Origin of the sequence: Thermopolyspora sp. NPDC052614, from assembly GCF_040678635.1 — a bacterium.
Lineage (GTDB): Bacteria > Actinomycetota > Actinomycetes > Streptosporangiales > Streptosporangiaceae > Thermopolyspora.
Map to the genome: position 1 here is coordinate 189880 of NZ_JBFATZ010000008.1, position 114747 is coordinate 304626.

Below are 114747 nucleotides of genomic sequence, written 5' to 3' on the forward strand. Positions count from 1 at the left end.
CGGTGATCAGCCCCCGGCGCAGCGCGCCCGCCTGCACGCGCCGGGCGAGACCGCCCGCCGGGTGACCGTCCTGCGGGTCGGCCAGCTCGACGCCCCACATCAGCCCGAGGCCGCGCACGTCGCGTACCCACGGGTTCGCCGCCAGTTCGGACAGGCGGCCGGCGATCTGCTCGCCGCGCTCGGCGACGTTACCGAGTACGCCGTCGCGCCGGACGATGCGGACGGCCTCGGCTCCGGCGGCGAAGGCGGTCTGGTTGCCGCGGAAGGTGCCGATGTGCGCGCCGGGTGCCCACACGTCGAGCCGCCGGTCGTACAAGATGATCGCGACGGGGAGCCCGAGGCCGCTGAGGGCCTTGGACATGACGATCACGTCGGGGCGGATGCCGTACCGCTCGAACGCGAGCCAGGTGCCGGTGCGCCCGCAGCCGGTCTGCACCTCGTCGACGATGAGGGGGATGTCGAGCGCGGCGGTGAGGTCGCGTACCCGCCGCACGAACTCGGGGCGGGCGGGGATCACGCCGCCTTCGCCCTGGACGAGCTCCATGATGACGGCGGCGGGAAGGGGGATGCCGCCGTGCGTGTCGCGCAGCGTCTCCTCCAGCAGGGTGACGCAGTTGACGGCGCAGCGGCCGGGGTCGAGGCCGAGGGGGCAGCGTGCGCAGTAGGAGTAGGGGAAGAAGTGGACGCCGGGGACGCGGTCGGCGATCGGTTGTTTCTGCGCGACGAGGCCGCTGAGCGACATGGCGAGGTGGCCGCTGCCGTGGTAGCCGCCGCCGAAGGCGATGACGTCCCGGCGGCCGGTGGCGGTCTTGCACAGTTTGACGGCGGCGTCTACCGCGTCGCCGCCCGCGGGGCCGCAGAAGTGGACGCGCATGTGGTCGCGCAGGTCCGCGGGGAGCATGGCGAGCTGGGCGTGGGTGAAGGCGTCCTTGGCGGGGGTGGGGAGGTCGAGGCCGTGGGCGAGGCGGCCGAGTTGCCGGGTGGCGGCGCGGACGAGTTCGGGGTGGTTGTGTCCGAGGGACAGGACTCCGGCGCCGGTGAGGAAGTCGATGAAGGTGTTGCCGTCGAGGTCGCGGACGAAGCTGCCGCGTCCCTCGGCGATGGCGACGGGGAGACGGCGTGGGTAGGTGCGGGCGTTCGATTCGCGTTCGTCCTGCCGGGCCAGCAGCTCGGCGGAGCGCGGCCCGGGCAGGTCGCCGGTGACGCGGGGGCGGGTCCAGGTGTCGGGAAGGGTGCTGCCGCCGATCCGGTTCATCGGGGCTCCTTTCCAGGCCTCCGGTGCGGCGGATCGTGGTCTCACGGGTGGAGGACGATCACGGCCGGAATCCTGTACGGCCAGAGAACCCGGTTCCTACCCTCGGATCGGCGGCCCGACAGGGGCACGAGGTCAATTGTGCCCCTGTCCTATTTCAGTCCATTTTGACCCTTTTGTTCTGGCAGTCTCAGGCGTAACGCGGGAAGGTCGCGTCAGGCCGTGGCGGGGGCGGCGTCCGCGGACAGGCCGGCCGCCTCGCGCAGGGTGTCGGCGAGGTCGGTCCGCTCCCAGGGCAGGTCCACGTCGGTACGCCCGAAGTGGCCGTAGGCGGAGGTCGGCGAGTAGATCGGCCGGTGCAGGTCGAGCCGCTGGCGAAACGCCGCCGGACGCAGGTCGAAGTGCTCGTTGACCAGCTTCTCGATGAGCTTGAGGCTCACCCGCTCGGTGCCGAACGTGTCGATCAGCAGGGAGACCGGGCGGGCCACCCCGATCGCGTACGCGACCTGCACCTCGCACCGCTTGGCGAGCCCGGCGGCCACCACGTTCTTGGCCACGTGCCGCACCGCGTACGCGGCCGAGCGGTCCACCTTGGACGGGTCCTTGCCGGAGAACGCGCCGCCGCCGTGCCGGGCGTACCCGCCGTACGTGTCCACGATGATCTTGCGGCCGGTGAGGCCGGCGTCGCCCACCGGGCCGCCGATCACGAACCGCCCGGTCGGGTTGACCAGCAGGTCCGCGTGCAGCGCCTCGGGGTCGTAGAAGCCGGACGGCAGGGACGCGGTGACCACGTGCTGCCACAGGTCCTCGCGGATCTGCTCGTTCGTCGCCTCCTCGGCGTGCTGCGTGGAGATCAGCACGCGCTCCACGGCCACCGGCGTGTTGTCCACGTACCGGATCGTCACCTGGGTCTTGCCGTCCGGACGCAGGTACGGCAGCGTGCCGTCCTTGCGTACCTCGGCGAGCCGCCGCGACAGCCGGTGCGCCAGCGCGATCGGCATCGGCATCAGCTCGGGCGTCTCGTCGGTGGCGTACCCGAACATCATGCCCTGGTCGCCCGCCCCGGCCTTGTCGAGCTCGTCCTCCGACAGCTTGCCGCGGTGCTCGTGCGCCTGGTCCACGCCCTGCGCGATGTCCGGCGACTGCTTGTCGAGGGCGACCAGCACCGCGCAGTGGTTGCCGTCGAAGCCGTACGCGCCGTTGTCGTAGCCGATGCGGTTCACCGTGTCGCGCACGATCTGTGAGTAGTCGAGGTGCACCGGCGTGGTGATCTCACCGGCCACCACCACCATGCCGGTCGTGATCAGCGTCTCGCACGCCACCCGGGACATCGGGTCGTTGGCGAGCGCGGCGTCCAGCACCGCGTCGGACACCGCGTCGGCGATCTTGTCCGGATGTCCCTCGGTGACCGACTCCGAGGTGAACAGGTAGTCCTGGGATTGCGGCAGCGACATCGGGGAGGCTCCTTGGAATTTAGATCGCTATCAGAGGTGTGCTCAGGGAGAGACTAGGGCCATGCCCCGCCGTACGGCATCGGGCCCTGGGACGATCAGCGTCGGACGGCCCGGCCCTCGCGGGGCGGAGGAAACACCTGGCCCGTCACCGGCGGGGACGCCAGGGCCACGGCCGGAGCGAGCTCTCCACCGACCGATATCCCCCGTTTCCGGTTGCGCCGACCGCGTCGTTACGGGCGGTTTATGCACCGGCCGGCGAACCAACGCCGGGACCAATCTTCGCATCCCCCTAATTATGGGGCCCGTTTCCCTTTCGGCTCTCGCCGCGAACCCGACGGGCGTGTCGCAGCGGCTGCCAATCCGGGACGCAGGGCCGCTCAGGTGACCGTATGGCGATCGACGGCGACGCGGCAGGCCAGGTGCAGGGCGAGGCGGTCGTCGGGGTTGGCCAGATCGACGGCGAGCAGTTCCTCGATGCGGTGCAGCCGGGCGGCGACCGTGTTGCGGTGTACGCCGAGGACGGCGGCGGTGTCGGCGGCCGACCCGCCGGAGTCCAGGTAGGCGGCGAGGGTGGCGAGCAGGTCGCCGGTCTGCGACTCCAGGGGTTCGAGCAGGCGGGTCGCGGCCGGGGCGAACGTCTCGCTGCTCGCCCAGGCGGTCAGCAACTGGGCGAGGCCGAGGCGGTCGATGTGCACCAGGCGGCCGGTCTGCGGGCGGCCCCTGGCGAGGCGGGAGGCATCCCACGCCTCGGCGAGGCTGCGGGTGAGGCCGGAGGCGTCGGGGTGGGCGCGGCCGACGCCGATCGCGCAGTCGAAGCGGCCCGCCAGGCGGCGGCGGACCTTGCGCAGGGCGGCGAGCAGGTCGCGCCCGGCGTCCTGGTCCGGCTCGGCGCGGCCGGTCGCCCAGCCGGACCAGCCGTCGCCGCGTTCCACGAGGGTGGCCTCGACGTTCTCGGCGGCGAGCGCCGCGGCGACCGCGTCGGTGTGCCGCAGCAGATCGACCTGGCCGAGGGCGGCGATGTGGAAGGCGACATGCCAGCCGTCGAGCCGCCAGCCGATCTCTGATGCGTCCCGCCGCGTGCCCTGACCGCGGCCGAGCCGTCCCTCCAGCAGGTCGCCGAAGAGGCTGGCGCGCAGCCGGGCGTCGCGTTCGAGCACGACCCGCCGGGTCGCCTGCCACCGCTGGACGGCGAGCGTCCCGGCCCGCAGCACGTCGGCGGCGGCCCGCGCCCACGGCTCCGGCGCCCGCCCGAGCGCGGCGGCGAGCCACAGGTCGACGGCCCCGCCCGTGGTGGCGGGGACCGGCACCGCCACCGTGGTCTCGCCGTCCGCGACGATCGTCTGCGCCACGGCCGCGTACGCGTCGAACCCGGGCGGCGGGCCGGGCGACTGCGTGATCGGCGTCCCGTCGGGCCCGAGGACCGCCACCGGCCGGTCGAGGATCCTCCCCAGCGTCCGGGCCACCTCCTGCGGGCTGAGCGGCGCGCCGGTGAGCGCCCGGTGCGCCCGGCGCAGCAGCTCGGCCGCGTGCACGGCGGGCGCGTGCAGGAACATCGTGGCCTCCCCCGCCCACCGCAGCGGGTCCGTGCCGATGCCGAGCACCGGCAGCCCCAGGTGCCGGGCGAGGCGGCGGCTGCCGTCGAGCAGGGGCTCCTCCTCCGGCCCCGGCAGCGGCACCGCGAGCGCCGCCGCCTCCTGGTCGCACAGCCGCCGGATCGTGGCGTCGAGCCGCCAGTTGCTCAGATATCCCTCCGGTACGGCCGCGCACAACGCGATCTCCCCCGCCCGGACGGGTCGCGTACCGGCCGGGTCGATCAGCGTGACGCCGGTGACGCGCCGGTCGAGGTCCTCCTCGCCGGTCATGCTCACGGCGGCGGCGAGCGGCGGATATCCCAGCAGTTCACGCAGGGTGAACCCGTCCTCACCGCGCATCGGCCCTCCGATCCCCGTGCCCCGCCGCGCGCCGGTCGGCGTCCGCGGCGCCGGCGGGCCGGTGTGGTCGCGGGCCGTCGTCCAGCGGGATCGGGTCGATGTCGAGCCCGAACGCGCGTGGCGCGACCGCGTGCATGGCCGCGGAGCGCCACCAGAACGGCGGGCCGGGCAGGTGCAGCGCGACGACGTCGAGCCCCCCGCGTACGGCGTCGCAGGCGACGGGAACGCCGGTGGCGCGATCGACGACGCACAGGATGTCGGGCGTGGAGGCGATCGGCCGGCCGTCCACGAGGGCGAGCAGGTATTCGTTCTCCATCTCCAGCCGCAGCAGCGTGCCTCCCTCATGGGCCCGGATGATCACCGACCCGCGCCCGAACCCGGCCGTGGCGCGATGCCGTACGACATCCAGGACCCGCCCCGCGACGAGCACGCGGGCGCCGAGGGCGGCGGCCATCGCGTGCGGGTCGGCGTCGCGGGTCCAGGCGGCGTGGCGGGCGCCGAGCCGCAGGGCGCGGCCGAGCGAGCCGGGAATGGTGAGCCGGTGCAGATCGGCCACCGGCAGCGGGCGCATCGCGAAGGCGGCCCACCCGCCGAACTCGCTGAGCGCCGACCGGATGATCCGCTCCCCCGCCGAGGACGGCATGCCGTCCAGGATGAGGATGCGCCCGCCGGCGTCGCCGATGGCGAGCGGGGTGACCGGTTCGCCGAGCGCGGCCACCGACATCTGGTCCAGGCGGGGCAGCGCCCGGCCCTGCAGGTCGGCGTCGATCACCGGGAGGCCGAGTTCGGCCGCGGCGACGAAGACGACGATGCCGTTGACCCCGCCGACCTCGATGGCGATCACTCCGACGGGGGCGACGCGGGTGCGTTCGAGGATCGCGGCCATCACCGGCGTCCACTCCCCGCCCGAGGGCAGCCGCTCGGTGAACACCGACACCGCGCCGACGAGCCCCACCGGCACCACGTGGCCGCCCTCGCCGACGTCGCCGATCTCCAGCAGCGGGATCCGTCCTCCGGCGAGGCTGCGGCGCAGCACGCGGGCGGCCAGGTCGGTCTGCCCGCCGCCGCCGGAGCCGAGCAGCGCCGTGCCCCGGGCCAGGTCGTCGACCTCGGCCGGACCGAGCTGAATCGCCACCCGCCCAGACTGGCACGAGCCATCCGATCGGTCGAAACCGGCCCGATCGGGACGGCAGGCCGCCGTTGACGGCCCTCGCCCTGGTGTACGCGCCCGGCGCTCGGCCTCAGCCGGGCACCAGGTCCTCGACCGGCCGGAAGTCCACGTCGAGCCCGAAGGCGCGCGGCCCGAACACCGCCAGCGCCTCGGGGGTGCGCATCAGGGCGGGCGTGCTGATGCCGATGACGACGGCCCGCTGGCCGTAGCGCAGCCCCTCGGTGGTGATCGGCTCGGCGGTGTCGGCGTCGAGGACGCAGATCAGGTCGGGGACGACGCAGCGGACCTCGCCGTCCACGCGCGCCACCAGGTGCTCGTTCTGGAAGGTGATCTCCAGCTTGCCCGCGCCCTCGAAGGCGACGAGCGTGGCGTGCCCGCGTGCGAAGCCCGCCTCGGTGCGGCGTTCGACGTCCACGACCTTGCCCCGGAACAGCACCCGGACCTTGTCGTACAGGGTGTCCGCCATGGTGGCGGCGAGCGCCGCGAGCGGATCTCGGTGCTCCTCCCGCGCCGTGCGCAGCGTCCGCCCGATGCGCAGGCCGAGCGTGAGCGTGTTGGGTACGGCGGTGCGTTTCACGTCGGCCCCGGTCATCGAATACTCGGCGATGTGCGCCACGCCGCCCATGCGGATGGTGACGCCCCTGGCCAGCCACTCCATCCGCCGGTTGTCGTCGCCGGTGTCGATGATGACGGTCTCGCCGTTCTCGCCGCCGATGGCGAGGGGCGAGCCGGGCACGCCGTACACCGAGAACGTCTCCATCTGCAGTTCGGGAAAGGCGCGGCCCATGCCGTCGGCGTCCACCACCGGCAGCCCGGTGCGGGCGGCGACGAGCAGCGGCATCATCGAGTTGATTCCGCCGCATTCGATCGGCATGGTGGCGTACGCGCGCCGTCCCAGATGGCGTTCGAGGGCGCGCAGCGCGGCCACGGCCTCGTCGCCGCGCGGGATCTTCTCCACCATGACGGTGGGCGCGCCCATCTGCGCGGTCGGAATGATCAGCGCGTCGTCGCCGAGTTCGGCCGGGTCGAGCACGGTGATCGTGCCGGAACTCTCGCGGAGGGCCTGGTCGACGAGGAGGCGGCCGATGTGCGGATCGCCGCCGCCTCCGGTGCCGAGCAGCGCGGCCCCGCGCGCGAGGTCGGCCAGGTCGTCGCGATTCAGCGTACGGCTCATAGTGTGCGCCTCATGGCCGGGCCTCCGCCGCGGCACGGCCGGAGTCGGGAGTCCGGCGGTGCGCACCGGCGGGGACGCGCACCGGGTCGTGGTCGTAGCCGAAGTAGCGGGGGCCGACGAGCTTCACGCCCTCCGGGCTGTGCCAGCGGGGGTCGCAGGGCGCGGCGATGACGCGGACGCGCTGGCCGTACCGGAGGGTCTCGGTGGTGACGGCGGTGCCGGTCTCGGCGTCGAGGACGCAGATCAGGTCGGGGACGGAGGCGACGACGACGCCCTCGCGGACGGCGACCAAGTGCTCGTTCTGGAACCGCAGCAGGAAGTCCTCCCCGGCATGGCCGCCGACGCCGGCGATGGCGGCCTCACCCCGGGCGAAGCCCCCCTCGGTACGGCGGGCCACATCGACGACCTTGCCCGCGAACAGCTCCACCCCGCCCAGCCGCCCGACGACGGTGGCCACCGGATCCCGGTGAGCGGCGCGAGCCTCCCGCACCAGGCGCCCGAGCTCGGCGCACAGGGACAGGGTGCCGGGCACGAGCGCCTCGCGCGCCTTCGGCCCGTCCATCGCGAACAGGCTGATCATGGCGGAGCAGCCCATGTCGATGGTGGCCGAGCGGGCGAGGCGTTCCGCCCAATGGTTGTCCACGGTGTCGAAGATGCCCTGGTTGCCCTTCTCATCGGCGATCGACATCGGCGTGGCGGTCAGGCCGTACAGGGTGGGAATGACCATCTGCAGCTCGGGGAAGGCCCGCCCCATCGCGTCCGCGTCGATCATCGGCAGCCCGAGCCGGGCGGCGGCGACCACGGGCACGAGCGCGTTGACGCCCCCGGCCTCCGCGCACACCAGATGCGTCGGCTTCCTGCCCAGGTACCGCGCGAGCGCGCGCACGGCGGTGGCCACCTGCTCGGCCGACGGCACCTTCTCCAGCATCACGGTCGGCGCGCCCATCATCGCCACCATGACGGTGACGGCGTCGTCGGGCACCTCCTCCAGCGGCACCAGCCGCGCCGGCCCGCCCGTACGCACGGCCGAGTGGGCGAGCAGCCGCCCGATGTGCGGGTCCCCGCCCCCGCCGGTGCCGAGGATGGCGGCCCCCACGGCGAGGTCGTCCAGGTCCGCCTCGGTGATGAGACGCTCAGCCACGACCGGCCTCCACCTGCAGATCACCGACCGCCTTGACCCGGATCCGGGTGGCGTTCCCCGGCAGGTACGCGAGCGGCACCTCGTCGACCTCCACCACCTGTACGGTGCCCGGCTTGGCCCCCGAGGCGATCGCCTTGTCCACCGCCTCCTGCTTGGCGTCGTCGAGCACGGCGCGGCGCCGCCCCGGCTCGACCGGAAAGATGCGGTCCACCTCGCCCCCGATCTGCGCGATCGCCGCCCCGATCGCGTTGGCGACGGCGAAGTGCTCGGGCCGGTGCACCGGGCCGGCGTCGCCGAACTCGTCCGGCAGCAGGATCGAGCCGCCGCCGACCGCGACCACCGGCAGCGGGTCGGGCGAGGTGCGCATGCGCTCGATGGCGTCGGCGATGTCGGCCGCGATGCGGCGCAGCGCCGCCTCGGCGAACTTCCCGTCCACCTGCCGCACCAGGCCGGGGTCGCCGATGCGGGCACGCCCGGCGGCCACGGCCACGTCGGTGGCGGTGATCGTGGAGCCGCCGAAGACCAGCGCCTCCTCGGCGAGGCGGTACCCCACCGAGTCGGGCCCGACCGTCACCGTGCCGCCGTCGTCGCGGACCCGGCTGCCGCCGCCGATGCCGAGGCTGAGCACGTCCGGCATGCGAAAATTGGTGCGAATCCCCGCGACGCTCACCTCGGTGGTGGCCTCCCGGGGGAAGCCGTTCTGCAGCACCCCGATGTCGCTGGTGGTGCCGCCCACGTCCACGACCGCGCAGGTGTCCACGCCGGACAGGAACGCCGCGCCGCGCATCGAGTTCGTCGGCCCGGAGGCGAACGTCGCCACCGGGTAGCGGCGGGCGAAGTCGACGTCCATCAGCGTGCCGTCGTTCTGGCTCAGGTAGAGGGGCGCGCGGATGCCCGCCCCCGCCAGCGCCCCGGCCAGGCCGTCCACGATGCTCCCGGCGAGCTCGCGCAGCGACGCGTTGATGATCGTGGCGTTCTCCCGCTCCAGCAGTCCCATGCGGCCGACCTCGGCCGACAGCGACACCGCGAGGCCGGGCAGCCGCGCGGTGAGGATCTCGGCCGCGCGCTGCTCGAACTCGGCGTTCACCGGCGAGAACACGCTGGAGATCGCGACGCTGCGGATGCTGTGCCGGTCCAGGTCCTCGGCGACCCGGTCGATCTCGTCCTCGCGCAGCTCGGAGATGTGCCGGCCGTCGAACTCGTGGCCGCCGTGGCACAGGTACGCCCGGCCCGCGATGGCGTCCACGAGCCGCTGCGGCCAGTCGACCATCGGCGGCAGCGACGCGGTGGACGGCAGGCCGAGGCGGACGGCGGCCGTCGGGGCGAGCCGGTCGGCCTCGACCAGGGCGTTGATGAAGTGCGTCGTGCCGATCATGACGGCGTTCACCGCGACCGGGTCGAAGGCGCGCCGGCGTTTCAGCTCGGCGAGGGCGGTGGTGATGCCGCTGGTCACGTCGCGGGTGGTCGCGGTCTTCACCGCGGCCAGGACGGTGGTGCCGTCCATGAGCACGGCGTCGGTGTTCGTGCCGCCGACGTCGATTCCGATCCGCATGAATCAGGTCCTTCGGGTTAACGGGGTCAGGCGCTGGAGCTGGGCGCGGAGGCGGTCTCGGCGGTCTCGGTGGGAGCGGCACCGTACCCGCGGATGAGGCCGAGCCTGCCCGCCACGGCGTACAGGACGAAACCGACGACCAGCGAGTTGATGCTGGGCAGCCCCCAGGTGACGAAATGCCCGACCAGGCTCGCGGCAAGCCAGATCACCAGCGTGGCCGGCACCCAGCGCGGCGCCTGCGCGGGCATGCCCCCGCCGGCCCGGCTGTCGTCGAGCTCGCGCCGCCACGTCCGCACCACGAAGTATTCGGCGATCATGATTCCGGCGATCGGCGGGAAGGTGACGCCGAGCAGGGTGAGGAAGTCGGTGAACCGGCTGAGGATGCCCGCCGCGGCGAGCACGCTGCCGACGACGCCGATGAGCAGGGTGACCATGGCCCGGTTGACGTGGCGGCCGAAGACGGTGCCGATGAAGTTCACCAGGCCGAGGCCGGAGGAGTACAGGTTCCAGTCGTTGATCTTCAGGGTGCCGACGATGATGACGAGCACGCCGACCCAGCCGACGGTCGAGGTGACGATGAGGATGATGTCGTCGGACCGGATCGCGTGCGCGAGCAGCACGCCGACCAGGCCGATCACGTACTCGCCGAGCGTAATGCCGAGCACCGTCTGCTTCACCACGTCGCCGACCGAGCGGTTGAACCGCGTCATGTCCGGCGTGATCACCGCGCCGACGATGAAGCCGCCCGCCACCAGCGTCGTACCCTGCAGCAGCGTCAGCGACGGCCCGGCCGGCGCGGCGGACGCGAGTTCGCCCAGCGAGTGCCGGGACAGCTCCGTCCCGACCGACCACGCCACCAGCACCACGAACGCCGGAACGGTCAGGTACGCGGTCCACGCCATCGAGTGGAAGCCCTTGACCACGATCGCGGTCACGGCGAGTCCGAACAGCAGCGCCCACAGCCACGCCGGCAGCGCCGGCATGAGCTGGTGCAACCCTTCGGCGGACACCGCCGACTGGATGCCGAACCAGCCGATCAGGCTGATCCCGATCGCCAGCCCGATCACCGCCGAACCGGCCTGGCCGAACCCGCACCAGCGGGCCAGCGTGGAGGTGGACAAACCCTCGCGCATGCCGATGATCCCCAGCGCGATCGCGACCAGTTCCAGGATGACCGCGCCGAGAGTGATCGCCCAGAAGGCGTTCCAGAAGGTCATGCCGAAGCCGAGGGTCGCGCCGAGCAGGAACTGGCTGAGCGCGGAGATCTGGCCGAACCGCTGGACGGCCACGGAGAACCAGGAGTAGCGGGCGGGGGCGGGGACGCGGGCTATGGCGTAGTCGTCGGTTCCGAGGGAAGAAGCCATGACTGCCTCCAAGGGGGGCAATGCCTGGTCGGCCAGGCACAGGAGCTACCGCCGAGACTAGGAACGGACGTCACTCCCCGTCACGATGCGACCTGCCCAATCAGCCGCCATCGGCTGTGCATGACGCACAGTCGGCTCATCGGCGGCGCGAGGCCCGCCGCGCACCCGCGGCCGCGCGCCGCAGCCGGGCGCGGGCCGCGTCGGCGGCGGGGGCCGGACGGCGCGGTGGTGCGATGTAGGCGGCATGCTGCCTGGCGCAGGCCGGCCCGGTCGGACACAATCGGCGTGGCCACCTGCCCGACGGCGGCTCCCGGACGGTGGGCCGACCGGTGGTGAGCCGCCTGACGCGGCGTGGCGGTCCTGCCCATACCAGGTCATCGTGCCGGGAGTTCGGTCCGGCCCTTGGCGAACGTGCCCGCGTACCCGGACGTGATGCCGAGCGCCATCATGTCGATGTCGTTCGACCCGACCAGCGCCGCCACCCGCTGGGGCTCCACCGGCACCTCCACCGGGCCTCGTGCGCCCTGCACGACCCGGGTGGCCCGCTTGGCGGTCGCCGCCCGTGCACGGCGGGCGGCGTCGACAACTCCGGCCCAGCCCGCCGGACGCTTGCGGCGGGTGCCGCGACGGCCGGGCCGGGCTCACGCGTCGGCCGGCGGAATGGGGAAGTTGGTGTTGAAGACCTGGTCGGGGTCGTACACGCGCTTGATCTCGCGGAGTCGCGTCAGGGTCGGCTCGGGGAAGGCGTCGGCGAGGCGTTCGGGGCGCGGGTCGGTCTCGAAGCTGAGGTAGAGGCCGTCGGCGTGGGGCTGGAGCCAGGCGTCCCAGGGCTGGTCGAGCCGGTCGCGGCCGAGCGCGCCGCTGAGGGCCACGACGGAGAAGTTCTGGTGGCGGTGAGCGTAGGCGGTCGCGGCGGGATCCACGTCGTTGACGGCGCCGCCGACGGCCCTGATCTGGGTGAAGTACGAGATGCGGTCGGTGACCAGTTTGGCGACGCCGCGGGAGACCTCCGGGGTGAGGTGCTCGAAGAGGGACGAGCGGCTGATCGGCGAGTGGCCGGAGGAGGTGAAGTGCGGCTCCGCCGGGCCGATGATCCCCGAGTACGGCGTGAGCACCGCCTGGTGGTCGAGGACCGGGGCGATGTCGGCCAGCCGTTGCAGCGCCTTCACTGCGGCGTCGGTGTCGTCGCTGCCGTACACGGTCATCAGTTGCGCGATCGTGGACGGCGCGGCGCGGCCGGTCGCGGCGAGGATGAGGAAGCTGGTCAGCTCGCGCGGCGAGGTCTCGACCACCTGCCCCCACTTCTCCAGCAGCCCGGCCGGGTCGCTCGCGTCCAGCACGAGGATCGAGTAGACGACGTTGCCGGAGTCACCGAGCTCGGTGGCCTGGAGCTCCAGTGAGGTGACCGCGCCCATGTTGGCCCCGGCGCCGCGTACGGCCCAGAACAGGTCGGGGTGGTTCTCCGCGTCGGCGCGGACGACGCGGCCGTCGGCGAGCACGACCTCGGCGGCGCGTACGTGGTCGAGGGTGAGCCCGTGCAGGCGGTTGAGGAAGCCGATGCCGCCCGCGGTGGCGAGGCCGCCGACGCCCACGCCGCCGTAGTCGCCGGAGCTGATCGCCCACTTGTACGGGTTGAGCGCCTCGGCGACCTGGCCCCAGCGGGCTCCCGCGCCGAGCCGTACCAGCCGGGAGGACTCGTCGAGGACCTCGATGGAGTTGAGCGCGCCGAGATCGACGACGATGCCGCCGTCATTGGTGGAGCGTCCGCTGAAGCCGTGGCCGCCGGACCTGATCGCCATCGGGACGTCCTGCCCGCGCGCGAATGTGATCGCCTCGGCGACCTCCTCGGCGCTGCGGGGGCGCAGGACCAGGCCGGGCCGTCCCGGGTGGACGTAGGTGGAGCGGACCGTGTCGTAGCCGCGGTCGCCCGGCTCGACGGCCCGTTCGGCGAGGCTCGGCGGCAGGTCGTCGTAGGCGATGCCCGGACGGCGGGCGGCGAGGGCGGCGCTGCCCCGGCGGCGCTCGGCGGGGGCGGTGCCGGAGGAGCGGCGCTCGGCGGCGACGAGCTCGCGGAGGGCGGGGGCGACCTCCTCGCCGAAGATCTCGATGGTCTGGGGGTCGTCGGTGGCGAGGATGAAGGTGCCGATGCCCTCCTCGAGGGCCAACGGAGCGAGCTCCTCGACCCACTGCTCGGGCGTACCCTGCAGGAAGCCCCGATTGGCCGAGGTGAACGCGCCGCCGATGTTGAGGATGCGGCGGATCTCGGCGGGGTCGCGTCCGGCCTCGATCGCGGCTGCGTCGATCCGGGCGTTGCCGTCGGTGAGGCCGTCGCGCTTGATGTAGGCGAGGGTGACCAGCCAGCCGTCGGCGACGCGTCCAACCAGCCGCTGCATGCGCGGCTTGAGCACGCCGAGCCAGATCGGGATGTCGTGGGCGGGGGCGGGTCCGCGCTTGGCGCCGACGACGCGGTGCACCTTGCCCTCGACCTTGAGCAGGGCGGGGTTGCCGGCGTCCCAGATGCCGCGGATGATCTCGATGCCCTCAGCGAGGGACTCGACGGACTCGCTGGGGCTCAGCCTGCGCCCGCCCATGGCGGCGACCGCGTCGACGAAGCCGCCCGCGCCCAGGCCCAGGGCGAGGCGGCCTTTGGAGAGCAGGTCCAGGCTGGCGGCGGCGCGCGCGAGCACGGCCGGAGGGCGCAGCGCGAGGTTGATCACGTTGCCGGAGAGCGTGATGCGCTCGGTGGAGGCGGCGACCCAGCTCAGCAGCGTCCAGGTGTCCAGAAAACCCGGCTGGTACGGATGATCCTGAAAAGTGGCCAGGTCCAGCCCCGACGCCTCGGTGAGCCGCGCAAGCTCCACGGGACGCTGAGGGTCCTCGTTGGCGGGAGTGATGAAGGTCCCAAAGGTCAGTTGATGACCATAGTCGGCCATGACGACTCCATCTCTGATCAGATCGTTGTTGAACTAAACCATAGTCCATACAACCTATATTCCCACACAACGATCTGCCACACAGATGGATATGCTAGGCTGAGTCCATGACCACCGAGACCCCTCCGACCTCACCGGACACCGAGACGACGGATCCCTTCGTCGGCGAGTTCGGCTGGGCGCTCACCGTCCTCCTCCGGGAGTGGACCGCCAGAATCGAGGCCGCCGTCGGCGACCTGCCCTACGGCCCCCGCGGCTACAGCGTGCTGTCGATGGTCGTCCACGAGGAGCCCCCCAACCAGGCCACCCTCGCCGCCCGCCTCGGCGTCGACCGCAGCGCCATCACCCACCTCATCGACGAATACGTCGCAACCGGCCTGGTAGAACGCCACCAAGACCCCGCCGACCGCCGCATCCGCCGCATCGTGCCCACCGAGCGCGGCCGTACCGTCCTGGCCGCCCTCGACGCCCGCACCCGCACAGCCGAACAGGACCTCCTAAGCACCCTCCCCGAACCCGACCGCCACCACCTCCGCCACCTACTCACCCAACTCGCCAAGTCCCTCCCCCACGACCCCGACCGCTGCGGCACCGCCGCCCGCAGCCTCCAGTCGCCCCCAACCCTGCGATCAACTGGCGATCAGGTATCCGGGCGAATTTCAGGGCCTTAATCGCGGATTTCCCTCCAGAACAGGCGTAGAATTAGAAGCAATTCCTCGCCTGGTGGGGGTTGATCGAATGCTGGTGGGGTTCCGCGCCGCGAACGTCCTGTCGTTTCGGCGAGAGTTCGAGTTGTCACTCCTCGCACCACAGGGCGGAGACCAAGCCGCGAGAAACGTGGTCGGCCTGCGCGTGTCACCGGTGGCGGCGATCTTCGGGGCCAACGCCAGCGGAAAGACGAACGTGCTGGCCGCCATGCGCTGGATGCGCCATGCCGTGCTCGACTCGGTGGCCGACTGGGCGCGGGGCAAAGGGGTTCCGCGGCGACCGTTCGCCTTGGACCGCGAGGCCGCCGACGAGGCATCCCTCTTCGAAGTGGACGTCCTGATCGGCCGTGACAGACATGTCTACGGGTTCGAGGTGTCCGACGAGCGGGTGGAGACCGAATGGCTGCACGTCTATCCGCAGGGCAGCCGCCGCCGACAGGTCTGGTTCGAGCGGGACGCGGAACGCCCTGAGCGCGGCGAAGACGAATATCGCTTCCCGAGCGACCGATTGAAGGGCGCCAAGAAGCCGGTCATCGACTACACCAGGCCAAACGCACTGTTCCTCACCGCAGCAGGGTCGCTGCAGCTGAAACAGCTCCTGCCGCTACATGACTGGTTCAAGGACAATCTGTATCTGGTGGGCCCAGGCGACGATGCGTCCCTGCGCGACGCCACCACTCGACGCGAACTGCTGCGACCTGAGTTCCGGGAGCGTGTCGAAGGTCTGCTGACCGTCGCGGATCTGGGCGTCACCGGGGTCGAGGTTGAGGAGCGAGGCGACGAACCACCCGAAGTCTCCCTGATCCACCGCGGCAAGGACGGACCCGTGCCATTCGACATCGGTCACCAGGAGTCCTTCGGCACCCTCGCCTGGTTCGCGTTCCTCGGCCCTTTGCTCAAAGCCCTCGACGACGGCGCGGTGCTGCTGGTGGACGAGTTGGACTCCAGCCTGCACCCCATCTTGGTGGCCGAGGTAGTCCGACTCTTCGAGGACCCCGTCGCCAACCCACACGGAGCACAACTGGTGTTCACCGGGCACGACGTTACGCTGCTGAGCAAGGCCCACGTCGAACGACCGCTGGACCGCGACCAGGTGTGGCTCACCGAGAAACGCAAGACCGGGGAATCCGAGCTCTATCCGCTCACCGACGTGGGGGTACGCCCGGACGAAAGCCTTGCACGCGGCTATCTGCGCGGCAGATACGGCGGCGTGCCGCACATCGGGCTCGGCGGCATCGCGGTAGAGATAGAGAACCGAACCACGGACACGCGCCGGTGAGCCGGGTCAAGCGAAATGGTCCACCCACGGGCGGTGCCCGCCTGCCCCGCGCCGTGACCGAGTTACGCCCGTGCTGAACCGGGGCCGCACAGGCTCCCTCGTGTCGTGCCTCCACATTGACGAGACCACACCGCCGACGCCAGCCCAGCCCGCCCGCGATCACACGGCGCGACCGCTCGGCCCTCAGGAAACTTCCGGAGATCTCGCCTCACTGCCCGCTGTCGCGAAGAATTCTGTCGACCTCCTCCGTCAGTTCCTGCCTGCTGTAGAAGCGGTCCGGCAGCTCGTTCAGCCGCGCCATCGTCTCCGCGGGTATGTGAAGGTGCTCTGATGCGCAGGAGTACACCTCACGACGGGTCGCTTGGTCCCGGTCGCGGAAGACCTCGTCCAGGACCCGGCGCATCTCGTCCAGCACGCTCTGCTCGATCATGTTCATCCCTCCTTCCGCCCCCCTACCCACGGACCAGGCGAACGTACGGCTGAGCGTCAACGTCGTCGGGCCGCCTCGGCCTCACCCACGCGGCCGCCCTTCCTGGCGATCGTCACCTGCGGTTACGGCGATCATCAGCACAAGCGTTCGATGTGGTTGGTGACGCGGGCCGAGTCGGAACACTAGTGTGGTAGCCGTGGATGGGTGGAACGACAGGGAGCGCGCCGCCTTGGTGGCGCTGCTTCGCCGTACCACGACGGAGAAGGGCGAGCGCGATCTCGTCCAGCGGATTACCGAGGGTGCGTCGGCGACGGCCCTGCTCCATGAACGTCTGGCGCCCACCGACCTGTTCTCCGACCCGTTCGAGGAAGCGATAGACGAGGCGCGCAGGGAGATTGCCGCCTGGGAACGAGAGGGCTTTCAGGTGATCGCCTTAGGGGACGATCACTATCCCTATCGACTGCGAGATGTGTTCGATCGCCCTCCGCTGCTGTTCGCTCGCGGAGCGGTTCTGGCCGAGGATGATGGCGTCGCCGTCGTGGGTGCTCGATCGGTCTCCCCGGCGGGCCGAGCCATCGCCGAGGAATTGGCCACGCAGCTCGTCAGGCGTAACCTCGCCGTCGTCTCCGGCCTGGCCGCGGGCGTCGACACCGCGGCGCACCGGGCCGCGATTCGCGCGCACGGCCGTACCGTAGCGGTCATCGGCACTGGCATTCGCCGACATTTCCCACCGGAAAATCGTGATCTTCACCGAGAGATCGCCGAACACGGCGCCGTCTTCTCTCAGTTCTGGCCCGACAGAGCACCAGATAAGAGCACTTTTCCGCTACGCAATGGCACGATGTCGGGGTACAGCCTGGCGACGATCATCGTTGAGGCCGGCGAGCGAAGTGGCACCCGCGTTCAGGCCCGTAAGGCCGTGGAACACGGGAGGCCAGTGATCTTGATGCAGTCGGTGGTCGATGAAACTCAATGGGGACGGGTCGCCGCGGGTAAGCCCGATGTCCACGTGGCTCGCAGCGTTGATGAGGCCATGACCATCGTCGACGGTGTGCTGGGCCGCCCAAGGCAACTTGAAAGTTTGCTGTCGCGGCTAATCTGACGGGGTGGCCGAGACCTCACCCAGCCTGCGGGAGATGATTCGCGAGCGACTTTCATGCCGTCCGACGGTCTCACCGTCGCGTGAGTAGGTTGTAGCCCGCGTCATGTCTAGGCAAAGACGAGGTGAAGGCGCCTAGCCTGAGTCATCGCGACTTCAGGAGGTGCACGGCCGTGTACGACGAGGTCACCATCGGTGCCCGGCTCCGAATCCTGCGCCGTTGGCGACGGATGAGCCTTGAGCAATTGGCCGGGCTCGCAGGCCTCAGTCCCAGCTTTCTGTCGATGGCCGAGCGGGGCCAGCGTGCGCTTGATCGACGGTCGCACATCGCCGCTCTCGCCGCGGCGCTGAAGGTCTCCGAGACGGAGCTCGTTGGCGGGCCGCATCTGTCGGCCGATCCGGTGCAGTCGCAGCCGCATGCCAACATCACCGCGCTGCGTCTCGCTCTCACTTCGGCGGAGTTGGGCGAATCGGCGGTGGATCGCGCCCGGCCGGTCGCCGAACTCGCCGCTACCCTCGCCGGGCCGATCGAGCAGGCCTGGCGGCGCAATGACTACGTGACGGAGGGCCGGTTACTGCCCTCTGTGATGGACGAACTCCACTACCACGTGGCGAACCCCGCCGACGAGCACACCCACCGTCTGGCGCTCGAAACCCTCGTTGAGGCGGCGGTGCACGCTTCCGGCTTGGCCCGCAACCTCGGGTACCCCGATCTGGGGCACATCGCCTCCGCACTCGCCGTCGCTGCCGCCGCCCGTCTGGACGATCCGGTGGCCCGGGGGAAGGCCATGTTCGTTTTCGCCCGCTCCGACGGCAGCGATTGGGCGCGGGCCGCACAGCGGGCGGTAAGAGAAATCGAAAGACTTCAGCCTCACGTCCGTGACGACCGCCCTGAGAGCATCCACGTCCTTGGCATGTTGATGCTCAACGCCGCGATGGCCACAGCGGCCAGCCTGAAGGCCGACACCGCGCGGGGCTGGCTCAGTGAAGCCGCCGACCTGGCCCGCCGGGTCGATGACGACATCGACCGCAACTGGGAGAGTTTCAGCGCTACCAACGTTCGGATCTGGCGCGTGAAGATCGGCGTGGAACTGGGCGAATCCGGAAGACGAGTCAGAGAACTGGGGAGCGGCGTCGATCTCACGCGCCTGGCCACATACCCCGCGCGGAAGGCGAACTTCCTGACCGAGACCGGCCGCGGCCTTGCCCGTGAGAAGAGCACCCGCGAGGAAGCCGTACGGTGGCTGCTTCAAGCCGAGAAGGCCGGCCCGCAGCGGTTCCGGAACAACGCGCGAGTCCGTGAGACCCTCGCCGTCATGCTTGAACAGGCCAGAAGCAGTGCCGGTGGCCGAGAATTGCGCGGGCTCGCCGCGAGGGTAGGCGTTCCCCACTGACCTCTGCGGGCGCTGGTCTACCCTGGCATTCACACGCGTGAAGATTCACAGCAGCAGCGCCTACTACTTTCCGTGCCGTGACAGACACGCTACGGAACATGCACGCCTACCTTGAGCGATTGCGCCTGGAGATCCTCAAACGGGGCTGGGCCGCACGTCTCTGCGAGTCCGGCGTCGGCTTGACACTGCACGTTCGCAACCCCAACGAGTCGGCGCTCACGGAGACGATCGGTTGCGAGGACGGCCGCTTCCTCTGGTCATGGGGCCAGGCGATCGGGCTCGTGAGCGATGTGACCGGCGTCGCCGACCGCATCCTGCATGTCCTGCGCGATGTCTCCGAATAGAGACCCTTCTCACGGTTACCGTGTCACGGTTCACCCCACACTCCAGCAGAAGCGATCTTATGACCAGCGGAAACGATAAATCACTTGAAGAGACCCCGCCTCTGTCCGCTTCGGCGTACCAGGGGGAGGATGGACAGAGCCCTTCATGCCGCGGCGAGGGCGGCGTGAAGGGCACTCGGAGCACTCGGTGGCTCCTTCAGCGCGACCCGAAGTCCGTGGGCGAGGCGCGTCGCCTGGCCCGTCAGACCCTCATTTCGTGGGCCTTTCCCGCCCAGGTCATCGACGATGTGCTGGTGGTGATCAGTGAGTTGACCGCGAACGCGATCGTCCACGGCGGTGGCCGGGTCCTGGTCTCGCTGGATCTGCACCCCGGCGGCTCGCTGACCGGCACCGTCACCGACACCGGACTCGGGCGTCCCCGCGTCCGCGACGACCGGGACGGCCTTGCCGAGAACGGTCGGGGCCTCTTCCTGGTCGACCGGTTGGTGAGTTGCTGGGGCGTCACCCCCGCTCCCGAGGGTCCCGGCAAACTCGTCTGGTTCCATGTGCGTCTCCCGGCCGTCGCATCGCCCGCCGATGAAACTTTCACAAGCGGGACGGCGGCGGCCACGACCGCTAACAATGCGGATTTCTCCCGGTGAAGCGCCTTGCGTTCAACTGACACAAACGGACCGGGGAAACCGAGGATTACGGCCGTCGGTCCCCTGCCGTCGCGGACGGGCGCTTGACCGTACGGGATCCTCGGGCGGCGTGAGCCGAAGCCGCGCCGCCCGATCCCGCGCCGAGCGGAGCGACTACGCGGCGATGTGAACGCGGTCGCCGGCGCCCTCGGAGAGGAACGACGCCAGTGCCTGCCCCTGCTCGGTCACCTCCAGGCGTTCGGCCCGGGAGAAGTCGCGCAGCGGGGTGACGGTCCCGGTGTCGGCTTCGACGGTCCAGGTCGCGGAGACCCGCCCGTCGACCAGGACGACGCGGGCGCCGGCGACCGACAGGCCGCGTGGGCGTCGTCGATGATGCGGCTGCGGTCGTCGTAGCCGAGGACCGCGTTGTCGAACGCCGGAAGGAACCGCACCGGAGCGGGTGTGTCGGGGTCGGGGCGCGGCGCGTCGGGAAGGTCCAGCAGTTCCCGGCCGCGCTCGTCGCGGAAGGAGACCAGTTCCTCGCGTACGGCGTCCACGGCGGCCGGCAGTCCGGCGAGGCCGCACCAGGCGCGCAGGTCGGCCGAGGCGGCGGGGCCGTACGCGGCGAGATAGCGCCGTACCAGCGCCTGGCCGACGGGGTCGGAGGCGTCCGGGGGCAGCGGGGCGACCTCGCGGCCCAGCCATGAGGAGAACGTGGCGTAACGCGCTCCCCCTTTCGCCCGCCACAGGCCGCGCGGCGGCAACTGGGCCGCCGGGATGAGGCCGGGGATCAGCAGCTCCCCCAGCGCCCGGGGCCCCGGCTTCGGCCAGCGTTCGCCGAGCTCCCGCGCGAGCCCGATCGCTGTGCGGGGCTCGCCGTCGGCCATCACCGCCAGGCCCGCGGCCTGGAGTTCGTCGAGGTCGATGCCGTCGAGTTCGGCGCGGTAGACCCCGAGCACCCGCTGGCGCAGCATGAGGTCGTGCCGGGACCGCCAGGCCAGGGCGTCGTCGGCGGTGACGAGGTGGACGGTGCGGCGCATGAGATGGGTCCGCACCACGCTGCGCCGGGTGAGCAGGTCGGAGAGCACCGCCGGGTCGAAGGCGCGCAACCGCGACCACAGCCCGACGAACGGCTCCTGCGGCTCCTGCGCCTGCAGGCCGCACAGGTGCGCGACGGCGTCGAGGACCGGCAGGTCGGCGTGGTCGAGCAGCATCTGCCGGGCGAGCGTCGCGCGGTTGAGCGCCCGGGTTCCAAGGACCGTCTTCGGGTTGTGTCGCCGCGTCTTGATGGACATTCTGCCCCAACACCCTTCGATGGTCGTTTCCTGACGCGGGCAGCCACCAGGCCGGAGCACAGGTCAAGACCTTGGTCACGCGGAAGTCCACCGTGGTCCAGGCCTCCGGCGGCTGCTCGCCCTGGACTACGGTCGCACACAAAGCGGCCAGGAACTGTCCGCTTTTTACGGCACCATGGGAGTGTGCCGAACACTTCAGGGCGACTGCTGACGTTGCTGTCGCTGCTCCAGACGCGCCGGGACTGGCCGGGGGCGCTGCTGGCCGAGCGATTGAACGTCAGCCCGCGTACCGTGCGCCGGGACGTCGACCGCCTGCGTGAGCTCGGCTACCCCATCGCGGCCGCCAAGGGCCCCGACGGCGGATACCGGCTCGACGCGGGCGCGGACCTGCCGCCGTTGCTGTTCGACGACGAGCAGGCCGTCGCCCTGGCCATCGCGCTGCAGCTCGCCACCACCTCCGGGGTCGGCATCGAGGAGGCCGCGGCACGCGCGCTGAACACGGTCCGGCAGGTCATGCCCGCACGGCTGCGGCACCGGATCGACGCCCTCCGGGTCACCACCGTCGAGCGGCCCACGAATCGGTCGGAGCCGCAGGTCGGCAGCGACGTGCTCATGGCGCTCAGCACCGCCGTCCACCGCCGCGAGGTGCTGCGCTTCGACTACATCCACGTGTACGCGACACAGGACGACGAGATGGCGCCGCCGCGCCGGGCCGAGCCCCACCACCTGGTCACCTGGAACGGGCGCTGGTACCTCGTCGCCTGGGACCTCGACCGTGAGGACTGGCGCACCTTCCGCGCCGACCGCATCACCCCGCGCGTCCCCACCGGGCCTCGGTTCACCCCGCGTGAGCTGCCCGGCGGTGACGTGGCCGCCTTCGTGGCCGCCAGGTTCTGGGACTCCAGCTTGTACGACTGGCCCTGCCGGGGCGAGGTCATCCTCGACCTGCCCGCGTCCGCCGTGTCCCCGTACTTCCGCGACGCGGTCGTCGAGGAACTCGGCCCGGACCGCTGCCGGCTGCTCCTGGGCTCGTGGTCATGGGTGGGCCTCGCCGCCACCATCGGCAGGTTCGACGCCGACATCGAGGTCGTCCGGCCGCCCGAGCTCAAGGACGCCTTCGCGCACCTGGCCCGCCGCTACGCCGCCGCGGCGACCGGCGCGTCCCGCGGAGCCGTCCACGATCCGCCGAATGGCTGAGCCACTGCCGTCTTCCGGTCGCCGGCGGGCGGCTCACCTCCGGCGCAGGTCGACGCCCCGCTCCTGAAGTCGTACGGCTCGCGCGACCAGTTCGGCCGGCTCGGCGTGAGGCCGATGCTGGACGGCTGCCGACCTCGGCGAGGAACTCCGCGCTGCCTCCGCTCAGCCGCACGGCGTGGACATGCGGTCAGAGGCCCGGCGCAGGACGCAGCACAGAACACCGCGCACCCCACGCGGGTCAGCCCCCGCTCCCGCCGCCGTGCGCCCCACAAACCGCGCCTTCGACCACGGCGTGTGCATTTCTCCATGGAACGAAACGCCCCTTCAGGACACCATGGCGCAGCGTGAGCGCCCCGCGCAGGGCCGCGCCGCACACCATCTGACGCCCGCGCCCCTGCGGCGACGCTCGCGACAAGGAGTACACCGCCATGACCCATGCACTGACATCGAGGATCCCGTTCGAGACGCTCGGCGACATCGAAGCCGCAGCCCTCGAGTCGTTAAGCCATGAGGTACGCGACTTCCTCGAAGGCGGCGCCGGGGACGAGTGGACGTTACACAGAAACCGGGAGGCGTTCGGCGAATGGGGATTCGCCCCGCGGATCATGCGAGGCCGCCACGAGCCCGACCTGCGAACCGTCTTCATGGGAGTCCCGCTGCGCACACCGATGCTGACCGCCCCGTTCGGCGTCGACCAGTTGTTCCACCCGCAGGGTCAGAAGGCGGTCGCCCGAGCCGCCGCCCGCGCCGGCATCTCGGGAATGGCCCCGGAGGCAGGCTCCCACTCCTTCGCCGACGTACGACGCGCGGCGCCTGACGGGATGGCCTTCGGGCAACTCCACCCGGTAGGCACCGAGGACTCTTTCGTACGCCGCCTGCGTCACCTGGAAGAGTGCGGCTTCCGCGCGCTCGTGGTCACCTGTGACACCCCGACGGCCGGATGGCGGGAACGCAACCGCCGCAACCACTACACCCCGCCGCATTCCGTCGCGGGCGGCAACTTCGCCGACGACGAAGGCAGCGGCGACGCCTTCGCCGACCTCTTCGGCGGATCCGGCCCGGCCTGGGACTGGGAGAAGCTGGGCCGACTCATGAAGGGTACGACCCTACCCTGGATGGCCAAGGGCATCACCACCGTCCACGACGCCAAGGCCGCGATCGACGCCGGAGCAAGCGCGATCGGCGTCTCCAACCACGGCGGACGCCAACTCGACCACCTCCCGGCCGCCCTGGACGTACTCCCCGAGATCGTCGGCGCGGTGGCCGGCCACGCCCAGATCGCCTTCGACAGCGGCATCCGCCGAGGCTCCGACATGGTCAAGGCCCTCGCCCTCGGCGCCGACGTCGTCCTGCTCGGCCGACTCGCCATCTACGGCCTCATCGTCGGCGGCGAGGCCGGAGTGACGCGGGTGCTCGACCTCCTGCGCGAGGAGGCGACGAACATCCTCACGCTGCTGGGCTGCGAAGGCGTCACCGACCTCGACCGACGGTTCCTGCGACGACTCTGAACAAAGCGTGCTGCTTCACCCGGTTCACCGATGTAGCGGCGTGCACTGCCATGACACGAGCACACGCCATTGGCGCAGGGTTTCGCCCTGTTCAAGGCTTGGGCACCGACGGCGTGGGCACTGCGGCCGATGAAGCGTACGATGCCGGGCTTCGCGCGCGAACCTCTACCCGAGGGGGAGTTTGTCCGCGACGCTGCGGCCCACAACTCCACGCCGTTCCGTCCCACGCCCCGTACGCCGGGGCTCACTTCACCGCGGCGTGAACCCTGTGGCGACGCCGTACGGCGAGCAGGCGGCGGGTCAGGTCGGCGACCATGCCGACAAAGGTGAGCGTCCACGCCGGCATCGCCACCCAGACCCACAGGCGGCCGATCTCCTCGACGATCGGCAGGTGAATGGCGCGGCCCAACTCCATGCTGGCCACGGCGTACATGCCGAGCGGGAAAATGACGCTCCACAACTGCGGCAGGTATTCCAGCCGCACGCGCTGCAACATGTGCCGCCATATCCCGAAAAGCACGAGCATCGGGATCAGCCAGGTTCCGAACGCCCACAGCACCACCGCGAGCCCGGCGATCAGCGGACGGGCGGCGGTGATCGCCGGCGCCTCCGGCATGCCGAGGATGCGGGCGGCGACGAGCACCGTGATCGCGGTGGCTCCCATGGTGACCCAGTACGGCGGGGTGAGGTCCTCCGGCCGTACCTCAAGCAGCAGCAGCCGGGTCAGCACGAGCGTGGCGACGATCAGATACAGCATCAGCCCGACCGACCACATCAGCACGGCCGCGAGCGCGGCGGGGCGGGCGTGCGCGGGGAACATGACCACGAGCGCGCTGATGATCACGCCGATGGACTGGGTGCCGACCACCCAGATGAACCAGGTGCCGTTCACCCCGGCGAGCACCGGACGCGGACGCGGCCCGAGGATCAGCCGCACCGGGATCCCGTAGCTCAACCCCATCCACACCAGGGCGGCGAGCACCCCCAGCCCGACGGTCACGCCCAAATGGCCGTCGGCGGCGAGCCGCGCGCCCAGCACCCCGCACGCGGCGACCACCGTGAAGAAGGCGTACGCCCGGTCGGCCGCCGACAAGTCCGCCAGCAGTTCGGCCCGGAAGACGACCACCCGCACGGTCAGCGCCACGAGCAGGACCGCGAAGCAGACCACGGCGATCGCCGCGAGCAGCCCGGACAGCGTCCCCAGCCCCACGTCGAGCAGCGCCGAGGAGACGATCCCGGTGGCCATCACCAGCGCGAAGTAGCCCGGGTACAGGTGGCGGGCCGGTCGCAGCGGCGGCCATACCGCGCGGGCCGGGGTGGTCGAACCCTGCACCATGCCTGTCCCCCCGGATCCTCTGTATTCGTGTGATGTCAGTCGCGTCACGTCATGCCCGTGGCACGGCACCGGGACGCGCCTCGCTGGACGGGGCCTCGGCGGGCGTTCGCGGGCCGCCACGATGTATGGCGTCGAGGGTGACAAACAGAGCGCGCCGCCGACACGGCCCATCGGACGCGGCTGACGTGACCTTGGACACTTGACGCCCCGACCGACGCCGGGATCAGGGCAGGGCGCCGGCCTCCGCCGCGTCGATGGCGGCGATCACCTCCTGCAGCGACATCGAGCCCGGGGCCCGGCGTTCGCGGGCGAAACGGTTGGCCAGGCGACGCAGCGCGTCGTTGGCGGGGGTGGGGACGCCGTGGAGGCGGCCGAGGAGGGCGATCTCGCCGTTGAGGTAGTCGGTCTCGATCGAGCCGCTGCGCCGGGTGAGGCTCTGCCAGGACGAGCTGCGGTTCGGGGGCGTGTCCGGAATGGGGGTGGCCACGACCTGATCGCCGCGCCGGGCGCGTTCCTCGTCCTGGGTGACGTACGCGATGCCCGCGGCGTCGAACGCCGCGTAGCCCTCGGCGCGCACCCGCGGGGCGATCGCCCGTCGGCCGGAGCGGTCGTCGCAGACCGCGTCGTAGGCGTTGAGCAGGTTGTTGAGGAGTTTGGCGTACTTCCAGCGCATCACCCTGTCCTCGGCGAACCCCAGCAGGTGGTTCTTGGACAGGTCCTCGGCGATGCGGCGGGCGGTGTCGTCGAGGCCGGAGGGGTAGCGGCCGACGTGCAGGATGCCGTTCAGCGGCGTGCCGTACGCGGCGACGACCCCCGGGTCGAGGTGCGCGGCGGGCAACCATACGCACATGCCGTACACGCGGGCGAAGAGGCGCAGTGCCAGGCGCTCGTTCTCCACCGCGTTCTGGGCGCAGACGAGGGGGAGCCGCTCGGCCGCCGTGCCGCCGCCGTCGACGGGCCGGTCGGCCCAGGCCTGCAGCGCCGGAAGGCTGTCCTGGGTCTTGACGCACAGGACGAGCACGTCGTCGGGGGTGAGGCGCAGTTCGTCGGGGGACTGCACGGCCGGGATCGGCAGGGTCGCGGAGCCCTGCGGGGCGACCAGGCGGAGGCCCTCGTCGCGAAGGGCGCGGTGGTGCGCTCCCCGGGCGACCAGGACCACGTCGTGGCCGCCCTCGAACAGCCGGCCGCCGATCGTGCCGCCGATGGCCCCCGCGCCGATGATGATGTAGCGCATGGGTCCGAGCATCCCATGAGTGTTCGCGCGGGTACGGCTCGGTCCGCCGGGTGGACGGTGGACGCCCCCACGCGGCGCCGCCGGGTCAGGTGACCTTGCTCGCCCGGGACGACCAGGTGTCACACGAGCCCGGTTTGCCGGATTTGTACCCTCGCTGCATCCAGCGGTATCGCGTCTTCTGCAGGCCGTGGGTACGGCTCCACTTCTTGGCGAGCGTGCCGGAGTACAGATACGCGAACTCGTCCGTGGGCGGCAGTCGCCGCCGCATCGCCCGCAGCGCCACACCGGACAGGCAGTCGGCCTGAAGCTCCAGCCGTCGGCTCACCAGGTATTCGGCCTTCTTGGTGGTGGCGGCGTTCAGCAACGCGGTCTGTTTGGCCAGGATCTTGGTCAGGTACTGCAGATGGTGACCGTATTCGTGGCCGGACACGTCGGCCGCCCACGCCTTCCACGGCCTGGAGGGGAACGAGGGATCATCGATGATGAAGTACGTCTCGATGGAATCGCAGTAGGTGCCGGCGGCTCCCTTTACCGGCATAAGTCCGCATACCGGGTGTTTCACGCGCTTTCGTACGTACTTGCGGTGTGGCGGCGTGAAGGGCAGGTCCACCTCGCGGAATTCCCGGGCCCAGATCTTGTCGAGACAGGACGCGACCTTGTCCAGGTAGCGCTTCTTCGAGGACCAGCGTCGCTCGTCCACCGCCGGCAACGCGCAGTTCGCCTTCGCCCGGGGGGCGGAGTAGATCATGCGCTTGACCTTCACCGCGCGCGCCGCATCGCGTTCGTCCGGCACTTCGGATTCCTCGGACTCCTCGGACTTTTCGCCGTTCGTCGCGCCCGGCCGCAGGATGTTCGGCGTCCAGTCCGGCATGTGCACGGGCGGCGGGATCGGTGGCGGAGGGTCGGGCGTACAGGCGACCAAGAATGCGCAGACGACCAGAGGCACGGCGAGGCGACGCATGGCCCGAGAGCATATGACCCATTGATCACGAAATATGGGTCAATTCCAGAACGCCCTGATTCACCCCGTAGCTACGGAGCGGAGGACCTCTATTCTCGGGACATACCCGACTAAATCAGGTTGTGCGGCACGTATCCGACGCAGGGCACCTTGTGCTCGTACTCGACCACGCGTACGTGGTGACCCCGGCGGCCGAAGGTGAACTCGTCGCCGTGCCGTACCCCGTGGAGGCGATACCGCCAGCCCAGCGCCGGATCGTAGTCCGGGGCGTGGTTGAGCTCGGCGGAGGCGTTCACCAACGCCTCCGCGTACGGCACCGCCTCCGCCGGAAGGTAGATCTCCGTGCCGCGTTTCGAGGCGAGGAAGTCCAGATCCTTGGAGTGGTCGAGGTGGGTGTGCGTCAGAAAGACCGTGTCCACCTCCCGCCCCTCGTACAGCCCCGCGTCGAGGCTGCACCGCAGCTCGGGCACGTGGAAGAGGGTCCTGTCGTTGGAGCGGGAGTATCCGATGAGGGTAAGCCCGCTGCCGGGCATCCGCCACGTCTTCCACTGGCGGAACGGATGCCCCCGCTCCAGCCGCTCGGGATGGTCGAGGTGGCCGTTTCGATCGGATCGGTCGGCTAGGTCGGCTTGATCGGTTCGGTCGGACCGCCGCTTCGGCGCCTGGCTCATCGGAGTAACCCTCACGAATGCTCGCCCTGGGCGCGTTCCGCCCGATGTTTCGCGCCGATGGTACGCCGATGCTATGCGGTCCCGACGGCGGCCTGAAAGCGCTTTTCCACGCGAGAAGGCCCCCTTCCATGGGTGGAAGAGGGCTGTGAACCGTGCCCGACGCCGTTGACGCGGCGAGGCCGGGCAAGCCGAGGCCGGCTCGGCGACGCGCCGGGCCGGCCTCGCTCGCGAATGTCCGCACCTGACCTCGACCGATGACGCGGGCGGCCGACGGTTCCCGATGTCGATCGGCGCCGCCGGCCGCCGCGGTCCTTCGGGTCAAGCGCCGGGACCGCTGTCGGCAGGCCTCGCGTCAGAACCCGAAACCGGAGCAGAAGCCATCGAATCCGATGAGTCCGAAGTCACCGAACCCGCCGAATCCGCCGAAGCCGCCGAACCCGCCGAACCCAAAGCCCCCGAGCCCGCAGGAGCCCGAGAACCCCCCGCAGCCGCCGAGGACCGACGTACCGCAGGTCCCGCTCGTGGTGGACGCCTGAGCCGGGGCCGCGAGCGCGGTACCCATCAGTGCGCCACCACTGGCGAGAGAGGCGGCGAGGATGATGCTAGCCAAGCGCGTGCGCTTCATTCGTCACTCCTTGTGATGTCGGTTGGAGCAATGTGGCTAATGTCCGCTATCGCGGCAGAAATGCCGATACGTACAGTTATTTAGCAAACACGTACCGTTATCGGAAAATAGGGACATTGCTCTTGTCCGGCCGTGGACATGCCCTGTGGAGCGCTCGACGCTCCGACCACCGCCGCCCCCGACTCCGGCCCCGCAACCGGACCGGACCGCCTCCCCGCACCGCCCGCCACCATGACCACCGGCCCGGCCACGCGATCCCACCGAGATCGCCGTCCGCCCGCCGACCATCACCGGCGATCGTTGTCCAAAGTCCACTGGACGCCCTCTGGACGCGAATCCCTTGGGGCCCGCCCACACCCGTGCGAGCGTCGTACGTGACCACCGCCGGCAGGTGCGTCGACTGGATGGGCCGCATCAGCGGCACCGAAGGCGGAAAGCGCGGAACCAACTGCGGCTGCCCCCGTCGACCACCCAGACCGCACCGCCCCCTTCGACCGACCGATGGGAGCGTTTACCTCCCCACTCCACGGCGCCCTGCCCTTCGGGAAGGACACCGGGTCAGCCCTGCGGCTGGGCCTCCCGTACCCGATCGCGCACCACCGCGACCCCCAGCCGGCGATCATGAAGAACACGCCCTTCACGATCGAAGAGCATCCACAGCCCGCTCACGAGAAGCCACCACAATCCGACCCCGGAGACGAACGCCAGGAGAGGAAACGCCACCCCCCGAAGCGCGGCCCAGCCCGCACCCAACCGCCCGCCCCCGGACCCGACGACGACGCGAATACCCAGCCCGCCCCCACAGGGCATGCTGCACCCAGAAATAAAGGAACACCCCGGCCAAAATGACCAGCTCCCCAGGCTTCACCGGGCTACGGATCACGTTCACCTCGGCCCGGTCAAGAAGCCCGGCCCCCATCCGGACCGTGAAGCTCGTATCGATCAGAGGCCAGGCCGCGCCCACGACAGCGCTGAAGACCACAACGATGATCAAATAATCGACCAGGCCCGCCACCGGCCTCCGCCACACCATCTCGGCCCCCGCACCGCCCGACTCCCGCGCGCCGACCGACCCCGTCGCCCGGGACGCGGCGAACACCAGCGCCGCCGCCACCAGGAGAACCAGTTGAGTGGTCCCCCAACCACCGGCCGCCGCCCTGAACCAGTCCGCACTGAACAGCGAAATCATCTCGCCGCAGCCGCTCCGACCGGCGTACAGCGAGGCGAGCGGTTCAATGACCGCGCTCAGCACAAGAAGCCCCGCCACCCGCCGCCCCGTCACCCCGGGATCCCTGCCTCCCAGACACGCCAGAAGGCCGAGCACGACCACGAGCGCCGGAACCGCCCATTCCCTCGTGATCCCCATGACCGCCGCAAGATCATGACGCAACGGGGCAAGCGGCGACAACGTCGTCCCGCCGCTGAACAGACACACCATCCCGTAGATGTCGTCCGACTCATGGGTCCGGGCGAACTTCTCACGCTCCAGCCCCTCCCACCACGACCCCAAGGTCGGAACCGCGGCAACGGCCGCAGCCGCCACCCACGCCGCCAGCACCGGCCACGACATCCGGGAAATCCGCCGCACGATGATCCCTTCCCTCAGCGGATCACCTTACGACGCCCGGCCCCCACCCCAACCCCGACGAACCCACCCCGCCCGCCATGTGAAGATCTCGATAACCGGGCCAACACAGGCCGCACCAGGCCTCGGCCCGCAAAGGCAGAACCATCGCAGGGAGAGTCAATGATCCGTCGTTGGAGTCCCGCCGACGTCCCCGCGCCGCTCGCGGCCTACAACCACCTCGCGGCCGTCCCAGCCGACCACGAACTGGTCGTCTTCGCCGGCCAGGTGGGCACACTCGCCGACGGCACCCTCGCCGGCCCCGACGCCGAGTCCCAGGCCAGGCAGTCCCTCGCCAACATCGAAGCCCTACTCGACTCACTCAACGCCGGACCGGCCAACCTGGTGAAACTGTTCACCCTGGTGGCGGGAGCCGAACACCTGCCCGGACTACGCGCCGCACTAGGTGACGTGCTCGCCAGATGGTTCCCCGACGGCGACGTCCCCCCGAACACCCTCGCCATCGTCGCCGGACTGGCGACCCCCGAGATCGTCGTCGAAATCGAGGCCACGGCAGCGGTCCCTACCCGGTGACTTCGCCCGCCGTACCCGCGAGGCTTCTCACGACGCCGCTCGAAAACCGACGACGCTCCAGACAGCAGCCGCACGCGCCCCCCGTCGTCTCACCAGGTGACCCACACCGCCGTCGCATCGTCATGCCGTTTCGCACCGCCGCGCGGCCCGTGCTCGGTCTCGGCCTCGCGCACCTGCTCAACCAGCCGTCCGGGGCCATCCTTCGCCGCCGTGGCGACGACTTCCTCCCAGGTGCGGCCGTACCACTCGACCAGCCGGGACACGCCGTCGGTGACCATCAGCACCCCGTCCACCGCCCCGGCCGGCACGGCACCGGTCAGTGCCTCACCCGCGGCCTCCGGGCAGGTGCTCGCCACCCAGAACCCGCCCACCCTGTTTCGCGACGACCGCACCAACTCCACGCTGTACGGCCTGCCGCCAGGCAGGCGATCGACGCGGTCATCGTGGACCACGGCCAACGTCCCATCCACGCCCCGCAAGACGACCGATGAGTCACACAGCACGAGATACTCCACCAGGCCCGCGCGCTCACGCAGCACGGCCACCGTAGACGACGGCGAGTCCGGGTTGCCCAGGTCACAGACATCGCCGTGGGCGGCCATCGTGCCACGAATCGCCGCAGCCAAGAGCGTCGGCAGGGACTCCTCGGCCCGGGTTACGAGCTGGCGGGCAAGCGCCGAACCGAGCTGCCCAACGAGCCAAGACACGTCGTGACGGCATCCGGAGTCAACATCGGCGCGGGCGGTCGCTCCATCGAGCACGACCACCCACGACGGCCCGGCGACAACGAAGTCCTCGTTACGTCCACCGGGCATCGGCTCGGTGCGGTAGGTGACGTTCATCGGTCGGCCACGCACCGTCGAGGTACGTTTGCGCTGTACACGGATCCCATCGCGGCGTCCCCCATCAGGCCCGGTACGGATGCCGACCCCGGCCCAGCCGAACCCCGTTCGGTGCAGGGGTGCCTGCACCCGACGGGCGTCTGTGACGAGCGTAGACGGCCCGGCACCCGGCGGACAGGGGGTCACGACGGATGCCGGGCCTGTTCGTGGCCGCCCGCCGTGGGGGTGGCGGGGCCACAGGATCGGGCACGACGGCCACGATTCACCCTGGGCTGCGTCCCGCGGCTCCGCAGAGCCGACCAGGGGTCCATGCCGCCGCGCCCGGCTTCACGGGCCGTCCGGCTCGCCGAACTGCTCGGCGAGCGCCTCGCCCGCCGTCTCCTGGTCGTCCTCGACGATGGGCGGGTCGTCATTCCGCAGCCGGTCGGGCGAGGCGATGTAGGCCATGTGCGAGAGGAACTCGGGTCCGCCGATCACAGCCCATCACGCTCCATCCGCAGCCGCGCGGCCCGGCGCACGAATCCCGCCATGCGCCTGAGGGCTTGCTCGTCGCGTGCCCTAATGGTCCACCCGGTCTCGGTGTGCTCGGCGGACACGCGGCCCTCGCTGTCCTGCTCGACCGGGCCGAAACCGGGCATCTCCTGGTCGCTCACGTCCACCCCTCGGCCAGGGCGAGGGACGTCTCGGCGGCCCTCATCTCCTCCTGCAGCCCTTCGACCGTGTGGGCGTCGACGACCAAGGGGTGCGGCACCGGCCACGCGGCGAACGCCCAGAAGGCACGCGACCAGGGACCGTACAGGACCGTCCAGGCGTGCTCCCGGTCGTTCAGCGCGTCCGCTTCGTCCCGTCGGTGCCGATCCCACAGGCGGCGGCGTACGGTCACGTGCGGCGTGCCGAGGCGATGCCGCCCGCCCGTCACCGCCGTCGAGGACGAACGCGAACGTCCGGGGACGGGCGAGGGTGATTCCGACCAGCACGGCGAGCATGACGGCGAGGCCGAGCACGTAGACGGCCAGGGCGGGATGCTCACCTGCGGCCTGAGCGAGGGAAGCAAACGTCGGGGAAGCCACACGGTGACCGTAAGGTGCACGCACAGTCACGACGGGTATCCTGTGCACCCCATCGCCGAGGGGTGCGGAGTGCACCCCTCGGCTACAGGGGCAGTCCGAGCCTCTCGGCGAACGCCCGTGCCCGCCGGTCGATCAGCGCGCCTCCCTGGTCGACGATCTCTGACACCATCTGGCGGCCCGTGGGGCTGTAGTGCACCGAGTCGTGAGAGATCGCGTACGCCTCTTCCAGCCAATGCAGGGAGGACGTGAAATCGCGCCGCTGATAATAGGCGCGGGCGATCTCGACCATCAGCCGCGCCCGCCGCTCCCTGCTCGGGATCGTGTCGGGGTTGATCCGCTCGGCACGCTCCATCGCCGTCGCCGACTTCGACAGGTCCGCCCCGATGGACACCGCGTGCAACTCGACGTTGGACGCGCCGAACATCGTCCACCGATGGTGGTAGCCGCGGGGAAGCCGCCGCGCCACCGCCTCACCCTCATCCCAGTACCGCCACGCATCTCCCTCCCGGCCGGCACGCGCCGCCGTCGTGGCCGCGTGAAGCTGGAGGGCGCCGTACATCGCGCGCAGTTCGTCGGTGCCGTCCTCAAGGTACGGCCGGAGCAGCTCGGCCGCGTCCTGGACGAGTGTGATCGCACCGTCCACGTCTCCGCCGGACCGCTGCACGATCGCCAGCGTCCACGCGCCCCCGGCGAGCGCGAGGGGATCGTCGGCCTCCTGCGCGGCCGCCATCGCGCGATCGGCCACAACCCAGAGGAACTCCGGCTCGCTCGCCCACACGATCACGTGCTGCACCAGGGCCCACAGGTCCGACAGCAGCGCGTTCGCCTCCCGCCGTTCCCGCCCCTCGGCGGTGCGCGCCGCCGCCCGGACGTCGGTGACGAGCGAGGGCAGGATGCGCCCCACGTCGGTGCGGTGCGTGGGCGAGGTGTGCCAGGTGTGCCACGCCTCGGCCGTCCGGGCGCGCAACATGTCGAGGTCGGCGGGCGAGTCCGGCACGGTGAGCAGGGGATCGCGTACGGCCTCGCGGATGGCCGGGACGGCCTCGTGCGGTATCCGCGCGAACGAGCTCACCGGGATGGACGCGCCACCGAGATCCATGTCGGTCCCGACGAGCACCGCCACATCCCCCACGGCGAGGACTTCGGCGAGTCTCACCAACATGGGCAGACGCGGGGGGAGGCGCCGGCCGCTCTCAATCCCCTTCAGCCACTCGGGGGAGCGCCCGACCAGTCCGGCGAGCACAGGGCGGCTCATGCCTTTGCGCTCTCGGATGATCTGAATGCGCCGCCCTGTCTTTTTGCCCTCAAGGTCGTCGAGCATGGACGTACTCTCGATTCAGTTCGGTCAGCACTGTCAGGCTACGCGCGCCCGCGTCGCCGCGACAGGGAACGCCTCGCCCCTGTGACCTCTCACGGCGGCGTGCCGGAGTGAGGGTGGCCATCGCAACCGAGACGACAAACGCGCCCTTTGATGTTCAAGAGACGCGCTGGTCAAGCATGGAGCCGCCTAAGGGAATCGAACCCTTGACCTACGCATTACGAGTGCGGAACCTGTCACTGACAGACGGTTACAGCAAACGCCAGATATTGACGTTTCGGCACGTCAAACGGCGTGATCCGTGATCTCGTAGTGGCAGTCGGAGACACTCGGAGACAGTCATTTACAGTCGCGTAGGTCCGGCAACGGTCCGGCACGGCCCTCCCAGCCGATGTCCGCCCGGCGCCCCTTCCGGAAAGCCCCGCCCGCCCCTAACCAGGACGGGCGAGGCACACCCGAACTTCGCCCGCTACGCCTCCGCCACGCGGCCCGGCTCCATGTAACTGCCGTCGAGATTCCGCCGAATCCCGTATCGAAGCGTCGCCTCCGACAGATCGTCAACACCGCAGGCCCGCGCGAACTCCACGACGTCGAAGTTCGGATCCTCGTAACCGAGGCCCTGCGCGGTCACCCACATCACGTTGACCTTGATCCTGGACGCCTCGGCAGGGGACAACACCTGCGATGACTTCTTCGTGTCGAACTCCCGCCGGTGTCCGGCACGGTCGAGACGGTAGGGAGCATCGCGCCAGTCATGGGCGCGGATCTCTGCCGCGTGTTCGCGGGCACGGCGACTAAGCGCCATTCGTCCCTCCTAATAGGACAGGGGCGGCCAGATCGACCCTCCGAACAGGTCACCGCCCGTAGCACCGACACTGTATGCCAAGACGTAGATGACCACCCCTCGAACGAGGCAAATCCACCGTGGGGCGGCGATCGACCGGGGGCCCAGCAGCGAATCACCGTGCCCGGCCGTACAGCAGGTCCCGCCACACCCGCTCCGCCTCGGCTACCGGCATCGGCGCCGTCTCCCTCACTGCGCCCCGCGCCCCGCGCGGCCACCGCCGCAGGAACGCCGTACCGCCCGCGAAACACAGCTCGTACACGACCCTGCTGCTGCTGCACGAGTCCGCGGTGCACGTCTGCGCCCGCACCCGGACCGTCGCAAACCGGCCCGCGGCGTACTCCGGCAGCCACTCCAGCCGGCGGTGGTCGGGCCGGGGCATGAGGGGATGGGGGCCGTGCGGCGCGGGCGGAACACCGCACCTCACCACACCTCCAGGCCCAGGTGCGGCACCGACAAGCAGAACCACGTCGTCTTACCCGGCCCGGACGCGCACCTGGTCACACCCCACCGGGTGCACAGCAGCCCCACCAGGAGCAGACCGCGCCCGCCCTCGGCGAGCTCGCCGAGTCGGCCAGCGTCACGCGGTGTCGGCCACCCGGGGCCAGCGTCCTCCACATCACCGACGAGCGTGCCCTCCCAGCGGTCCAGGGTGAGCGTGACCGTGATCGGGGCCGAACCGTACTGAACGGCGTTGGAGACGAGTTCGGACAAGGCGAGCGCCGCCGCCTCCTTCGCATGGGTTTCGACGCCCCACGCGTCCAGAACCGCGGCGGCGGCGCTGCGGCACCATGAGACATGCGACGGGTGGGCGGCGACGCTCAGCGTGACGCTCAGGCGCCTGCGGGAGGGTCACGGTGCGACGGTAGGGAGACGCACCGGCAGGTTTCGGTGTGACTCAGGCTATATAGCGGACCGTGGACTGTCATATGCCGGTCGGTGTACCGGACCCTGGCCTACTGGTGGGTGGGCCGTTCCGGTGTCGGGCACCGCCCGCGACGGTGCGAGCACCGAGCGCAGCGGGAGCCGCCGATGACCGCCACCTCGCATACACACATACACCCCATCGACCCGGAGTCAGACCGCCACGTGTACCAGCAGATCGCGCACCGTATCCGCGACCGCATCGACGCCGGCGACTGGCAACGCCGCCTTCCGAGCGTGACGCACTTGATGCAGGAGTACGGCGTCGCGAGGCAGACCATGCTCCGGGCACTCGGGCACCTCTCCGAGTTGGGCATCATCTACACGGTCAAGAACAGAGGCTCGTTCGTCCGCTCCAGCCAGGTCGCGGTCGTCGAGCTGGCGCCCGGCGCGCGTGCGATCGCCCGGCCGGCGTCCCAAGCCGAGCGCGCCGAACTCGACCTCACCGAGAACGGGTGGGTGGTCGTCGCCGAGCAGCCCGGCCGGAACGTCGAGGTCCACCCGGCCGACCGTGTCGAACTGCGAGCGCCGGAGTAGCTCGAAGACGCTGCGATGGCGACCCCTTTACCGGAGAATTGCCGCACGGCAGCCAGGAGAGGGAAGGAGCCCGTGAACCGGTCGTTGCGCGACTTCGAGTCATCGCTGACCCTGCTTCCCGCCGAGCAGGGCCGCCGCGTCCAAACGCTTCGCGAGCATGCCCTCACCCGCAGAGACTGCCCGCGCTGTACGCGGCTACAGGAGCTGGTGTGGCTGGTCTTCGACGCCGCATACGCCGGCGACCTGGACGCGGCAGAGAAGACGCTCACCGCGGCAGAGGCGATGGCCGCGGAAGGCGGCCACGACGACGTTTGCGTCGCGCCCCCTAGCGATCTCAGCGGCCGGGTAGCGGGATTCGACACCGGCGGCGCCCTGTTCGGCGCCTCCGACGCGGCGGACGACCGGCGCAGCGGCGGCCTGGGCTTCGTGACCAGCGACGGGCGGTGGGGATTCAAACGCTGGGTGAAGAGGTCGGCCACGCCACTGCTGGACCCCTCCGGGCCGTCCAGGGTGCTGGTCGGGGAACTGCGGGCGGTGTGGCTGATGTTGCAGGCGTTCGGCGAGGACGCCGAGCGGGCCACCCTCCTGCTGGACAGCACGGGGGCTATCGCCTATCTGCGTGCATGGCAGAGTGGAGACGTCTCCAGACTGCCGCCTGGGTATAGCCTGCGTCCCCGGATGAAGGCGGACGCTCCCACGCTGGTGATGCTGGCCCGGCGGGTGGCAGAGCTTCCCTCACTGCGGTTTGAGCATGTCAGGGGGCATCGCGGCCACCCGCTGAATGAGGCGGCCGACTCCCTTGCACGCATCGCCGCACGCAATCCGGAGGACAAGAGAGAGCGGGCAGAGCGGATCGTTGAGGCGTTCTTGAAGGTCTGGCATGGGAGTGGTGCGCGGGCCTGAGCCCGGCACCGGCGGCACCCGTAGCATCTCCGCGACCGCACCAGGGGGGAGCAGCATGGCCGAGTACGAACCGCCCGACGACCTGGTCGAGCTGCAGCGCAGGTTCTTCGAGCTCGACACGCTCTGCAGCGAGCTCGACGGCGACGAGCTGGCGGTGGCCCGTGCCGACCGGCTCAACGTCGTCATGCAGAAGCAGGCGCACCCGTGGTGGTCGAACGAACTCTTTACACGCCGTTACCCACCGGTGGCTCCAGGTTGGTACGGCCGTCCTCGGTGGAGCTCCACCACCTCGACGAGATCAGCCAGGTCCACATGCCGCGCGACCTCCGCGACGCTCCTGGCATAGGCGATGTGATAGCCGAGGTGCCGGACCCGCAGGTCAAAGGGAAAAAGTGTGGTGCAGGGTTGGCGGGAGGCCATCCCCGCCGGGCCTACTGACCGCGCATCCGGATCGCGGAGGTTCGTCCTCACCCGCCCATGCCCGTTCTCGCTTATCCGGTCGCGAGGGTCGGCGGCCTGGGCTACGCCCTACTACAACAAAAATAACAAAACCACTACAGGACCTCGCCGCGGCCCTGCTCGCGGGCGATCTCGGCCAGGGCGTCGAGGAGTTCCTCGGCGTCCGGCGGCGGGACAGTCGGTCCCAGTTCGTCGATGAGGGCCTCGAGGTCGTCCCCTTCGGGGACGCCGGGCTCGCCGCCGACCCAGCCGCCGAAGTGCCAGCGGTCAGGGTCGTCTCCCTCGGTGGGCTCGTAGACGGCACGGGCCAGCTCACCCGGCACGATCATGTACGCGCCGGGGTCGGGCGCGGCGGGGTCGGGGTGGGGGAAGGTCATGCCGTCGAGCGGGCCGCCGACGAGCTGCACGGTGCGGTCGGTCACGGGGCCCTCCTGGTGTCGGGTGTACTCACGGTGGTCCGGGCTGCTGACGTCCGCCCGTGGTCGGCCAGAGGGCATACGGCCTCGTCCGCGACCGCCGGGGTCGCCGTGAACGCGGACACGGGTCACGGCGGTCTCACTCGTAGTCGTCGGCGGAGGTGGCCCGTCCGGCGGCGTGGTCGCGCAGCATCCGCTCCATGAGCAGGGCGTCACGCGCGAGCATGGCGAGCGCGTCGGCCTCGGCCCGTAGATCCTCGGGCGTGGTGTCGGCCGAGAGGAACTCCTCGTACTCCTCTCCGATCGGGTAGTGGGGGAAGGCGGCCGCGTCTTCGTTGTGTCGCCCCAGCCGCATCCGCATGGTGTCGCGCTCGATGGAGGCGGCGACGGCCTGCGGCGCGTCGCGGATGGCGAGCGCGGTCTCCCATGGCCCAGGCCACTCGGCTATCTCCGCCTGGGAGCGCCACTCCTCGTCGAAGTGGGCGCGGGCGGGGGCGGAGAGTGCGGCGCGCAGCGGGGCGAACTCGGGGATGTCGGCGGCGTCGACCGGCCAGTGGTCGCGGTTGATGAACGGGTCGCCTGCGGCCTGCGCGGCGGCGAGGCGCGGGGCGGTCTCGGCCATCCATGCGGCGTACTCGGCGGCCTCATGGGTTGCACAGGGGCCGATGCGGCAGGCGGGGTCGGGGTCGCAGTTGCAGAAGGTCATGGTCACTCCTCGTGTCGGGATGTTCAGGGTAGGGCGGCCGGGATCGCGTTCTCTGCGAGTTCGACGGCGAGGATGAACACCTGGTCGCGTGGGGCGTCCGCGCCGAGCTGCTGCCGTGCGGCCAGGATCCAGCGGTCGAAGTCGCCGAGGCGGGCGAGCGCCGCGCGTGCGGCGGCGGCGCGCGGGTCGGGCTGGGGTGCCTCGTCGTCGCGGGGCGGCCGGGGGCGTGCGACGGCCGGTGGCGGGTTCTCGTCGTTGAGGTTTTCTGCCCCGGCGGCGGGGTTGGTGTCCTCGTCGGCGGGATCAGGGGCAGGGGCTTGGAGTGGGGCGAGCGAAGCGAGCGGGGCGCTCAGCCCGTCCGACGGGTCAGGGTCGTCGGGGTTTTGATCGGGATATGAATCATCGTCGTCTCGCGCGCCCGCGCGCGCGGACAGCAACCGTGAGCTACGGACCTCAGCTTTCTCCCATGGAAGGTCTGTTGTAGAGGGGAGGTGATCTAGGGAAGGTGGGTGGACATCCTGGGTGTCCGTAGAAAACGGCGACTCGTGTCCGTAGAAACGCGTTTCAGGTGACACCTGGGTGTCCGTAGAACCGTCGTCCCGCCCTTCGGTTCTACGGTCATCTGATGTCCGTAGAACGTCCCGCGGATCGCTGCCGCTTCTACGGTCATCGTCGGTGTCCGTAGAACTTCCCGCCTGCTCGCGGCTCGCGCGCTGCCGCCGCTTGGAGTCGGCCCGGTTCGCCTCGGCGATGTCCCCCACGATCTTCCGGTACTCGTCGGGGTTCGGCAGGTCGACGCATGCCGAGAGCTGCGGGCCAAGGATGAGCCGATAAGTGTCGGCCTGCTTCCGCCGCCGGTTGCCGCGCTTCACCAGCTCGACGAGGCCGACCTCGCGCATCCATGCGAGGTAGCGGCTGGCGGTGCGGTAGCTCACGTCGCAGTCGGCGGCGAGGCGCGCGGTTCCGCAGAAGATGCCGGTGCCGTCGGCGTTCGCGTAGGAGCCGAACGCCAGGCAGGCGAGTTTCCGCTCCTTCTCGATGCGTGCGCGCCGTACGAGTTCCATCCACGCGCCGAGTGAGATGCCTCCGTACTCGGCGTCCATCAGCGCCCCCGGTGCTCGACGGCGAGCGGGCGCGTAATTGGGCGTGCGTGGGCACGCGAAGGTATGGTGACCACTTGGGTCGCCTCCTGGTGATGTCAGGCGGTTGGCCAAGGGCCTGTCAGGTGTGTCCAGCACCCGGCGGGCCCGTTCTATGTTCAGGTGTTCGATCAGCACTCTAGCGGTGCGCAGCCACGATCGTACGCCCCGTGATCAGGCGTCACAGCAGGCCAGCCCGCGCCGCCCGCGCCGCGCCGGGCGAACACTCCTGGAGCACCAGCCCACCGCGTGACCAACCACCCGCCGCCAGGCGGCATCCAACGGGTCGCGACCCCGACACCAGGAGTGACCATGCGAATCCTCGCCGCCGTCCTGCTCGCCCTCACCACCGCATGCAGCACCAGCACCGCCGCGCCGAAGCCCGCCAACATCGACATCCACGGCACCATCACCGTCACCAAAGAAGGCGTCTTCCAAGGCTCAGAAGGCGAACCCTGCCACCCCGACAGCGGCTACAGCGACATCCGCCCCGGCACCCAGGTCGTGATCACCGACCCCACAGGCAAAACCATCGCCGTCGGCGCGCTCGGCAACGGGACCAACCGCACCCGGAGCACCTCATACCTCAGCGACTGCGAGTTCCCCTTCCGCGTCACCGCCCCCGCCGGGCAGCAGTTCTACGGCGTGGAGATCGGCCGCCGGGGCCGCCTGCAATACGCGGCGGATCGCCTCGGACAGCCCCTTGAGCTGACGTTGGGCGACTGACGCCGGCTAGCACGGGTCGGCCGCCCCGGGAAGTCGCCGGGCGCGAGCGGATCCGATCCCCCGCACGCGACTCCATCGGCACCCCTACGCCACAAGAAGTCACGATCCGTGACCCCTATCTTCATGGTCGTGACCGACACACCAGACACGACCACCCCCGACCCCGACCTCGCCCACCTCGCCGACCTCATCAGCATGATCCCCGGCCCCGACGACCCATACTTCTGGAAGAGCCTCCCGAGCGAGAGCCGGACCGACTACATCTTCCAGAAGCTCGTACCGCAGATGCAGCTCCTCCGTAAGCCCAACCCGGAGCCGGTCGAGATCGCGAGCCTTGCCAAGTACCTGATCTACTTCTTCGGCTCCACCACGGCCAAACTGCACGACCACATCGGCCGACAGACCGACATCGCCCCCTACGAGCTGACCGGCCGCCTCTGGGTCGAGGACCTGCACGCCACCTGCTGGCGGCTATACGTCCGCTACCACGCCCGCACGCGGACCGGCAGGTGGGAGCGCAAGTGGCCCGAGGACTTCCACGCCTGGTGGGCCGCGAGGCGAGAGAGCGAGCCCGCCGAGTGAAGGACCTGGCGTGGGACCACGGCCCGCACATCCGCATCCGCCAAGCCGCCCCGGCCGACGTGCCCGCCATCCGCGACCTCGCACCCCTGGCAGGCGAAGGCGTGGAACTGGAACCACCGCTCGCCGACGCGGTGACCGCCGGGTACGCCGGCGCCGCCCTCCAGACTGGAGTCCACGACGGCATCACGGCTCTGCACGACCGGCTCCTTGCCTCGCTGACCGGCCCCGAAGACGTGCTCCGCGCCTACCTGAACGTCGCCTTGGTGCTCGTGGCAGAGCATGACCGCGACGGCGTTGTGGGCACGCTGCTCGCGTACCCGCCGATCCGTGTCGTCGAGCAGTTCCGCGCCATCGCCTTGATTCAGGGCGCGTCTCCCCTGGTGGGCGTGACGGGTTTAGTGAAGATCAAGGCGGTGGTTGTCGCCGAGTCGGCCCGCGGCGGGCGAATCGGCCCCGAGTTCCTGAAGCGGTGCCGCCAGGTCTACTTCGGGTGCGGCTACCAGTTGCTGTATGGCCAGATCGAGCCTTCCAGGCAGGACCTTGAGGGCTTCTACCAGAAGCAGGGATTCGCCGTGCTGGGCGTGGGTGAATCGGTCCCCCTGTGGCCGATCTTTGGTTTCAATGCGCACCTGACGGCCGAAGAGGGACAGCGGCTGTTCGTGCGCGAGAAGATCGTTTAGTCCACGCGAAAGGCCCCCGCCGTGCGCGGGGGCCTTTCGTCGTCTCGCCGTCAGGACCGAGCAGGGACTGTGCCCATGCCCTTGCAGGGACGGCACTGCACCCACCGCTCGGTGACGACCGTGCTGCCGGACGGCGTCTTCGTCTCGACCTTCTCCAGCCAGCCGCCCTTGCCGCCGCAGTTGTCGCACTTCGTGGTGCCCTCGCCCTCCGCGCGCACGGCGGGGCGGTCGCTGGCGGCCTGGCTGGCAACGGCGGCGGCCTCGTCCGGCGTGAGGCCGGTCAAGGTCACCACGCTGCCGCGTGGCGTCGTGATGGCGGCGAAGTGGTCGCGGGTCACTGGTCACTCCTCGGACATGTCGGGGATCCGAGCGTGACACGGCCTACCCCTCGTCGGCCACGACTTGCCGATACTCCAGCTTGTACAGGTGCCCCGGTTTGATCATCACCGTGACCTCGGCCACCCGGCCGCCGTCGCTGTAGATGGTGCGGAACTGCCGGAGGACCGGGACCCCTTCGGGAATGTCGAGCAACTCGGCCTCTTCGGTCGTCGGCGGTCGTGTGGAGATTTCGTCCGTCCATTCCCGCTGCGGGTAGCCCAGCTCGGCGAGGACGGCCGGCGCACCACCCCGGATCTTCCCGCGTCCGGCGAGCGCGGTCCCGGCCGCCCAGCTCGCCGGGTAATAAGACCGGGACAACTCCACGGGCACATCGCCGCGCAGCATGAGGCGGCAGCGGCAAACGGCGTGACCCTCGCCGAGATCCCGCGCCACGTCGGCGGGCGGCTCGACTTCGGCGACGTCGAGAATCTTGTAGGTCACACCCCGCGACGCCGGCTCGAAATACGCGGCGGCGCGAACGGTGAACGGATGCCCCTCCCGGACGTAGACGCCGGCCCCGGTGCGGCTGGTCAGGAAACCCTCGCCCTTGAGGATGCGCACCGCGTTCTGCACGGTGGTGCCGACGACGTCGTACTTCTCGGCGAGTTGCGCAGTTGAGGGTAGTTGCTCCCCCGGCGCGAGCAATCCGGCCATGATCTGTGCGCGCAGGTCTGCGGCCACCTTGTGTGACGGGTGCCGGGTATCTGGTCTCACCGCGTCTCCCAACCCTTTTCTCCCGCTGTACCACCTGGCCGTGACGCGGGGTCTGCGCCGTGGGGAGCTGTGGGGCCTGGAGTGGGTCAACATCGAGCTGGACGTCAAGGCCGAGACCGGCTGGGTGGCCGTACGCGAGGAAGAGCACGAGGTAGGCCGGGACGCCGCCGAGCGCGCGAGCGTGAAGAGCGAGGCGGGGTGGCGGACGGTCCCGCTCGACCGCAGCAACGTGCTGCTGCTGGAGTTGTGGCGGCGGCGTCAGGGCGCGGAGCGCGAGCGGGCCGGGGACGCCTGGACGGAGTCCGGCCGGGTGTTCACCGCCGAGGACGGCGGGCCGATCAGGATCGACTTCATCGGCGACCACTTCGACGTGCTCGTGAAGCGGTACGGCCTGCCTCCGGTGCGGTTCCACGACCTTCGGCACTGCGCGGCGACGTATCTGCTCGCCGGGGGCGCGGATTTGAAGATGGTGGCCGAGACGCTCGGGCACTCGCAGTACTCGTTCACGGCCGACACCTACGCGAACGTGCTGCCCGACCTGGCGGTTACCGCTGCGGAGGCCGCGGTCGCGGTGATCCCGCGCAGGCGCTCCACCGGCGCGTAGGGCCGGATCCCTTGCGCGGCCGGGGTTTCGCGTGGGGTGTTTCCCCGGATGGTCCGGCATGAGATCCTCGCGGCGTGAAAAAGCCCCATTCCAAGATCGGAATGGGGCTCTGAGCTGGAGCCGCCTAAGGGAATCGAACCCTTGACCTACGCATTACGAGTGCGTCGCTCTGGCCGACTGAGCTAAGGCGGCGTGCCGTACGGCGTGAAAGAGTCTACAGGGTTGGAGGCGGTGTGCGCTCCTGGGTTACGGGTGGTGGCGGTGGCTAGTCGGTTTTGGGGCAGCGGGTGCCGTCGGCGGGTGGGGTTTGGGAGATGAGGTAGCGGTCGACGAGGCGGTCGACGCAGGTGGAGCCGGTGAGGTAGGCGGTGTGGCCGTCGCCGTCGTAGGTGATGAGGCGGGCGGGCTTGAGTTGGGTGGAGAGGGCCTCGGCCCACTCGTACGGCGTGGCAGGGTCGCGAAGTGTGCCGATGACCACGATGGGTGGGGCGCCCTCGGCGGTGAGGCGGCGGTTGGCGTCGGGGCTCTTGGCGGGCCAGAAGGCGCAGGGGAGGGAGCCCCACATGATGAAGGAGCCGAAGCGGGGGGCCTCGGCGGTGGCCTTGGTGGCGGCCTGCTCGAAGGCGTTCACGGTGGTGGGGTAGGTGCGGTCGACGCAGTTGATGGCCGTGTTGGCCTCGGTCTGGTTGGAGTAGGTGCCGTCGGGGCGGCGGCCGACGAGCAGGTCGGCGACGCGGATGAGGGTGGTGCCGTCGCCGCGGAAGGCGTCGGCGAGGGCCTGGCGGAGCACGGGCCAGGACTGGCGGTCGTAGAGCGGGGTGGCGACGCCGAGCAGGGCCCAGGCCTCGTCGACCTGGCGGCCGTCGCCGAGGGAGTTGCGCAGCGGGCGGGCGTCGATGCGGCTCATGAGGTCGCTGAACTCGCGGAGCGCGCCGTCGATGTCGCGGCTGTCGAAGGGGCAGGAGGCGTCCTGGAAGCAGTCCTCGAGGAAGGACTTGAGGGCGACCTCGAAGCCGCGTGCCTGGGCCTCGTTGCTGCGTACCGGGGACAGCGACGGATCGACGGCGCCGTCGAGGACGAGGGCGCGCACCTTGTCGGGGAACAGGTCGGCGTACATGGCGCCGAGGTGCGTGCCGTACGACTTGCCGAGGTAGGTGAGGCCCTTGTCGCCGAGGGCCTCGCGCAGTATGTCCATGTCGCGGGCGGCGTCGGCGGTGCCGACGTGCGGCAGGAGTTTCGCCGACCTCTCCTCGCAGCCTTCGGCGAAGGTGCGGGCGCCCTCTTCGAGCTCACGGACCTCGCCGGCGTCGTCGGGAGTGGCGTCGAGGCCGACGAAGGTGTCGAGTTGCGGGCCGGTCAGGCAGCGTACGGCGGACGACTGGCCGACGCCGCGCGGGTCGAAGCCGACGACGTCGAAGCGGGCCCGCACGTTCGCCGACAGGATCGCGTCGGCGGAGCGCGCGTAGTCGATGCCGGACGCTCCGGGGCCGCCGGGATTGACCAGGATTGAGCCGATGCGGTCGCCGGTGGCGGGCAACCGGATCACGCTGATCTTGATTTGCTCGCCGCCGGGTTTGTCATAGTCGAGCGGTACGGCGAGGCGGGCGCACTCGAAGCCCTGCCCGCACCCCGACCAGGACAGCTTCTGGTCGTAGTACTGTCGCAGGGACGTCGCCTCGACCGGGGACTCAGAGGGGGACCCGGAGGCGGGTCCAGAGGCGGCGGCCGACGGCGGCGTTGTGCCGCCCTGCGGGGCCGGAGGCTCGCCACCGGCGGTGGTGCATCCGGCGAGCAGGGCCGTCCCCGCCAGCAGGGCCGCGACGCGGCGCCTCACCTTCACGATTCGCCCGCCTCCTGGTAGGTCTCCTCGTACGCCTGCCGGGGGCCGCACACGCTCGCCCGGGAGCAGGAGCACCGCCGCCCGCCGTCGTTGAGCCGGACGACCACCGAGTCGGAGGGCACGTTGTGCCCCACCACTGTGCCGGGTCCCTCCGGCGTGTCCACCGACGACCCGACGCGCGGTGCCGACGCCCGGAACTCCTGGTAGAGCGGGTGCTCGTACTTCAGGCAGCACATCAGCCGCCCGCACGCGCCGGCGATGCGCAGCGGATTGACCGGAAGGTCCTGGTCCTTGGCCATCCGCACCGACACCGGCTCGAAGTCCTTAAGGAACGTGGCGCAGCACAGGTCGCGCCCGCAGGGGCCGATGCCGCCCTGGATGCGCGCCTCGTCGCGCGGGCCGATCTGCCGGAGTTCGACGCGGGCGCGCAGGTTGCGGGCGAGGTCGCGGACGAGGGCGCGGAAGTCGACCCGGTGCGGCGCGGAGAAGTAGACGGTGTAGATGTTGTCGGCGTCCAGATAGTCGATGCCGACGACCTTCATCGGCAGCGAGTGGCGCTTGATCAAGCGCTTGGACACGCTGCGCGCCTCGGCCCGTTTGCGGCGGTTGCTCTCGTCACGGGCCAGATGTTCCTCCTGGGCGATGCCTTCGCAGACGGGGAGCCCTTCGACGTCCTCGTTCACCCACTGCGGCGCCCACACGCACTCGGCCACCTCGGGGCCCGACCCGGTCGGCACCAGGACCTTGTCGCCCACCTTGGGGCTGTGTGGTCCTGGGTCCAGGTAATACAGCCGCCCATAACGGGTGAAACTCACCGCCATCATCATGCCCATGTAGCCGCGTTCCCCTCCCGCAAGGTACGGCCTGCCCCTGCATTCGCCACCTTACGCGCCGGGCAGGGCGCAGGGTCCGGCGCATCACAACCACGACGCCATCAGAGCCGGATAAAGACCGAAAACAACGACAAAATACTCCCCGTCGCTCGGGTACGGCGGGGAGTATCGGGGCGATCGGCGCACCAGGGCCGGGAACGGTACCAGGCCACCGCCGATCCGGGTTCGTCGCCGACGGCACGCAGGCTTCGGTACCGGCCCAAGTCCACCACACGCGACAAATCGGCCTGAATGTTCCAGAGACGCCGCCGCATGCCCGCCCGCGCGGCGGTCAGCGCAGGGCCAGCGTCATCGCCTCCACGGCGATCTGGGGGTTGACGTTCGCGGCGAGCCGTTCCCGGCAGAGCATGATCGCGTCCACCCGCCGCAGCGTGGCCTCCGGCGTCGAGGATCGGGCCAGGTCCTCCAGGTCGTCGCGCCGATCCTCGTTGGTCAGCTCGACCGGCGCCCGGAACTGCACGGCGAGCACGTCCCGGTAGAACGCCACCAGGTCGAGCAGCGCCGCGTCGAGCGTGTCCCGCTTGATCCTCGTGGCCCGCGACTTCTGCCGGTCCTCCAGCTCCTTCAGCGCCCCGGCCCCGCCGCGCACCAGCCCCCGGTTGAGCCCCTTGCCGGTGGAGCCCTCGCCGTACACCTTGCGCAGTTCGGCGGTCTCGACCTCGTTGAGCGCGGTGGTCGCGGCGGCGGCCTCCTCCTCGGCGGTCTTCACCAGGCGCTCGGCGGCGGCCACGCACTCGCCGACGCCGGTCAGCGTCCTGGGCAGGTCCAGTACGGCGGCACGCCGGCGCCGGGCCTCCTCATCGAGGGCGAGCCGGCGGGCCCGGCCGATGTGCCCCTGGGCGGCGCGGGCGGCGAACGCGGCCATCTCCGGGGCGACGCCGTCCCGGGCGACGAGCATGGCGGCGATCGCGTCGGCGGGCGGGGTGCGCAGCGTGACGACCCGGCACCGCGACCTGATGGTGATCACCATGTCGTCCGGGGAGGGGGCGCACAGCAGCCACACCGTCCGCGGCGGCGGCTCCTCGATCGCCTTGAGCAGGGCGTTGGCGGCGGCCTCGGTGGAGCGGTCGGCGTCCTCGAACAGCACCACGCGCCAGCGGCCGAGCGTCGGCGCGCCGGCCGCGCGCAGCACCAGCTCGCGGGTCTGCCGGACGCTGTACGACAGGCCCTCGGGGCGTACCACCTCCAGGTCGGGGTGGGAGCCGATCTCCACCTGGTGGCACAGGTCGCAGTGCCCGCACCCCTGCTCGGGGCAGAGCAGCGCGGCGGCGAGGGCGCGTGCGGCGTTCGACCGGCCCGAGCCGGGCGGCCCGGTGAAGAGCCAGGCGTGCGTCATCCCGGAGCCGGAGGCGGCCCGCCGCAGCACGTCGACGGCGTGATCCTGGCCCACCAGCGCGTCGAAGACGCTCATCGTGACGTCCTCCTCATCACCGTTGTGAGACTCCTGGGGGATCCGCGCCGGGCTCTCGCCGGGCCCACCGGTAACGAGGCTAGCGCCGGACGTCCGCCGGTCGGGTGCGCAGCGGGAGGGGCGAGACGGGTGTCACCCTGGTTCAGGGCAGGGGCGCGGGATTCTGTCCGGATATACCAGGATTTATCGGGCAATGACGCGAGCGCTGTGATCGCATCGCCTCGCCGGGGCCGTCTCTCCAGGCGCCGATACGCCGGTGTACGGCTCCGCCCCCGCGGCCGTTCACCAACGTCGGGCGCGCGCCCCTCGACCGGAACGGATACGTCGATCACGCGGAGCGCCAGGACGAGGGCCCGGCGCCGCTCTCGTCGCGGATCGCCGGCATCGTGCCCGTGACGTCCTCGGCGTCCTGCGGCACCGGGTCGGGCAGGATCTCCCGCACCCGATCCTGGATGCGGCGGGCCAGCTCCTCCTGCGACCGCGTCCCGTCGAGCACCAGATACCGATCCGGGTCGGCCGCGGCCAGCGCCCGGAACTCCCGCCGCACCCGCTCGTGAAACTCCAGTGGCTCGGCCTCGATTCGGTCCGCGGGCGAGGCGAACCGCGCCAGCCCCACCTGCGGCGGCACGTCGATCAGCACGGTCAGGTCGGGAACCAGCCCCCCGGTCGCCCACGCGTTGATCCTCGCCACGTCCTCCGGGTCGAGCGCACGCCCCGCCCCCTGGTACGCCAGCGAGGAGTCGACGTACCGATCGCACACCACCATCGCGCCCCGCCGCAGCGCCGGGCGGATCACCTTTTCCACGTGCTCGGCCCGGTCGGCCGCGTACAGCATCGTCTCGGCCCGCGCCGACAGCCCCTGGTGCGCCGAGTCGAGCAGGATCGCCCGCAGCCGCATGCCCACCTTGGTCGCCCCGGGCTCGCGCGTCTGCTCCACGTCGAAGCCCTGGTCCCGCAGCCAGATCGCGAGCATGCGCGACTGCGTGGTCTTGCCCGACCCCTCGCCGCCCTCGAACGCGATGAACAGCCCGCGCGGCTCCTCGGCGGCCGGTTCGTCCGGGACGTACCGTTCGCCCCGCAGCGCCGCCATGAGGTCGGCCCCGAGCGGGACATTCCCCCGGTCGTCCATCTGCCGCAGCGCGACCGTGCCGACGGCGACCGCGAGCAGCGCGCCGATCACCAGCACCAGGTTGGGGCCGCTGAAGGTGTACGAGACGTTCGGCACCACCTCGAAGACGTGCTCGCCGAACAGGCCGGCCACCACCGGCGCGACCGCGACCACCACCAGCAGCACGACCCGCGCCAGCGACTGCAGGAACGCGAACGTACGGCCCCGCAGCCCGTCCTCCACCTCCAGCCCGATCAGCGTGTAGCCGATGATCCAGGCGATGCCCGCGAACGCGCCCAGCGCCACCGTGAGCACCGCGACGACCACGAGGTTGTGGATGAGCGCGATCGCGACCAGCACCAGGCCCGCGCCCACGATCGACAGCCCGAACAGCCGCCGCCGCGACAACTCGCGCAGCAGTCGCAGCCCGAAGAACATACCGAGGGCCATGCCCACGAACACGGCGCCGAACACGGTCCCGTACCCCGCGTCGCCGCCGCCCAGAGCCAGCACGTAGATCTTGGCCACGCCGACCACCGCGCCACCGGCCGCGAACGCGCCCAGCATGCCGATCACCAGGCCGCGTACCAGCCGGTTCGCGCCGACGAACCGCCAGCCCTCGGCGATCTGCCGCAGCACCGACGGGGCGGAGATCGCCCGCTTCGGCACGCCCTTCAACGTGAAGATCAGAATGGCCGAGGCCCAGTACGCCAGCGCGTTGGCGTACAGCGCCAGGCTCGTCGGCTCGGCCGCCGACGACGGCACCGTACGGCCCAGCGTGTCGGCGATGACGGACACCACCGCGAACAGCGCCGCCGCGACCGGGGCCGTGCCGTACGTGACGAGGAGATTGAGCTGGTTCGCCTCCTCCAGTCGCTCCTTGGGCACCAGGTTGGGGACGGTCGCCTCCTTCGCCGGCACCCAGAACAGGTTCACGCACTCGACCAGGAGCGTGGCGATGAGAACCCACTGGTAGCTGCCGACGAGCGGAATCGACAACACCACGGCGAACCGGGCCACATCGGCGACGACCATCGTCAGCCGCCGGTCGAACCGGTCGGCGACCGCCCCGGCCAGCGGGCCGAGCACCACGGCCGGGAGCATCTTCGCCACGAACACGCCGCCGATGGCGAGGCTCTGCGCCTGATACCCCGAGCCCTGGGTGAGGTGGCTCGCCAGCGCGGTGAGCGCGATCAGGTTCAGCCAGTCGCCGAGGCTGCAGACCGCCATGGCCGTCCACAGCCTGCGGAAAGGCGCGATGGCGAGCACATGCGGCTGCTTACGCCGCGTGGCGGGCCGGCCAGGGATGGTCATGGGTATCAGGGTATCCAGGTGCTTGCGCCGGACGGGGAGACAGCGGACCGGCCGGGCACGCGCCCGCCTGGCCACTGACCGAGGGTATTACCTCGCCGCCCGTTCGCATGGCCCGCTATCACTACAAATTGCATCACGTTTGGGCGCATCCACGGCCACGGCGGAGGTTTCGCCCGCCGGACGCGACGGGCCCGCGACGGGCCCCCGACGAACCGGGCCGCCGCGCTACTTGGCGGCGGCCTTGGCGCGGGTGCGCTTGGGGGCCGGTCCCCGGGCGCGGCGCTCGGCGAGGAGCTCGGCCGCGCGCTGCACGGTGATGTCCTCGACGGTGTCGCCCTTGCGCAGCGACGCGTTGGTCTCGCCGTCGGTGACGTACGGCCCGAACCGTCCCTCTTTCACCACGATCGGCTTCTTGGAGTTCGGGTCCTCGCCCAGCTCCCGCAGCGGCGGAGCGGCGGCGGCCCGGCCCCTGCCCCGCTGCTTGGGCTGCGCGAACAGCTCCTTGGCCTGCTCGATCGTGATCGTGAACAGGTCCTCCTCGGACGCGAGCGACCGCGAGTCCGAGCCCTTCTTCACATACGGCCCGTACATGCCGTTCTGCGCCGTGACCTCCTCGCCGTCGAGCTCGCCGAGGACGCGGGGCAGCGACAGCAGCCGCAGCGCGTCGTCGAGCGTGACCGTCTCCAGCGACATCGACTTGAACAGCGACGAGGTGCGCGCCTTGGGCGCGGCGCCCTTCTTGGCCTTCTTCGCGCCGTTCGCCGCCTCCGGCTGCTCCTCCGGAATGATCTCGGTGACGTACGGCCCGAAACGCCCCGTCTTGGCCACGATGACGCGCCCGGTCTCGGGGTCCTTGCCGAGCTCGCGGTCCCCGCTGGGCTGGGCGAACAGCTCCTCGGCCCGCTCGGCGGTGAGCTCGTCGGGGGCGAGCGTCTCCGGCACGTTCACCCGCGCGCCGTTCCGGTCCAGGTACGGTCCGTAGCGGCCCACCCGGATCACGATGTCGGTGCCCTCGATCGGAAAGGAGCTGATCTCCTTGGCGTCGATGTCGCCGAGGTCGCTCACCATCTCCTTGAGGCCCTCGTCGCCGTCCGCGCCGTAGTAGAAGTGGCGCAGCCAGCGCACCCGCTCGGTCTCGCCGCGGGCGATCGCGTCGAGGCACTCCTCCATGTGCGCGGTGAACTCGTAGTCCACCAGGTTGCCGAAGTGCTGCTCCAGCAGGTTGACCACGGCGAACGCCAGGAACGACGGCACCAGCGCCGTGCCCTTCTTGAACACGTAGCCGCGGTCGAGGATCGTGCCGATGATCGACGCGTACGTCGACGGCCGCCCGATCTCCCGATCCTCCAGCTCCTTGACGAGCGAGGCCTCGGTGTAGCGGGCCGGCGGGCGGGTCGAGTGCCCCTCGGCGGTCAGCTCAAGCGCGGTGAGCGCGTCGCCCTCGGCGAGGTTCGGCAGCCGCTTCTCGGAGTCGTCCCGGTCGGTGGACGGGTCGTCGGCCCCCTCCACGTACGCCTTGAGGAACCCGTAGAAGGTGATCGTCCGCCCGGTCGCGCTGAACTCGACCGTCTCGCCGGCGCTCGAGGTGCCGCCGACCTTGACGCTCACCGACTCGCCGACCGCGTCCTTCATCTGGGAGGCGACCGTGCGCTGCCAGATCAGCTCGTAGAGGCGGAACTCGTCCCCGCGCAGCCCGGTCTCGCCGGGGGTGCGAAACTCCTCCCCGGACGGCCGGATCGCCTCGTGCGCCTCCTGGGCGTTCTTCACCTTGCTGGTGTAGACGCGAGGCTTGTCCGGGACATACGCCGCGCCGTACAGCTTGATCGCCTGGCTGCGGGCGGCGGCGACGGCGGTCTCCGACAGCGTGATGCTGTCGGTACGCATATAGGTGATGTAGCCGTTCTCATACAGCCGCTGCGCGACCTGCATCGTGTACTTCGCCGAGAAGCCCAGCTTGCGGCTGGCCTCCTGCTGCAGCGTCGTGGTCCGAAACGGCGCGTACGGCTTGCGCGTGTACGGCTTGCGCTCGACCGAGGTGACCGCGTATGAAACGTTTTCCAGCCGGGCGGCGAGCGCCCGCGCGGCCTCCTCGTCCAGGTGCAGCACCTCGACGTTCTTCAGCGCGCCGGTGGCGGCGAAGTCGCGGCCCTGCGCGACCCGCTTGCCGTCCACGCCGGTGAGCGTGGCCGGGAACGTCGGCGGGTTCTCATCCTTGCGCCCGGTATCGAAGATCGCCTGCAGATCCCAGTACTCGGCCGAGGTGAACGCCATTCGCTCGCGCTCGCGCTCCACCAGCAGGCGGGTGGCCACCGACTGCACGCGGCCCGCGGACAGCCGGGGCTTGACCTTCTTCCACAGCACCGGGCTGACCTCGTACCCGTACAGCCGGTCGAGGATGCGCCGGGTCTCCTGGGCGTCCACCAAGCGCAGGTTGAGGTCGCGCGGGTTGGCGACGGCGTCCCGGATCGCCTGCGGGGTGATCTCGTGGAACACCATGCGGTGCACCGGCACCTTGGGCTTGAGCACCTCGCGCAGATGCCAGGCGATCGCCTCGCCCTCGCGGTCCTCGTCGGTGGCGAGGTAGAGCTCGTCGGCGTCCTTGAGCAGTTGCCGGAGCTTGGCGACCTGGGACTTCTTGTCGGGGTTGACGATGTACAGCGGTTCGAAGTCGCGCTCGACGTTCACGCCCAGCCGGGCCCACGCCTCCTGCTTGTACTTTTCGGGGATGTCGTCGGCCTTCTCGGGCAGGTCGCGGATGTGACCGATGCTGGACTCCACGATGTAGCCGCGCCCGAGGTACCCGGCGATCGTCTTCGCCTTCGCGGGCGACTCGACGATCACCAGGCGGGTCCCGCCGGTCTTGCCGTCCTTGCCTGGCACGCTACTTCCTACCTCGCTGTTCACTGTCACTCCCGTCCGGCCCGCCCTGGACCGCCCGGGAACCCCTCACCGGGAACTCCCTCCCCCACGGGTTACCCGGTCCCCCCGCGGAAAACTCAGCTCCCATCGATATTCACGAGGGAGCAGAATAGAGCCCAGAGGGTTCCGAAGTCCCGCAGCACACCCCTGGGAGACTAATCGCTGTGCTCGAGTACTCCTACTTGGATCTGTACTTTTCGCGGGGCACCTCACGCGAGGAGGCCCGCCAGGTTCTGACCGAGCATGCGGAGTACGGCGACTGGGAGCTGGACCGACTACGGCTGTATCCCGACGGTAGAAGGCATGTCCGCCTCCGCCGCAAGATCATCCGAGCGACCCGCACCATGTGATCCGCCGCGCCCCCGCTCCCCGCGTCGAGCTGCCCCGTGACGTCCCAAACGCCCAATTATAGGCAACCGGCATACCTCCGTCGGCGAGCCGTGCGCCGACAGGGCTTTGCCCGTCCCGGGCCGCGCCCCCGGAACGGGCAAAGCGTCTATGGATTCCGGCCGCACCGTCGGGACGCGGCCGGAGGGTCATCGGTGCTCGGTTCGGCTACTTGCGGCCCGGGCGCAGACGACGGGTGAGGGCGAAGAGCGTGGCCGAGGCGGCGAACAGGGTGCCGAGGGCCAGCGCGAGGAGGGAGCCGGCGTTCATGCCGGTGACGCCGCCCGGCTGCTCGGCGCTCATGAGGCCGATGTTCCCGAGCGGGAGGGCGCCGGCGGCCGAGCCGACGGGCGTGCCGCCGACCAGGTCGGTGACCGGCTGCAGCGGCCCGGCCTGACCGGCCTCCGCCTTCGGCGCCACCGGCCTGGCGACCTCCTGGCCCTTGCCCCGAGCCCCCTTGCCGGCGCCGGCCTTCGAGCCGCCCTTGGGGGACTCGACGGCGGCCGGGGCGCCGGCGGACAGGAGCGCGCTCGCCGGGAGCCCCGAGACGGCGGGCAGGTTCGGCAGCTCGGCCAGCCCGCCGGGGATGCTCGGGAGCCGCCCGGGCTCCTGCGGCACGCCCCCGGCGACCGGCAGGACCTCACCGGCGAGCGGCGCCTTCGGCAGGCCCTGCGGGAGGGCGGCGGGCAGGCCCAGCGGGTTCGTGGCGTCGCTGACGGCGGGGACCACACCGGTCGGCAGCTTGGGACGGCCCGCGTCCACCGTGCGGGCGCTCGTCCCGCCCGCGGCGGGGACGACCGGAACCACCGACATCAGGCCGCCGCTCTGGTGCACCACGGACGCCTTCCAGTACCCGTGGCCGTGGGGCCCGCCGACCTTGGCGCTGCCCAGGCAGCCCGCGGCGGCGTCCCCGAGGACCGCGACGGCGTTGCCGCACACGTTCACCGGCGCGGTGATCGGCGCGACCACCTGGTTGCCGCCCAGGACCGAGGAGGCGCCCGAGGTCCGGTTGCCGCCGGCCCCGCGACCGGCGCCGCCCACGACCTTGGCCCCGCCCTTGCAGGCGGCCTCGGCCTGGCCCAGGACCGCGGCGGCGTTGCCGCACACGTTGATCGGCGCGGTGATCGGGGCGACCACCTGGTTACCGCCGAGCACGCTGCTGCGCCCGTCGGTACGGTTGCCGCCCGCACCCCGGCCGCCGCCACCGACGACGGCCGCGCCGCCCTTGCATCCGGCGAACGCCCTGCCGTCGATGGCCAGGGCGTTGCCGCACACGTTGATCGGCGCGGTGATCGGCGCGACCACCTGGTTGCCGCCGAGCACGCTGCTGCGCCCGCTGGTACGGTTGCCGCCCGCACCCCGGCCGCCGCCGCCGACGACGGCCGCGCCGCCCTTGCACGCCGCCGCGGCCGCGTCGCCCACGGCGTTGCCGCACAGGTTGATCGGCGCGGTGATCGGCAGGACCACCTGGTTGCCGGCGCCCGCGGCGAACCGCCCGTCGGTGTCGTTGCCGCCCGAGCCCAGCGGACGCCCGCCGTACCCGTGCCCGTGCCCGTGCTTGCCCTTGCCGTGCTTACCGTACTTGCCGGGCTTGCCGGGCTTCCCCTTGCCGTGCTCGTGGCCGTGCGGGTGCCCGTTCCCGGCCGCGGCCCCGCCGGTGCACCCGGAGAAGGCCTGGCCGAACGCCGCGACCGAGTTGCCGCACACGTTGATCGGCACCGTGATCGGCGCGACGACCTGGTTGCCGCCCAGGACCGAGGAGGTGCCCGAGGTCCGGTTGCCGCCGGCGCCCCGGCCGCCGCCGGTGACGGCCTTGGCGCCGCCCTTGCAGCCCGCGACGGCCTCGCCGAAGATCGCGACCGCGTTGCCACAGGCGTTGATCGGCGCGGTGATCGGCGCGACCACCTGGTTGCCGCCGAGCACGCTGCTGCGCCCGCTGGTACGGTTGCCGCCCGCGCCCGAGCCGCCGCGTCCGCCGCTGACGGCCTTCGCGCCGCCCTTGCAGTCCGCCTCCGACTCACCGAGCACCGCCACCGCGTTGCCGCAGGCGTTGATCGGCGCGGTGATCGGCGCGACGATCTGGTTGCCGCCGAGCACGCTGCTGCGCCCGCTGGTACGGTTGCCGCCCGCGCCCGAGCCGCCGCCACCGACGGCGACCGCCCCGCCCCGGGACTGCCCCTCGGCCTCGCCGGCGACCCCGACCGCGTTGCCGCTGATGTCGACGGGCAGGGTGATGGGCAGGTTGACCTGGTTGCCGCCGCCGATGGAGTGGTCACCGGAGGTGTCGGCCAGAGCCGCGCCGTTGCCGCCGAGGGCCATGACGCCGACGGCGAGCAGTGCGGCCGGCCTGGAGCCCTTCGCCCAGGTTCGCATAATGATGCTCCTTGGTACTTGTGGGGGATAACTGACGCCTCGCGACACACGACCGAGGCCAGGCGGAGGAAAACACCGCACAGCGGAGCCCCTGGACCGTCGCGAGAGTGAAACAGAGAACTGAGACGGATCACCCGCACGGAGCGACGCGTGAAGAGCCCGGTGGAAATCCCGGAAGAAGAGCGCGCTCCGCCGCCGGCCGTACCCGAGACGAGGGCAGGGCCGACACCGTGGCGGCGAGATCAGTCAGGGGAGAACGAGGGGTCGTCCGCCGCTGTACGGACGACAGGGGGAAGGTCCGCCGCCAGAGGGGCGGGAAGGACCATCAGGCGTGGATCATCAATGGATCGCACGACATCCCCGAAACCCGGCCCGAACGGACCGGAACCGCCGCCGGGCTGTGGCGCCAAACCGTTGGCGCCCGCCGTGTGCTCGGCGGTGGAAGGTGCGGGAAGAACGGGCGTGGACTGGCTGGTGAGCCCGTCCACGCCACGCCCGGCCATCGCCTCGGCATTGGCCGAGGAGACGACGGCCGAGGCGCCACCGGAGGCCACGCCCCCGACAGGGACGCCATCGGCCACGTCACGTCGCAGGGGCTGATCGTCCGCGACGCGGCGCTCACCACTCTGTGCCCGGGTCCCCGTCTGTGCCCGGGTCCCCGTCTGTGCCCGGGTCCCCGTCTGTGCCCGGCTCCCCGCGCGTTCCGCGACCCCACGGCCACCCGCTCGTGCGGAGCGGTAACCCGCCGTGGAACCCCCGGCCCGCACGTCGCCTTCGGCGCCCTCGGTGCTCGCGACGGTCGCGGCATCGTGGACGCCGACCGGCAGAACGGCCGCCGTGTAGTGCGCGGGAACGCGTGCCTGCGCGTCCGCGGGGGCGGCACCGGCCCATCCGAGGAGCACGCCCAGGACCCACCCGACGACGAGCAGCCCGCCGAGAACCAGCGGACGCCCGAGGCGGGAAGCAAGGCCGGACCGCACCATCCGCCCGCTCCCCGCCCCAAGCATCCCGTCACCGGGATCGACCGCGGGCACGCACATCACGCCGGGCGTCGAAACGCCCTGCTGCGATTGCGTGCGTGCCACGCGACCCTCCTTGAACACATGGGCACGCTCCGCTCACGCGGAGGCACCCTCCGTGATTCACCCCTACAACGGACAGTTACGTTAGCAGCACTCGCCGTGAAGGCAATGACTTTCCTGGAATCTCGTCAGCACAGGTCCAGGAAACGGTCAAGGACCCGTACCCCAAACGCGAGCGAATCGGTCGGAACCCTCTCGTCCACCCCATGGAACATCCCAGAGAAGTCCAGGTCCGCCGGCAGCCTCAACGGCGCGAACCCGAACCCGCGGATGCCGAGCCGGTTGAACGACTTCAGGTCGGTGCCCCCCGACAGCGTGTACGGCACCACCCGCGCCCCCGGGTCCTCGGCCAGCAGCGCCTCGGTCATGGCCCGCACCAGATCGCCCTCGAACGGCGTCTCCACCGCGATGTCGTGGTGCACGAACTCCCTGGTGACGTTAGGCCCGAGCAGCTCGTCGATGGTGGCGAAGAACTCCTCCTCGTACCCCGGCAGGAACCGCCCGTCCACGTGCGCCGTCGCGGTCTGCGGAATGACGTTCGCCTTGTACCCCGCCTCCAGCATCGTCGGGTTGGCCGTGTTGCGCAGCACCGCCCCCACCATGCGCGCCAGCGGCCCCAGCTTCGCCACCGTCGCCTCGGCGTCCTCGGCGGTCAACTCCACGCCGAACGCCTCCCGGAAGAACCCCTGCACCGTCGGCGTGATCCGAATCGGCCACTCGTACCGCCCGATCCGCGCGACCGCCTCGGCGACCTCCGTCACCGCGTTCTCCCCGTTGAGCATCGACCCGTGCCCGGCCCGCCCGCGCGCGGTCAGCCGCATCCACCCGATGCCCTTCTCGGCCGCCTCGACCAGGTACAGCCGCCGCGTCTCCGACAAGGTGACGCTGAACCCGCCCACCTCGCCGATCGCCTCGGTGCACCCCTCGAACACCTCCGGATGCTCGTCCACCAGCCACCGCGCGCCGTACGCTCCCCCGGCCTCCTCATCGGCCGTGAACGCCAGCACCACGTCCCGCGACGGCCGCCGCCCCTCACGCAGCCGCTGCCGCACCACCGCGAGAATCATGGCGTCCATATCCTTCATATCCACCGCGCCACGCCCCCAGACGCACCCGTCGGCGACCTCCCCGCTCAGCGGATGCCGCGTCCAGTCCCCCGCGTCGAACGGCACCACGTCCAGATGCCCGTGCAACAGCAGCGCGTCCCGCCCCGGATCGGTCCCCTCGACCCGCGCGATCACGCTCGCCCGCCGCGTATCGCTCTCCAGAATCCGCGGCTCCAGCCCCACCTCCGAGAGCTTCTCCGCCACGTACTCGGCGGCCTCCCGCTCCCCCGGCCCCGCGTTGTCCCCCGCGTTCGACGTGTCGATCCGAATCAGATCGCGGCACAGGCCGACGACCTCTTCCTCCATGTTCCCGACCGCGACCATGGTCTCCTCCACTGACGTACGGCTTGTGCGCTTCCATCCTGCCGTTTCCGCCCGCCCGCTCCCACCCTCACCCCGACCCCAACCCGCGATTACCGGTATGAAGCACAGCTCCAGAAGTGCTAGCCTGTAGCAGCCGACACGGAGAGACGTCCCCGTGTAAGGCACCACGTCCGGGTGGCGGAATAGGCAGACGCGCTAGCTTGAGGTGCTAGTGCCCTTTGCGGGGCATGGGGGTTCAAGTCCCCCCTCGGACACACACTTGGGTACATGATGGGCATCGCCTTGGCCTTCGCCAGCCGCTCGGCTGGGTCGTAGGTCAGGTGGGTGCCCATCTGCGTGTACAGATCATTCTTGTCGGCAGGGTCGGCCGCGTTCAGCACCTTGGGCATGTTCCCGAGCCGTTCGATTATCTCGTTGATCTGCCGACCGTCGTATACGATGCGCCGTTCGATGTCTCGCAGCCGGCCTTCGGCCTGCATCCGCCGCTTGCGGGTGCCGGTCATCCAGGCGGCGATCTCACCGGGATCGCCGCCGGCGTCGAGAGTGGCGTGGTAGGTCGACATCCGCCGGTCACAGTCCTCGATGGTGCGTCTGGCGGCCTCGATGGCGGTCAGGTCAGCCTGGCTGCGCTGAGCCTGTTCGAGGGCCTCCACGGTTTGCCGCAGGTTGCCTGGGGAGAAGATCCGGCAGATCCACGGACCGAGTTCGGCCAGATGTGGTCTTCGCGTACGTACACGGTGCGCGGGTGATCGATCTTGTTCGCCAGGGCGTACTGCACCGGGTACTTGCACCGATAGTGCGCCCGGTCGTTGTTCCAGGTCCCCTCCATCCGCCGGTCGCACACCCCGCAGTGCAGCAGGCCACGGAAGACGTAGGCGCGCCGGGTCGCGCGTGGTTTACGCTCACCGGCCGCCCTGCCCGGGGTGGACAGCGTTCGAAGGTTTCGACGTCGATCAGGGGCTGATGGACGACCTTCTCCGACCAGACCCACTTGTCGGTCTGGTTCCATCTCAATTTCGTCGTGTGGCCTAGGGTGACGTCGTTGACATCGAGCAGTTCTTCCTGCTTGTGCTGCCTGTTCCAGACCTGTCGGCCGTGTAGCGGGGGGCGAGCAGGATCGCCCGGACCGCCGACCCGGCCCACGCCACTCCGCTGCGATGCCGGTTTCGGGCCGCGTCATAGGCCGAAGGACAGGGGATGCCGTCCCGGGTCAGACCTTCGGCGATCAGTTGCAGGCCCTTGCCCCGCCTGTGCCCGTCGCCGCCAACGAATTCGTGAAAGATCCGCACGACGACCGGCGCGGTCACCGGATCTGGTTCCAGGCGGTGCAGTCGCTTGCCGTCGGCGGCCCGACGAATTTCAGGCGCGGGACACTAGATCGGTTTGGATGAGCCGATCGCCTTGATCATGGAGACTTTTTCATCCTGAGTAGCGGTCCTCCTCAATGGTCTGCAGGACGAAGACGGCCTGGACCAGCGCGGTGGCTCGGCGAGGGCAGCAGCGCAGCTTGACCAGCACCTTCCACGCCTTCAGGCCGCAGGTAGGGGCCGCGGCCAGATCGTGCGCCGCGCCGGGCAGCGCGGGCGAGACCTGCGGCAGCCGTCCGGCCGGGTCGGCCCGGACCTCGACGTTGACCCCGTGACGGTGATGTTTGCCTGAATAGCAGGGTCGCTCGTCGGCCAGGCGGTCGATGGGGATGAGCGTGCCGTCGGCGATCACATAAGGCAGGCGGGACGCTGTGGCATTCGCGGTCGTCAACTCGGCGGCTTCGTGGACGTAGCGCCAGGCGGGTGTGGTGCCGCCGTTGCGCAGGTGGGCCAAAACCGGCAGCGCCTGCCGGCCGGGGGTCAGACGGCGCCATCGGCTGCGGCGTTCGGCGCGGCGGGCGCGCAGCAGTTCGGCCAGGCGGGTCAGGGTGCGATTGGACAGGGGGATCGCGGCACGGCATGACAGCCACCAGGGCTCCTGGTTGAGGCGTTGATCTTGGTCGATTGCTGCCTTACCGGGAGCCTTCTGCCATCTCAACCCGACTCCTGCGCGCCCGCCCCGACCTGCGCGATCAAGTTGGAAAAGCCTCATGGATCGAGGCTCTGCACCCAAGCTGGACGGCACTCTCCAAAGAGTAGTTCCGAGCCATGGACAAATGCGGTTTGTGGCCGAATGGAGTTCGGTTGCGTTGATGGAGAAATGCCGTAGAGTCTTTGGTCGTCTGGCGGGGACGGGGCAGGGCCATCTTGGGCATGCCGCTCCTTTACAGTGGCAAATCCGGGCAATCTGCACAATAGCAATACGGCGTGATGTTGACGTATGCCGCCAGTCCGTCAAGTGAGTGAAATGCGCATGAAAAATCCTTCTATCCCGTCTCTGCAGTCCGCCTCGCCGGTCTCGCCGCGGGGGATGTATCTGCGCAACCTGTCGCTTAAGAACTTCCGCTCATGCACTGATACGACAGTGGAGTTCCAGCCAACACTCACTCTGCTCGTGGGTGAGAATAACGCCGGTAAGTCTAACATTATTGAAGGGCTAAGGCTCGCGACGACTCCGCTGAGCAGGCGTCGCTCCCGCTACTTCGAGAGGGAGGATGTTACTCGCGGGTGCATCGACGAGGGCATCGAGATCCGTACCACTTTTGACGAGCTGACACCGATCCAACGCGGCCAGTACATAACGGCGCTTGACGTTGAAGCGCAGTCGGCGCATTACATGGTCCGTTTTCTTCCAAATGAGACATCCGGCCGCCGTCCTCGGCCGACCTATTTCGCTGGCCCAGTTGGTGGGCCTGATGCTGAACCGTTGAAGCGCGAGCAGATCACCCACGTATACCTGGCTCCGCTCCGCGACGCCCAGCGTGAACTCGACTCGGCGGATGGCAACCGCCTCGCTGCGATCATCGAGTTCCTCACTGGAGAAGAGGATCGGAACCGCTTCGTCGAGGATGTAAACAAGAACTTCAAAGATCTCGGCGGACATGAGGTGCTTCAGAGCACAGGAACTGAGATCGGCAAGCACCTTGGAGAGATGACCCGGCCTGTACGTGCTCAGAATGTGGGCGTCAACTTCGAGGGTTACGAGCTACGCCAACTTGCCCGCAGCTTGCGGCTCAAAATGGCTGAGCAGGGCATCGAACTGGCTGACCTGGCCGAGTCCGGACTCGGATACGCCAACCTGCTCTTCATCGCAACGGTCATCCTGGAACTTCAGAACGCCAAGGATGCCGAACTAACCCTGTTCTTAGTCGAAGAGCCAGAAGCGCACCTCCATCCCCAGTTGCAGGCCGTGCTGCTCGACTACCTGCGTGAGCAGGCCGAACAGTCTGGCCGTGACGACAGCCAAGGGCCGGCTGGACGCATCCAGGTGATTGCCACAACCCACTCGCCCAACTTGGCGAGTGGCGTCGGCGTCGAGAACACAGTCGTCCTACGCACGAAAACATTGCAGGGGGAGAAGGCTAAGGCAGCGACCGAAAGGCCGATGCCTGTGCGTCGGTCGACCAAGGCCATTCCGGTCGCTCAACTTGGACTCGACGCGGACGAGCTACGCAAGATCAACCAGTACATCGATGCTACGCGGGCGGCGTTGCTATTCGCCCGGAGAGTGATCCTCGTTGAAGGGATCGGAGAGGCAATCCTCCTGCCTGTGCTGGCACGTCACTGCGTATTCGGTTCAAAGAGCCCTCGGGACCAGGAGCAGCATCGCAATCTTCGAGGTGTAACCATCATTGCGGTCGGCAGTGTTGACTTCTGGCCCTATATCAAGCTGCTCCTGGCCGAGGTGGACGGATGTCGCATCCTGGATCGGCTCGTCGTGATCACCGACGCTGATCCGTTGAGAAAGAAAAAGACGAGCGATGCCAACTCGCCCGACGATCCTCGAGAAGACGAGGCTGCGACGTACAACCGCAAGGAAGACCTGGAGGCGCGTGCGCTTACGCTTGGGGTGAGCGAGTACCTCCATATATATGAGGCCCCTCGGACACTGGAGGCCGACCTACTGGAACCGCTCGGGCCGAACGAACGGGTGCTGCGAGATGCGTATCTGCGGCAGCATAGCCGGTCGCAGCATCACTGGAACGAAATCATGGACAGCGAGGTACCCGCTGAGACGTTCTACCGCAAGCTGCGTGACAAATCGAAGTTCATTAAGAAAGGCGAGTTCGCTCATGATGTAGCGGCGGCCATTTCTCGGGGCGAGCCATTCGTATGCCCGTCATACCTGGCTAACGCGATCCGAGCAGCCCTAGAGCTCGACGAGATGGCGAGCAATGACCAGGGTTGAGTTGACTGATCCGCAGAATCTCCTGGTTAACGCTAATGGCAGCGTGTTCGTTGAGGCGTGCCCGGGGGCAGGTAAGACAAAGGCGCTCGTGGCGCGGTTCGTGCGGCGGATTGGCGAGGAGACCCGGAAGGGCATTGCCTTGATCTCCTTCGCCAACGCTGCCATCGACGAGGTTACTTCTCGATGCAGTGACCGTCCCGAGAGCCTGAATGCACCCCACTTCGTCGGCACGTTTGATGCATTCATCAAGAACGGGCCCGCTCTGTGCTGGCGAGCTGAGCAGCGACGCACTGACTTGATCAAGGGCGGGATCCTAAGCAGCTCGGCCTCTCGCGCGCTTGCCGCGCAGTGGCTGACCGACCCCAAGGACCGTGAACTGGTCGGCACCCTGCTCGCTCACCGATTCGCCGAGATCATTGTGGATGAGGCCCAGGACTGCGGTGCCGATGAGTTAGCCATCTTGGAGTTGCTTCGGGAGTCCGGTGTCGCCCTTGTCCTCGTCGCTGACCTTGATCAGTCGATCTACGAGTTCCGCCGATCGTTGCCTAATGATGTCCGGCGGTTCAGTGACACTCTGCCGCGAGGGCAACGTCTGGACGGAAACTTCCGCAGTTCACCGGCCATCTGTCGTATTACCGCCAGTGTCCGAGGACGGCAACAAGTTGATCGTGCTCTTGGCCCGTACGCCGGATCTGAGGTGCCCATCCATCTGGTGCCATACACGGACCTGGACAAGATACGTGACCAAGCCGTGAAGGTCGCAGAACGGTATGGGTTGGCGGTATCGGATATCACCTTCCTGGCCCATCGTGGGCGACATGCCCGCCAAGCTGCAGGTGCGAGTGCGAGCTTCCAGACCGAGGTCGGCGAGAATAAGGTGCTGCGTATCGCCGCGGCCGGTCGCGTGCTCGCAGATCCAACGGCCGATCCCCGTGCCAGACTCCGGGCTCGTAACGACCTGGAACAGATACTTCTTGCCCTCGTGGGTCACAAGGTCGACCTGCGGAGCTGCGATCGGGCCTGCGCGGAGTTAGGGATCACTCCAGCATGGCTGACCGAGACTGCGGTACGGATGGCGCTCGCCCTCAACACCGGCACGCCGAGCGCGGCTGTTTTCACAGCGCGCCTCCGTGCCTTTCTCAAGTCTCTCAAGTGGCCGAAAGAGATCACACCCGCACAGCTCAGGTCACCCACGAGCGTACAATGGCAGGAACTGCTTGCGGCGGGCAACGATTCCCTTTCGTGGTCTACCATCCACCAGGCAAAAGGACGGCAGTTTCCGGCGGTCGGCCTAGTAATCCCGAAATCGCTTCAGCGGGACGACGCAGACCTCACTGCTCTCGACTACTGGGAGCAGGGTGGTGACGCAGAGGCGAAACGAGTACTTTATGTGGGCGTTTCTCGGGCCGAGCAACTATTGATGCTCCTGGTACATAAAGATCACGTTGAGAAGGTCGCCAAAATTCTCGTGAGGGATGAGGTGCCGTATGAATAATTCTCGTGACTTCTTCAAGGTCGACCTGCCGGAAATTGATAAACAATCGGGCCACATGCTGACAGCGTGGCATCAAGGTGTATGTGCTGACATAACGAGGCGGCAACCCTGTGGTATCCGCCCAACCCATATGAGCGGATACCACACAGCAACTTGCGACCTGATGACCCGATCGCCACTATTACGCGCACGGTTCCCGCCTTGGCATGAGTCCTGACGTCCACGGCCTGGGACCGCCCAGGATCACGTCCCCAGGTGCCCGCCCCCGTGCTCCCCGTCGCCGAGCTGATGCGGAGCACGGGCAGGCAGGGGTGATATCCGGGTGCGGCCCTTCCGCCCCGGGCAGTCCCCAAACGCGTGGGCCATGTCGGCCAAGTGTCAACGGACACGCCGTTCTTTCCATGGCCGCTAGCAACCCCTTCCATACCTGTGCGTCCCCGCACCGCTCATACCAACGCTTTCGCTGCCCGGCCACGGCTTCAGCCTGACGGACTAGTCCCAGCGCCATCAGATCTCTGGTCGGCATGTAATAAACAGATGCTGCTACCCCGTTTACGGTGGCCAATTCGGTCAGGTTGACGCGGCCATCCTTGGCTAGGGCGAAGGCCGTCACAACCGCCAGCTTTGTCAACGGCCAAGTGCGCGTCGCCGCGTCAGCCGTGGGCGAGGTCGGCCTGCAGCGCTTGCGCCGCCGCGTGCAGCGTGGCGACCATGTCCGGCAGGCGTTGCCGGTCGTAGCGCGCGCTCGGCAGCGAGACGGACAGCCCGGCGAGCAGTTCGCCGCCGGTGTCGCGCACGGGCACGCCGAGCGCGACCAGGCCGCGCTCGGACCTTCCTTCGTTGAGGGCGAAGCCGTTCCTGCGAACGCGAGCGAGATCGGTGCGCAGCCGTCCGGGATCGGGTATGTCGGCGCGATTGTCGGCGTACCAGCCGGAGTCGAAGAAGCGCGCGAGCGCTTCCCGTTCCAGTCCTGCCAGATAGAGCATCCCTGTGGTCGTGCGATGTGCCGGGAAGACCATGCCCTCGCGGGAGGTGACCCGAAGCGACTGGCCGCATTCGACGGTGGCCAGGAAGCGGGTGGTCTGGCCGGTGCGGATCGAGATGCTCGAGGTCTCGTCGAGCTCGGCGACGACCCGGCTCAAGTGTGGCATGGCGGCCGCTCGAAGCCGCGCAGTGCTGGACTTGGAGTGCGCGGCCAGTTCCAGCACCGGGCCGGCGTGGTAGATGTGCTGGTCGTCCTGGGTGGCGAAGTCGCGGTACACCAGCATGGCCAGCAGGCGGTGCGCCGTCGACGGCGCCACCCTAAGGCGCTGCGCGGCCTGCGAGATCGTCAGGGAGCCCTCGAGCTGAAGCATGGTGGCGAGACGCAGCGCGTGGTCGACGGACGTGACGGAGTACCTCGGCGGGGTCTTCATGGCCAGTCCAAGAAACGTGATTCTGCAGAACAGAATCCGAGGCTACCGCGGTCACCACGGCATCATGCTGGCGAACATGAGCATCTCGGATTCCCCCAGCCGGCTGGAGGCCGTTTCGGCACCCCACCAGCCGGACGTGACACCCGCCCTTGATGATCTCTACCGCGGCTTCGAGCAGGAGCTGCTCATCCCGCTGTGGACCGAGATCGGCGACCTCATGCCGGTCCACCCCCGTTCGAAAGCCGTCCCGCACCTATGGAGCTGGGACAGATTGCTGCGGCTCGCCGAGCGGGCGGGTGAACTGGTGCCGGTCGGCCGTGGTGGTGAGCGTCGCGCGATCGCGCTGGCGAACCCGGGCCTCGGCGGTCGGCCGTACGCGACCCCGACGCTGTGGGCGGCGATCCAGTACCTCATGCCCGGGGAGGACGCGCCGGAACACCGCCACAGCCAGCACGCTTTCCGCTTCGTGATCGAGGGCGAGGGCGTGTGGACCGTCGTCGGCGGCGATCCGGTGCCGATGAACCGCGGTGACTTCCTGCCGCAGGCCGGCTGGAACTGGCACGCCCACCACAACGCGGCGTCCACGCCGATGGCCTGGCTCGACGGTCTCGACGTTCCGTTCCAGTACGTCGTCGACGCTCAGTTCTACGAGAACGGTCGTGACGTCATCAGCGACGCTGAACGGATCACGCCCGAGCGGTCGCGCTCGGAGTTGTTGTGGGGGCACCCGGGCCTTCGCCCGCTGTCGGTGGCGCCCGAGCCCGGCGGCTCGCCGCTGCTCAACTACAAGTGGGAGTTCACCAACCAGGCGCTCAAGGACCAGCTCACCCTGGAGAAGGGGGGTTTCGGCGGTACCGTCGAGCCTGGTCACGCCGCGATCCGGTACGTGAACCCCGCTACCGGAGGCGATGTGATGTCGACGATCCGTGCGGAGTTCCACCGGGTCGTCCGCGGCGCCGAGACGGCGCCCGTGCTCGAGACCGGCTCGTCCGTGTACGCCGTGTTCGATGGCTCCGGCACGGTCACCGTCGGCGACACCACGTGGTCGGTGACGCGGGGTGACCTGTTCGTCGTCCCGTCCTGGCAGGAGTTCTCGGTCAGGTCGGAGGCCGGCTCGACGGACTCCGACGAAGGCGCCCTCGACCTGTTCCGGTTCAGCGACTCACCCATCTTCGAAGCGCTCCACCTGAACCGTACGGAGATCGGCGGATGAAGCTCGCGACGATCCGCACGGCCGATGGCACCCGCGCCGTGAAGGTCGACGGGCACCGGCTCGTGGACCTCGGATACGACGACCTCGGCCGCTTCTTGAACAGGGACGACTGGGCCGCCGCCGCGGCGTCCGCGTCGGGTGCGACGTACCCTCTCGACGGTGCCCGGTTCGCTCCGGTTGTGCCGCAACCTTCGAAGGTGATCTGCGTCGGGCTGAACTACCGCAGCCACATCGAGGAGATGGGGCGCGACCTGCCGCGGTACCCGGTGCTGTTCGCGAAGTTCGCCGACACGCTGGCCGGCGCGGACGACCCCGTGGTGAAGCCGGCGCAGACCAATGAGATGGACTGGGAGTGCGAGCTCGCGGTCGTGATCGGCAAGCACGTGCGTCACGCGACCGGTGCCGAAGCCGAGGCGGCCATCGCCGGGTTCAGCGTGCTCAACGACTTCAGCATGCGCGACTACCAGTTCCGTACGCGTGAGTGGCTCCAGGGCAAGATGTGGGACTCGACGACACCGGTGGGCCCGTACGTCGTGACCCCCGACGAGTTGCCCGGCGGCGTGCGTCCGTCGCTCGACACTCGGTTGACGGTCGACGGGGTGGTGAAGCAGACCTCGAACACGAGCGACCTGCTCTTCGACCCGGTACACCTGGTGGAGTACATCTCCGCGATCGTGCGTCTCAACCCCGGCGACATCATCGCGACCGGCACCAACGGCGGCGTCGGCCACGCGCGCGATCAGCAGGAGTTCCTGTGGGGCGGTGAGACCGTCGTCACGACGATTCAAGGCATCGGAACGCTGACGACGCGCATCGTCAAGGACAGCGCCGAATGACTCGCACCTTCGGCGACGCCCGCCGCTGGATGCGGGCGGGCACCAGGGTCCTGCTGGACGCGGCGTCAACGCTCGATGAGGCCGCCCAGCGGCAGCCCTCGGGCCTCCCGGGATGGAACCGGAAGTCCCTGCTGGCGCACGTCGCGGCGAACGCCGATGCGCTGCGGAACCTGGTCCACTGGGCGGCGACCGGTGAGGAGACGCCGATGTACGCCTCGCCCGAGGCGCGAACCGCAGGCATCGAGTCCGGCAGCGGGCTCCCGGCGGCGGACCTGCTCGCGTGGCTGCGCTCGTCGGCGGAGAAGCTCGATGACGCCATGGCCTCGCTCACCGAGGAGCAATGGCAGACCAAGGTCGTCACCGCGCAGGGTCGCACCGTCCCCGCCACCGAGACGCCCTGGATGCGCGGCCGAGAGGTGTTCGTGCACACCGTCGACCTTGGCAACGGGGTCACTTTCGCGGACCTCCCGAGCGACTTCCTCGAGGCCCTCAAGATCGACATCATCGACAAGAGAGCCAGGTCCGGTGAGAACGTACCCGACGTACGCGGCGCCCTTCCCGACGTGACGGCCTACCTCGCGGGTCGCCCCCACGGCCGCGTGACCTTGGTCGGCGGCGCGCCTGCGCCAGAACTCGGCCCCTGGATCTGATAAGGAGAAACCCGCATGGCGAACCCGGACGTCATCATCGTCGGCGGTGGCATCGGCGGGCTCAGCGCCGCCTCCGCCCTTTCCCGTCACGGTCTGCACGTGCGCGTGCTCGAGGCCGCGCACGAGTTCGGCGAGGTCGGTGCCGGGATCCAGCTCGCCCCGAACTGCACGCGCATCCTCAGCGGCTACGGGCTGCTCGACGAGGCCAAGTCACTCGGTGTGCTGCCCGATGCGATGGTGATGCGCGACGCCGTCGACGGCACCGAGCTCACCCGCCTCGACCTACGCCACATGGAGCAGCGCTACGGCTCCCCGTACCTCGTCATCCACCGCAGCGACCTGCACGCCCTCTTCCTGCGCGACTGCCGGCACCACGGCGTCGACCTGGTCAACGACCAGCGCGTCACCGGCTACGAGCCTGGAACCGACGGGGCTACTGTCACGTTGGCCGATGGCCACACCGAGACCGCTCCACTCGTGATCGCCGCCGACGGTCTGCACTCCGTGGCCCGCAACACGTTCGTCGGCGACCAGCCGGTCAACTCCGCCTACGTCGCCTACCGCGGTACCGTCCCTTCGCAGGCGATCGGCGACCGGATGGTCGACCTGAGCGAGGTCGTCGTCCACGTCGGTCCGCGCTGCCACTTCGTGCACTACAGCCTGCGTGGCGGCGAACTGCTCAACCAGGTCGCGGTCTTCGAGTCCCCGAAGGCGCTGCGCGGCGAGGAGGACTGGGGCACGCCCGATGAGCTTGACCGGGCGTTCGACGGACTCGACCCGTTCATCACCGAAGGATTGCCGTACATGTGGCGCGACAAATGGTGGCGCATGTTCGACCGCGATCCGATCGACAACTGGGTTTATGGCCGAGTGGCGCTGCTCGGCGACGCCGCACACCCACCGCTGCAGTACCTTGCCCAAGGCGCGATCATGGCGATCGAGGACGGCTGGGCACTCGCTCAGCACATCCCCCACCACATCACCCGGACCGGCGGCCGTGTGAAAATCGACTGGGATCAGGTGCTCGAGGCGTACAACGCCGTACGGCCCGCCCACTGCCGCCGCGTCCTGTCCACATCCCGCGCGTGGGGCCGGCTCTGGCACCTCGACGGCGCCGAACGCGCTCAGCGCAATGTGCTGCTGCGGGCTCGCGACACCTACGACTACTCGTTCATCGACTGGCTGTACAGCACGACCGCGCTCACGCCGGACGACGAGCCGGAAATGTTCACGACGATCCCCTTGGCCTCAGCGGACACCGCGGTCTGAGACGGGCCTCGATCCCGGGCGCCGACGAAGATGGGCCTGCACCTCGTCTACGACCCCCTGGAGAGAATGGTCGCAGTTCAGGTCAGGCCCAGCATGTACCAGAGTGCGTGTCCGAGGGGGGACTCGAACCAAATAACTACGCCCGGATCGTTGCAACCGACCTGTTCCTAGCCTGCGGCTTTCACGGCGAATTTGAGCGAGCTTGATCGTTTACATGAGAAAAGCGCCTTTGAACTGGGATGATCGGACTTGTCTAAGGCCCCGTCCACCCCAGCCCAGAAGGCACTTTCCGCGTGAACTCTACCGCTTCCCATCGCAAGATCACCGCCTCCGCCGACGGACAAGGACTGGTCTCGCAGGCCGGCGGTCTGCTCCTGCTCAAGACCCTTCACGTCACCGGGCGCTGATGCTCAGAGCCGGCAACGCCGGATCCAACACCGCCGCCGATCACATCGCCGCCACCCGCCTGGCACTGGCCCAGCTCCCCGCCGGGCGGCGGCGCAACGTGCCGATCCGCACCGACTCGGGCGGCGGCACCCACGAGTTCCCGGCCTGGCTCACCCGCCCGGGCCGATGGCTGAAGTACTCGGTCGCCTTCACCATCACCGACGACATCCAGCAGGCGATCCCGGCGCTGCCGGCCGATGCCTGGACCGTGGCCTACGACGACCGGGGACAGGTACGGCCCGGCGCCCGGATCGCCGAACCGACCGGCATGCTCGACCTGTCGGCCTGGCCCAAGGGCATGCGCCTGATCGTCCGCAAAGAACGCCCCCACCCCGGCGCGCAGTTGCGCTTCACCGACATCGACGGGCACCGCTTCACCTGCTTTGCCACCGGCACCCGCACAGGCCGGCTCGCCGACCTGGAACTACGGCACCGCCGCCGGGCCCGCTGCGAGGACCGGATCCGCACCGCCAAGGACACCGGCCTGCGCAACCTGCCCCTGCACGGCTTCGCCGCCAACCGGATCTGGCTGGAAATCGTCGCCATGGCCTGCGAGCTACTGTCCTGGATGCAGATGCTCGCGCTGCACGGCACCGACGCCGCCCGCTACGAGCCCAAACGACTGCGGCTGCGCCTGTTCGCCGTGGCCGGACGACTGGTCCGCGGAGGCCGCCGGCTACGACTACGCCTGCCGATGCGATGGCCCTGGGCCACAGCGATCATCACCGGGCTCGCCCGTCTGCATGCACTGCCGGCACCGACCTGACCAGCACACACCCGCCCCAACGACACAGAAAGGAAACCACGGGCCCGTGGAACCCCGCCATCCCGGCGCGACAGCCGGGCCACCGAGCTGACCACAGCACGGAAATCAACCTTCAGCCGAACCCCTCAGCCGACCACACCGTTCGCGATGGCAGAGCCGGGGACGGCCGCAGGGATATGGGTCCTCCTACTGATATCAACCGTTGTCTATTCGCACGGTAAGCGGCATAGCCGCTGTGAGCGGCCGGATCAGGTCTGTCAACCGGTCGAGTTGGTCGCGCTGGCCGTGCAGGTCCAGTGCGCCCAGGCGGAGGACAAGGTGCCGCGCCCCCGCGGCGACGTAGCGGCGCAGGCCCGTGAGCACCTGCTCGGCGGCGCCGGTGACGACCGCCTGGATGCCCTCCAGTTCCGCCAGAGGCATGCCGTAGGTGGCTCGCGCGTACGCGTCCATGGTCGTACGGCCCGCGTCGGGCCCGTCGTCGATCCGCACGGACACGAACAGGGCCGGGGTGATCTCCTCCGCGGGCCGACCCGCCTCGGACCAGCTCGCGGGGATCGCCGTCCGCGCCCCACTGGGCGGTACCGGTCGGGAGCAGCACACCGATGTCCATGCCGACGATGCTCACGACCGAGCCGGGGCGGCGGCAATTCCTTGCAGGGAATGGCCGGGACGCCTTCGGCACCGCTAGAAGGGTGCCGTGGACTTCTCCCGCGCGCTCCGCGAACGCCGTACCCGCCGTCACCTCAGCCAGTTGGAGCTGGCACTGCGGGCGGGCACCACACAGCGGCACCTCAGCTTCATCGAATCCGGCAGGTCCGTGCCCGGCCGGAACATGGTCGTACGGCTCGCCGAGGGCCTCGAACTGCCGCTGCGCGAACGCAACGAGCTGCTTCTGGCCGCCGGGTACGCGCCCGCCTACCCGGAAAGCCCCCTCGACGGACCGGTGCTGGCCCCCGTGCGGACGGCCGTCGATCACATCCTGCGCGGGCACCTGCCGTACCCCGCGCTGGTCGTGGACCGCGACGGCGGCCTGATCGCCGCGAACGAGGCGTTCGGGCTGATCACCGAGGGCGCGGCCGCCGAGCTGGTCGGGCCGGGGAAGAACATGTACCGCCTCGCGCTGCACCCGGACGGCATCGCCCCGCGCATCGTGAACCTCGCCGAGTGGGCCCGGCACATCCTGATGCGACTCGACCACGTGCCGGAGCTGCGTGACGAGCTGGCGGGATACGTGCCCGCGCTGCATCCCTCCGCCGGGGAGCTCGGCTTCGCGGTGCCGCTCCACCTGCGCACCTCGCTCGGCGAGCTGCGGCTCATGACGACCGTGACGACCTTCGCCACCGCCGTCGACGTGACGCTCGCCGAGCTGAAACTGGAGGCGTTCCTGCCGGTGGACGAGGCGACGGCCGGGATCCTTGGGACATTCGCCGGCATGACGGCCCGTACGGGTGCCGGAACCGGGCCGGAGCCCGGCGCGACCGCCCGTACGGACACCGGGACACAGCCCCGGCCCGCCGCGACGCCGGGTCAGGCTCCCGGGAACATGTAGTCGGTCCTGATCCGGCCGTCGTCGTCGAGCACGAGGATCTCCAGGCCGCCGCCCGCGACCTCGCCGGTGTCGACGGACACCGTCTCCCAGCGGAACTTGACGACCTCATGCAGGCGTACGGCGTCGCCGCACGGCCGGAACGTGAACGGTCCCTTCTCCACGAAGCGCTCGTAGCTGCGCGTCACCCGGGTCTCGATGGCGTCGTACCCTTGGGCCTCCAGGGTCGTGTGGTCGAATCCGAGCCCCGCGGCGATCTCCCGGATCTCCACAGGCGGTTGGAGGATGTGGGTGCCGTCCTCGGCCCAGAGCCGCTCGATGGCCGCGCGGCGTGCGGTCGCGTCCGGCTCCGTCCACTGCGCGATGTACCGGTCGGCCAGTTCGCTCGGGTTGACGTCGATCACTGCATCTCCTTGCCGGAAGGGTCTTTCCGGCTTCAGATCCTGCGGGCCGCCGCAGGTCGTCACAATTCCCGGCACGGAATGACGTGCCCCGGCGGGTAGAGCCCCGAAACGGTCAGGGGTCGCGGCGGGAGATGGCGGCGGACGCCGCCGCCAGCGTGAGCGCGATGTATCCGAGTAGCACGAGCGCCGCTCCGGCGGGCGGCGGCCAGGCGTCCGGGATGCGGCCAGGCGCCCGGCATGCGGCCGGGCAGCAGGCTGGAGGTTATCGGCAGGGTCAGCGAGCCGATCCGCTCGTTCCACGGGGTCGGCAGCAGTGAGATGAGCGCGGGCACCACGAACAGCAGGGCGAAGATCGCGATGAACCCGCCGGCCGACGAGCGCAGCGCCGTTCCGACATCCAGCCCCACCAATCCCATCACCATGCGGCCAGCTCGGAGATCCACGCGTTGTCCGGCACGGGAGTGCGGGCGGCGTCGCGCCGACCTCCGCCGACGGCCATCCCGCCCCCGGTTCGGGACGCACCACGGCGCCGTGCGCGAGCAGCAACCGTTTCAGCTCGTCCCAACTCGGCGCCCGCGACCGGGCACAACTCGTCATCATCGCCTACGAGGCCGGCCTGGTCGAGGCGCGATCCCGCAGACAAGGCCGAAACCGCTCATGGGTCGTACGACAGGTGGCAGATCGATCCGTTGGCGTGGCCCGTGGCGACGCGCCCGCGCGGAGGGTCGACGGCCAGGCAGTCCACGGGCTGGTCGAGGACGGCGGTGGCGAGCGTCCGGCCGGTGGTCATGCTCCACACGTGCAGACCGCGGTCACCGCTGCCCGAGACGACCAGGTCGTCGCGGAACGGGCGGAGGGCCGACACGTCGCCGCTGTGCCCGGCGTACACGGTCGTGCAGACACCGCCCGCCTTGAGGTCCCATACCCGTGCGGTGCCGTCGTGCGAGCCGCTGAGCAGCGTGCCGGCGAGGCCGTGGGACAGGGCGTAGACGTCGCCGGTGTGGCCCTTGATGGAGAAGAACTGCTCCCGGTCCACGTCGAGGACCGCGATGTCGGGCGTACCGGTGGCGACGGCCACCCGAGGGCCGGCCAGGCTCACCATCTGCGCGGCGTTGACCGCGGGCAGCGTGCCGACCGCCTTGGGAGTCCATCGCCCGTCGCGCCGCGTCCAGACGACGACGCCGCCCCTGATGTCCGCCGCCACGATGCGCCCGTCGTCGAGCTGGGCGACGGCGCGTACCTCCGTGGCGTGGCCGCCGAGCGTCTCCAGGCCGAACCGCCCGTCGACGAGCAGCACCTTGCCGTTCTGGGTGGCCGCGGCCACCCGCCCGTCGGCGAGCGGGCACAGGTCCCAGACCTGACCGGCCGTGCTGGACACCGCCGCCAACTCCGTCCCCTCGCGCCACAGCCGAAGCGAGCCGTCCGCCGAACCCGACAGCAGCAAGCCTCCGCCGGTGAACCGCAGGGTGCTCACCGGGCCGTCGTGCCCGGCGCCGGTGGAGTCGTCGCGCCCGTCCAGGTCCCAGACGCGGAACGTGCGGTCGTTCGCGCCGGAGACCAGCAGCTTCTCCGACAGCGCGGACAGGCAGGTGATCTCACCGCCGTGTCCGCGGTAGGAGCTCCGCAGGCGCAGCCCCGAGTCCATGCTCCAGATCCGCCGGTTGGCGAACCCGACGAACAGGGCGTCCCCGGGGCCGGCCGCGATGGCCGTGGCCGGTCCGGTGTGGGCGTTCCTGCCGCTGCTGCCCTCGTTCCCGTGCAGGACGTCGGTGCCGCCGTCGGTACGGCTCGCCGCGAGCCGCCCGTCGGCCGTCGTCGCCAGGCCCGTGTAGGCGCAGCCGCAGTCGTGCAGCGTTCGGCTGGAGACCATGTCGACCGTACGCGTGATACGACCATCGTGCCCGCACGCCTCCAGCGAGCCGGGACCGAAGCACAGCCCGGTGACGGCCATGGAGTGCATTTGCAGTCCCGCGACGAACGCCGTGAACGTCGGCTCGATGATCAGCACTGCGCCCTGCCGGGTGCCGACCGCGATCCCGCCGTCCGCCCGCGCCGCGATGGCGTGCACGCTGTTCGGACCGCCCAGCGCCCAGTGGAGCTCTCCCAGCCGCATCGCGTTCATGAGGACGTGCGGGTCGACGGTCGCACCGGTCGGGCCGCCGGCCAGGGCCGGCACGGACAGGCTCCGCTCCTCGATCGAGCCGGGGTGCCAGCATCCGACCCGGCCGTCCACACCGCCCCAGACCACCCCATGCACGGGCGACCAGGCCACCGCGCAGACGGGGTATTTCGACACCCGCCGCGACTCCAGCAGCCGGCCCGTGGACGCCTGATAGACGCCGACGACGCCGTCGTTGAAACAGGCGGCGAACCGGTCGGCGTCGATTCCCGCCACACCGTACGCCGTGCCCGGCGTCTCGATCGTGCGCAGCAGGGCGGCCCCGGGCGTTCCCACCGCGGCCCGGATTCGAAGGACCGGCTCCGCACCGGCGTCCAGCACCTGTCCCGCCTGCTCGCCCAGCGCGGACATGCCCAGCTCGACGGCCTGGTTGTGCACCTGCTGGGCGAGGTAGGCGGGACGCCGCCCGGCGTCCCACCCGCGCAGCGCGTGGCGCTGCCGGTCGAGCACGCGGGCGAGGGCGGCCGTCGGACCGGCGGCGGGCCCGGCCAGCGCGGCCGCGCCGACGGTCTCGGCGACCACGGCGTCCACTCCGGCCGCCTTGATCCTGTCGCCGACCAGCGGCAGCTCGGTGGTGAGCCGGACCAGCAGGCGCCCGGCCTCGGAGGGCAACGCGGGGTGGATCGCAAGCAGGTGGTGGCAAGCGTGCTCAAGCCCGTACTCCGCGAGCGTCGGGGAGGTTTCTCCGGCCGCGGCCGCGCCCGCGCGCAGACCTGCTTCCAGGTGCCATTCGTCCGGGTCGAGGTAGCAGTCGGGCGCCTCTCGCCCGGTCAGTGAGTCGGTGAGGAAGTCGGCGAGGCTGCGGTGGTGCAGGTGATATCCGCCGTCGCGGTGTTGGATGAACTGTGCCATGTCCGCCACCGCCTCGCCCAGCCATCTGCTCGGGCCCGCGAACCCGGCCAGCCCTGCCAGTTCCTCCAGGCTTACCGGCCGACGCGCGACGGCCAGCGTGCCGAGAACCGGGGCGTACAGGCCGTTCCAGGCCGACACCATCGCCCCGCCGCCCAGCGGTACGGTCCGCGGCCGGACGAACTCTCGGACGCGGGACACCAAGAAGGTATAGAGAGGGCGCAGCCCGGAGGGCACGGCGCCCGGCTCGCACAACGCCCGCGCGGTCGCCAGGTCGTCCCGGCTCAGCGCGCCCTGGATTCCGGCGCTCAGCGCGGTGGCGTACTGCATGTTCCCAGCCGACGCGGCGGCGAAGTCGCGGACCAGATCAGACCGCTGCCTGCCGGTCACCCGGGACAGATCCTGCTCCTCCAGGGCGAGGCGGAGGTACGCGGCGACGTCACCGGTGGCTTCGGCGGCCGAGGTGTCCAGCGGCAGCTCGCGCAGCTGGCCGCGCTGACGCAGCCGGAGCGGGTCCAGGTAGGGGCCGTCCCGGGCGGACACCACGATGCGCAGCACCGACGGCAAGGGCGGGCACGCCGCCAGCCACTCCAGCACCCCTTCGGCCGGGCTCTCCTCCAGTGCGTCCACCACGAGCAGGACCCGGGCCTCCGGACGGACTGCGGCCAACGCCTCCAACGGGCCGAGCAACGCCAGGTGCTGGACATCACGCCAGTCCATGGCCCGCAGGTCGAGAACCACCCGCCCCGCCTCCACCCCCACGACCTCGCCGCTCACCTCGCCGAGAAGTTGCCTGACCTGCAACGCGGTGCGCCGGAAGGGGGAGGCGATGATCTGCTCAGCGCGGATCCCGACCACTTTGGCGGTGGGCTCGACGCGCTCGGCCGACTGCAGGACCCGCAGCGTCAGATCCTCCTTGAGGAACAGGCCGGGGTGCCGGGAGGCGAGCTGGTGACCGGCCGCCTCCAGCAGGGAGTGGGCATCGCCTGAGCGGTGCGGCCGGTAGCCGTCCTTGCGCAGGAAGTAGCGCAGCGAACCGTCGTGCCCGGCCGCCAGCCGGGCCAGCAGCACGGACTTGCCCGCGCCGGCCTCGCCGGTCACCAGGACGATCCTGCAGCCCTCATCGTCCAGCAGGCCCTGAATCCGGTCGGAGAGCCAGGCCCTGGGCACCGGGTGGGGCAGCGAAAGGATCTCGCCGACGATGTCGTCGTCGAACACGTCCAGGGCCGCCATCGCCGTACCGTCAGCCGATGCGGTCGACGTCGACGCCGGTGACGCTCGCCCCTTGCTCGACCTGTGTGGCGCTCTGCGAGACGTCCACGTCGGCGGTGCCGATGGTCGTGGCCTTCACTCCGGTGCCGGTGCCGCTCACCCGGCCGAGTTCCTGCCGGACCCTGATGGCGGTCCCCGTGGGTTCCCTCGCCTCGCCGGTGAAGGTGAGGCGGCAGCCGTACACCTGCTCCAGAAGGTCGCGCAGCCGCTCCAGACTCGCGAGGAACTCGGGGTCACGTGCCTCGATCCGCTGCGGCTCCCGGTCGTAGGCCAGCAGTACGCCGCGCAGATACGCAAGATCGGGCAGGTGCTCCTGGGTGACCGCGGCATCCGAAACGAGGTCCTGGGACCGGCCGCCCAGCGCGTCCGGCAACGCGACGGCCTCCTCGGCCTTGGCCGCCCTGCGCTCCGCCCAGGCGTCCAGCAGGGTGCCCAGCCTGTCGTACAGGAACGCGAATCCCTGGGTCAGCACGCTCGCCGCCAGCGTGGAGAGGGCAAGTGGATCGCTCATATCGCCTCCTGGGTCCGGTGTAACACCGCCTCCACGACCCGTCGACCCTGGGCTGCGATCATTAGGGATTTCCCTCGGGCCGATCGGAGGGCTCAGCCGCCGGCACCGGCAGCACCGTTGAACATCGGCGCCGCATGGTTGACAATGTTGTGCGGCAGCGCACCTGCCCGAGCCCGTACGGCTGCCCACGCCGGCGCGTACATCGAGGCCAAGAGTCGCCGACTCAGTGCACAGACGATTCGCCGTACGGCAGAGCCGGTGCCGTCTGACCGGCGGATGCGTGGGGTTCGCTGGGAGACGCGATGACCGAATCACGCTCTCGTAGGTCCGGCAAGGACCGCGCCCGCAAACGCGCCATCAGGGCGAAGGCGGCGGAGCATGACGTTCCCTACTCTGTCGCGGCGCGTTGGCTCGCAACTCCGGGGATCGAGCCGGGCTGCATCCCCGCGAGCCATGGGCGTACGGTGTATCCGCCGAGTTCCGACTCCCACCGCCGTTGGCTCATCGAATGCCGGGAACGCCGGTCGTTCAGTGAACGTGTCCGGGACGCCCGGCTCGCGGCGGACATTCCGACCGGGCGGGCACGGCACCTGGTGGACCGGTTCCCTCCGACACGGGGCGAGCCGGGCACTGGGGTCGGGCTCCTTTACCACGGTGCGGCACGGGCCGAGATGCTGGCGCTGCTGTACGCCGTGGTCGCCCATGAAAGCCCGGGAATCGTGCCGACCGTCGGCGATCTGGCCTGGATCGCCGAACTGGGCGAGGAGACCGCCGTCGACACCGCCTGCACCGAGATCGACCGCATGGTGCGCCTGCTCCTGGATGACGATCACGCAACCGTGATGGGTCGCATCGAGGACATGCTCTCCGCCGAGGAGAGGCACCACAACTGGCGCATTCATGGGGAGATCGTCCGACTGGCGGCCGCGTATGACACCGTGATCAGGCCCTACGGCCGGATGGGCAGTGAACCCGTGCGGGTGGGGTTGCCCCTGGACGGTGTGCGCCACATCCTCGACGCTCTACTAGTTATCGCGGACGACGGCCACGCCCCCGGGACCCGGGTGCGCATCATGCCGGCGCCGTACAACGGCTGGAACGGCACGATAGTCGGCATCGTCTGGGGGCCGACCGGCCCTCCGCTGCGGTACAACGTGCACCCTGACGCGGCATCCGAGCCGATCTTCGTTGCCCCCAGAGACCTGGTCGTGGTGTCCTCCACGGAGGTGGGTTTAGGTTGGCCACAGGTCTAGCTGGGGCAAGCGGTTGGAAAGCAGCTCGCAAGTGGTTGTTTTTACCTTTCCCGCTCATTTATCGGTGATCTTCCAGGAACCGGCCTTGTTCGGTCCCCGGTGAAATCACGGAGATCTGCCGCTGGCGGGGATCCATCGTGGGCGAGGTACGGACGGTACAGAGCATGACGGTACGAAGTCGGGCCGATCGCCCGGACGGCAACCCGCCGCGGCGGTGCGTCGCGTTCGCACCCGAGCTACCCGAAGCCGATCGGGCGATCATGAGTGATGAGGTGGAATCGCTGCATCCCGCCTCATCGCCGTCGCCTCACCGTCCCGCATGGGGCGGACGTACCGGCGCGGACGTGTGGATGAGCCTCATCGTGGCGACCGTCTGGGGATACCTGCCCGGGGTGATCGGCCCGCTGTGCGGGGCGGCGGCATCGCGCGCGACGGTCTGGCGCGGGCGGGCGCTGACCTCGATGGGGGTGCTGCTGCAGGCGGTGTTGATCGGCTGCTGGGTTCGGTACGGCTTCGCGGTCATGTTCCTTGCGGGGGCGGCCGTCCAGGCGGTGGCGTTCGTGACGTACCTCGGCCTGAGCGGGGAGTCCCGGGCGAGCGTGCTCGGGCGGCGTCATCACGGCCGCTACCTGCTGGCCGCCGACTTCGACCCGCCGTACCTCGCCCTGATGGAGCGGACGTGGGCCGCCGTCGCAGAGATCCTGGACTCGCGGGTGAACGAGGCGGGGCTCCTGGACGAGATCGCCAACCGGGTGACCCTGCCGCGCCAGGAATGGGAGATCGCCCAGGCGCTCGCCGAGATGACCCGCCTGTCCCGCGAGCAGCAGCGGGCCCGCGATGGGGCGACGCCCAGGATCGAGGCGGTGCTCGTCTCGCAGCGGGACGCCCTGCGGGTCGCCGCCGACTCCATCGCGGAGCGCGTGGCCGTGCTGGAGCACTACGCGCTGAGCACCATGGCCGCCGACGAGGCGTACCAGGAATGGCGGACCCTGCAGGACCTCGCCGACGACGCCGATGACTACCACGACCTGCTGGCCCGCACCGTACGCGACCGGCTCGCGGCCGACGAGGTCGGCGGCCTGACCGACCGGGCCGATCACGTCGAGCGGGCGCTGCGGGAAAGCGTGGCCGAGGCCCGTCACGCCGGGATGGTCCTGCTGCCCGCCGACGCGCGACCGGCGAACTGAAGGAGACATCGCACATGCCTTCGCTTTCGCCACGGGCTCGGAAGCTGGTCGGCCCGATTCCGCCCTGGGTCGGTGTGCTCGGCCTGGTCATGCTGGCCGCCCAGACGGTGACCGCCGTCACGCTCGTCACCGGCGGCACCGCCGAAGCCCCGCGGGTGTCGCCGACACCGCCCGCGTCCCACGAGCCGATCCGGACCGCGACACCCGAAGCCGCCCCCACCTTCACGCCGTCGCCCGAACCGACCCCGACCATCGAACCGACCCCTGTGCCGGATGCCGACCGCGCCGACCCCGACAAGGTGGTCAAGGTCCCGCGATTCCCCGGCACCGGATCCGGTGTGATCGGCCGCGTCATCGACAAAAGGTCCCGGCTCTCCTACGCCCAGCTGGGCAGGCCGTGGGGCCGGGCCAAGGGCCCCGGCGACGGACCGATCTACGACGGCATCTACAGCAGGCGCCAGACCTTCCGCACCGAGACGTACGGCGAGGGCAGCTCATGGTGGGCCGACGTCGACTCCCATCCGCTGCCGAAGGATCTGAGCGTGCCCAGCCCGGGTCCGGCGCTGTTCGACGCGGCCATGGCGATGCTGGACAACAGGCAGCTCCACAACTTTCCGTCCGGCACCACCGGCCGGGACATCGCCTCCCAGCCGCTGGCGCTCGGCGGGGCGAAAGGCTGGGTGATCGTACGCCGCATGCGCCTACCCTCCGAACGGAGCCCCCGCCCACGCGCCAAAACCGAACTGACGGCGGCCATCGCCGTCGACACCGGCAGGGCCCGCCCCTCGGTCGTGCTGATCACCATCCCCGACACGCACAGAAGGCTCTGGCCGGATCTCAACCACGTCATCGAGTCCATCCGCGTGCTCCGCTGACCGAAAAACCTGTTCATGCCGACGTGGCGCGAACGGGCACCGATGCCGCTCGTCGGGGAAGCCATGTGGTGACGTAAAATGCACGCATAGTCACAGCAGGCGCCTCACGCACCCCAGAAGCCGCTGCGCCTTGCGATCGGTGTACACGATTACGAACACCCGTAAGGGAGGGATGTGCGGTGTACTCGATGTCCGCGAGCGAGTTCCGTTCGAACCTGGCAGCGGCTTTGGACCGTGTCACCGAAGATCTCGACGAGATCGTGGTGACCCGACCCAACCGCGAACCTGCCGTCGTCATCGGTCTGCGCGAGTACGAGTCCTTGAAGGAGACGGCCTTCCTTCTCGGCATTCCCGCCAACGCCCGCCATCTCGCCGCATCCATCCAGAGCCTGCGAGGCGGCCAGGCTCAGCCGCGCGAACTCGTCGAGAACGGCGGCTAGGAAGCCGAGCGAAGTTCCTCTTCACACCGGAAGCCTGGGCCGACCACCTCTGGTGGCAGCAGAACGACCGTGCGAACCTCAAACGGCTGAACCTGCTTATTGAAGACATCCACCGCGATGGCTACGAAGCATCGGCAAACCCGAGCCTTTCCGGCAGAGCCTGTCGGGCTTCTCGTCACACCGCATCACCACATCGTCTACGCGCGGCCCAGGTAGACGTCGAAGTGGCCGAGCGGGTAACGCCGGATGCCGGCGTACTGAGCCCGGGCCGCGAGGTCGACATCCGCTGGTCTGAGGTGCTTCGCGGCGTCCGTACGCTCCGGGCCGGGCAGCGCGTACTCGTGCACGCGGCGGCCGGCGGCGTCGGGCACCTGGCGGTGCAGTTCGCCAAGCACCTCGGCGCGGAGGTCGTGGCGACCGCCCGCGAATCGCGGCACGCCTGGCTCAAGGAACTGGGCGCGGATGAGACGGTCGACTACAGCGTGCAGCGGTTCGAGGACGTCACCGGCGACATCGACGTCGTCCTCGATTTGATCGGCGCCCAGGACGATACCGACATACGGTCGGTGTCGGTGACCCGTCCCGGCGGGCTCGTCATCTCGATCCCCGGCGGTGTCTCCGAGCGCCTCGCGAAGGTGGCCGGACAAGCCGGGGTGCGTACCAGCCCGTTCCTGGTGGAGCCGGACTCCGCCGCCCTGACCACGATCGCCGGTCTGATCGACTCCGGCAAGGTGGGCGTCGAGGTGGAGCGCACCTTCGCGCTGGAGGAGGTGGCCGAGGCCCACCGCCTGGGCGAGACCAACCGCACTCGCGGCAAGCTCGTCCTCGATCTCACCGACTGACTCTCACACCCGCTCCGGAGCACGCCATGTCCTCCGGTACGCCTGCGGCACCGAGACTGGAGACGGCCGCAGAGATCAACGATTCAGACTTTGGCCGTGTGCCTGCGCGGCCAAAGTCCTCCGGTTTGCGTCGGTGGGGCTTGCCGTTGGAGAGGGGCGGGATCGGTCCAGCGCGTGACCGCACGAGCGCGCCCCTCTCCGAGCAGGCGGCGATGACGCGACTCGGCGGTACGCGCACCGCCCGAGTAGCGCTCGAATGAGATGGATCCACGAAACGGATGTGGTATCGCGCTAGAGCATATGACTGCGAGCAAAACCCGCCATGTTTGTGTAGGCATGATGAGCTCTGTTTTGTCGCGCGTCAAGTTCCCGGCCCGCGCAACCGCGGCGATGGTTTCGTTACCTCTGTCATAGCTGGTTGCATCGGGTTGGCCCGCTACAAATTGAGGGTTGATCCCGTGATAATCGGCGAAGTACAAGAGTTGTTAATGTCCTAGGTGCCACCAAGACGGAGTCCCATTATCGCGGGGTGAACAGAGTGACGGAGGTGCCGATAATCGCCTGGAGGATGCCGGGGGTGGGCATGGGCGTCTCCGGACTCATCTAGGAGCAAATCGAGGAACTCGGCGGCGGGTGCGACGGCAAGGCTGCGCAGGCGGTCGGCGATGTGGTGCTCGCCCGCAGGGTGATGACGCAGGCAGCGTGGGCGCCGAGGATGCCCCCTGGGGCCGCGGTCGCCGGAAGAGTGCGCGGCCGAGGGTCCCGGAAGGCCGCCAGGCGATGAGCATCAATGCACCTTTCATCAGATGCACCGAGATCGGTAAGTAAATGCCTTGTAACCGATGAGGTACTGACCGTCGTAATGCCCAGGTCACGGGCATGGTACGGCCGGAGTCAAAGCAGTGGAAGAAAACGCGTTCCCTTTCAGTTAAACCTGACTTCACCTAATTAGAGGGTGCGTGGGACAGGGTGCTGCCCGGCAACACGTGATCATTAGGAGGGTTTCGTGTCCCCGTCCCACGTACATAAAGAGCCAGGCTCGCCAACCCAGAAGCCCGACGGCGGCCGCTTCGCCGAAACCTTCGCCAGGCACGCTCCCCAGCCGCAACACAGCGGGCTCCCCCTGGCGCGACTGGGGGTCATAGTGGTGGGCGCCGTGACCCTGGCCTCCGTCATGTTCATGGCCGGCTCCGTCGTCTCCGGCAACATGACACTCAACGGCGGGCTCGCGTCCTCACAGGAGGGGGCGTCCGAGGCGACGGGAAACTCCCCGGTGACGGGGGGTTCAGGTAGGGCCGTTCTGTCGAACGCGGCCATTGCGCCGACGGCCAAGGGTGGCATGCCGCCGTCCACCTGGCCCTCGGCAGGGACGCCGGATCCGCAACAGCCACTCGTCCTGCCGCCGGGGAACCCGACGACGGGCTCGACCGCGAATATCCCGCCGCCGATGCGCACGGTGGCCCCGCTGCCGGCGGTCACGCAGACGGTGACGGTTCCGCAGCCCACCACGACGGTGACCGCCACAGCGGCCGCACCCACCGTCACGCCGGAGAAGCCGGAGAAGAAGGAAAGGACCCTGGGGGCGACACCCGTACGCCGGGTCATCGCCCCTACCGTCACCGCGACGGTCACCGTCTCGGCGCCCACCCCCACCGTGACCGTGCCGGCACCGCCTACGACGACCGTGACCGCCGCGGGTCCGACGACGACGGTGACCGCCCCGGCTCCCGCCCCCACTGCCGGGGTGCCCTCGGCGGGGCCGACGTCACCCCTGCCCGGCAGGCCGACGTCTGGGCAGGACAAGACGGGTGAATCCCACGTGACGCCCAGCCCCGGCAATCCCCGTTCGGAAAGGACCGATGAGCCGAGACCCCCAGCGGGCGCGACCGGGCACGCGGCGGGCCAGGGGAGCGCGGCGGCCCAGGACGCCACGGGCGTACAGATCGTGGACGCCGCGGGCCGCTGCGTCGGGGCGACCCAGGCCTCCGAAGGCGCTTCGCTGACGCTGCAGGACTGCACCGGCGCGGCGACGCAGAGGTGGGAGTTCCGGTCCGATGGCACGATCCGCTCCATCGGCCTGTGCATGGAGGCGGCCACGGGCGCGACCGCGAGCGGCGACACGCTGCGGCTGGTCCGCTGCGACAACGCGCCGGCTCAGCGGTTCACCTACAAGGCAGGTGTTCTGGCCAGCTCGGCCGTCAGCAAGTGCGTCGACGTCACCAGGACGGACGCCGTCGGTGCCCACCTGCGGCTGACTCGATGCGTGACCGCACAAAAGTGGCACAAGCAGTGACCACCACATGGATGCGTGCGTGACGTCGACGGTGAACGAGGACTGGCGGGAGCGTCCATGAGCAGTAAGGCGCATTACAACGCCTTCGATCCAGGCCACGGCCCGGCGGAAGGCGGCGCCGGACGGCACGTCGTCCGTTCCGCACCACCTGAGCCGTCCGCGACGGACACGGCGGACACGGTTGGCACATCGGACACGGTTGGCACAGCGGACGCCCCGGCGGCGCTGGGCCCTGCAGACTGGGCGGACATCCCGGACACGTCGGACGCAGTGGAGAGCGACGCCGCGGAGACGGAAAGGACCGATGCGGGGGACCGATGGGAGGAACTCCTGCTGGCCGAACGTGCCGCTCTGCACCGCTTCGTCGCGAGCCTGGCCGGGTACGATCCCCACCACGTCGAGGACATCGTCCAAGAGACCCTGCTGCGGGCCTGGCAACTCGCCCGCCGCCTGGACTGGCGGGAACAGCCCATCCGCATGTGGCTGTTCCGGGTGGCCCGCAACCTCCTCATCGACGACTGGCGACAGAACCGGGCCGTACCGATCGGCATCTCCGCCACCGACTTCTCCGGCCTCGCGCCCGCATCGGACGAGGTGATGACACGGGCGCTGGATCGCCGGATGGTGATCGACGCACTGCGCTCGCTGAAGCCGGCCCACCGGGACGCCCTCATACAGGTCCATCTGCTCGACCGAACAGGTGAGGACGCCGCCCGCGTCCTCGGCGTTCCCAGCGGGACGGTCAAGTCCCGGGCCCACCATGGGCTGCTGCTGCTCCGCCGCCGCCTTCGCTGCTGCAGGGGCGGCGCGTGACCCCGGCGGACCAGGCGCGAACGGCCAGGCCGGTGCTCCCGTGGCTGCCCACGATGCTCGGCCTGGCCGGAGTGCTCATCCTGTTCGCCGTGCTCATGCATCTCGCCGTCCGCCGGTACGGCGGCTGGCGGGTCGTGACGCTCGCCCTGCACGCCGAAATCGAGCTGACGGTCGCCAGGATCACCGCTCCGGCACGGAGCCGACGTCGGCATCGACGGCATCTGCGACTGCTCACCGAACTGTTGTCGGACCCGGACGGATGGGTCATCGCGGAGCAGGCGATGCTACGTGCTGAGGCCGTGTCGCCCGGACTGCAGGCGTACGCGGCCCTCCTCGGCTGGGACGTCGTCGGAGTCCTGGTCTCCGGCGGACCAGGCGGCCTGCCCGCACCCGGCGAGCCCTGGGTCGTGGACGAAGACGACCCGGGGCTGTGGTGGATCGACCGTACGGACGCGGCCGGAACGGCCCCCGCCTCGTACGCCATCAGCCTGCGGCCCACTCCGCCGCTGCTGGTGGCACTCGGCACGGATATCGAGTACGAGGTGCTGGCCGTGCTGCTCGACCTGGTCCGCGGCCCCGCCACCCTATCGATCGGAGGCGAGCCGGGCACCGCCCGCGCCGTCCTACAGTCGATCGCCGCCCAGCTCGACGCCCGCCTTCCGGCGCGCGCGCTCATGGTGGCGGACGGTGTCCACGACCACTACCGCGGCCCGGACCCGGTCACGGCCATCGCCGCGGCGGAACACCACGCGGCGATCTCCGGCGAGCCGACCTTCGCCGTGTGCGCCACGCTCCCTGGGGGACGACGCTCCGTCGGCGGCGCACGGCTGATCGCCGGGGACGGGGCACGCGGAACGGCGCGGCTGGTCGAGACCGCCCGGGACGGCGGGGTGCTGGTGCACGGAACGCCGCTGTGTGCCGACGCCTTCGCCCTGCCCGCAGCCGTCGCGGAGATATTCGGCCAGTTTCCTCCGTACCCGACGCCGGGAAACCTCGCCGGAGACCTGGAGGAGCCGAAGCGCACGGACCCGGCCCGCTCCTCCCGCACCGCGGCGGGGCCCACCCCTGGGTACCCGGCGGCACAGGAGCCGGCCGCGCGCCGCACGACACTGCGTCCGCCGCCTACGACGCCCACCGGCAAAGCGCCCGGCGGCACGACGCCCGTCAGCAAGGCACAAGGTGCACATTTGGAAGGACCCCTTGAACCTCACCGTCACCACCGTTGACAGCGCGGACGGTGTCCGCCGCGACCACTTGCTCGCCCTGCCCCCGCACGCGACCGTCGCCGATCTTGCTGCGGCCCTGGACCGTGCACCCCGCGGACGGGAGAGCGTCCAGAGCGACCCCGCCTCGGCCGGGACGGCCGGGCGAAGCGCCGAGCGCCCGGACGGTGGCCCGGCGCCCATCCGGGGACTCTATCTGGGGCGCCGCCTGCTGGACCCTGCGGCGCCGGTCGCCTCGGCCGGCGTGCGCATGGGGACGGTTCTGGGGCTCGGTGGACCCGCCGCGCGGGAGGCGCACGTCTGGCGGGAAAGCGGCCCGCCCGAGGCCGACGCCCCCGTTGTGGCCGAGGTCCACCTGGTGTCGGGGCCCGGTGCGGGGCGGATTTGGCGGTTGACTCCCGGCAGCCACGAGATCGGCTCCGACTCGGAGTGCGCCATCCGGCTGGGCGGCCCGGACGTGCCCGAGTGCGGGCTGTGGGTGACCGTACGCCCGGACGGCTCCGCGTACTGGCACCGCAGCGGCCCCGAGACCGGCACGTGGACGGGCGAGGTGCGCCGTTGTACGGTGGCCTCTCCCCCTGACGCTCCCGGCGCCGCCGGGCACGAGGGGCACGGCGGCCACGATGGCGCGGCGATCGCCGACTCCGGAATCGGCGGAATCGGCGGAAGTGGTGAAATCAGCGGAACCAGCGGGACTCACGCAAGCGGCGGGACCCGTGGAAGCGGTGGCGGAGAGCACGGGGATGGCGGCGTAGGCGGCCGCGGGGGCGCGGAGAACATCCGCCGGTTGCCGCCGGGCGCCACGGATTGGCCGGTGGACGAGGACCTCGTCGTGGGGTCGGCGCTGCTGCGCCTGTCCGCGCCGGTCGAAGCCGACGCCGCGGTGACACCCTCCGCCGACGGCGCCGGGCTGGACTACAACCGGCCGCCGCGCATCCCCCCGCACCTGGAGACCGGCCGGCTGCGGATGCCCATCCCGCCGACCCGCACGCATCGGCGGCCCTTCCCCCTTCTGATCGTCATCGCCCCCGTGGTGCTGGGCTTCGTGCTGGTCTGGGTGTTCCGGTCGTACTTCTACCTGGTCTTCGTGTTCTTCACGCCGGTCCTGGCCCTGGCGAACTGGATCAATGGTCGGCGCGACAACCGCAAGCAGTACGCGGAATTGCTCGCCACCTACCGGCGGCGGCTGGCGGCGGTGCGGGCCGAGGCGCGCGAGGCCGCGGACCGGGAGCGGCGGGCGCGCGGCCTCGCCGCCCCTGACCCGGCGACGGTGGCGCTGACCGCCTGCGGCCCGGGCAGCAGGTTGTGGGAACGGCGTCGCGCCGACCCGGACCATCTCATGCTGCGGCTGGGCACCGTCGACCAGCCGTCGATGAAGGAACTGGAGGATCCGTCCCGCGATGAGAACCATCGCACGATCCGCTGGACCATCCCCGAGGTGCCGATCGGCGTGGAGGTGCCCGAGCACGGCGTGGTCGGGGTCGCCGGGACACCGGCGGCGGTGCAGGCGCTGGCCCGCTGGATGGTGACGCAGGCCGCCGTCCTGCACAGCCCGCGCGATGTGCGGATCGTCGTCCTCACCGACCCGGCACGGGCCGAGGGCTGGCAGTGGGCGCGATGGCTGCCACACCTGCGGCCGTGGTCTGCCGGTGGGTCTGCCGGCGTATCTGGGGGCGGGTCTGCCAGTGGGTCTCCCAGCGGGTACGCGGGCGGCCCTGTGGTGTGCGTCGGCAACGACCCCGAGTCGGTGGCCAATCGGGTGACCGAGCTGGTCGCGCAGGTCGAGGCGCGGCAGCGGGCGCTGGGGTCGTCCATGGGCAAGGCGATGTTCACCGACCCGGACGTGCTGGTCATCGTGGACGGCGCCCGGCGGCTGCGCGACGTCCCCGGCATGGTGCAGATCCTCACCGCGGGGCCGCACGTCCGGGTCTTCGCCATCTGCCTAGACGAAAAGCCGCGCCTGCTCCCCGAGGAGTGCGGCACCGTCGTGCTCGCCGACGAGCACCGTCTCACGGTGCGCCTCCCGGGAGCGCCGGACGTCGCCGACGTACGGGCCGATTTGGTGGAGCCGGGCTGGTGCGAGGAGGTGGCGCGGGCGCTGGCGCCGATCCGGGACGTCAGCCCGGAGCACGACAGCGGGCTGCCCCGTCAGGTGCGCCTGCTGGACCTGCTGGACCTGGAGCCGCCGACGCCCGCGGCCCTGCTCGACCGCTGGCGGCAACGGCCGAGCAGCACATCGTTCGTGCTGGGCTCCGGCTACGACGGTCCGCTCGTGCTGGACCTGGTGCGGGACGGCCCGCACGGGCTGGTGGCGGGCACCACCGGATCGGGCAAATCGGAGCTGCTGCAGACGTTCGTGGCCTCCCTCGCGGCGGCCAACCGCCCCGACGAAATGACGTTCGTCCTGGTCGACTACAAGGGCGGCAGCGCCTTCCGGGAGTGCGCCGAGCTGCCGCACACCCTCGGCATGGTCACCGACCTCGACGCCCACCTGGTGAAACGCGCACTGGAGTCGCTCGGCGCGGAGCTGCGCCGCCGAGAGCACATACTCAACGACGCCGCCGCGAAAGACCACCCGGAGTATCAGGCCAAGCGGGCCGCGGACCCGTCGCTCCCCCGGCTGCCGCGGCTCATCCTGGTGATCGACGAGTTCGCCACCCTGGTGCGGGAGGTGCCGGACTTCGTACCGGGTCTGATCGGCGTCGCGCAGCGCGGCCGCTCGCTCGGCATCCACCTGGTCCTCGCCACCCAGCGCCCGGCCGGCGCCGTGACCAGCGACATCCGGGCCAACACCAACCTGCGGATCGCACTGCGGGTGACCGACGCGACGGAGAGCCAGGACATCATCGACTCTCGCGAGGCGGTGCACATCCCCTCGACCACGCCGGGTCGGGCGCTGGTACGGCTCGGCCCCCACGCGGCCTTGCCGTTCCAGTCGGCCTGGGTGGGCGCCGAGCGTCCCCGCGGCGGCGACGGCGGGCAGGAGCCCCGCCGCGCCGGTCCGCGCGCGCCGGTCCGCGCGGCCGAGTTGTCCTGGAGCAGGCTGGGGCGCCCGGCGGCGCTGCCCGCCGCGTCGGCGGCCACGCCCGAGCAGGACCAGAGGATCCCGGTCGAGTTGCCGCCCACCGATCTGCAGGCGCTGGTGGCGGCCGCACGCCAGGCCGCGCAGGCCCTCGACGACTTCACGCCGCAGCCCAGCCCCTGGCTGCCGCCGCTGGCCGAACAGGTGCTCCTCGACGAGTTGCCCGAGGTCGGCGGGGCTCGAACCGAAGGTGGGGTGCCACCGATCCCGTACGCGCTGGAGGACATCCCGGAGCTGCAGGAGCGCCGGGTCGCGACGGCCGACACCGCCGTGTTCGGCCACCTGTACGTGATCGGGGCGCCGCGCTCGGGCCGTACCCAGGTGCTGCGCACGCTCGCCGGCTCGGCCGCCCGCACGGCGAGCAGCGCCGACGTGCACATCTACGGCCTGGACGCGGGGGGCGGCGGCCTGGCCGCGCTGGAGGCGCTGCCGCACTGCGGCGCGGTGGTGTCGCGGCACGACACCGAGCGCATCGAGCGGCTGCTGCACCGGCTCATCGCGGTGCTCACCGAGCGCCAGGAGCGGTGCAGCGCCCGCGGCGTCGCCGGGATCGGCGAACTGCGGGCCACGCTGCCGGCGTCGGAACGGCCCGCCCACATCCTGCTGCTGATCGACGGCTGGGACGCGCTGGCGGGCGTGCTGGAGGAGCACGACCACGGCCGGCTGCTCGACTTGGTCACCCGGCTGCTGCGGGAGGGCGCGGCGATGGGCGTGCACGTGGTGGCGACCTCGGAGCGGTCGCTGCTCGGCGGACGGCTCGCCGCGCACAACGACCACAAGCTGCTGCTGCGGCAGGGCGACAGAACCGACTACCAGTTGATCGGGCTGGCGCCGTCCATGGTGCCCTCCTTGGTGCCGCCCGGCCGCGGCTGGCACATGCTCACCCGTACCGAGACGCAGGTGGCGCTGCTGGCCGCGGGCGTCGGCGGCCAGGAGCAGGTGGAGGCGCTGCACGCGATCGGCGAGCGGGCCAGGCGGCGCGACGCGCGGGTGCCGGCGGCGCGGCGGCCGTTCCGGGTGGCGGCGCTGCCCCGGTCGGTGGAGTTCGCCGCGGCCTACGAGCAGGTTCCGGCGGAGCTGCGGCGGCCCATGTGGGGTCTGCTCGGGCTCGGCGGCGATGACGCCGGGCCGATCGGCGTGGACTTCGCCGCGTCGGTGCCGGTCTTCGGCGTGTTCGGGCCGCCCGGGACGGGACGCAGCAACACGCTGGCGGCGCTGGCGGTCTCGCTGCTGGCCGGCGGCACGGCGCTGGTGGTGCTCACGCCCCGGGACTCGCCGCTGCGGGCGCTCGACCGGCACGCGTACGCACGGGTGCTCGCCGACATCGACCCGTCCGAGCAGGAGGTCCGCCAAGCGTTGGAGGAGACCGACGGGCCGGCCGTGGTGGTGCTCGACGACGCCGACCTGCTGGGCATGCCCGCCTGCGACCGGGTGCTGAAGGAGATCGCCGTTTCCGGCCGCGACCACGGCCTCGGCCTGCTGTACGCCGGCCCCGCGGACGCGCTGCAGGCGGCGATGGGCACCTGGGCGACGGCGGCGAGACGCACGCGGCGCGGCCTGCTGCTTGCGCCCAAGAGCCTGCAGGAGGGCGAGTTGATCGGCGTACGCCTGCCGACGCATCTGACCCGGTCGCACCCGTCGGCGGGCCGCGGCTGGACGGCCGGCCCGTCCGGCGGGGTGCTGGCCGTCCAGGTACCCCTCACGCCCCTGCGCACCGACGCCTGAAACCGGCGGGGCCGCGGTCTGGTGAAGGCCGCGGCCCCGCCGGTTTCAGCACGGGGGCTACCGGGTTGTCGCCTGTCCCGGCGGGTAAAGCCAGAGGCCGTCGCTCTCGCAAGGGCTGAGGAGTCCCGGGCCACCGGGCACGATGACAGCGATCGGAGATCCGGTGCCGTACGAGACAGGGAACGAACAAGGCGCGGCCCGGCGGGGTCGCCCGCCGAGCCGTGCCGATGGCCGATGCGGCTCAGCTGCCGCTGTTCTTGATGGCGGCGGCCCACTCACCGTCCATGGTCTCGATCTGTGTCCTGATGTCGTTGAACTGCTGAGCGTAGTTCCGGATGCCCTCGATGGCGGCCGTGAGGTTGGTGTTGAACTTGTTGTACGCCTCTTCCATGGCGGGGCTCGACTGCTGGAAGACCAGACCGTCGTCGAGCAGCGTGCTCACGTCGTTCTTGAGGTCGCCGAGCATCGGGTTGATGGTGTCGACGGCCGAGTTCAGCCGCTTCGACGTGGCATCGATCTTCTCGTAGTCCAGCCCGATATCCAGTGGCATCGGTCGTCCCTCCTTTGGGGTATCGGTTTCCGGGGGTGGGGGTGTGGTCAGAGCGGGTGTGGTCAGAGCAGGCCACGCGACGGCCCGCCGGCGGGGTGCGTCGCCGGCCGGCCCGCGCCAGAACTCGACGCGCCGGAGCCGGATCCGGGCGGCGGCTTGGTGGGCTCCCACTTCTGGTCGGGGCCGCTGCGGCGGTACTCGGTCTTCTCGCCGTCCGGGTCAGTGACGATCATGGTGCCGCCGCCATGCTCGTCGAGTTTGACCTCCGAGACGGTCGTGCCGCCGCCGGAGAGAACCGTCGTGGTGGTGTAGGAGCGGCGGTCGTCGCTGTAGGTCGTGGTGGTGGTGTAGCTCTGGTCACCGCTGGTGACGGTCATCTCCTCCTTCATCACGTGGTACTCGTCGTCGAGCGTCAGTCGCGTACGCACCCCGCCGTTCTCGGTGGCGATGTACTGGTCGACCGGAGGCGGGCCGGGGTCGGTCGCCTTGCAGAAGTCCGGCATTGTGCCGTCCGCGCCCGGAACGCATTCGCTAAGATGCTCGTTTCGGTAGTCCCAAGCGGCCTTATCGTTCAGCCAGTCGCTCAGACCCAGCGTGGAGCCCATGGCCCCCATGCCGGCGGCGATTTGCGCGTCCGCCTCGAAGAAGGCGTCGCTCACGGCGCCGAAGAGGTCGCCGAGTTCCCTCAGTTGCTTCTCGGCATCGCTCATCGGGCCCTTGGCCAGGCGATAGAGGCTGCGGAAGCCGAGGGCGAGGTCCTCGTTGCCGAAGACCGCCTCGGCGTCGCCCCGCTCGCCGGCGCCCAGATCGGCGAAGACGCCGTCATTCAGCGTCGGCCCGACGCGGCCGGCGAGATCGTGCATGTCCTTCTTGGCCTCGTGCAACGTGCTGTACTGCATCGCGAAATCGGCCAACCATGCCTCCGGGAGAACTTCCTGTGACCGTCCGGCGGGGGGCGCGGGCGGCGCGGACGACGTGGACGACACGACCACGATCGGATGGGCGGACCGGTTCACAGAAATTTTCATGAACTGCTTCACCGCCTCGATCGTGGTCCTGCCAAATGCGGGCGGCCGCACCGCACCAGGACCGGCACGGAAACCACGTAGGGAAATCGGCATGCCGCGACCCACCGACTGGAACGCCATCGGACTCTCTGGCGACCCGACCCCTGGCGACCCCAACCGCCTCGACGAGCTGCTGCGCTCGGTCAACGATCTGGGCAGAGTGGCCCGGGAAATCGACGACGCGTTCGTGGCCGTGCTGAACAAGACGGACGGCGCGTTCACCGGGCAGACGGCGGACGCGCTCCGGGAGAAGATCAGCGGGGAGTTGCGCGACTTCGTCCAGAGCTTCGCGGACGCCTTTGAGACCTCCGCGCAGGCCCTCAACACCTACATCACCGTCATGCGGGACCAGCAGTGGCGGGCCGACAACGCGCTGGAGCAGGGGCGCGGGCTGCCCGAAGACGACCCGCGCCGCGAAGAACTGGCCACGACCGCCCGCCTGGCGGGCGAAGCCCAGGCGGAGGCGGGCAAGACGGCCGGGGAGGCGATACGGTCGGCGGCACGCGGCATCAAGCGGCCGATCTCCAGCTGCGAGGAGTTCTGGAACATCTTCAAATGGATCGCCGTCGCCTTGGTCCTTCCCGCGCTGATCTTCGGCGGGCCGGTCGCGCTGCTGACCATCGGGCTGAACTTCACGCTTTTCGTCAAAACGATGGTGGACGCCGCCAACGGAAAGGCCGACGCTCTCGCGGTCTTCCTCGCCGCCCTGGGGATCATCGCGCCGACGACCAGGGCGTTCCCGGTGGGTCAACTGCTCAGCAAGACCATCGGGAAGGGTATCTCGCGCGGCTCCTCCCACCTCGTCTACACGTTGACCAGGGATGTGGCACGCCGCGCCTTCTCCTCCTACCGGTTCGCACCTGGTATGGGCCGTTTCGTGTTGGCATCCCCGAACGGGCTCAGGGCCGGCCCGCTGTGGATACTAATCACCCCCCTCAAAGACACGCCGCGTCTGATAGGCACGGCCCTCAGAAACGGCGCCACCGGGGCCTACCACGGCATCCGGGCCCTGCCCGGGGTGATCGCCGGCATTCCGGGCCAGGTGTTCCGGACGAACTCACCGATGTGGCAGTTCGCCGGGAGACACCTGGGCGGCGCCAAGGGACTGCGCTTGATCCTGCCGGTCGACGCCATGGAGATCGGCGCCTACGGCCTCAAGGGCGCGTTGCGGATCGGTTTCGTGGAACGCGGCCTGAAGTTCCAGTACCTGTTCGGCGCCCCACTGGTCGGTGCCCTCGGCCGAGGCGCCGCCGCGATCCCCGCGCCGCCGGCCTACAAGGACGCGCTGCGCGACATGCCACCCACCTACGGGGCGATGGCACTCGGCCACAACACCAACTTCATGGTCAACATGGTCCGTGTCGACCCTGTCGACCTGGCGACCGCTCGGCGCGCCCTCGACGACTTTTCGCTACCGCCCGGCGCGGGCGGCGTTCTCGAACCGCCGCCCTTCACCAGGGCCGGCCAACTCGGCGCCACGACGTGGCGGCCCTTGGGGATGCTCGAACTGGAAGCGTCCCTGAACGTCGCCACCCGCGGACTCGACATGCCCATCCGAGAGCTCACCGCGATCCGCAACGGCGACCTGGGCGGCCTGACCTTCACGCCGCACGGCGTACACGGAGACCTCAGCCCCGCACCCGTCTTCGACGTGGCCCACGGCACACGCGGAGAGTCCGGTCTCGTTCCGGCGTACGACGTGGCCCGCGGCACACGCGGAGAGTTCGGTCTCGTTTCGGTGTACGACGTGGCCCCCGGCGTCCATGCGTTCGGCGTCCCCGCGGTCGTACCCGCCGTGCACGCCGCCGACATGGGCGCGGCGGGGGCGCTGAGAACGACGGGCAACGCGTCGGCGCTTCAGCCGAGCGCCCTGGGCCTACTCGCCACCCCATCGGTGAGCCGCATCGACACCCCCGCCATCGGCACCACCGCCCACCTCGACGACCCCATCGTCCACGCCCTCACCGCCAACCAGGTCAACCTGCACCTGAACGAGTTCGCCCCAAGACCCACCGCCCACGTCGCCGCAGGGCAGGCGTCGACCCCGGCCACGCCCGACCCGATTCCCGCCATGGCCGCATCGGCGGCACCCCCTCCGCCCGTAGGCACCACCATCGCGGCCGGCACGCCACCCCCTTCCCCTGCGGTCTTGACCGCGAGCACGCCGACCCCCTCCCCAGCATCCGCGACGATCTCGCCGGACGGACCGGCCGACCGCGTGACGTCCGCATTCGCGCTGCTGAGCGACGGCGGAAGAGTCCGTACCACGAACACCCCCGAGCCGGCCATGGCGAGCGGTGACATCCCCAGGGGAACACCGAGAACCATCGGCGACACGAGAACCGCCACGCCTCCGCCCGCTTCTCCACGCGCGAACGAAACCTCCGCCATCGTCCCGCTCCGGGACATCGACGGCATGCCCGCCATCCCACCTCAAGCCCACACCGTCCCACCCCGGGCCCCCGACATCACACCCAACCTCTCCCACCAGGCCAACCCCCAGCCCCACCCCCTACACAGAGCCAACAGCGCACCCAACCCCTCCCACCAGGCCAACCCTCAGCCCCACCCTCTCCACGAAGCCAACCCCCAGCCCCACCCCCTCCACAGGGCCGACCCCGAGCACCACCCCCTGCACAGAGCCAACAGCGCCCCCAACCTCCCCCACCAAGCCAACCCCCAACCCCACCCCCTCCACAGAGCCAACAGCGCCCCCAACCCCTCCCACCAAGCCAACCCTCAGCCCCACCCCCTCCACGAAGCCGACCCCCAGCCCCACCCCCTCCACAGGGCCGACTCCATGCCCCACTCCCCCCTGCACAGGGCCGACAACGCACCGGAACCGCCCCGCCGAGCCAACAGCATGCTCGAATTGGGCCGGGCTCGTCAGGAGCGGGCGGTGGCGGGGGGCTCCCGACAGCGGGACGTGCCCCAGGTGCCTGACGGGACGCGGCTGCGCGGGCCGGAAGGGGTACCGGACCGGTGGGTCAGCGTCACGATCGGGCAGGACGGGTCGCGCGTGCTGCGCGTCGTCGACAACGCCGGTACGCACCAGCCGCACCTGACCCTCGTCGAAGAGCCCGTCGGCACGCTCAGAGTCATCGACACCACTGTGAATGGCTCCTACATCCGATACGGCATCGACGGCGAACCCCTGCTCACACGCCGCCCAGGGCCGGACGGGACCTTCGTCGTGATCAGATCCGACGGACAGGGCGTGCAGGCCCGACTGGAGAACGCCACCGGAGAGGTTCTCAGCGGACGCGCCGTCGAGATCTTGCCGGGTGGCTCGGTGAAGGTCTCCTTCACTCACGGCCCCCGGACCCGGGAGTACACCGTCCAGTCCTTCGACGGAAGGCTGCTGCGCCAGGCCATCAACGAGATCAACAAAAACGGTCGCCCAACGCGTGGCCAGTACGTCGTGGATTACCCGGCGCAGGGACGCCCGACCTGGACGTACACGCGGAACCCGGATGATCCGCAGCACGGCGGCCCTGCCAGCGTCTTCCACCATGGCTTCGCCGATGTCTCCGCCGACGGCAAACGCATCCGCCTCTACACCGAGCTGGGCGGCAAGGTGAAGGTCCTCGAGCGTCGTACTCTGCCCGGTGGCGTCGTCATAGACGCCTTCCGTCCCACGGGCGCCCGGTTCGGCTTCACCTCCCGGCATACCACCTGGGTGAGCTGGAACGACTCCGGCACCATGAAGGGTCACGGCATTCGCGTCCACGACACGTCCGGATTGGCCTGGCGGGACTATGACAGTCACGGCGATTTCCTGCGGGAGTTCCGTTATGGCCTGCACAAGACCGAGGGCAGACTCGGATACGTCATCGCCATCAAGGGCAAGGGCGAGGACGCGGGCTGGACCTGGCACCGGTTCGACGGCCTCGACCGCGAACTGGGCTCTGGACCGCGCACCCAGCACAAAGATGACGGATGGACCGACAAGCTCGCCGACGGCACCCTGGTGCAGGAGCAGTGGGGCAGATTCCACCGGCCGCAGTCTGCCGGTCATTACCTCGAATACGACTGGGACCGCGCAGCGGGCAGACCCGCCGCCACCTGGCAACTCCAGTCATCGCAGGGCAAGATGATCGGCGCCTACACGGCGCTGGGCGACGGCATGATCTCCGTCACTCGCTGGTCGGAGCAACGACTCCCGCTGTGGGTGCGCAAGGCCGTCGTCGGCATGGCCGACCCCGAGCCCGCCCTGCACTACCTGCGGACCGACAACCGGCTGCAGATCCACACCTGGGTCAAGGAGGGGGGAGCAAGCCCCGGAAGCGGCTTCCGCTACATCACCCTGGACGGCGGCTTCGTCGACCTCGCCGCGGACGGACGTTTCGTCCGCGCCACCACCAAACTGTACGACGGCGGGATGCTGAAGGTCGGCGACCACGCGACCCCGCCCGGCTACGCGGCCCCGAACGAACACGCGGTGCCGTGGCAGGAACCCGGCCGCAGCGGCTACCGGGTGACCATGGACCCCGCCCAGCCCGGCGCCCGGGCGGACATGCCCATCTGGCAGGACCGGTTCCGGGCGGCGGACGACGGCCCGTGGCTGGTGACCCGCGAAGGCTTCTCCGACGGTTCGATCCGCCAGTACCGAACGCCGTACCCGCTGCCGGAGAACGGCGGGCCGGGCGGGCGGCCGGGCGGCCCCTGGACGCAGCGCGACGCACACGGGCTCGTCGTCGCCCGGCAGGACGACTGGCCGCATGCGGCCGCTCCGGACGGCCCCGCTCCTGCCCGGATCAGCATCGAGGGCAGAGGCTCGCCGGACTCCGCCACCTGGCGCTGGACGGCCCGCGACGACCAGGGCAACGTTATCGGCGAGGGCCTGCGCGTCTCCTATCGTGGCGCACGGGATCCGTCGCTGCCCTGGGACGACTCCTTCCGCGACTTCGCCGCCGGCGCCCTCATACGCGAGACCGACATGCTCGACGGCGGCAGGTTCGTGCAGGCGTGGAAGGGCACCGATCCGGCCACCGGGCAGGAACGCTGGTTCGTGCAGAAGTACGACGCGGCCGGCAACGTGGTGCCGTACGGCGAGGGCCGGCAGGTGCGCCGGTGGTGGGACCCGAACACCCGCACCTGGGGAGACCGATGGTTCGACGGGGCGAGACACTTCCGCGACGAGTTCCACCCCGCGAACGGCGGCCATCCGCAGGTCGTCCGGGAGGTGCCGCCTCACCTGTCCTGGAACGACGGCCCGCTACGGGTGCGCGAGTACATGCTGGGCGGCGGCGCTGCCCCGGTTCCGGGCACCTGGAAAGAGTTCGATCACGGCATCGTGGTCCGCAAACGCGCTGATCTGGGCGACGGAACATTCCTGGAGACGGACACCTGGCGGGGCCAGTGGCGCCGCTACGACGGCACCGGTCGCCTCATCGCCCAGCGCAACGTCTCTGGATGGGTGTTCGAAAGAGGCCCGGAGGGCCGAATGCGGCTCACCGGCAGCGAGTACGACTTCCGCGGCGTCATGAGCGATCTGCGTGGCTGGGGCCGCCGGATTCGCGAGACCGAGCGCCTGCCGTGGGGCGGCGCCGTGTCCGTGGACTCCGCACGCTTCCAGGCCGCGCTCGACGGAGTTCAGGGACTCCCGTCGCCTTCGGGCGGCCGGGTGAGCCTCGGCGAGGCCGCCTACAAGCCGTACTCGCAGCTGGTGGGGGAACGGATGCTGCTGGACTTCGGCCAGGAGTTTCTGCTGGAGTTCACCGCCAACCTGGGCATCAACGCGATCATCGCGTCAGCGCAGAACAGGCCGTTCAACGCTCAGGACGCGCTGCGGTCGCTCGCCAACGCCGCGATCTCCGGCGGCATCAAGAGCGGCGCGAGCAGCGTGATGCACGACATCCGCGGAAGCGCCACCCACACCTTCAAAACCCGCATCGGGAGCATCGACAGCGGCAAACCCGGCACGATGCGGCCGTACAACGCCGACAAAACCTGGCGCAATGAGTGGGCAGGCAACGAGTCTCCCGCCCGCTGGCGCGGCGGCACGTACGACTATCTCTTCACCACCCTGCTCAACCCGATCACGAGCTTCGTCAACGGCAGCATGAACGCGGCCGTGTGGGGCATCATCCCAGGTCATACCGAAGTTCGGGTACTCTCCGGCGCCGACGCCCTAGCGGCCGGCGGCATCACGGCGCTGGCCGGGGTGACCACCGCCGCGGGCCTCGGCGCGGTCAGGCACACGATCACCGCGGGCGGCGACGGCCGGTTCTGGCACCGCTACGGCGTCACCGAGTACCTGTTGCAGGCCCCCCTCAAGTTCCTGGAGAAGTACTTCGCGACGGTGTTCCTGGCCCCCAGGATGCGGTACACGTTCGCCCCGCAGTGGTACCAGCCAACGTCGCCGACCAGCCCACCGCCTGCTCAGCCCGGCCCGGGTCCGCAAGCCGACCCGCAACCGCAGACGGAACCCCACCCGCAGACCCAACCCGACCCGAAGAAGCAAGGGTGAGCCGATGTCCTCGCCACAGCCGATCGGCGGCGGCGGCGATTCCGGCCAGGAGGCGATCGCAACGCTGGTCAAGCTGATGGAGGACCACCGCGAGGACATCGTGGTGATCGCCGCCGGTTACCCCGGTGACATGCAGCGTTTCGTGGCCGCCAACCCCGGCCTGGCCTCCCGTTTCACTCGTACGCTGATGTTCCAGGACTACCTGGCCGCCGAACTCGTCGCGATCGTGGAGCATCTGGCGTAGGAGCATCGGTACGAGCTGAGCGCCGAGGCCCGCGAGACGCTGCTCGCGATGTTCGAGCAGATGCCGCGCGACGAGGGCTTCGGCAAACGGCCGCTACGCCCGGCAGGTTTTCCAGGAGATGACCGAACACCAGGCGCAGCGGGTCGCCGAGCTGGCCAACCCCACCGACGAGCAACTCGTCGCCCTGGAGGTGGAGGACCTGCCGCACGTCGGCGTCCCCGCCTGCTCCTCGCCGCCCGTGCGACGGACGACACGCTCGACGCGGTGGCGATACGTGTGCACCACTTCGCCCGAAACACCGACCACATTTCAGCTCACCTTCCCTGATAGGAAGAACGAGCACGGCAAAGGCCGTGGAGGGCGTACGTATCGACCGTGTCCCTCGGACACCAGGAGAGCCTTGGGTTTGCGGCAGGTGGGCCTGCACCGGGCGGGCATCCATGGGCCCGGCACCCGGCGGGACAGGGATCACGCCGGATGCCGGGCCTGGGTGTGGCCTGCCGCCGTGGGGGTGGCGGGGCCACGGATGGTCGGGCGCGACGACACGGGACACCCCGAGGCTGCATCCCTCGCCCAGGGTTCGCATGCCGCCGCGCCCGGCTTCACGGGCCGTCCGGCTCGTCGAGGATCTCGCCGGCCGACCCCTGGTCGTCGTCCTCGACGACCGGCGGATCGTCGTCCCGCAGCCGGTCAGGGGACGCGATGTACGCCATGTGCGAGAGGAACTGAGGGCCGCCGATCACAGGCCATCACTCCCCCTGCGCAGCCGCGCGGCCCGGCGTACGAACCCCGCCATGCGGTGAAGGGTCGGCTCGTCGGGCGCCTTGATGGTCCAGCCCGTCTCCTGGTGCTCGGCGGACAGGCGGCCCTGCTCGTCCTGCTCGACGGGCCCGAACTCGCGCATCCGGTGATCGCTCACGAGTGCCCCCCGGCGTCCGCCAGGGCGAGGGCCATCTCCGCGCCCCTCATCTGTTCCCACAGCCCTTCGGCCGTGCGGGCGTCGACGACCAGGGGGCGCGGCGCCGGCAAGGACGCGAACGCCCAGAAGGCGCGCGACCAGGGGCCGTACAGGACCGTCCACGCGGGTTCCTGGTCGTTCAGCGCATCCGCCTCCGCCCTGCGGTGCCGATCCCACGCGCGCCGCCGGACCGTCTGACGCGGCACGCCGAGGCGGTGCCGTCCGCCGGCCATCACCGCCTCCTCACCGTGCGGGCGAGGATGACCAGGGCGGTGACCGGCCACGCGGCCGACCACGCCACCACCACCGCGCCGAGTAGAAGCGGCCGGTCGAGCCGGTTGTCGACGGCGGCGTCCTCGAGCACGGCCGCGAACGCGCGAGGACGGGACAAGGCGACGCCGGCCAGCACGGCGAGCATGACGGCCGCGCCGGACAGGTAGACGGCCAGGATCGGATGTTCGGTCGCGGCCTGGAGGAGGGAATCACTCGTCGGGGAAGCCATGGTCAGAGCGTGACGGCCACACCACGCCCTGAAGTATCACGGGTTCGTGAAACTCCGCGCGCTACGGCATGCCGAGCCACCCCGCGAACCGGCTCAGGCCGCCCGGGCGCCGCCGCTCCAGGTCCACCAGCATCCGTACCGTCTCGCGCACCATCGGATGGTTGCGCGTCATCTGAGGGGCCACACGGCGTGCCGAATACAGCGTCTCCAGCGCCTTCGACCGGTCACCGTGGTAAAGCCATCCCCGCGCCAAGTCGATGTAGTAGTGCCCCAGGCGGACCGGGGCCACCGTCGGGGGGATCCGTGCCCGCTCGGCACGGCGAACGGCCTCGGTGCCGTCGTACATCTCCACCGCCACCCCGATCTCGTGGATGGCCACGTTCGACGGGCCGAACTCCAGGCCGTAGTGGTTGGCGTCTCCCCCCAGGAGTCGCGCCGCCTCCCGTGCGTGGTCGATGTGGGCGAACGCCGTCTGCCGATCCGCGGCCCGCGCGGCGAAGACCGCCGACCGCAGATGTGCCGCGCCGTAGACGCTCAGGCCGGCGGGAGACAGCGCCCCCGGATCCTCGCCGACGTCCCGCCGGATCCGCTCCAGCAGCATCAGGCCCTTGTCGTAGGACGCCGAAGCCAGGAACAGCGTGGAGCGCTGCCACTGCGTTCGTGCGACCCGTAGCGGGTCCTGGGACCGCTGTGCGGCCCACGCCACACGATCCATGGCCAGGCTCCGCAGGTCGAAGTACCCCAGGGTGTAGGCGATCGCCGTCACACCGGTGTACGCCTCCGACAGCAGCGCGAACAGCTCGTCGCGCCGTGAGCCGTCGCTGATGTGCGCCGCCCGGGTCAGCTCCTCCAGCAGTGCGGGGAGCATGTCGGCGAGCTGTGCGTACCGGGCACGCCGACCGAGGGAGGACGCCCGCTTGACGTCCGCGCGGAGCTGGTCGACGGGACGCGGGGGAACATCCTCGTCGGGCAGGTCCCAGGCGACCAGGGCGCGCCGGATACCCGGGATGTGCTCGTGAATCGCCGCGCCGCGCCGGTCCGGTTCCATGTACGGCTGACCGGTGAGCGTACCGATCTCGACGCCGAGGGCACGCGCCACGCCCGCGACGAGTGACTGTGTGGCCGGTTTGTGCCCGCGCTCCACCTGGGCGATCAGGCTCTTAGAGCATGGCACCCGCTGGGCGAGTTGGTGCTGGGTCAGTCCGCGGAGTTTGCGCGCGCTGGCGATGCGTCGCCCGATCCGCTCTTCGCCACCCGGTACGTCCCTACTATCACCACGCATGGAAGGCCCTGCACCTTGCCCGATGGTCTCGACAACCTCAGGCTATGGCGCGGGGCCTGAATCATGCGAGGGGATAACCGGATCCGTCGCATGGGCCGGGCTCAGGAAGTATCCCCCCCACGCACGTGAAGCGGAGAAACGGACTGAGTGGATTGCCCACATTCCGGAAAAGAGCGGGAGAATGACCTAAGATCCACTTGGGACTACGAACCACTTTCAGAGACGGGGAGATCCCTGCTATGGCCGACGCCCCCTTGCCCGACATCGACACCAGCGTGCCGCACTCCGCGCGGGTCTGGAACTACTGGCTCGGCGGCAAGGACAACTACGCCGTCGATCGTGACCTTGGCGACAAGGTTGTGGCGGTGTACCCGGCGATCAGGGACCTTGCCCGCGCCTCACGCCAGTTCCTGGCTCGCGCTATGCGGTATCTGGTGCAGGATGCCGGAATTCGCCAGTTTCTGGATATCGGCACCGGGCTCCCCACCGTGGACAACACCCACGAGATAGCCCAGCGGCTCGCGCCCGAGTCGCGGATCGTGTACGTGGACAACGATCCGCTGGTCCTGACGCACGCCCGGGCCCTGCTCACCAGCTCCCCCGAGGGCAAGACCGACTACGTCGATGCCGACCTGCGCGACCCGGCGACGATCCTGCGCCAGGCCGCCGAGACCCTCGACTTCGACCGCCCGATCGCGTTGATCCTGAACGGCATCATGGGCCACATCGAGGACTACGCCGAGGCCCGCTCGATCGTCGCCCGGCTGGTCGAGGCGCTGCCGTCCGGCAGCTACCTGGAGCTGTACGACGGTTCTCGTCTCGGCGAGGGCATCGCCGATGCCGCCGACAGCTACAACGACTCCGACACCGTGCCCTACTACGTGCGGCCGCCCGAGGAGATCATCGGCTTCTTCGATGGGTTGGAGCCGGTGGAGCCGGGCATAGTTCCCATCCAGGAATGGCGGCCGGACGAGTCCCAGTTCGGCTCCCCGGTTCACGTTGACGCGGTGGGTGGGGTGGCCCGCAAGCCGTGATGCCCGAGGACTTCGGCCGCTGACGCGTACCGGCCGGATTGGCCGACGGTTCGCTGCTCTCGTACCCGGGTGCCTGCGACTGTGAGGCGGTGTGTGACATGCTCGCCGCCGTCGAGAACGCGCGTCGGCTGAGGCGGCGGCGTGACGCCACCTGGAGTGCGCTGCACGATGCGCGCTCATGAATAGCACGTACGATCGCGTAACGTGCGTCGGCCCCGGCGGTTTGTACGGACCGTGATGCCCCGTCAGGTTGGGCCTGGCGGGGCGTCCGGCGTTCATGGGCCGACTCTGAGTGAGCCGACTCTGGGTGGGACGGCTCTTGGTTCGGTCAACTCTTGGAGAGTTCCCGGATTCGGTCGATACCCGTCGGGTCGACGGGGAAGCCGTTGTGGACGGCGCGGGCGTTGGCGTGGCCGGTTTGGTGCAGGGCGAAGGCGTTGCGGATCGCGGTCCACTGGCCTTGGGCGTCCAGGGCGCCGTTGACCGAGAGTTTGGCGAGTTTGAGGCCCATGGATGGCATTCGGGCGAAGTCGGTGGCCATCTTGAGGGTGAACTGCTCCAGTTCGTCGCGGGGGACGACGTGGTTGATCATGCCGAGTTTTTCGCACTCGCGTGCCGTGAGTGGTTTGCCGCTGAAGAGCATTTCCTTGGCCTTGCGTGGGCCTACCTCCCAGGTGTGGGTGTGGTACTCGTGGCCGTTGACCGCGAAGGCCACGACCGGGTCGGCGAAGGTGGCGTCGGCGGCGGCGATGATGATGTCCATGGGCCAGATGAGCATGAGGCCGCCGGCGATGACCTTGCCCTGGACCTGGGCGATGGTGGGCTTGGGGATGTTGCGCCAGCGCCAGCACATGCCGAGGTAGAACTCCTCCTCGTTGGCCATGCCGCCCTCCTGGCCGGGCTTGGCGTAGCCGCCGGTCATGCAGCGGGGCTCGAAGTCGGCGCCGGTGGCGGTGCTTGCCAGGTCGTGGCCGGAGGAGAAGTGTGGGCCGTCGGCGGCGAGGACGATGACCTTGATGTCGTCGTCGGTGGTGGCTCGCTGGAAGGCCTTGTCGAGCTCGTGCAGCATCAGGTAGTCCTGTGCGTTGCGCATTTCGGGGCGCGCGAGCGTGATGCGTGCGACGTGCTCGGCCGGGACGTCGTACCGGATCCGTTCGTACTCCTCAGGCATTGCCCTTCATCCTTTCGATGGCCTGGTCGCGCATCAGGCTACGGCGGACCTTGCCGGCATCGTCGCGCAGCGGCCGGTCGATGAACTCGATCGAGCGGGGGATCTTGTAGCGGACCAGTTTGTCGGCGAGGAAGTCGAGGATCTCCTGCGCCGTCGTGCCTTCTTCCGCCTGGATGAGCGCGTGTGCGCGGTGGACCAGGTCGTCGTCGGGGAGGCCCACCACGACGGCGGAGATCACCTTCGGGTGGCGGGTGATCGCGCTTTCGACCTCGGCCGGGTAGATGTTCTGGCCGCCGCTGACGATCATGTCGACGCGGCGGTCGCTGATGTAGAGGTAGCCGTCCTCGTCCTTCCAGCCCAGGTCGCCGAGGGTTTCCCAGCCGTCGCCGATGGTTTTCACCTCGGCGCCGACGTACTCGTAGGAGCGTGGCATGCCCGCTGAGCTCTTCATGTAGATCTCGCCGATTTCGCCGGGGGGCAGCTCGCTGCCGTCGGCGTCGAAGATCTTCATGTCGCCGAGGATCGGTTTGCCCACCGATCCCTTGTGGCGGAGCCATTCCTCGCCGCTGATGACGGTGAGTGCGATCATTTCGGTGCCGCCGTACAGCTCCCAGATCTTTCCGGGGCCGAGGATCTCGATCCACTTTTCCTTGAGCCACTCGGGGCATTTCGACGCGGCGTGCCAGACGACGCGGAGGGAGGACAGGTCGTACGTCGCTCCGCCCTCCAGCACCCGCAGCATGCGGTTGAGCATCGTCGGTACGAGCATCACCCAGGTGACCTTGTGTTTTTCGATGAGCCGCAGCGTCTCCTCGGCGTCGAAGCGTTCCATGACGATCAGGTGCTGGCCGAGCATGAGGCCGGCCATGGACATCGAGAGCGCGGAGTTGTGGTAGAGCGGCGCCACGACGAGGTGGACGTCGGTGGGTTCGAGGTGGCACAGGATCTGGTTGACGAGCGGGGAGCCCTCGGCGCCGGTGCCGGCGCGGATGATTTTGGGGCGGCCGGTGCTGCCGCCGGAGGTCGGGGCCTTCCAGCAGGGCGAGACGACTTCGGGGAGCGGCTCGGCGCTGATCGACGGGTCGGGGTGGAAACCGGTGGGGAGCGTCGGGTAGCCGGGGTGGTCGCCCTCGGCCACGCCGACGAGCAGCTTTGGCCGGGCCAGGTCGACGATGCCTTGGCGCTCGGCGAGGGGCAGCCGCCAGGACAGCGGCTGCGGCACCGCGCCGACCTTGAGCGCGGCCCAGAACGCGACGTAGAAGTCGATGCCGTTGGGGAGCGCGATCGACACGTAGTCGCCGAAGCCCACGCCCTTGTCGAGATAGACGCGCGCCAGCCGGTTCGAGCGCGCCTCAAGCGCGCCTCGGGTGATGGTGTCATCGCCGTGGGTGATGGCGACGAAGTCGGGGTCTTCTTCGGCGAGCCGGGCCATCGTCCGCACGTACGGCTCGGCCGGACTCTTGGCAAGGATCTCCGCGTAGTCCACAACCTCCATGGGGCCATCCCTCTCCGAGTCGTTGGTTGAGCGAAATCCGGTTTATGTGTGCTTGATCGCGGCGTCGCCCAGGCGCGACAGCATGCGCTCGGCGTGGTCCATCGCCGCGACGATCTCCTCGGTGCGGCGGGCCAGGGCTTCCCGGGACCGGTTGCGCGTGGCGATGTAGGGCAGGTTGTGCTCGACGGCGTCGAGGACGACCTCGCCCACGCCGTCCGGGTCGGCGCCGTCCCGGTGCAGGTGCAGGTGTGCCGCGTCGAGGATTCCGGTGACGCGTGGGGAGTGGGCAGGGGCGCCTGCGGGTCGGATGCGGCGGGTGTTCTGCACGATGTCGGTGGCGACCGGTCCGGGGAAGAGCACCGAGACCCCGATGTCGTGGTGGTCGAGTTCGTCGCGCATGGCCTCGCTCAGCCCCATCACCGCGAACTTGCTGGTGTGGTAGAGGAATCCGGATCCGCCGGTGATGAGCCCGGCCTCCGAGGAGGTGTTGACGATGTGGCAGGGCCGTCCCGAGGCGAGCATGCCGGGCAGGAACGTCTGGATGCCGTTGTAGACCCCGTTGAGGTTGATGCCCAGGACGTAGTCCCACATGTCGTAGGTCGCCCGGGCCGGGCTGATCGAGTCGATCACGCCGGCGTTGTTGAACAGCAGCGTCACCTCTCCGAGGTCCGCCGCCACGCGCCGGGCCACGTCGGCGTACTGCTCGCGGTCGGCGACGTCGAGCCGGTAGCACCGCAGCCGCTCCTGGGGAAGGGCGAGTACGTCGGCCGCGTGGTCGAGCGCCTCGGCGCTGATGTCCGCGATGGCGACGTTCACGCCACGGCGCAGCAGCGCTCGGGCGATGCCCAGGCCGATGCCGCGGGCACCGCCGGTCACGAACGCGGTGCGCCCTTCGAAATCGGTGATGCCCTCAGACATGCGGGGGTCCTTCGCGGCCGGAGCGGTGGGGATCAGATGCCGAGCTGGTCGGCGAGGCGGCGGCGCTGGTAGGTCTGGCAGCCCAGCAGGGCCGCGCCGCCGACCGCGTTCTTGTAGTAGAGGTGCGCGTCGTGCTCCCAGGTGAAGCCGATGCCGCCGTGCAGCATGATCATTTGTTTGCCCGCGTTGAGGTACGCCGGGGAGCTGAGCACCCGCGCCGAGGTGGCGGCGGCGGGGCCGTCGTCGTGGCCCGCGTCGATCGCCTCGACGGCCCGCCGGACGGTGGCGTCGACCAGGGCCCAGTCGCTGTAGATGTCGGCGAGCTTGTGCTTGACGCCCTGGTAGGAGCCGATCGGCTGCCCGAAGCTGTAGCGGATCTTCGCGTACTCGACCGTGACGTCCAGGACCCGCTTGATGGCGCCGGACTGCTCGGCGGCGACCGCGAGGTTGACCAGGTCGGCCACGCGGTCGAGGGCGGCGCTCGCGTCGCCCTCGACGCGGACGGCGGGCGTGTCGGCGAACGTGAGCGACGCGGTGCTGCGGGTGAGGTCGATGGTGTCCTCGACGGTGATGCCGAGGCCGTCGGCGCCCGCCTCGACGAGGTAGACGCCCTCGCCGTCGGCGTCGGTGGCGTGGACGAGGATGATGGCGGCGTCGGCTGCGTTGAGCACCGCCCGCTTCGCGCCGTTGAGTACGTAACCGTCGCCGCGGGGGCTCGCGACCGTGGCGGGCGGGGTGATCCAGGCCGCGCCGTCGTCCTCGCTGGCGGCGAGGGTGGCGACCGCCCGGCCTTCGGCGATCCGCGGCAGCCATTTCTTCTTCGCCGCCTCGTCCTGCAGGTACAGCAGCGTGTTGGCGGCCAGGACCGTCGAGGCGAGCAGCGGCGAAGGGACGAGGGCGGCGCCCAGCACGCGCAGGGCGGCGGCGAGGTCGGCCTGCGTGCCGCCGGCTCCGCCGTACTCCTCGGGGATGGTCAGGCCGGCCAGTCCGAGGTCGACGAGCCCCTGCCACACCTCGGCGTCGTAGGCCTGATCGCCGGCGATCACCTCGCGCACCCGGCTCAGCGGCGTCCGGTCGGCGACCAGGCGCCGTACCGACGCCGCCAACGCCCTCTGGTCCTCGTTGTCGATCAAAGCCACGGTTCACACCTCGTACGAACGCGGCGCTCAACGCGCGCCACCGGCGAAGAAGTCCAATGAGCGCACTGAAACACAATTCACTTAGGTGCGTCAAGCGTCACGATGGAACCGCGACTGCGCCGGTGAACGCGGAAAGGCGCCGACGGCGGCGGGCGTCGGCGTGATGAGCGTGCGATTACTTGTGCGGGGACGCTAGGAGGTGTGCGGCCCGGCGGGGCCCAGGAGCACCGCGAGGACCAGCCTGGCGACGTTCTCCTGGAACGTCTCGATCCGGGTGAGCCCGCCGATGGCGTAGAGGTCGGCGACGATGAGGAGGGCGAGGTGCACCCGCAGACGCGCCTCGCGATGGGTCAGCTCGGGCCGGGCCTGGACCAGCAGGGTGACCCACTCGGCGAAGTACTCCCGGCGGAAGGCGGTGAGCCGTTCCCTGAGGTCGCCTTCGCTTCGCGGGTCCTCGACCCCCGTCGACCAGGAGCGGGCCAGGCGGATGTAGGAACGCGTGAGCCTGTTGAGCGCGTCGGACGGGTCGCTCGCCCCCGCCAGCGCCTCCTCCAGGCCCAGCCACAGGGCGTGGCTTCCGCGTTCGTAGACCGCGCGCACCAGGTCGGCCTTGCTCTCGAAGTAGCTGTAGAGGTTGGGGCCGGACACGTCGACGGCCGCGGCGATGCTGGCCATGGAGGTCTCGTGCACCCCGCGTTCGCCGAGCTGCTGGAACGCCGCGTACAGCAGCCGCTCGCGCATGGAGTTGGGCAGCAGCCGAGGGGTCCGCCGCGCCACGACCCCGCCCGTCGGCACCATCTGGGCCGACATCAGCGCCTGCAGTCCCGCGCGTGCCGCAGGCACCCGGTCGGCGGGCGGCCGGTGCACCACCTGGCGGCCGATGGAGGAGACCAGCGACAGGACCGCCCAGAGCAGGAGCTCCAGTTGTCCCGGGTCGCAGTCGGGGCGCCGGTCGCGCAGCGCCGGCATCAGGCCGGCGCTCCAGGCGCGCATGCGGCGCCGCAGCGCGCGCCGCTTCTCCTCCGGCAGATGCCGGATCTCGTAGACCCACAGGTCGGTGAGGTAGGGCCGGTCCAGGATCCGGGTGATGCCCTCCTCGACGACCGCCTCGTAGTCGGCGTACGTCATCGGGGTGTCGAGCCAGTCGAAGCTCTCCTCGATCACCTGGTCGAGCAGGACCGCCTTGTTGTCGAAATGACGGTAGAGCGCGCCGGCCGTGATGCCGACCTGCTGGGCGATCGCCGCCATCGACACGTTCGGGTAGCCCTGGGCGACGAAGAGCTCCCGTGCCGCCGCGAGGATCTGCTGCTTGCGGTCGCGCGGTCGCCGACGCCGACCTGGCGGCACGAAGTCAACGGCGGACGACACGGCACCAGCCTAGTACGCCGGTGACATGCCGAGATCGTCGCCGATCCGTGCCGGTGGCGGTGTCGGGCGGTCGATCAGACGCGGGTGAGCAGCACCGCCAGCAGCAGGGCCGCGGCGTTCCGCGTGAAGGTCAGGTGGTAGGTGAGGCGCTCGTTGCTGTACAGGTCGGCGATCAGGTAGAGCCCCAGCCGCACCCGCAGGTACGCCTGGCGGGCCCCGAACTCCGGCCGGGCCCGCAGGACGAGGGCCGTCCACTCGGCGACGTACTCCCGCTGGAAGGACTTCACCGCTCGCGCGTACTCCGGTCCGATGTTGTGCCGCGGTGCGTTCGACGCCCAGTATCGGGCCATTCCCACGTAGGAGTGGGCGAGGCCGCCGAGCGCGGTCTCGGCGTCGGGCGCGTCGGCGAGCGCCCGTTCGAGCGCCAGCCAGAGCGCGTGCATGGCCCGCTCGAACGCGGCCCGGAGCAGATCCTCCTTGCTCTCGAAGTAACTGTAGATGTTCGGACCGGTGACGTCGACGACGGCGCCGATGCGCGTCATGGACGCGCCGTGGAAGCCGTGTTTGGTGAATTGCTCGAAGGCGGCGATCAGCAGCCTTTCCCGCATGGACATCGGCAGCCGCGCCGGAGTCGGCCGATCGACGACCGGTCCGGTGGGCACCATCGTCGCCGAGGTGAGCGCGCGGAGCGCGTCGCGCACCGCGGGGATGCGCTCGGCCGGCGGCGACCGCAGGCCCTGACGCCCGACGTTGGCGATCATCGACTGCACCGACCACAGCAGCAGCTCGACCTGGCCGTCGTCGAGGTCCGGCCGCCGGCTGCGCAGGCCGGGCACGAGGCTCCGGTTCCAGGCCCGCATCCTCGCCCGTAACCGGCGTCGCATCTCCTCCGGGAGGTAGCGCATCTCGTGGGTCCACAGGTCCGACAGGTACGGCCGGTCCGAGACCAGCGCGATCACCTCGTCGATGGTGCTCTCGTAGTCCTGCCCGGTGACCGGGGTGTGCAGCCACGCGAAGCTGTGCTCGAAGACCTGCTCAAGCAGGACCGCCTTATTCGCGAAGTGGCGATACAGGGCGCCCGCGGTGATCCCGACCTGCTCGGCGATCATCGCCATCGACACGTGCGGGAAGCCGTGCGCGACGAAGAGGTCGCGGGCCGCGCAGAGGATCTGAAGTTTGCGGTCACGCGGGCGGCGGCGCTGTACCGGTTCGTCCGGCCGGGTCGCCGTCATTCAGCGCCCACCCGGCCCACCCGGCCCACCCGCGCGCGGCGAGCGGGGCCGTCGGCGCGCGGCCTGCCCGCTGCGGCGTGCCGGGCGGATGCCGGGGCTCATGTCCGGACCTCCACCGGGGGCATGAACCGGGGAGCCCGCTTGGCCAGGAAGGCCCCGGTTCCCTCGCGGGCGTCCGGATGAAGGCCCTGCCGGCGCAGCTCGATCGCCTCCCGCCTGAGCGCCGTCTCGACGCCCGGCGAGGCCGCCTGACGCAGCAGCGCCTTGGTCGCCGCCTGTGCCTGCCCGGGGCCGGCGAGCAGCCGCGCGGCCAGCTCATCGGTGGCCGGGATCAGGTCGTCGTCGTCCACCACGGAGGCGACCAGGCCCCACGCGGCGGCCTCCTCGGCGGTCAGCCGCTTGTTGAGCAGCGCCAGTTGCATCGCCCGGTGGAGCCCCAGCGAGCGTACGAGGAGCGAGGTGCCGCCGTCGACCGAGAGCCCGACCTTGGTGTAGCCGAGGCTGAAGGAGGCCGATCGCGCCGCCACCACCAGGTCCGCCGAGGCGACCAGCGGGAAGCCGGCGCCCGCGGCCGCGCCCTGGACGCCGCACACGACGATCGCCTCGGCGCGCTGGATCTCGCTCACCGCGCGGTGCAGCGCGTCGGCGATGTCATAGAGGGCGTCGGCCAGGGACGGCGCCGAGGCCATCGCCCGCAGGTCGCCGCCCACGCAGAAGAACCGGCCGGTCGCCGACAGCACGATCACGCGTGCGCCGTCGTCGCGCGCACGCCGCAGCGCGTCGAGCATCGCGGTGTTCCACGCCTGGTTGATCGGGTTGCCGCGGTCCCCCTGCGGCATGGTGATCCGGGCGAGGCCGTCCTCGAAGCGATAGGTCACCAAATCTTCCGTCATCCACCACTCCTCACTCCTCACTCCGCGCGGCCGGCGGGGGCATGGCCTCGTGCCCGGACCCGGGCGACCGTGGGGCGTCAGCGTCAACCTAGGTCCGATGGACCGGGGTACGCAACGCCTAAGTAAATCTGGAACAAGTTGATCAATGGCCCGCATGGCCGCCGGTCGAGCTCGGCAAGGCGCTCTGCTCGGCCATCACCTGCGGAACAAGATGACCCTTGACACATTCTCGTGAATCTGGATTCATCGTACCGAAACACAACGGCAGTGCGGGGGCGGCATCCGGAGGCAGACGAATGAACGTAGGTTGGGTGCGGTGGGCGAGCCTCGCCGCGGTGGGCGTGCTCGCACTCTCGGCGTGCGCATCGGGACGCGACGCGGACGGCGCCAACGCCGCCGGGGCAGGCACGTGCTCCCCCGGCATCACCGACACCGAGATCAAGATCGGGCAGAGCTCGCTGCAGTCGGGCGCTGGCGCGATCTTCAAGTCAATCAGCGACGGCATCGCCGCCAAATTCAAGGAGATCAACGACAAGGGCGGCGTCACCATGGGTGACGGCAAGACCCGCAAGGTCACCTTCATCAGCCTCGACGACGGCTACGACCCCGCGCGTTCCGTGGTCAACGTCAAGAAGCTCATCGAACAGGACCACGTCGCCGCGTTCCTGGCGAACACCGGCACGTCCTCGATCCTCGCCTACATCGACTACACGACCCAGAAGGGCGTACCGCTGATCTTCCCGGCCGGCAGCCCGCCGGAGGAGCTCGTGAACCGCTACCGGGACGGCAAGGCGATGCTGGCGCTCTACACCAACGCCACCGTCGACTTCGAGAACCAGGCCCGGGTCAAGGCGATCGCCGCGAAGAACCCCAATGCGAAGATCGCGGTGCTCTACTCGAACGAGGAGACGGGCAAGACCCAGCTTGAGGCGTTCAAGAAGGCGATGGAGGGCACCAACCTCAAGATCGTCGCGACCGAGTCGTACGAGATCAGCGCGGCCTCGGTCGATTCGCAGGTGACCTCGCTGCGCGGCTCGAACGCCGACACCTTCGCGATGCTCGGCTCCGGGTCCTTCATCACCATGGCGTTGAAGAAGGTCGACGAGCTCGGCTGGCATCCGCAAAAGTGGATCACCGCGGCGAATCCGGCCGCCGCGCTCGTGTCGGCGGCGGGTCCCGGCGCGGCCGAGAACGTCAACTCGATCCAATGGTCCAAGAGCGGCGACATGGTGGGCGCGGACAAGGACCCCGCGATCATCGAGTACCGGAAGTGGGCGACGGCCAACGGCTACGACCCCAAGGACTCGCTCTTCCAGAGCGGGGTGGACATCACCGACAGCTTCCGGCAGATCCTCGAGGCGACCAAGGAGTGCACCAGCGAGGCGATCTACAAGGCGGCGCGCAGCATCAAGGCGGAGAGCTCCTTCGCCCTGCCCGGCATCACGTACGGCAGCAGCGACAAGGACCCGTCCTTCGTCCACCAGGCGGTCCAGGTGACCTTCGACCCGAAGAACAACGGCTGGGTCCCCAACGACACCATCTTCACCGCCGATGAGTGAGTCCACGCCGCGGAGCCTGCGGGCTGCCGGAACCGCTGGGGCCGAAATCACCGGGACCGGTGCGGCCGGAACGCTGCAGGTGCGGGACGTCCGTCTCAGGTTCGGCGGCGTCGTCGCGCTGGACGGGGTGTCCTTCGACGTGGCCGCGGGAACGGTGTGCGGCCTCATCGGCCCCAACGGCGCCGGCAAGACCGCGCTGTTCAACTGCGTCAGCGGTCTGTACCGGCCGAACTCGGGCACGGTGCTCCTCGACGGCGTCGATCTGCTCGGCCTGCGGGCCGACCAGATCGCCGGGGTCGGCATCGCCCGGACGTTCCAGAACCTGGGGCTCTTCGCCACGCAGAGCGTGCTTGAGAACGTCATGGGCGGCGCCTACCACCGGACGAAGGCGGGATTCCTCGCCGGCGGCCTGGGGCTCCCGCTGACCTGGCGGGAGGAACGCCGCGAGCGCGAGCACGCCAGGGCCATCCTGGACTCGCTCGGCCTCGCGCACCTGGAGCGGCACCCCGCGGCCGGGCTGCCGCTCGGCACGCTCAAGCGCATCGAGCTGGCCCGGGCGCTGATGCTGCGGCCGCGCCTGCTCATGCTCGACGAGCCGGCCAACGGCCTCATCCTCGAAGAGGTGCACGAGCTCGCCTCCGTCGTACGCGGCCTGCGGGACGAGCACGGCTTCAGCGTCCTGCTGATCGAGCACCACATGGGCATGGTCATGTCGATCTGCGACCACCTGGTGGTGCTGAACCTGGGGCAGAAGATCGCCGACGGGCTGCCCGACGAGGTCCGCAACGCCCCGGCCGTCGTCGAGGCGTACCTGGGAGGCCCAGGAGGTGCCGCATGAGCCTGTTGACCGTCGAGCATCTCAACGCCGGCTACGGCAGCCTTCAGGTCCTCGACGACGTCTGTTTCGACATCGAGGAGGGCACGATCACCGTGGTCCTCGGCGCGAACGGGGCCGGCAAGTCCACCCTGCTGCGCGCGCTGTCCGGGATGCTCCCCGCCACGGGCAGCGCGCGGCTGGACGGGCACGAGCTGCTGTCGAGCCGGCAGCGCAGGTCGGTCGCCCGGCTGGGCCTCGGCCACGTTCCGGAGGGGCGCGGCACGTTCGGCGGCCTCACCGTCGAGGAGAACCTCCGCGTCGGCGGCCACCACCGGCCGGCCGCCGAGGTCGAGGACGCGATCAAGGAGTGGTACGACTTCTTCCCTCGCCTCGCCGCCCGTCGCGACCAGCTCGCCTCCGCGCTCAGCGGCGGCGAGCAGCAGATGCTCGCCATCGCCAGGGCGCTGATGGCCAAGCCGCGGCTGCTGTTGCTGGACGAGCCCTCGCTCGGTCTGGCGCCGAAGCTGACCGGCATGCTGTTCGGCGAGCTGCGCGCGATCAGGGAACGGCTCGGCATGACGGTGCTGCTGGTGGAGCAGAACGCCCACCTCAGCCTCGAGATCGCCGACGACGCGTTGCTGCTGACCGCCGGGCGCATGGGCCCCAAGCAGCCCGCGGCCGTCCTGCGCGAGGACGAACAGATCAAGAACGCCTACCTCGGCGCGTAGGAGCGATCGGGTGACCACTTTCTTCCAAC

General features: G+C 70.1%; 101 protein-coding genes, 2 tRNA genes and 5 pseudogenes (2 of these 108 cut by a window edge). 45 read left to right on the top strand and 63 right to left on the bottom strand.

Features of this window, described 5'->3' with window-relative positions:
* The 10 genes from AB0K60_RS19355 to AB0K60_RS19400 all read right to left on the bottom strand — a co-directional run.
* Positions 1–1255, bottom strand: the 5' portion of a protein-coding gene (locus AB0K60_RS19355; RefSeq protein WP_364056340.1) for a diaminobutyrate--2-oxoglutarate transaminase family protein. Its footprint begins 113 nt before the window's first position; 1255 of the gene's 1368 nt are visible here — the first part of the coding sequence; it begins with the start codon at positions 1253–1255; its stop codon lies off the left edge, out of view.
* Between the two features lie 212 nt (positions 1256–1467).
* On the bottom strand, positions 1468–2706 hold the full coding sequence (gene metK, locus AB0K60_RS19360; protein WP_364056343.1) for a methionine adenosyltransferase: 1239 nt from the start codon (positions 2704–2706) through the stop codon (positions 1468–1470).
* A gap of 377 nt (positions 2707–3083) precedes the next feature.
* Positions 3084–4637 (bottom strand): helix-turn-helix domain-containing protein, encoded by a 1554-nt coding sequence (locus tag AB0K60_RS19365; RefSeq protein ID WP_364056346.1) that lies wholly within the window; start codon positions 4635–4637, stop codon positions 3084–3086.
* Positions 4627–5772, bottom strand: coding sequence for a DUF917 domain-containing protein (locus AB0K60_RS19370; RefSeq protein WP_364056349.1), 1146 nt, complete (start codon positions 5770–5772; stop codon positions 4627–4629). The genes AB0K60_RS19365 and AB0K60_RS19370 overlap by 11 nt, the downstream gene beginning before the upstream one ends.
* Before the next feature lie 106 nt (positions 5773–5878).
* On the bottom strand, positions 5879–6982 hold the full coding sequence (locus tag AB0K60_RS19375; protein ID WP_364056352.1) for a DUF917 domain-containing protein: 1104 nt from the start codon (positions 6980–6982) through the stop codon (positions 5879–5881).
* Positions 6983–6992: 10 nt separating this feature from the next.
* Positions 6993–8123, bottom strand: a complete 1131-nt coding sequence (locus AB0K60_RS19380) for a DUF917 domain-containing protein (RefSeq protein WP_364056355.1) — start codon at positions 8121–8123, stop codon at positions 6993–6995.
* The gene (locus tag AB0K60_RS19385) at positions 8116–9675 is read right to left on the bottom strand and encodes a hydantoinase/oxoprolinase family protein (protein WP_364056358.1); all 1560 of its coding nucleotides are present in this window, start codon (positions 9673–9675) and stop codon (positions 8116–8118) included. Before AB0K60_RS19385 ends, AB0K60_RS19380 begins: the two co-directional genes overlap by 8 nt.
* A 26-nt stretch (positions 9676–9701) precedes the next feature.
* Positions 9702–11039 carry a cytosine permease gene (locus tag AB0K60_RS19390; RefSeq protein WP_364056361.1) on the bottom strand — a complete coding sequence of 446 codons (1338 nt, stop codon included), beginning with the start codon at positions 11037–11039 and terminating at the stop codon, positions 9702–9704.
* A 374-nt stretch (positions 11040–11413) separates the two neighbouring features.
* Complete coding sequence (locus AB0K60_RS19395; RefSeq protein ID WP_364056364.1) at positions 11414–11548, bottom strand: hypothetical protein; 135 nt, start codon at positions 11546–11548, stop codon at positions 11414–11416.
* Between the two features lie 132 nt (positions 11549–11680).
* A complete protein-coding gene (locus AB0K60_RS19400; RefSeq protein WP_364056367.1) occupies positions 11681–13972 on the bottom strand; it encodes an LLM class flavin-dependent oxidoreductase in 2292 nt (763 codons plus the stop codon).
* 107 nt (positions 13973–14079) lie between these two features.
* Between AB0K60_RS19400 and AB0K60_RS19405 the strand changes: the two genes are divergently transcribed.
* Together AB0K60_RS19405 and AB0K60_RS19410 are read left to right on the top strand one after the other, a co-directional pair.
* Positions 14080–14643, top strand: a complete 564-nt coding sequence (locus tag AB0K60_RS19405; RefSeq protein WP_364056370.1) for a MarR family transcriptional regulator — start codon at positions 14080–14082, stop codon at positions 14641–14643.
* Positions 14644–14710: 67 nt separating this feature from the next.
* The gene (locus tag AB0K60_RS19410; RefSeq protein ID WP_364056373.1) at positions 14711–15958 is read left to right on the top strand and encodes an ATP-binding protein; all 1248 of its coding nucleotides are present in this window, start codon (positions 14711–14713) and stop codon (positions 15956–15958) included.
* Between the two features lie 208 nt (positions 15959–16166).
* On the opposite strand, the gene AB0K60_RS19415 is transcribed toward AB0K60_RS19410, so the two are convergent.
* Positions 16167–16388: a hypothetical protein gene (locus AB0K60_RS19415; protein ID WP_364056376.1), complete on the bottom strand. Its 222-nt coding sequence runs from the start codon at positions 16386–16388 to the stop codon at positions 16167–16169.
* 232 nt (positions 16389–16620) lie between these two features.
* Between AB0K60_RS19415 and AB0K60_RS19420 the strand changes: the two genes are divergently transcribed.
* The 4 genes from AB0K60_RS19420 to AB0K60_RS19435 all read left to right on the top strand — a co-directional run bounded on the left by AB0K60_RS19420 (position 16621) and on the right by AB0K60_RS19435 (position 19866).
* Positions 16621–17490 (top strand): DNA-processing protein DprA, encoded by an 870-nt coding sequence (locus AB0K60_RS19420; RefSeq protein WP_364056775.1) that lies wholly within the window; start codon positions 16621–16623, stop codon positions 17488–17490.
* A 170-nt stretch (positions 17491–17660) separates the two neighbouring features.
* Positions 17661–18881, top strand: a complete 1221-nt coding sequence (locus tag AB0K60_RS19425) for a helix-turn-helix transcriptional regulator (RefSeq protein ID WP_364056379.1) — start codon at positions 17661–17663, stop codon at positions 18879–18881.
* A gap of 98 nt (positions 18882–18979) precedes the next feature.
* Positions 18980–19225 carry a hypothetical protein gene (locus AB0K60_RS19430; protein WP_364056382.1) on the top strand — a complete coding sequence of 82 codons (246 nt, stop codon included), beginning with the start codon at positions 18980–18982 and terminating at the stop codon, positions 19223–19225.
* Between the two features lie 59 nt (positions 19226–19284).
* Complete coding sequence (locus tag AB0K60_RS19435; protein ID WP_364056385.1) at positions 19285–19866, top strand: ATP-binding protein; 582 nt, start codon at positions 19285–19287, stop codon at positions 19864–19866.
* A 153-nt stretch (positions 19867–20019) separates the two neighbouring features.
* Here AB0K60_RS19435 and AB0K60_RS19440 read toward each other — a convergent pair.
* A pseudogene (locus tag AB0K60_RS19440) lies at positions 20020–21140 on the bottom strand (winged helix DNA-binding domain-containing protein).
* 183 nt (positions 21141–21323) lie between these two features.
* Here AB0K60_RS19440 and AB0K60_RS19445 point away from each other — a divergent pair.
* Together AB0K60_RS19445 and AB0K60_RS19450 are read left to right on the top strand one after the other, a co-directional pair.
* The gene (locus AB0K60_RS19445; protein WP_364056388.1) at positions 21324–22337 is read left to right on the top strand and encodes a WYL domain-containing protein; all 1014 of its coding nucleotides are present in this window, start codon (positions 21324–21326) and stop codon (positions 22335–22337) included.
* Between the two features lie 428 nt (positions 22338–22765).
* On the top strand, positions 22766–23845 hold the full coding sequence (locus tag AB0K60_RS19450) for an alpha-hydroxy acid oxidase (protein WP_364056391.1): 1080 nt from the start codon (positions 22766–22768) through the stop codon (positions 23843–23845).
* Positions 23846–24089: 244 nt separating this feature from the next.
* Here the strand turns inward: AB0K60_RS19450 and AB0K60_RS19455 are convergent, their stop codons facing one another.
* From AB0K60_RS19455 to AB0K60_RS19480, 6 genes are all read right to left on the bottom strand, one after another.
* Positions 24090–25181, bottom strand: a complete 1092-nt coding sequence (locus tag AB0K60_RS19455; protein WP_364056394.1) for a tellurite resistance/C4-dicarboxylate transporter family protein — start codon at positions 25179–25181, stop codon at positions 24090–24092.
* Between the two features lie 223 nt (positions 25182–25404).
* Positions 25405–26427: a 2-dehydropantoate 2-reductase N-terminal domain-containing protein gene (locus AB0K60_RS19460; RefSeq protein ID WP_364056397.1), complete on the bottom strand. Its 1023-nt coding sequence runs from the start codon at positions 26425–26427 to the stop codon at positions 25405–25407.
* 73 nt (positions 26428–26500) lie between these two features.
* Positions 26501–27286 (bottom strand): neutral zinc metallopeptidase, encoded by a 786-nt coding sequence (locus AB0K60_RS19465; protein ID WP_364056778.1) that lies wholly within the window; start codon positions 27284–27286, stop codon positions 26501–26503.
* Positions 27287–27486: 200 nt separating this feature from the next.
* Positions 27487–28047: an MBL fold metallo-hydrolase gene (locus AB0K60_RS19470; protein WP_364056400.1), complete on the bottom strand. Its 561-nt coding sequence runs from the start codon at positions 28045–28047 to the stop codon at positions 27487–27489.
* 352 nt (positions 28048–28399) lie between these two features.
* Positions 28400–28672: a hypothetical protein gene (locus AB0K60_RS19475; protein WP_364056403.1), complete on the bottom strand. Its 273-nt coding sequence runs from the start codon at positions 28670–28672 to the stop codon at positions 28400–28402.
* Between the two features lie 637 nt (positions 28673–29309).
* The gene (locus AB0K60_RS19480) at positions 29310–30260 is read right to left on the bottom strand and encodes a hypothetical protein (protein ID WP_364056406.1); all 951 of its coding nucleotides are present in this window, start codon (positions 30258–30260) and stop codon (positions 29310–29312) included.
* A 159-nt stretch (positions 30261–30419) separates the two neighbouring features.
* On the opposite strand from AB0K60_RS19480, the gene AB0K60_RS19485 reads away from it, so the two are divergent.
* Positions 30420–30830: a RidA family protein gene (locus AB0K60_RS19485; protein WP_364056409.1), complete on the top strand. Its 411-nt coding sequence runs from the start codon at positions 30420–30422 to the stop codon at positions 30828–30830.
* 89 nt (positions 30831–30919) lie between these two features.
* Here the strand turns inward: AB0K60_RS19485 and AB0K60_RS19490 are convergent, their stop codons facing one another.
* From AB0K60_RS19490 to AB0K60_RS19525, 8 genes are all read right to left on the bottom strand, one after another.
* Entirely contained in the window at positions 30920–31672 is a 753-nt protein-coding gene (locus AB0K60_RS19490; RefSeq protein ID WP_364056412.1) for a protein phosphatase 2C domain-containing protein, read from the bottom strand.
* Between the two features lie 327 nt (positions 31673–31999).
* Positions 32000–32149 carry a hypothetical protein gene (locus AB0K60_RS19495; protein ID WP_364056415.1) on the bottom strand — a complete coding sequence of 50 codons (150 nt, stop codon included), beginning with the start codon at positions 32147–32149 and terminating at the stop codon, positions 32000–32002.
* Positions 32146–32325, bottom strand: a complete 180-nt coding sequence (locus AB0K60_RS19500) for a hypothetical protein (protein WP_364056418.1) — start codon at positions 32323–32325, stop codon at positions 32146–32148. The genes AB0K60_RS19495 and AB0K60_RS19500 overlap by 4 nt, the downstream gene beginning before the upstream one ends.
* Positions 32322–32591 (bottom strand): hypothetical protein, encoded by a 270-nt coding sequence (locus tag AB0K60_RS19505; protein ID WP_364056421.1) that lies wholly within the window; start codon positions 32589–32591, stop codon positions 32322–32324. The genes AB0K60_RS19500 and AB0K60_RS19505 overlap by 4 nt, the downstream gene beginning before the upstream one ends.
* 233 nt (positions 32592–32824) lie before the next feature.
* Positions 32825–34063: a helix-turn-helix transcriptional regulator gene (locus AB0K60_RS19510; protein WP_364056424.1), complete on the bottom strand. Its 1239-nt coding sequence runs from the start codon at positions 34061–34063 to the stop codon at positions 32825–32827.
* Positions 34064–34529: 466 nt separating this feature from the next.
* Positions 34530–34865 (bottom strand): hypothetical protein, encoded by a 336-nt coding sequence (locus tag AB0K60_RS19515; RefSeq protein ID WP_364056427.1) that lies wholly within the window; start codon positions 34863–34865, stop codon positions 34530–34532.
* A 154-nt stretch (positions 34866–35019) separates the two neighbouring features.
* Complete coding sequence (locus AB0K60_RS19520; protein ID WP_364056430.1) at positions 35020–35286, bottom strand: hypothetical protein; 267 nt, start codon at positions 35284–35286, stop codon at positions 35020–35022.
* Positions 35287–35327: 41 nt separating this feature from the next.
* Positions 35328–35741 (bottom strand): ATP-binding protein, encoded by a 414-nt coding sequence (locus AB0K60_RS19525; protein WP_364056781.1) that lies wholly within the window; start codon positions 35739–35741, stop codon positions 35328–35330.
* Positions 35742–35936: 195 nt separating this feature from the next.
* Here AB0K60_RS19525 and AB0K60_RS19530 point away from each other — a divergent pair, with 195 nt between their 5' ends.
* The 3 genes from AB0K60_RS19530 to AB0K60_RS19540 all read left to right on the top strand — a co-directional run bounded on the left by AB0K60_RS19530 (position 35937) and on the right by AB0K60_RS19540 (position 37614).
* Positions 35937–36365, top strand: coding sequence for a winged helix-turn-helix domain-containing protein (locus AB0K60_RS19530; RefSeq protein ID WP_364056432.1), 429 nt, complete (start codon positions 35937–35939; stop codon positions 36363–36365).
* 72 nt (positions 36366–36437) lie between these two features.
* On the top strand, positions 36438–37268 hold the full coding sequence (locus tag AB0K60_RS19535; RefSeq protein ID WP_364056434.1) for an RNase H family protein: 831 nt from the start codon (positions 36438–36440) through the stop codon (positions 37266–37268).
* A 55-nt stretch (positions 37269–37323) separates the two neighbouring features.
* Positions 37324–37614 (top strand): hypothetical protein, encoded by a 291-nt coding sequence (locus AB0K60_RS19540; RefSeq protein WP_364056437.1) that lies wholly within the window; start codon positions 37324–37326, stop codon positions 37612–37614.
* A 208-nt stretch (positions 37615–37822) separates the two neighbouring features.
* On the opposite strand, the gene AB0K60_RS19545 is transcribed toward AB0K60_RS19540, so the two are convergent.
* The 3 genes from AB0K60_RS19545 to AB0K60_RS19555 form a co-directional block, all read right to left on the bottom strand.
* The gene (locus AB0K60_RS19545; RefSeq protein ID WP_364056440.1) at positions 37823–38149 is read right to left on the bottom strand and encodes a hypothetical protein; all 327 of its coding nucleotides are present in this window, start codon (positions 38147–38149) and stop codon (positions 37823–37825) included.
* A 133-nt stretch (positions 38150–38282) separates the two neighbouring features.
* Positions 38283–38849 carry a hypothetical protein gene (locus tag AB0K60_RS19550; protein WP_364056443.1) on the bottom strand — a complete coding sequence of 189 codons (567 nt, stop codon included), beginning with the start codon at positions 38847–38849 and terminating at the stop codon, positions 38283–38285.
* A gap of 23 nt (positions 38850–38872) precedes the next feature.
* On the bottom strand, positions 38873–39952 hold the full coding sequence (locus tag AB0K60_RS19555) for a helix-turn-helix domain-containing protein (protein WP_364056446.1): 1080 nt from the start codon (positions 39950–39952) through the stop codon (positions 38873–38875).
* A gap of 348 nt (positions 39953–40300) precedes the next feature.
* Here AB0K60_RS19555 and AB0K60_RS19560 point away from each other — a divergent pair, with 348 nt between their 5' ends.
* The 3 genes from AB0K60_RS19560 to AB0K60_RS19570 all read left to right on the top strand — a co-directional run bounded on the left by AB0K60_RS19560 (position 40301) and on the right by AB0K60_RS19570 (position 41976).
* Positions 40301–40714, top strand: a complete 414-nt coding sequence (locus AB0K60_RS19560) for a hypothetical protein (RefSeq protein WP_364056449.1) — start codon at positions 40301–40303, stop codon at positions 40712–40714.
* Positions 40715–40843: 129 nt separating this feature from the next.
* Positions 40844–41296 (top strand): hypothetical protein, encoded by a 453-nt coding sequence (locus AB0K60_RS19565; protein WP_364056452.1) that lies wholly within the window; start codon positions 40844–40846, stop codon positions 41294–41296.
* Positions 41293–41976, top strand: a complete 684-nt coding sequence (locus AB0K60_RS19570; RefSeq protein ID WP_364056455.1) for a GNAT family N-acetyltransferase — start codon at positions 41293–41295, stop codon at positions 41974–41976. Before AB0K60_RS19565 ends, AB0K60_RS19570 begins: the two co-directional genes overlap by 4 nt.
* 50 nt (positions 41977–42026) lie before the next feature.
* Here AB0K60_RS19570 and AB0K60_RS19575 read toward each other — a convergent pair whose 3' ends face one another.
* On the bottom strand, positions 42027–42314 hold the full coding sequence (locus AB0K60_RS19575; RefSeq protein ID WP_364056458.1) for a hypothetical protein: 288 nt from the start codon (positions 42312–42314) through the stop codon (positions 42027–42029).
* Between the two features lie 43 nt (positions 42315–42357).
* A complete protein-coding gene (locus tag AB0K60_RS19580) occupies positions 42358–43068 on the bottom strand; it encodes a GntR family transcriptional regulator (RefSeq protein WP_364056461.1) in 711 nt (236 codons plus the stop codon).
* A 40-nt stretch (positions 43069–43108) separates the two neighbouring features.
* Between AB0K60_RS19580 and AB0K60_RS19585 the strand changes: the two genes are divergently transcribed.
* Entirely contained in the window at positions 43109–43672 is a 564-nt protein-coding gene (locus AB0K60_RS19585; protein WP_364056464.1) for a site-specific integrase, read from the top strand.
* 115 nt (positions 43673–43787) lie between these two features.
* Here the strand turns inward: AB0K60_RS19585 and AB0K60_RS19590 are convergent.
* From AB0K60_RS19590 to topA, 6 genes are all read right to left on the bottom strand, one after another.
* Positions 43788–43864, bottom strand: a tRNA-Thr gene (locus tag AB0K60_RS19590).
* Between the two features lie 73 nt (positions 43865–43937).
* Positions 43938–45512 carry an alpha/beta hydrolase gene (locus AB0K60_RS19595; protein ID WP_364056467.1) on the bottom strand — a complete coding sequence of 525 codons (1575 nt, stop codon included), beginning with the start codon at positions 45510–45512 and terminating at the stop codon, positions 43938–43940.
* Positions 45509–46339, bottom strand: coding sequence for a regulatory iron-sulfur-containing complex subunit RicT (gene ricT, locus AB0K60_RS19600; protein ID WP_364056784.1), 831 nt, complete (start codon positions 46337–46339; stop codon positions 45509–45511). Before ricT ends, AB0K60_RS19595 begins: the two co-directional genes overlap by 4 nt.
* Positions 46340–46676: 337 nt before the next feature.
* Positions 46677–47816, bottom strand: a complete 1140-nt coding sequence (locus AB0K60_RS19605) for a DNA polymerase III subunit delta' (RefSeq protein ID WP_364056470.1) — start codon at positions 47814–47816, stop codon at positions 46677–46679.
* A 328-nt stretch (positions 47817–48144) separates the two neighbouring features.
* Positions 48145–50238 carry a dTMP kinase gene (gene tmk, locus AB0K60_RS19610; RefSeq protein ID WP_364056475.1) on the bottom strand — a complete coding sequence of 698 codons (2094 nt, stop codon included), beginning with the start codon at positions 50236–50238 and terminating at the stop codon, positions 48145–48147.
* A 225-nt stretch (positions 50239–50463) separates the two neighbouring features.
* Positions 50464–53118, bottom strand: coding sequence for a type I DNA topoisomerase (topA, locus tag AB0K60_RS19615; RefSeq protein ID WP_364056478.1), 2655 nt, complete (start codon positions 53116–53118; stop codon positions 50464–50466).
* A gap of 203 nt (positions 53119–53321) precedes the next feature.
* Between topA and AB0K60_RS19620 the strand changes: the two genes are divergently transcribed.
* Positions 53322–53507, top strand: a complete 186-nt coding sequence (locus AB0K60_RS19620) for a DUF5703 family protein (RefSeq protein ID WP_364056481.1) — start codon at positions 53322–53324, stop codon at positions 53505–53507.
* Between the two features lie 205 nt (positions 53508–53712).
* Here the strand turns inward: AB0K60_RS19620 and AB0K60_RS19625 are convergent, their stop codons facing one another.
* From AB0K60_RS19625 to AB0K60_RS19635, 3 genes are all read right to left on the bottom strand, one after another.
* The gene (locus AB0K60_RS19625) at positions 53713–55917 is read right to left on the bottom strand and encodes a chaplin family protein (RefSeq protein WP_364056484.1); all 2205 of its coding nucleotides are present in this window, start codon (positions 55915–55917) and stop codon (positions 53713–53715) included.
* A gap of 242 nt (positions 55918–56159) precedes the next feature.
* Positions 56160–57002, bottom strand: coding sequence for a hypothetical protein (locus tag AB0K60_RS19630; RefSeq protein WP_364056487.1), 843 nt, complete (start codon positions 57000–57002; stop codon positions 56160–56162).
* 125 nt (positions 57003–57127) lie between these two features.
* The gene (locus AB0K60_RS19635) at positions 57128–58429 is read right to left on the bottom strand and encodes a M20/M25/M40 family metallo-hydrolase (protein WP_364056490.1); all 1302 of its coding nucleotides are present in this window, start codon (positions 58427–58429) and stop codon (positions 57128–57130) included.
* A 168-nt stretch (positions 58430–58597) separates the two neighbouring features.
* Between AB0K60_RS19635 and AB0K60_RS19640 the strand changes: the two genes are divergently transcribed.
* Positions 58598–58683, top strand: a tRNA-Leu gene (locus tag AB0K60_RS19640).
* A gap of 66 nt (positions 58684–58749) precedes the next feature.
* Positions 58750–59178, top strand: a complete 429-nt coding sequence (locus AB0K60_RS19645; RefSeq protein WP_364056805.1) for a hypothetical protein — start codon at positions 58750–58752, stop codon at positions 59176–59178.
* A 23-nt stretch (positions 59179–59201) separates the two neighbouring features.
* Here AB0K60_RS19645 and AB0K60_RS19650 read toward each other — a convergent pair.
* From AB0K60_RS19650 to AB0K60_RS19660, 3 genes and pseudogenes are all read right to left on the bottom strand, one after another.
* A pseudogene (locus AB0K60_RS19650) lies at positions 59202–59438 on the bottom strand (zinc ribbon domain-containing protein); the annotation flags it as partial.
* Positions 59439–59457: 19 nt separating this feature from the next.
* The gene (locus AB0K60_RS19655; RefSeq protein WP_364056493.1) at positions 59458–59736 is read right to left on the bottom strand and encodes a recombinase family protein; all 279 of its coding nucleotides are present in this window, start codon (positions 59734–59736) and stop codon (positions 59458–59460) included.
* A gap of 112 nt (positions 59737–59848) precedes the next feature.
* Positions 59849–60382, bottom strand: coding sequence for a transposase family protein (locus AB0K60_RS19660; protein ID WP_364056787.1), 534 nt, complete (start codon positions 60380–60382; stop codon positions 59849–59851).
* Positions 60383–60763: 381 nt separating this feature from the next.
* On the opposite strand from AB0K60_RS19660, the gene AB0K60_RS19665 reads away from it, so the two are divergent.
* Positions 60764–62704: an AAA family ATPase gene (locus AB0K60_RS19665; protein ID WP_364056790.1), complete on the top strand. Its 1941-nt coding sequence runs from the start codon at positions 60764–60766 to the stop codon at positions 62702–62704.
* A complete protein-coding gene (locus AB0K60_RS19670; protein WP_364056496.1) occupies positions 62691–64199 on the top strand; it encodes a UvrD-helicase domain-containing protein in 1509 nt (502 codons plus the stop codon). Before AB0K60_RS19665 ends, AB0K60_RS19670 begins: the two co-directional genes overlap by 14 nt.
* A gap of 653 nt (positions 64200–64852) precedes the next feature.
* Here the strand turns inward: AB0K60_RS19670 and AB0K60_RS19675 are convergent.
* Positions 64853–65614 (bottom strand): IclR family transcriptional regulator, encoded by a 762-nt coding sequence (locus AB0K60_RS19675; RefSeq protein WP_364056499.1) that lies wholly within the window; start codon positions 65612–65614, stop codon positions 64853–64855.
* A gap of 76 nt (positions 65615–65690) precedes the next feature.
* Between AB0K60_RS19675 and AB0K60_RS19680 the strand changes: the two genes are divergently transcribed.
* From AB0K60_RS19680 to AB0K60_RS19700, 5 genes and pseudogenes are all read left to right on the top strand, one after another.
* Positions 65691–66827: a cupin domain-containing protein gene (locus tag AB0K60_RS19680; protein WP_364056502.1), complete on the top strand. Its 1137-nt coding sequence runs from the start codon at positions 65691–65693 to the stop codon at positions 66825–66827.
* Positions 66824–67663, top strand: coding sequence for a fumarylacetoacetate hydrolase family protein (locus AB0K60_RS19685; protein WP_364056505.1), 840 nt, complete (start codon positions 66824–66826; stop codon positions 67661–67663). The genes AB0K60_RS19680 and AB0K60_RS19685 overlap by 4 nt, the downstream gene beginning before the upstream one ends.
* On the top strand, positions 67660–68313 hold the full coding sequence (locus tag AB0K60_RS19690) for a maleylpyruvate isomerase family mycothiol-dependent enzyme (RefSeq protein ID WP_364056508.1): 654 nt from the start codon (positions 67660–67662) through the stop codon (positions 68311–68313). Before AB0K60_RS19685 ends, AB0K60_RS19690 begins: the two co-directional genes overlap by 4 nt.
* A 15-nt stretch (positions 68314–68328) precedes the next feature.
* Positions 68329–69582 carry an FAD-dependent monooxygenase gene (locus tag AB0K60_RS19695; protein ID WP_364056511.1) on the top strand — a complete coding sequence of 418 codons (1254 nt, stop codon included), beginning with the start codon at positions 68329–68331 and terminating at the stop codon, positions 69580–69582.
* A 400-nt stretch (positions 69583–69982) separates the two neighbouring features.
* Positions 69983–70795 (top strand): annotated as a pseudogene (locus AB0K60_RS19700) (IS1380 family transposase); the annotation flags it as partial.
* A 195-nt stretch (positions 70796–70990) separates the two neighbouring features.
* On the opposite strand, the gene AB0K60_RS19705 reads toward AB0K60_RS19700, so the two are convergent.
* A complete protein-coding gene (locus AB0K60_RS19705) occupies positions 70991–71395 on the bottom strand; it encodes a hypothetical protein (protein WP_364056514.1) in 405 nt (134 codons plus the stop codon).
* Between the two features lie 97 nt (positions 71396–71492).
* Here AB0K60_RS19705 and AB0K60_RS19710 point away from each other — a divergent pair, with 97 nt between their 5' ends.
* Positions 71493–72344 carry a helix-turn-helix transcriptional regulator gene (locus AB0K60_RS19710; protein ID WP_364056517.1) on the top strand — a complete coding sequence of 284 codons (852 nt, stop codon included), beginning with the start codon at positions 71493–71495 and terminating at the stop codon, positions 72342–72344.
* Here the strand turns inward: AB0K60_RS19710 and AB0K60_RS19715 are convergent.
* The 4 genes from AB0K60_RS19715 to AB0K60_RS19730 all read right to left on the bottom strand — a co-directional run bounded on the left by AB0K60_RS19715 (position 72323) and on the right by AB0K60_RS19730 (position 77556).
* Positions 72323–72745 (bottom strand): hypothetical protein, encoded by a 423-nt coding sequence (locus tag AB0K60_RS19715; protein WP_364056520.1) that lies wholly within the window; start codon positions 72743–72745, stop codon positions 72323–72325. The genes AB0K60_RS19710 and AB0K60_RS19715 overlap by 22 nt on opposite strands.
* Before the next feature lie 59 nt (positions 72746–72804).
* Positions 72805–73167, bottom strand: a complete 363-nt coding sequence (locus AB0K60_RS19720) for a hypothetical protein (RefSeq protein ID WP_364056523.1) — start codon at positions 73165–73167, stop codon at positions 72805–72807.
* A gap of 233 nt (positions 73168–73400) precedes the next feature.
* Positions 73401–77006, bottom strand: a complete 3606-nt coding sequence (locus AB0K60_RS19725) for a hypothetical protein (RefSeq protein ID WP_364056526.1) — start codon at positions 77004–77006, stop codon at positions 73401–73403.
* Positions 77007–77016: 10 nt separating this feature from the next.
* Positions 77017–77556, bottom strand: a complete 540-nt coding sequence (locus AB0K60_RS19730) for a hypothetical protein (protein WP_364056528.1) — start codon at positions 77554–77556, stop codon at positions 77017–77019.
* A 671-nt stretch (positions 77557–78227) separates the two neighbouring features.
* Here AB0K60_RS19730 and AB0K60_RS19735 point away from each other — a divergent pair.
* The 10 genes and pseudogenes from AB0K60_RS19735 (at position 78228) to AB0K60_RS19780 (ending at position 91289) form a co-directional block, all read left to right on the top strand.
* Entirely contained in the window at positions 78228–78809 is a 582-nt protein-coding gene (locus AB0K60_RS19735; RefSeq protein ID WP_364056531.1) for a hypothetical protein, read from the top strand.
* Positions 78810–79159: 350 nt separating this feature from the next.
* Positions 79160–79996 (top strand): hypothetical protein, encoded by an 837-nt coding sequence (locus AB0K60_RS19740; RefSeq protein WP_364056533.1) that lies wholly within the window; start codon positions 79160–79162, stop codon positions 79994–79996.
* Positions 79997–80010: 14 nt separating this feature from the next.
* On the top strand, positions 80011–80871 hold the full coding sequence (locus tag AB0K60_RS19745) for a hypothetical protein (RefSeq protein ID WP_364056536.1): 861 nt from the start codon (positions 80011–80013) through the stop codon (positions 80869–80871).
* A gap of 188 nt (positions 80872–81059) precedes the next feature.
* Positions 81060–81311 carry a type II toxin-antitoxin system prevent-host-death family antitoxin gene (locus tag AB0K60_RS19750; protein ID WP_364056793.1) on the top strand — a complete coding sequence of 84 codons (252 nt, stop codon included), beginning with the start codon at positions 81060–81062 and terminating at the stop codon, positions 81309–81311.
* Positions 81248–81445: pseudogene (locus AB0K60_RS19755) on the top strand (type II toxin-antitoxin system YoeB family toxin); the annotation flags it as partial. The gene AB0K60_RS19750 and the pseudogene AB0K60_RS19755, both read left to right, overlap by 64 nt.
* 90 nt (positions 81446–81535) lie before the next feature.
* Complete coding sequence (locus AB0K60_RS19760; RefSeq protein ID WP_364056796.1) at positions 81536–82153, top strand: NADP-dependent oxidoreductase; 618 nt, start codon at positions 81536–81538, stop codon at positions 82151–82153.
* Positions 82154–83600: 1447 nt separating this feature from the next.
* Positions 83601–84446, top strand: coding sequence for a ricin-type beta-trefoil lectin domain protein (locus AB0K60_RS19765; RefSeq protein WP_364056539.1), 846 nt, complete (start codon positions 83601–83603; stop codon positions 84444–84446).
* Positions 84447–84716: 270 nt separating this feature from the next.
* Entirely contained in the window at positions 84717–85259 is a 543-nt protein-coding gene (locus AB0K60_RS19770; RefSeq protein WP_364056542.1) for a sigma-70 family RNA polymerase sigma factor, read from the top strand.
* Positions 85256–86485 (top strand): hypothetical protein, encoded by a 1230-nt coding sequence (locus tag AB0K60_RS19775; protein ID WP_364056545.1) that lies wholly within the window; start codon positions 85256–85258, stop codon positions 86483–86485. Before AB0K60_RS19770 ends, AB0K60_RS19775 begins: the two co-directional genes overlap by 4 nt.
* Positions 86460–91289, top strand: a complete 4830-nt coding sequence (locus tag AB0K60_RS19780) for an FtsK/SpoIIIE domain-containing protein (RefSeq protein ID WP_364056548.1) — start codon at positions 86460–86462, stop codon at positions 91287–91289. The genes AB0K60_RS19775 and AB0K60_RS19780 overlap by 26 nt, the downstream gene beginning before the upstream one ends.
* A 241-nt stretch (positions 91290–91530) precedes the next feature.
* Here AB0K60_RS19780 and AB0K60_RS19785 read toward each other — a convergent pair whose 3' ends face one another.
* Both AB0K60_RS19785 and AB0K60_RS19790 read right to left on the bottom strand, forming a co-directional pair.
* Positions 91531–91839 carry a hypothetical protein gene (locus tag AB0K60_RS19785; RefSeq protein WP_364056551.1) on the bottom strand — a complete coding sequence of 103 codons (309 nt, stop codon included), beginning with the start codon at positions 91837–91839 and terminating at the stop codon, positions 91531–91533.
* Positions 91840–91901: 62 nt separating this feature from the next.
* Positions 91902–92753 (bottom strand): hypothetical protein, encoded by an 852-nt coding sequence (locus tag AB0K60_RS19790; RefSeq protein WP_364056554.1) that lies wholly within the window; start codon positions 92751–92753, stop codon positions 91902–91904.
* 205 nt (positions 92754–92958) lie between these two features.
* Between AB0K60_RS19790 and AB0K60_RS19795 the strand changes: the two genes are divergently transcribed.
* The 3 genes and pseudogenes from AB0K60_RS19795 to AB0K60_RS19805 all read left to right on the top strand — a co-directional run.
* On the top strand, positions 92959–99378 hold the full coding sequence (locus tag AB0K60_RS19795) for a hypothetical protein (RefSeq protein ID WP_364056559.1): 6420 nt from the start codon (positions 92959–92961) through the stop codon (positions 99376–99378).
* Positions 99379–99382: 4 nt separating this feature from the next.
* Positions 99383–99622, top strand: a complete 240-nt coding sequence (locus AB0K60_RS19800) for a hypothetical protein (protein ID WP_364056561.1) — start codon at positions 99383–99385, stop codon at positions 99620–99622.
* 70 nt (positions 99623–99692) lie between these two features.
* Positions 99693–99812, top strand: a pseudogene (locus AB0K60_RS19805) (hypothetical protein); the annotation flags it as partial.
* A gap of 412 nt (positions 99813–100224) precedes the next feature.
* On the opposite strand, the gene AB0K60_RS19810 reads toward AB0K60_RS19805, so the two are convergent.
* From AB0K60_RS19810 to AB0K60_RS19830, 5 genes are all read right to left on the bottom strand, one after another.
* Entirely contained in the window at positions 100225–100365 is a 141-nt protein-coding gene (locus AB0K60_RS19810; RefSeq protein WP_364056564.1) for a hypothetical protein, read from the bottom strand.
* A complete protein-coding gene (locus AB0K60_RS19815) occupies positions 100362–100541 on the bottom strand; it encodes a hypothetical protein (RefSeq protein WP_364056567.1) in 180 nt (59 codons plus the stop codon). Before AB0K60_RS19815 ends, AB0K60_RS19810 begins: the two co-directional genes overlap by 4 nt.
* Positions 100538–100813: a hypothetical protein gene (locus AB0K60_RS19820; RefSeq protein WP_364056571.1), complete on the bottom strand. Its 276-nt coding sequence runs from the start codon at positions 100811–100813 to the stop codon at positions 100538–100540. The genes AB0K60_RS19815 and AB0K60_RS19820 overlap by 4 nt, the downstream gene beginning before the upstream one ends.
* On the bottom strand, positions 100813–101082 hold the full coding sequence (locus tag AB0K60_RS19825) for a hypothetical protein (protein ID WP_364056574.1): 270 nt from the start codon (positions 101080–101082) through the stop codon (positions 100813–100815). Before AB0K60_RS19825 ends, AB0K60_RS19820 begins: the two co-directional genes overlap by 1 nt.
* Before the next feature lie 61 nt (positions 101083–101143).
* The gene (locus tag AB0K60_RS19830; RefSeq protein ID WP_364056577.1) at positions 101144–102364 is read right to left on the bottom strand and encodes a helix-turn-helix transcriptional regulator; all 1221 of its coding nucleotides are present in this window, start codon (positions 102362–102364) and stop codon (positions 101144–101146) included.
* A 239-nt stretch (positions 102365–102603) separates the two neighbouring features.
* Between AB0K60_RS19830 and AB0K60_RS19835 the strand changes: the two genes are divergently transcribed.
* Positions 102604–103398, top strand: coding sequence for an SAM-dependent methyltransferase (locus tag AB0K60_RS19835; RefSeq protein WP_364056581.1), 795 nt, complete (start codon positions 102604–102606; stop codon positions 103396–103398).
* A 328-nt stretch (positions 103399–103726) separates the two neighbouring features.
* Here the strand turns inward: AB0K60_RS19835 and AB0K60_RS19840 are convergent, their stop codons facing one another.
* From AB0K60_RS19840 to AB0K60_RS19870, 7 genes are all read right to left on the bottom strand, one after another.
* A complete protein-coding gene (locus AB0K60_RS19840) occupies positions 103727–104569 on the bottom strand; it encodes an enoyl-CoA hydratase (RefSeq protein WP_364056584.1) in 843 nt (280 codons plus the stop codon).
* Entirely contained in the window at positions 104562–106064 is a 1503-nt protein-coding gene (locus tag AB0K60_RS19845; RefSeq protein WP_364056587.1) for an AMP-binding protein, read from the bottom strand. The genes AB0K60_RS19840 and AB0K60_RS19845 overlap by 8 nt, the downstream gene beginning before the upstream one ends.
* A gap of 42 nt (positions 106065–106106) precedes the next feature.
* Positions 106107–106982: an SDR family oxidoreductase gene (locus AB0K60_RS19850; protein ID WP_364056590.1), complete on the bottom strand. Its 876-nt coding sequence runs from the start codon at positions 106980–106982 to the stop codon at positions 106107–106109.
* 32 nt (positions 106983–107014) lie between these two features.
* Positions 107015–108121, bottom strand: coding sequence for an acyl-CoA dehydrogenase family protein (locus AB0K60_RS19855; RefSeq protein ID WP_364056593.1), 1107 nt, complete (start codon positions 108119–108121; stop codon positions 107015–107017).
* 192 nt (positions 108122–108313) lie between these two features.
* Positions 108314–109489 (bottom strand): TetR/AcrR family transcriptional regulator, encoded by a 1176-nt coding sequence (locus AB0K60_RS19860; protein ID WP_364056596.1) that lies wholly within the window; start codon positions 109487–109489, stop codon positions 108314–108316.
* 74 nt (positions 109490–109563) lie between these two features.
* Entirely contained in the window at positions 109564–110721 is a 1158-nt protein-coding gene (locus AB0K60_RS19865; RefSeq protein ID WP_364056599.1) for a TetR/AcrR family transcriptional regulator, read from the bottom strand.
* A gap of 98 nt (positions 110722–110819) precedes the next feature.
* Positions 110820–111614 carry an enoyl-CoA hydratase-related protein gene (locus tag AB0K60_RS19870; protein WP_364056601.1) on the bottom strand — a complete coding sequence of 265 codons (795 nt, stop codon included), beginning with the start codon at positions 111612–111614 and terminating at the stop codon, positions 110820–110822.
* A 296-nt stretch (positions 111615–111910) separates the two neighbouring features.
* Between AB0K60_RS19870 and AB0K60_RS19875 the strand changes: the two genes are divergently transcribed.
* The 4 genes in view from AB0K60_RS19875 to AB0K60_RS19890 are tightly spaced (at most 10 nt apart) and all read left to right on the top strand, a layout consistent with a single transcriptional unit that may run on beyond the window.
* Positions 111911–113173: an ABC transporter substrate-binding protein gene (locus AB0K60_RS19875; RefSeq protein ID WP_364056604.1), complete on the top strand. Its 1263-nt coding sequence runs from the start codon at positions 111911–111913 to the stop codon at positions 113171–113173.
* Positions 113166–114011: an ABC transporter ATP-binding protein gene (locus AB0K60_RS19880; protein ID WP_364056608.1), complete on the top strand. Its 846-nt coding sequence runs from the start codon at positions 113166–113168 to the stop codon at positions 114009–114011. The genes AB0K60_RS19875 and AB0K60_RS19880 overlap by 8 nt, the downstream gene beginning before the upstream one ends.
* On the top strand, positions 114008–114718 hold the full coding sequence (locus AB0K60_RS19885; RefSeq protein WP_364056611.1) for an ABC transporter ATP-binding protein: 711 nt from the start codon (positions 114008–114010) through the stop codon (positions 114716–114718). The genes AB0K60_RS19880 and AB0K60_RS19885 overlap by 4 nt, the downstream gene beginning before the upstream one ends.
* 10 nt (positions 114719–114728) lie before the next feature.
* On the top strand, positions 114729–114747 hold the start of the coding sequence (locus AB0K60_RS19890) for a branched-chain amino acid ABC transporter permease (protein ID WP_364056614.1). Its footprint extends 866 nt past the window's final position; 19 of the gene's 885 nt are visible here — the first part of the coding sequence; it begins with the start codon at positions 114729–114731; its stop codon lies beyond the right edge, outside the window.

What these genes read in the sequence shown, in the direction of transcription:
- AB0K60_RS19745 (WP_364056536.1), top strand. Translation starts at nt 80,011, where the DNA reads ATGCCTTCGCTTTCGCCACGGGCTCGGAAGCTGGTCGGCCCGATTCCG.
- AB0K60_RS19550 (WP_364056443.1), bottom strand. Translation starts at nt 38,849, where the DNA reads ATGACCTTCTGCAACTGCGACCCCGACCCCGCCTGCCGCATCGGCCCC.
- AB0K60_RS19515 (WP_364056427.1), bottom strand. Translation starts at nt 34,865, where the DNA reads ATGGCGCTTAGTCGCCGTGCCCGCGAACACGCGGCAGAGATCCGCGCC.
- AB0K60_RS19475 (WP_364056403.1), bottom strand. Translation starts at nt 28,672, where the DNA reads ATGAAGCGCACGCGCTTGGCTAGCATCATCCTCGCCGCCTCTCTCGCC.
- AB0K60_RS19870 (WP_364056601.1), bottom strand. Translation starts at nt 111,614, where the DNA reads ATGACGGAAGATTTGGTGACCTATCGCTTCGAGGACGGCCTCGCCCGG.
- AB0K60_RS19415 (WP_364056376.1), bottom strand. Translation starts at nt 16,388, where the DNA reads ATGATCGAGCAGAGCGTGCTGGACGAGATGCGCCGGGTCCTGGACGAG.
- AB0K60_RS19750 (WP_364056793.1), top strand. Translation starts at nt 81,060, where the DNA reads ATGTCCGCGAGCGAGTTCCGTTCGAACCTGGCAGCGGCTTTGGACCGT.
- AB0K60_RS19835 (WP_364056581.1), top strand. Translation starts at nt 102,604, where the DNA reads ATGGCCGACGCCCCCTTGCCCGACATCGACACCAGCGTGCCGCACTCC.
- AB0K60_RS19730 (WP_364056528.1), bottom strand. Translation starts at nt 77,556, where the DNA reads ATGAGCGATCCACTTGCCCTCTCCACGCTGGCGGCGAGCGTGCTGACC.
- AB0K60_RS19560 (WP_364056449.1), top strand. Translation starts at nt 40,301, where the DNA reads ATGCGAATCCTCGCCGCCGTCCTGCTCGCCCTCACCACCGCATGCAGC.
- AB0K60_RS19485 (WP_364056409.1), top strand. Translation starts at nt 30,420, where the DNA reads ATGATCCGTCGTTGGAGTCCCGCCGACGTCCCCGCGCCGCTCGCGGCC.
- AB0K60_RS19400 (WP_364056367.1), bottom strand. Translation starts at nt 13,972, where the DNA reads ATGGCCGACTATGGTCATCAACTGACCTTTGGGACCTTCATCACTCCC.
- AB0K60_RS19670 (WP_364056496.1), top strand. Translation starts at nt 62,691, where the DNA reads ATGACCAGGGTTGAGTTGACTGATCCGCAGAATCTCCTGGTTAACGCT.
- AB0K60_RS19635 (WP_364056490.1), bottom strand. Translation starts at nt 58,429, where the DNA reads ATGGTCGCGGTCGGGAACATGGAGGAAGAGGTCGTCGGCCTGTGCCGC.
- AB0K60_RS19530 (WP_364056432.1), top strand. Translation starts at nt 35,937, where the DNA reads ATGACCGCCACCTCGCATACACACATACACCCCATCGACCCGGAGTCA.
- AB0K60_RS19695 (WP_364056511.1), top strand. Translation starts at nt 68,329, where the DNA reads ATGGCGAACCCGGACGTCATCATCGTCGGCGGTGGCATCGGCGGGCTC.
- AB0K60_RS19555 (WP_364056446.1), bottom strand. Translation starts at nt 39,952, where the DNA reads ATGGACGCCGAGTACGGAGGCATCTCACTCGGCGCGTGGATGGAACTC.
- AB0K60_RS19825 (WP_364056574.1), bottom strand. Translation starts at nt 101,082, where the DNA reads ATGGCTTCCCCGACGAGTGATTCCCTCCTCCAGGCCGCGACCGAACAT.
- AB0K60_RS19885 (WP_364056611.1), top strand. Translation starts at nt 114,008, where the DNA reads ATGAGCCTGTTGACCGTCGAGCATCTCAACGCCGGCTACGGCAGCCTT.
- AB0K60_RS19845 (WP_364056587.1), bottom strand. Translation starts at nt 106,064, where the DNA reads ATGGAGGTTGTGGACTACGCGGAGATCCTTGCCAAGAGTCCGGCCGAG.
- AB0K60_RS19430 (WP_364056382.1), top strand. Translation starts at nt 18,980, where the DNA reads ATGCACGCCTACCTTGAGCGATTGCGCCTGGAGATCCTCAAACGGGGC.
- AB0K60_RS19800 (WP_364056561.1), top strand. Translation starts at nt 99,383, where the DNA reads ATGTCCTCGCCACAGCCGATCGGCGGCGGCGGCGATTCCGGCCAGGAG.
- AB0K60_RS19510 (WP_364056424.1), bottom strand. Translation starts at nt 34,063, where the DNA reads ATGCTCGACGACCTTGAGGGCAAAAAGACAGGGCGGCGCATTCAGATC.
- AB0K60_RS19490 (WP_364056412.1), bottom strand. Translation starts at nt 31,672, where the DNA reads ATGAACGTCACCTACCGCACCGAGCCGATGCCCGGTGGACGTAACGAG.
- AB0K60_RS19385 (WP_364056358.1), bottom strand. Translation starts at nt 9,675, where the DNA reads ATGCGGATCGGAATCGACGTCGGCGGCACGAACACCGACGCCGTGCTC.
- AB0K60_RS19405 (WP_364056370.1), top strand. Translation starts at nt 14,080, where the DNA reads ATGACCACCGAGACCCCTCCGACCTCACCGGACACCGAGACGACGGAT.
- AB0K60_RS19605 (WP_364056470.1), bottom strand. Translation starts at nt 47,816, where the DNA reads ATGAGCGTCTTCGACGCGCTGGTGGGCCAGGATCACGCCGTCGACGTG.
- AB0K60_RS19765 (WP_364056539.1), top strand. Translation starts at nt 83,601, where the DNA reads ATGCGCACGGTGGCCCCGCTGCCGGCGGTCACGCAGACGGTGACGGTT.
- AB0K60_RS19410 (WP_364056373.1), top strand. Translation starts at nt 14,711, where the DNA reads ATGCTGGTGGGGTTCCGCGCCGCGAACGTCCTGTCGTTTCGGCGAGAG.
- AB0K60_RS19690 (WP_364056508.1), top strand. Translation starts at nt 67,660, where the DNA reads ATGACTCGCACCTTCGGCGACGCCCGCCGCTGGATGCGGGCGGGCACC.
- AB0K60_RS19735 (WP_364056531.1), top strand. Translation starts at nt 78,228, where the DNA reads ATGCTGGCGCTGCTGTACGCCGTGGTCGCCCATGAAAGCCCGGGAATC.
- AB0K60_RS19365 (WP_364056346.1), bottom strand. Translation starts at nt 4,637, where the DNA reads ATGCGCGGTGAGGACGGGTTCACCCTGCGTGAACTGCTGGGATATCCG.
- AB0K60_RS19740 (WP_364056533.1), top strand. Translation starts at nt 79,160, where the DNA reads ATGAGCCTCATCGTGGCGACCGTCTGGGGATACCTGCCCGGGGTGATC.
- AB0K60_RS19880 (WP_364056608.1), top strand. Translation starts at nt 113,166, where the DNA reads ATGAGTGAGTCCACGCCGCGGAGCCTGCGGGCTGCCGGAACCGCTGGG.
- AB0K60_RS19875 (WP_364056604.1), top strand. Translation starts at nt 111,911, where the DNA reads ATGAACGTAGGTTGGGTGCGGTGGGCGAGCCTCGCCGCGGTGGGCGTG.
- AB0K60_RS19720 (WP_364056523.1), bottom strand. Translation starts at nt 73,167, where the DNA reads ATGGTGATGGGATTGGTGGGGCTGGATGTCGGAACGGCGCTGCGCTCG.
- AB0K60_RS19450 (WP_364056391.1), top strand. Translation starts at nt 22,766, where the DNA reads ATGACCCATGCACTGACATCGAGGATCCCGTTCGAGACGCTCGGCGAC.
- ricT (WP_364056784.1), bottom strand. Translation starts at nt 46,339, where the DNA reads ATGATGATGGCGGTGAGTTTCACCCGTTATGGGCGGCTGTATTACCTG.
- AB0K60_RS19865 (WP_364056599.1), bottom strand. Translation starts at nt 110,721, where the DNA reads ATGACGGCGACCCGGCCGGACGAACCGGTACAGCGCCGCCGCCCGCGT.
- AB0K60_RS19435 (WP_364056385.1), top strand. Translation starts at nt 19,285, where the DNA reads ATGACCAGCGGAAACGATAAATCACTTGAAGAGACCCCGCCTCTGTCC.
- AB0K60_RS19375 (WP_364056352.1), bottom strand. Translation starts at nt 6,982, where the DNA reads ATGAGCCGTACGCTGAATCGCGACGACCTGGCCGACCTCGCGCGCGGG.
- AB0K60_RS19390 (WP_364056361.1), bottom strand. Translation starts at nt 11,039, where the DNA reads ATGGCTTCTTCCCTCGGAACCGACGACTACGCCATAGCCCGCGTCCCC.
- AB0K60_RS19465 (WP_364056778.1), bottom strand. Translation starts at nt 27,286, where the DNA reads ATGCCGGACTGGACGCCGAACATCCTGCGGCCGGGCGCGACGAACGGC.
- tmk (WP_364056475.1), bottom strand. Translation starts at nt 50,238, where the DNA reads ATGACCATCCCTGGCCGGCCCGCCACGCGGCGTAAGCAGCCGCATGTG.
- AB0K60_RS19850 (WP_364056590.1), bottom strand. Translation starts at nt 106,982, where the DNA reads ATGTCTGAGGGCATCACCGATTTCGAAGGGCGCACCGCGTTCGTGACC.
- AB0K60_RS19830 (WP_364056577.1), bottom strand. Translation starts at nt 102,364, where the DNA reads ATGCGTGGTGATAGTAGGGACGTACCGGGTGGCGAAGAGCGGATCGGG.
- AB0K60_RS19840 (WP_364056584.1), bottom strand. Translation starts at nt 104,569, where the DNA reads ATGCCTGAGGAGTACGAACGGATCCGGTACGACGTCCCGGCCGAGCAC.
- AB0K60_RS19680 (WP_364056502.1), top strand. Translation starts at nt 65,691, where the DNA reads ATGAGCATCTCGGATTCCCCCAGCCGGCTGGAGGCCGTTTCGGCACCC.
- AB0K60_RS19795 (WP_364056559.1), top strand. Translation starts at nt 92,959, where the DNA reads ATGCCGCGACCCACCGACTGGAACGCCATCGGACTCTCTGGCGACCCG.
- AB0K60_RS19460 (WP_364056397.1), bottom strand. Translation starts at nt 26,427, where the DNA reads ATGCTCGGACCCATGCGCTACATCATCATCGGCGCGGGGGCCATCGGC.
- AB0K60_RS19455 (WP_364056394.1), bottom strand. Translation starts at nt 25,181, where the DNA reads ATGGTGCAGGGTTCGACCACCCCGGCCCGCGCGGTATGGCCGCCGCTG.
- AB0K60_RS19785 (WP_364056551.1), bottom strand. Translation starts at nt 91,839, where the DNA reads ATGCCACTGGATATCGGGCTGGACTACGAGAAGATCGATGCCACGTCG.
- AB0K60_RS19665 (WP_364056790.1), top strand. Translation starts at nt 60,764, where the DNA reads ATGCGCATGAAAAATCCTTCTATCCCGTCTCTGCAGTCCGCCTCGCCG.
- AB0K60_RS19675 (WP_364056499.1), bottom strand. Translation starts at nt 65,614, where the DNA reads ATGAAGACCCCGCCGAGGTACTCCGTCACGTCCGTCGACCACGCGCTG.
- AB0K60_RS19685 (WP_364056505.1), top strand. Translation starts at nt 66,824, where the DNA reads ATGAAGCTCGCGACGATCCGCACGGCCGATGGCACCCGCGCCGTGAAG.
- AB0K60_RS19820 (WP_364056571.1), bottom strand. Translation starts at nt 100,813, where the DNA reads ATGGCCGGCGGACGGCACCGCCTCGGCGTGCCGCGTCAGACGGTCCGG.
- AB0K60_RS19470 (WP_364056400.1), bottom strand. Translation starts at nt 28,047, where the DNA reads ATGAGCCAGGCGCCGAAGCGGCGGTCCGACCGAACCGATCAAGCCGAC.
- AB0K60_RS19540 (WP_364056437.1), top strand. Translation starts at nt 37,324, where the DNA reads ATGGCCGAGTACGAACCGCCCGACGACCTGGTCGAGCTGCAGCGCAGG.
- AB0K60_RS19520 (WP_364056430.1), bottom strand. Translation starts at nt 35,286, where the DNA reads ATGCCCCGGCCCGACCACCGCCGGCTGGAGTGGCTGCCGGAGTACGCC.
- AB0K60_RS19625 (WP_364056484.1), bottom strand. Translation starts at nt 55,917, where the DNA reads ATGCGAACCTGGGCGAAGGGCTCCAGGCCGGCCGCACTGCTCGCCGTC.
- metK (WP_364056343.1), bottom strand. Translation starts at nt 2,706, where the DNA reads ATGTCGCTGCCGCAATCCCAGGACTACCTGTTCACCTCGGAGTCGGTC.
- AB0K60_RS19725 (WP_364056526.1), bottom strand. Translation starts at nt 77,006, where the DNA reads ATGGCGGCCCTGGACGTGTTCGACGACGACATCGTCGGCGAGATCCTT.